The organism is Streptomyces sp. NPDC096079 (genome assembly GCF_040303145.1).
Taxonomy (GTDB): Bacteria; Actinomycetota; Actinomycetes; order Streptomycetales; family Streptomycetaceae; genus Streptomyces.
Genome location: NZ_JBEOST010000011.1, coordinates 171,354 through 270,193, shown reverse-complemented (window position 1 = coordinate 270,193; position 98,840 = coordinate 171,354). Strand labels below are relative to the sequence as shown.

Here is a 98,840-nt window from a genome sequence, read left to right as displayed (position 1 = left end):
GGTTCTCGGACATGGGTACGGCTCCTCTTCCCCCACCGGTGTCGGAACCCCCTCGGATTCCCTGCGTCCTCCATTCGATCCGGGGAAGAAGGGCCCCCGGCCGCCGCCCGGCCGACCGCATGCTTGCATACATAGTCCGACGGCTCTTCGCAGTCGTCGCGATGCTGCTCGTCGTCACGCTCGTGACGCTCAGCATCTTCTTCCTCATCCCCAAGATGACCGGCAGCGACCCTGCCGCGATGTTCGTCGGCAAGCAGGCGGATCCGGCTTCCATCGAGGCCATCCGGCAGAAGCTGGGCCTGGACGAGCCGATCCTGGTGCAGTTCTGGCACTTCGTGTCCGGCATCTTCGTCGGCCGTGACTACACCGGCGGTGGCGACACCATCCACTGTGCCGCGCCCTGCTTCGGCTACTCGTTCCGTACCGAGCAGGACGTCTGGACCATGCTGACCGACGCCTTCCCGGTCACGCTCTCCATGGTCCTCGGCGCCGCTGTGCTGTGGCTCGTGCTCGGCGTCTCCACGGGCGTGGTGTCCGCGCTCAAGCGGGGCACGATCGTCGACCGTGCGGCGATGATCACCGCCCTGGCCGGCGTCTCGCTCCCCATCTTCTTCACCGCCATGCTCTCCATGCTCGTGTTCCGCACGCAGCTGGGCTGGCTCAAGTCCTCGTACACCCCGATCACCGAGTCCTTCGGCGGCTGGTTCGGCGGCCTGCTGCTCCCCTGGGTGACGCTCGCCTTCCTGTACGCGGCGATGTACGCGCGGCTCACCCGCGCGACCATGCTGGAGGTCCTGGGCGAGGACTACATCCGTACCGCCCGGGCCAAGGGCCTGCCCGAGCCGGTCGTGCTCGGCAAGCACGCCATGCGCTCCACCATGACCCCCATCCTGACCATCTTCGGCATGGACCTCGGCGCCCTCGTCGGCGGCGCGATCCTGACCGAGACCGCGTTCAGCCTGCCGGGCCTCGGCCAGGCGGCCTTCAGGGCCGTCAGCGAGCGGGACCTGCCGCTGATCCTGGCGGTCACGCTCATCACGGCCGCCGCCGTGGTCATCGCCAACCTCGTGGTGGACCTTCTGTACGCGGTGATCGACCCCCGAGTGAGGCTCGCATGACGGACAAGCTGACGAAGACGGGCGCCGCCGTGGGAGAGCCCGTCGACACCGGGAAGTCCGCCCCCACCGACGCCTTCCTCGACGTGCGCGACCTGAAGATCCACTTCCCGACCGACGACGGTCTGGTGAAGTCGGTCGACGGGCTCAGCTTCCAGCTGGAGAAGGGCAAGACCCTCGGCATCGTGGGCGAGTCCGGCTCCGGCAAGTCGGTCACCTCGCTCGGCATCATGGGCCTGCACACCGTCGGCCAGTACGGCCGGCAGAAGGCGCGGATCTCGGGCGAGATCTGGCTGAACGGGCGCGAGCTGCTCTCGGCGGACCCGGAAGAGGTCCGCAAGATGCGCGGCCGCGAGATGGCGATGATCTTCCAGGACCCGCTGTCCGCGATGCACCCGTACTACTCGGTCGGCAACCAGATCGTCGAGGCGTACCGCATCCACAACGACGTCGACAAGAAGACGGCGAAGAAGCGGGCCGTCGAACTCCTCGACCGGGTCGGCATCCCCGAGCCCGCCAAGCGGTTCGACAACTACCCGCACGAGTTCTCCGGCGGCATGCGCCAGCGCGCGATGATCGCCATGGCGCTCGTCAACAACCCCGAACTGCTCATCGCCGACGAGCCCACCACCGCGCTCGACGTCACCGTGCAGGCGCAGATCCTCGACCTGATGCGGGACCTCCAGAAGGAGTTCGGCTCCGCGGTCGTCATCATCACCCACGACCTCGGCGTCGTCGCCGAGCTCGCCGACGACATCCTCGTCATGTACGGCGGCCGCTGCGTCGAGCGCGGACCGGCCGAGTCCGTCTTCTACGAGCCGCAGCACCCCTACACCTGGGGCCTGCTCGGCTCGATGCCGAGGATCGACCGCGAGCAGACCGAGCGGCTCATCCCGGTCAAGGGCAACCCGCCCAGCCTCATCAACATCCCGAGCGGCTGCGCCTTCAACCCCCGCTGCCCGTACGCGGACGTCCCCAAGGGCGGCATCACGCGCACCCGGCGGCCGGAGCTGGAGCCGGCCGGGGACCGCCACTTCTCGGCATGCCACATGCCGCAGGAGGAGCGGACCCGCATCTGGACCGAAGAGATTGCGCCGAAACTGTGAGCGACAACATGGAGCCCCTGCTCAAGGTCACCGGCCTGAAGAAGCACTTCCCCATCAAGAAGGGGCTGCTCCAGCGGCAGACCGGTGCGGTCAAGGCGGTCGACGGCCTCGACTTCGAGGTCTACCCCGGTGAGACCCTCGGCGTCGTCGGCGAGTCCGGCTGCGGCAAGTCGACGATGGGCCGGCTCATCACCCGACTCCTCGAACCGACCGGCGGCTCGGTCGAGTTCCAGGGCACGGACATCTCCCACCTCGGCGTGGCGAAGATGCGTCCGCTGCGCCGCGACGTCCAGATGATCTTCCAGGACCCGTACGGCTCGCTGAACCCGCGCCACACGGTCGGCTCGATCGTCTCGGCCCCCTTCCGGCTCCAGGGCGTCGAGCCCGAGGGCGGCGTGAAGAAGGAGGTCCAGCGCCTCCTCGGCCTGGTCGGTCTGAACCCGGAGCACTACAACCGCTACCCGCACGAGTTCTCCGGCGGCCAGCGCCAGCGCATCGGCATCGCCCGCGCGCTCGCCCTGAAGCCGAAGCTCGTGGTCGCGGACGAGCCGGTCTCGGCCCTGGACGTCTCCATCCAGGCGCAGGTGGTCAATCTCCTGGACGACCTCCAGGAGGAACTGGGCCTCACCTACGTGTTCATCGCCCACGACCTGTCGGTCGTCCGGCACGTCTCGGACCGCATCGCGGTGATGTACCTGGGCAAGATCGTGGAGCTCGCGGACCGCAAGTCCCTGTACGAGGCGCCCATGCACCCGTACACCCGGGCCCTGATGTCCGCGGTCCCGATCCCGGACCCGCGCCGCCGGGGCGCCAAGAGCGACCGGATCCTGCTGAAGGGCGACGTCCCGTCCCCGATCGCCCCGCCGCCCGGCTGCCGCTTCCACACCCGCTGCTGGAAGGCCACGGACCTGTGCAAGACCCAGGAGCCCCCGCTCCTGGAGCTCCGCCCGGGCCAGCGGGTGGCCTGCCACCACCCGGAGAACGCGGAGGGCGTGACGATCCCGGCGGCCCGCGCATCGGTGGACGTCTCGATCACGAAGAAGCCGGAGCCGGCGGCCGAGTCCGCGAAGCCCGAGGTCTCCGAGCCGACCGCCGAGGACGACGCCTCCGAGTCGTGAGCAGGAGAGGCCCCCGCCGCCGAGCGCGACGGGGGCCTTCCCACCTCCGCGTGCCGGGACAATGGGGTCCGTGCTCCACGAACTGTTCACCCCCTCCGTCCAACACGCCCTCGATCTCGTCGGCATCTTCGTCTTCGCCATCTCCGGCGCCCTCCTCGCCGTCCGCAAGAACTTCGACGTCTTCGGCATCGCCGTCCTCGCCGAGGTCACCGCCCTCGGCGGCGGTCTCTTCCGCGACCTGGTCATCGGCGCCGTGCCCCCCGCCGCCTTCACCGATCTCGGCTACTTCCTGACGCCGCTGATCGCGGCGGTCCTCGTCTTCTTCCTGCATCCGGAGGTCGAGCGCACCCAGACCGCGGTGAACGTCTTCGACGCGGCGGGTCTGGGGCTGTTCTGCGTGACCGGCACGACCAAGGCGTACGACTACGGGCTGGGCCTCACCTCCTCCGCCGCCCTGGGTCTCGCGACCGCCGTCGGCGGCGGTGTGCTGCGGGACGTGCTGGCGAACGAGGTGCCGTCGCTGCTGCGCTGGGACCGGGACCTGTACGCCGTCCCGGCGATCGTGGGCGCGACGATGGTCGTGCTGTGCCTCCGGTTCGACGCGCTGAACGCCTTCACGAGCGGTGCCGCCGTCCTCACGGCCTTCGTGCTCCGTCTCCTCGCGATGCGCTACCACTGGCGCGCGCCCCGCGCCTGGAACCGCCGTTCGTCCGCCCGCGAGGAGGACGCCCAAAAAGCTACCGCTCAGTAGCTACCCTGCGGTACCGTCGAAACCATGAGCACGAGCACCGAGACCGCCGCCGCTGTCACGAGCGAGTTCGACCGCGACACCGCCCTCGTCCTCCGGGAACCGGGCGTCTACGACGCCGAACTCTCCGCCGGCTGGACGATCATCCAGGCCGTCAACGGCGGCTACCTCCTCGCCCTGCTCGGCCGCGCCCTCGGCGACCACCTGCCGCACCCGGACCCGTTCACGATCTCGGCGCACTACCTCACGCCGTCCGTGCCCGGCCCCGCCGTGATCCGCGCGCAGACCGTCCGCACCGGCCGGACGCTCTCCACCGGACAGGCCTCGCTCTTCCAGTACGCCGAGGACGGCACCGAGGTCGAGCGCATCCGCGTCCTCGCCTCGTACGGAGACCTCGACGCCCTCCCCGACGACGTCCGCACCTCCGCGACCCCGCCGGCCATCGCCCCGATCGAGCACTGCTTCAGCGCGGCCGACAACCCGGCCCCGAGGATCCCCGGCTCCTCCGCGATCGCCGACCGCCTCGACCTCCGCCTGGACCCGGCCTGCGTCGGCTGGGCGGTCGGCGCGCCCTCGGGCAAGGGCGAGATGCGCGCCTGGTTCGGCCTCGCCGACGGCCGCGAGCCCGACGCGCTGTCCCTGCTCCTCGCCGTCGACGCCCTGCCGCCGACCTCCTTCGAGCTGGGCCTCAAGGGCTGGACGCCGACGGTCGAGCTCACGACCCACGTGCGCTGCCGCCCGGCGCCCGGCCCGCTGCGGGTCTCGATCACCACGCGGAACCTGGCGGGCGGCTTCCTGGAGGAGGACGCCGAGGTCTGGGACAGCGCGAACCGCCTGGTGGCCCAGTCCCGCCAGCTGGCCCGCGCCCCGCGCGACTGAACCCCGCGGCGCCGGACGGCGACACCGTCCGGCGCGGCCGAGAACCGCCGTCCGCGCCCGCCGTTAGACGGACCGGGCGCCGGGCGGCGGCGGGCGGGCTCGTAGAATCGACCCACCATGGCTTACCTCGACCACGCCGCGACCACGCCCATGCTGCCCGAGGCGATCGAGGCGATGACCGCCCAGCTCGCCGTCACGGGCAACGCCTCCTCCCTGCACGCCGCCGGGCGGCGCGCCCGGCGGACCGTCGAGGAGGGGCGCGAGACGCTCGCCGCCGCGCTCGGCGCGCGACCGAGCGAAGTCGTCTTCACCTCCGGCGGCACGGAGGCCGACAACCTCGCCGTGAAGGGGCTCTACTGGGCCCGCCACGACGCCGACCCCCGCCGCACCCGCGTCCTGGCCAGCCCGGTCGAACACCACGCCGTCCTCGACGCCGTCGACTGGCTCGCCACCCACGAGGGCGCCCAGGTCGAGTACCTGCCCGTCGACCGCCACGGCCGCGTCCACCCGGACGCGCTCCGCGAGGCGATCGCCCGGGACCCCGAGTCCGTGGCCCTGGCCACCGTCATGTGGGCGAACAACGAGATCGGCACGATCATGCCGGTCCGTGAACTCGCCGACGTCGCCGCCGAGTCCGGCGTGCCCCTGCACGCCGACGCCGTCCAGGCCGTCGGACAGATCCCCGTCGACTTCGCCGCCTCCGGCCTCGCCGCGATGACGGTCTCCGGCCACAAGATCGGCGGCCCCTACGGCATCGGCGCCCTCCTCCTGGGCCGCGAGCACACCCCCGTACCCGTGCTGCACGGCGGCGGCCAGGAGCGGCACGTCCGCTCCGGCACCCTCGACGTGCCCGCCGTCGCCGCCTTCGCCGTCGCCGCCCGGCTCGCCGCCGAGCGGCAGGAGGAGTCCGCCCGCGAGGTCGGCGCCCTGCGCGACGAGCTCGTCGCCGCCGTCCGGGCGGTCGTGCCCGACGCGATCCTCGGCGGCGACCCCGTCGACCGGCTCCCCGCCAACGCCCACTTCACCTTCCCGGGCTGCGAGGGAGACTCCCTGCTCCTGCTGCTCGACGCGGCCGGCATCGCCTGTTCCACGGGCTCCGCGTGCACCGCCGGGATCGCCCAGCCCAGCCACGTCCTGCTCGCCACCGGCGCCGACCCCGAGCTGGCCCGGGGCACCCTGCGCTTCTCGCTCGGCCACACCTCCACCCAGGAGGACGTGGCGGCGGTGGCGGAAGCCATCGGCCCGGCCGTGGAGCGGGCCAGGACCGCCGGCCTCAGCTGAGCCGCGAGCGGGCCCGGCGCACCAGCGCCATGTACCGGTCCCAGTCCCAGTGCGGACCGGGATCGGTGTGGTCGGTGCCCTCGACCTCGACGTGCCCGATGATGTGCTCCCGGTCCACGGGGATCCCGTACCGCGCGCAGATGTCGGCCGTCAGCCGCGCCGACCCCTCGTACATCGCCGCCGTGAAGTCCTGCGGCCGGTCGACGAAGCCCTCGTGCTCGATGCCGATGCTCCGCTCGTTCATGTCGCGGTTCCCCGCGTGGAAGGCGACGTCGAGCTCCCGGATCATCTGCGCCACATGACCGTCCTTGCGGACCACGTAGTGCGCGGCGGCCCCGTGCGCCGGGTTCTTGAAGACCTTCACGGCGGAGGCGTAGCTGCCCTGGACGACATGGATCACGACCCGGTCGATCGTGTAGTCGTCGGGCCGGTCGGCCCGCCGCCAGTTCGCCCGCGCCGCCGCCGTCCACTCGGAGCCCTTGTGGTCCAGCTCGCCCTCGACCCGCTTCTTCTCCATCCCCGGCAGCCGCCACCAGAGCCGCCCCAGCTCGTCCCTCGCCAGCGCGGCCGTGCCCACCGCCGCGGCCGCGCCGCCGATCAGCACGGCGCGCCGCCCCACCCGGCGGCGCTCCGCACCGCTTCCCGTCCCCTTCGACCTGCTCCCCATGCCACGGAGAACGCTCACCACCGCGACCGCGGTTCCCGGAGCCCCGTACCCTGGTAGGGCTATGACCCATACTCTCCGCGTTCTCGCCGCCATGTCGGGCGGAGTGGACTCCGCCGTCGCCGCCGCCCGCGCCGCCGAAGCCGGCCACGACGTCACCGGCGTGCACCTGGCCCTCTCCGCGAACCCGCAGTCCTTCCGTACCGGGGCGCGCGGCTGTTGCACGATCGAGGACTCGCGCGACGCGCGCCGGGCGGCCGACGTCATCGGCATCCCCTTCTACGTGTGGGACCTCGCCGAGCGTTTCCGCGAGGACGTCGTCGACGACTTCGTCGCGGAGTACGAGGCGGGCCGCACGCCCAACCCGTGCCTGCGCTGCAACGAGAAGATCAAGTTCGCCGCGCTCCTCGACAAGGCGCTCGCCCTCGGCTTCGACGCCGTCTGCACCGGCCACTACGCCACCGTCGTCCTGACCGAGGACGGCCGCCGCGAGCTGCACCGGGCCTCCGACATGGCCAAGGACCAGTCGTACGTCCTCGGCGTGCTGGACGAGAAGCAGCTCGCGCACGCGATGTTCCCGCTCGGGGACACCCTCACCACCAAGGACGAGATCCGGGCGGAGGCCGAGCGGCGCGGGCTCGCGGTCGCGAAGAAGCCCGACAGCCACGACATCTGCTTCATCGCCGACGGCGACACCCAGGGCTTCCTCGCCGCCCGTCTCGGCAAGGCGGAGGGCGACATCGTCGACGAGTCCGGGACCAAGGTCGGCAGCCACGAGGGCGCGTTCGGCTTCACCATCGGCCAGCGCAAGGGCCTGCGGATCGGGCACCCGGCCGCGGACGGCAAGCCCCGCTACGTCCTCGACATCTCGCCCGTGAACAACACCGTCACGGTCGGCCCCGCCGAGGCGCTCGACGTCACCGCCCTCACCGCGATCAAGCCCCGCTGGTGCGGCACCGCACCCGAGGGCCCCGGCCGCTACACGGCGCAGCTCCGCGCCCACGGCGACGAGACGCCGGTGAGCGCGGCGATGGAGGACGGCGAGCTGAAGGTCACCTTCGACGAGCCGGTCCGCGGCGTGGCCCCCGGCCAGGCGATCGTCCTGTACGACGGCACGCGCGTGGTGGGCTCGGCGACGATCGCGGCGACCGTACGGCGCACGGCCGCTCCCGCCTGAGGCAGTTGCTAGGCCGGCTCGTCCAGGAACTCCTCCAGGACCGGCGCCAGGACGTGCGGGGCCACCTCGTGCGTCTGGCCCGTGAGGGTGCGGTGCCGGGCCCGGGGGAGGGCCGCCGTCAGGGCGCGGGCCGCCTGCCGCGTCGCCACCGGGCTCGCACCCCCGTCGACCACGAGCACGCGCGCGTGGACCGCCCCCAGGAGCCCGTCCGCGAGCGGCTCCGGCTCGTACACCGAGACCGCGCCCACCGGCAGCCCGGCCGCCGCCGCCGCGAGCGCGAGGACCCCGCCCGTCTCCGTGCCGTGCACGGCCGCGCCCGGACCCGCCGCCGCCAGGACGGCCGCCAGGTCCTCGATCTCCCGCTCCACCGCCCCGGCACCGCGCCGCTCGTAGGTCACGACGGAGAACCGCCGGGCGAGCAGCCCGGCGAGCGCCCGACCGGCCCCGTCCGGCCCGTCCACCAGCACGACGGCCCGCCCTTCCCCGTACCGCTCGTACGCGATCTCCGTACCGTCCCGCGACACGACCCGGCCGCAGCTCATCTCGTCCATGGCAGGGCAGACCGGTGCCGTCACCGGAACTCATCGCCGCCCGCCGGACTTCTTCCGCGACCGCCTACGGTGGGGCCATGAACATCTGCGTCTTCCTCTCCGCCGCCGACCTCGACGAGCGCTACACGACCCCCGCCCGCGAGTTCGCCACGCTGCTCGGCAAGGCCGGCCACACCCTGGTCTGGGGCGGCTCGGACACCGGCCTGATGAAGGTCGTCGCGGACGGCGTCCAGGACGCGGGCGGCCGGCTCGTCGGCGTCTCCGTGGACTTCCTCGCCCACAAGGCCCGGCCGGACGCGGACGAGATGGTCATCGCCGGGGACCTGGCCGAGCGCAAGGCCCTGCTCCTCGCGAAGTCCGACGCGATCGTGGTCATGGTCGGCGGTACGGGCACCCTCGACGAGGCCACCGAGATCCTGGAGCTGAAGAAGCACGGGAAGCACTCCAAGCCGGTCGTCCTCCTCAACACGGCCGGTTTCTACGACGGCCTGAAGGTCCAGTTCCGCCGCATGGAGGAGGAGGGCTTCCTCCCGCTCCCCCTCACCGGCCTCGTCTTCTTCGCGGACGACGCCCGGACGGCCCTCGCCCACCTGGAGGCGGAGATCGCCTCCCGCTGATGCGAGCATGGTGCCCATGGCTACTCATGTGATCACCGGAGCCGGTTCCGGCATCGGCGCGGCCGTCGCGCGGCGGCTGCACGCGCGCGGGGACGCACTCGTGCTCCACGCGCGCGACGCGGCCCGCGCGAAGGAGCTCGCCGCGCGGTTCCCCGGCGCGCGGACCCTCGTCGGCGACCTCGCCGACCCGGACCGGCTGTCCTGGGCGTTCTCCCACCAGAGCCTGCCGGACCGGGTCGACAGCCTGCTGCACATCGCGGGCGTCGTCGACCTCGGCCCGATCGGGGAGCTCACCCCGAAGACCTGGCACCACCAGCTGAACGTCAACCTGGTCGCCCCGGCCGAGCTGACCCGCCACTTCCTGCCCCAGCTGCGGGTGACCCAGGGCCACGTCGTCTTCGTGAACTCGGGCGCCGGGCTCAACGCGCACGCCGAGTGGGGGGCGTACGCCGCCTCCAAGCACGGCCTCAAGGCCCTCGCCGACTCCCTGCGGCACGAGGAGCACGCCAACGGCGTGCGGGTGACCTCGGTCTATCCGGGCCGGACCGCCAGCCCCATGCAGGCGAAGGTCCACCAGCAGGAGGGCAAGGAGTACGACCCGTCGCGCTGGATCGACCCCGAGTCCGTCGCGACGGCGATCCTCACCGCGATCGACCTGCCGCGCGACGCGGAGATCAACGACCTCACCGTGCGCCCGGGGCGGTAGACGTGGACGACACCAAGCTCTGGGGCGCGGCCACCGGCGTCGGCTCCCTGCCCGGGGGCGACGCGCGCGAGGCCGCCAAGACCGGCACCGGCTCCTTCGAGGACTTCCCGTTCCTCGCCGAGCTGCCCGCGCGCGGCCCCGGCGCCGACATGATCGGCCGGACCACCGGGATGCTCGTCGACCTCTACGCGCACGTGGAGCCCAGCGGCTGGCGGATCAGCGACCGGCCGGGACGCGACACCAAGCGGGCCCGCTCCTGGCTCGGCGAGGACCTCGACGCCCTGGAGGAGTTCACCCAGGGGTACGAGGGCCCGCTCAAGGTCCAGGCCGTCGGCCCGTGGACGCTCGCCGCGGCCCTGGAGCTGCGCGGCGGCGAGGCCGCCCTCGGCGACGCCGGCGCCTGCCGCGATCTGGCCGGCTCCCTCGCGGAGGGCCTCCGCGCGCACCTCGCCGAGGTCGCCCGGCGGGTCCCGGGCGCGCGGATCGTGCTCCAGCTCGACGAGCCCTCGCTCATCGCCGTGCTGCGCGGGCAGATCCGTACCGCCAGCGGGTACCGCACCCACCGGGCCGTCGACCGGCAGGTCGTGGAGAGCGCCCTGCGGGACGTGATGGCCGTCCACGACGGGCCGGCGGTCGTCCACTCCTGCGCGCCCGACGTGCCGTTCGCCCTGCTGCGGCGCGCGGGGGCCGCGGGCATCTCGTTCGATTTCTCGCTCCTCACCGAACGTGACGAGGAGGCGATCGGCGAGGCCGTGGAGGCCGGCACGAAGCTCTTCGCCGGTGTGGTGCCGTCCACCGACACGGCATTGTCGGACCCGGGCGGTAGCGTCATGGGTGTCAGGACGCTGTGGCGCAGGCTGGGGCTGAATCCGGGGACTCTCGCCGAGTCCGTCGTGGTCACGCCCTCGTGCGGGCTCGCGGGTGCTTCGCCCGCCTATGCCCGGGCGGCGCTCGCCCACTGCGTCAGAGCGGCACGGTCGCTCGCGGACAACCCTGAGTAACGGGAGGACGAAACGGTGGCAGTCGAACAGGGGGCCCTGCCCGCCGAGGCACGGGAGAAGCACGCCGAGCTGGCGGAGCAGGTCGAGGAGCACCGCTTCCGGTACTACGTGAAGGACCAGCCGGTCGTCAGCGACGGCGAGTTCGACAAGCTCCTGCGCGCGCTCGAAGCGCTGGAGGAGGAGTACCCGGAGCTGCGCACGCCGGATTCGCCGACCCAGAAGGTCGCCGGGCAGTACGAGACCGAGTTCACCTCCGTCGAGCACCGGGAGCGCATGCTCTCCCTGGACAACGCCTTCGACGAGGAGGAGCTGGCCACCTGGGCCGAGCGGGTCGCGCGGGACGTCGGCACGCCCGGCTACCACTACCTGTGCGAGCTGAAGGTCGACGGCCTCGCGGTCAACCTCACCTACGAGCGCGGCCGGCTGACCCGCGCCGCCACCCGCGGCGACGGCCGCACCGGCGAGGACATCACGCCCAACGTGCGGACGATCGCCGACATCCCGGAGCGGCTGCACGGCGACCGGATCCCGGAGCTCGTGGAGATCCGCGGCGAGGTCTACTTCCCGATGGAGGCCTTCGAGGGGCTCAACGCCCGTCTGGTGGAGGCCGGCGACAAGCCCTTCGCCAACCCGCGCAACGCCGCCGCCGGTTCGCTCCGCCAGAAGGACCCGAAGGTCACCGCCTCCCGCCCGCTGCACATGGTGGTGCACGGCATCGGCGCCCGCGAGGGCTTCGACATCGACTGCCTCTCCCACGCGTACGAGCTGCTCCGCGAGTGGGGCCTGCCCACCGCCCGGCACAACAAGGTCGTCGACTCGCTCGACGGCGTGCGGGAGTTCATCGCGTACTTCGGGGAGAACCGCCACTCCGTCGAGCACGAGATCGACGGGGTCGTCGTCAAGCTCGACGAGATCCCGCTCCAGGGCCGGCTGGGCTCCACCGCGCGCGCCCCGCGCTGGGCGATCGCCTGGAAGTACGCGCCGGAGGAGGTCAACACCCGGCTGGTCGACATCAAGGTCGGCGTCGGCCGCACCGGGCGCGTCACGCCGTACGCCCAGGTCGAGCCGGTGACCGTGGCCGGCTCCGAGGTCGAGTTCGCGACCCTGCACAACCAGGAGGTCGTGAAGGCCAAGGGCGTGCTGATCGGCGACACGGTCGTGCTGCGCAAGGCCGGCGACGTGATCCCCGAGATCCTCGGTCCCGTCGCCGACCTGCGGGACGGCACCGAGCGGGAGTTCGTGATGCCCGCCGAGTGCCCCGAGTGCGGGACGCCGCTGAAGGCGATGAAGGAGGGCGACATCGACCTCCGCTGCCCGAACGCCCGGACGTGCCCGGCCCAGCTGCGTGAACGTCTCTTCTTCCTCGCCGGGCGCCAGTGCCTGGACATCGAGAACTTCGGCGCCGTGGCCGCCGCCGCCCTGACCCGGCCGCTGGAGCCTGCCGAGCCGCCGCTCGTCGACGAGGGCGACCTCTTCGACCTCACCATCGAGCAGCTCCTCCCGATCAAGGCGTACGTCCTCGACCCGGACAGCGGGCTGCCCCGCCGCGACCCGAAGACCGGCGAGGAGAAGATCGTCACGGTCTTCGCCAACCAGAAGGGCGAGCCGAAGAAGAACGCGCTCGCCATGCTGGAGAACATCGCGGCGGCGAAGACCCGCCCGCTCGCCCGCTTCATCAACGGGCTCTCCATCCGTCACGTGGGGCCGGTCGCGGCCGAGGCGCTGGCCCGCGAGTTCCGCTCCCTGGAGCGGATCGAGCAGGCGAGCGAGGAGGAGCTCGCGGCCGTCGACGGCGTCGGCGGGATCATCGCGGCCGCCGTGAAGCAGTGGTTCTCCGAGGAGTGGCACCGCGAGATCGTGCGCAAGTGGCGCGCCGCCGGGGTCTCCCTGGAGGACGAGGGGGCCGGCGAGGACGAGGGCCCACGTCCGCTGGAAGGCCTGACGGTCGTGGTGACCGGCACCCTGGAGAAGTTCACCAGGGATGGCGCAAAAGAATCGCTCCAGCGGCTCGGAGCGAAGGTGACCGGTTCCGTTTCGAAGAAGACCGCCTTCGTGGTGGTGGGTGAAAACCCTGGTTCGAAGTACGACAAAGCGATGCAGCTGAAGGTTCCGGTTCTGGACGAGGAAGGCTTCTCCGTCCTGCTCGAACAGGGGCCCGAGGCCGCTCGGGAGGCCGCGGTGCCGGTCGCCGAGTAGCCCCCGGACACCCCCCGGCGGCTCACCCGTTCGGCGCATACCAGATCGTTACGGGTGGCCGGGTCGCATTCGGGCAAGAGAGGGAGAGCGCTGCCCGTCGAAGCCCTCGGCGGCCTAGTGTGGTGACCGTGCGTCCAGTCCTGCACGCCCGCGCGAGGGCTCTGCCGGCGTGGCGTCAGGACAACGGCCCCACGACACCGGAGCGGCCGCCCGTCGGCGGCCGCGCGCCGGACGACGGGCCGGACGACGGAACGGCCGCGTCAGCGCGGCCCATCGCACACCGACGGCACCGCCGCCTGTGAGAGGGACGGGAATGGAACCGACCGAGAGCGCCGCACCGGTCCCACGGCCGCACGGCCGTGTGGTCCCCCTGGGCTTCTCCCGGCTGCCCGCAGCCGTGATGGGCATCGCCGCCGTCGTACTCGTCGCCGGGCTCCAGCGAGCCGTCGGCGCCGGACACGGACTCTTCCCCGGCGGCGTCGCCGGCTGGTCCCTCGCCGTCCTCACCGGCCTCATCGTCGGCCACCTGGTCGCCCTCGGCCGGGACCGCTGGTGGGGCGGCACCGGCTCCGGCGCCGCCCTCACCCTCGCCGTCCTCCTGCTGTACGGCTGGGTGCCCGCCGGACTCGTCTCGCTCACCGTCGTCACCCTCGTCGGCGCCGCCCGCCGGCACCGCTGGCGCCAGGGCCTGCTGCACGGCGCCGCCGACGTCCTGGGCGTCGGCGCCGCCGCCCTCGTCCTCGCCCTCTTCGGAGACGTACCGACCGTCGAGGAGCCCTGGCAGCCCCTCGACTGGACCATCGGGGACCTCCCGGAGGTCGTCCTCGCCGCCGGCACCTACCTCGTGGCCACCCGCCTCCTGCTGTGGTACACGCTCGCCCCGCAGGGCCGCGGACTGCCCACCATCGCCCGCACTGCCCTGCTCCGGCAGGGCCTCGTCGCCGTCGCGCTCCTCGGGATCGCCCCGCTCCTCTGCGTCGTCGCCGCCACCCGGCCGGTCCTCCTGCCGCTCTTCGCCGTCCCCCTCATCGCCCTCGACTCCACCCTGTGGATCGCCCGCGCCCGGGCCGAGGAACAGCTCCGCGACCCGCTCACCGGACTCCCCAACCGCCAGTGGCTCCTGGAGCGGGCCTGGACCGCCCTGGAGGAGGCCGAGGGCGAGGGGGCCCGCGCCGCCCTCGTCCTGATCGACCTCGACCGCTTCCGCTCGGTCAACGACACCCTCGGCCACCTCGCCGGCGACCGGCTCCTCCTCCAGATCGCCGAACGGCTGCGCCTCGCCCTGCCCCGCGGCGCCGAGGCGGCCCGGCTCGGCGGCGACGAGTTCGCCGTCCTGCTGCCCTCCGCCGACTCCACCACCAGCGCCCAGCGGGTCGCCCGCCACCTCGTCGCCGAACTCTCCTCCCCGCTCGACCTCGACGGGCTCACCCTCGTCCTGGAGGCCAGCGCCGGCGTCGCCGTCTTCCCCGACCACGCCCTCGACGCCGAGGGCCTGCTGCGCCGCGCCGACGTCGCCATGTACCAGGCCAAGCGCGACCGCACCGGCGTCGAGGTCTACGAGTCCAAGCGCGACTCCAACACCCCCGACCGGCTCGGCCTGCTCGGCGACCTCCGCCGCGCCCTCGACGCCGGCGAGGTCGAACTCCACTACCAGCCCAAGGTCCGCTTCGACGGCCAGGTCGCCGGCCTTGAGGCGCTCGTCCGCTGGGTCCACCCCGAGCGCGGCAAGGTCCCGCCGGACGAGTTCATCGCCATCGCCGAGTCCTCGGGCCTCATGCCCCACCTCACCGAGTACGTCCTGGAGACCGCCCTCGCCCAGGTCGCCCGCTGGCGCGCCCAGGGGCTCAACGTCCCGGTCGCCGTCAACGTCTCCCCGCGCGACGTCCACACCCCCGGCTTCGCCGGCGCCGTCGCCGCCCGTCTCGCCCGCCACGGCGTGCCCGCCGGGGCGCTCCAGCTGGAGATAACGGAGCACGTGCTCCTGGAGGACCCCCAGCGGGCCGCCGACACGCTGAACGGTCTCACCGGCCACGGCGTCAAGATGTCCCTCGACGACTTCGGGACCGGCTACTCCTCCCTGGTCCATCTGCGCAGGCTGCCCGTCAGCGAACTGAAGATCGACCGCTCCTTCGTGGCCCGGCTCGCCGTCGACACCGAGGACGCCGAGATCGTCCGCTGCACCGTGGACCTCGCCCACTCGCTCGGCCTCCTCGTCGTCGCGGAGGGCGTCGAGGACGACGAGACCTGGGAGCGCCTGCGCGACCTGGGCTGCGACGCCGTCCAGGGCTGGCTGGTGGCCGCCGCGATGCCGCCCGGCGAGGCCACGGCCTGGCTCCTGGCCCGCGGCGAGCACGGCTGGCGCCGACCCGCCGACATCGCCGCCCAGGTCGACCTGGACCACCCGTCGGGCCAGGTCGTGCAGTGATCCGCACCCTCCCGGGGCAAACCGTTTAACGGGCAGCCGTACCGGCGCCCTAGGATGGGCGCACACCATCAAGCTCACCCCGTGAGGATCCGCATGCCTGGCATCACGCGCGAGGAGGTCGCCCACCTCGCACGGCTGGCGCGTCTGGAGCTGAAGGGCGAAGAACTCGATCACTTCGCCGGCCAGCTCGACGACATCATCGGCGCGGTCGCCCGCGTCTCCGAGGTCGCCGACCAAGACGTACCGCCGACCTCCCACCCGCTGCCGCTGACCAATGTCATGCGCGCGGACGAGGTCCGTCCGTCGCTCACCCCCGAGCAGGCGCTCTCCGGCGCCCCGGCCCAGGAGCAGCAGCGTTTCAAGGTGCCGCAGATCCTGGGGGAGGACTAAGAAGTCATGACGGACAACACCATCATCAAGCTCACCGCGGCCGAGATCGCCGGGAAGATCGCCGCCGGCGAGCTGACCGCCGTCGAGGTCACCGAGGCGCACCTCGCCCGCATCGAGGCCGTCGACGAGAAGGTCCACGCCTTCCTGCACGTCGACCGCGAGGGTGCCCTCGCGCAGGCCCGCGCCGTCGACGAGAAGCGCGCCCGGGGCGAGAAGCTCGGCCCGCTCGCCGGTGTGCCGCTCGCGCTCAAGGACATCTTCACCACCGTCGGCATGCCGACCACCGTGGGCTCGAAGATCCTGGAGGGCTGGATCCCGCCGTACGACGCGACCCTGGTCAAGAACCTCAAGGCCGCCGACGTCGTCATCCTCGGCAAGACCAACATGGACGAGTTCGCGATGGGCTCCTCGACGGAGAACAGCGCGTACGGCCCGACCGGCAACCCCTGGGACCTGACCCGGATCCCCGGCGGCTCCGGCGGCGGCTCCTCGGCCGCGCTCGCCGCGTACGAGGCCCCGCTCGCCATCGGCACGGACACCGGCGGCTCCATCCGCCAGCCCGCGGCCGTCACCGGCACCGTCGGCGTCAAGCCGACCTACGGCGGCGTCTCCCGCTTCGGCATGGTGGCCTTCTCGTCCTCCCTCGACCAGGGCGGCCCCTGCGCCCGTACGGTCCTGGACGCGGCCCTCCTGCACGAGGCGATCGCCGGGCACGACCCGCTCGACTCGACCTCCATCGACGCCCCGGTCCCGCCGGTCGTCGAGGCCGCGCGCAACGGCTCGGTCGCCGGCATGCGCGTCGGTGTCGTCAAGCAGTTCCGCGGCGAGGGCTACCAGGCCGGCGTCGTGCAGCGCTTCGACGAGTCCGTCGAGCTGCTGAAGTCGCTGGGTGCCGAGGTCGTCGAGCTGGACTGCCCGACCTTCGACCTCGCCCTCTCGGCGTACTACCTGATCGCGCCGTCGGAGTGCTCCTCCAACCTGGCCCGCTTCGACGCCATGCGCTACGGCCTGCGGGTCGGCGACGACGGCACGCGGTCCGCCGAGGACGTCACCGCCCTCACCCGTGAGGCCGGCTTCGGCGACGAGGTCAAGCGCCGGATCATCCTCGGTACGTACGCGCTGAGCTCCGGCTACTACGACGCCTACTACGGCTCGGCGCAGAAGGTCCGCACCCTCATCACCCGCGAGTTCGAGAAGGCCTTCGAGGAGGTGGACGTGATCGTCTCCCCGACGACCCCCACCACCGCCTTCCCGATCGGCGAGCGCGCCGACGACCCGATGGCGATGTACCTCGCGGACCTGTGCACCATCCCGACCAACCTGGCCGGCAACGCCGCCATGTCGCTGCCCTGTGGCCTCGCGCCCGAGGACGGTCTCCCGGTCGGCCTGCAGATCATCGCCCCCGCCATGAAGGACGACCGGCTGTACAAGGTCGGCGCCGCCGTCGAGGCCGCCTTCGTGGAAAAGTGGGGTCACCCGCTGCTTGAGGAGGCTCCGTCGCTGTGAGTGCCATGGCAAAGAAGGCCAAGAACTTCAAGAAGTCGAAGACCGGCGTCTACGTCTCGCTGGCGACCACCGCGTTCGGCGCGATCAGTGTCGCGAAGCAGGCCAAGCTGGCCCGCAACGACCACGACATGCTGCGGCTGATCGACTCCGCCGTGTCCGCCGCCGCCATCGTTACCGGCCTGGCGATCCTCTACCGGGAGCTGAAGCGCCTGGGCGACGACGACGTCCTGCTGGGCTGAGAGGGAAAGTCTCACCGTGACCGTCACTGAACTGCTGTCGTACGAAGCGGCGCTCGCCGAGTACGACCCCGTCATGGGCCTTGAGGTCCATGTCGAGCTCGGCACCAAGACGAAGATGTTCTGCGGCTGCTCGACCGAGCTGGGCGCGGAGCCGAACTCGCAGACCTGCCCGACCTGCCTCGGCCTGCCCGGCTCCCTGCCGGTGGTCAACGCGATCGGCGTCGAGTCCGCGATCAAGATCGGCCTCGCGCTGAACTGCGAGATCGCCGAGTGGTGCCGCTTCGCCCGGAAGAACTACTTCTATCCGGACATGCCGAAGAACTTCCAGACCTCCCAGTACGACGAGCCGATCGCCTTCAACGGCTACCTGGACGTCCAGCTGGAGGACGGCGAGATCTTCCGCGTGGAGATCGAGCGCGCCCACATGGAGGAGGACACCGGCAAGTCCACCCACATCGGTGGCGCGACCGGCCGCATCCACGGCGCCTCGCACTCGCTGCTCGACTACAACCGGGCCGGCATCCCGCTCATCGAGATCGTCACCAAGCCGATCGAGGGCGCGGGCGAGCGGGCCCCCGAGGTCGCCAAGGCGTACGTCGCCGAGCTGCGCGAGCTGATCCGTGCCCTGGGCGTCTCCGAGGCGCGCATGGACAAGGGCCAGATGCGCTGCGACGTGAACCTGTCGCTGCGCCCGCACGGCACCAAGACCTTCGGCACCCGCTCGGAGACGAAGAACGTCAACTCGCTCCGTTCGGTGGAGCGCGCGGCGCGCTTCGAGATCCAGCGCCACGCGGCCGTCCTGTCCTCCGGCGGGACGATCGTGCAGGAGACCCGTCACTTCCACGAGGACGACGGCTCCACCACCTCCGGCCGCATCAAGGACAACGCCGAGGACTACCGGTACTTCCCGGAGCCCGACCTGGTCCCCGTCGCCCCGGCCCGCGCGTGGGTCGAGGAACTGCGGGGCGGTCTGCCCGAGCTGCCGCGCGTGCGCCGCAACCGGCTGCGTGAGGAGTGGGCCGTCTCCGAGCAGGAGATGCAGTCCATCCTGAACGCGGGTGCGGTCGACGCGATCGTCGCGACCACCGAGGCGGGCGCGGACGCGGCCTCGGCCCGCAAGTGGTGGATGGGCGAGCTGGCCCGCAACGCCAACGAGAAGGGCGTCTCCCTTGAGGAGCTGCCCATCACCCCGGCGGACGTGGCCCGGGTCTCGGCCCTGGTGGCCGGCGGCGACCTCAACGACAAGCTGGCCCGTCAGGTCATCGAGGGCGTCCTCGCCGGCGAGGGCACCCCGGACGAGGTCGTCGAGAAGCGCGGTCTGAAGGTCGTCTCCGACGACGGTGCGCTCGGCGCGGCCGTCGACGAGGCCATCGCGGGCAACGCGGCCATCGCCGACAAGATCCGCGGCGGCAAGGTCGCGGCGGTCGGCGCCCTGGTCGGCGCGGTCATGAAGGCCACCCGCGGCCAGGCGGACGCGGCGAAGGTCAAGGACCTGATCCTGGAGAAGCTGGGCGTCACCGAGGGCTGAGCGCCCGAGGGCCCGTGAGGAGGGGCGGTACGGCTGTCGTGAGGACGGCCGTACCGCCCCTTCCTCATCCCGACAGCAGGTGTCGGCCGAGGACCGCGAGGTCATCGACGCGTCCCACTGCGCGCTGGTCATCGAGACCTCGGGGAACCCGCGCACGCTGCTCGCGAGCCTGGACCGCGACGAGGTGCACCAGCGTGTCCGGAGCGGGCAGCGTGGGGCATTCCGATGACGGGTCGACGGGGCCGGCCCGCCGACGGTGGGCGAGCGTCGCCGGGGGAGCGTCGGTGGGGGAGTGTGGCCGGAAATCGCTTGGATTCCTGTCGTGTTCTGTTGGACGTTCACCACCGCGCCCCCGTCGGGCCTTCTCGCCGTCACCCCGGATCACTACCGTCCCCGGCGTACCAACCAATGGCTCGAAGGCGAACCATTGGCCGTCGACTGGAGGTCGGTCTTGTCATCCGAGAAGTCCCCCGAGCTGTCCCGCAGAAGGCTCCTCGCGCTGGGCGGTGGCGCGCTCGGCGTCGCCGCGGCGGGCTCCCTGCTGCCGCCGTCGCTGCAGGCGGCGATGGCCGCGGAGCCTCCGGCCGGGGGGATGGCGGCGATCCGGCACGTGGTGATCCTCATGCAGGAGAACCGTTCCTTCGACCACTACTTCGGCACCCTCCGCGGCGTCCGCGGATTCGGCGACCGCAATGCCATCGAACTCCCCTCGGGCACGCCGGTCTTCGAGCAGCCGGCCGCGCTCGGCCGCACCGTGCTGCCCTTCCCGATCCGCGGCGCCGCCGCGACGCAGAAGAAGGACCTCCAGTACATCGGCGACCTCGACCACTCCTGGAGCGGCGGAGGAAAGGCCTGGCGCGGCGGCTGGATGGACGGCTGGGTCACGGCCAAGACCGCCGCCACCATGGCGTACTACGACCGCCAGGACATCCCGCTCCACTACGAGCTCGCCGACACCTTCACCATCTGCGACGCGTACCACTCGTCCATCCACACCTCGACGAGCCCCAACCGCAACCACCTCTGGTCCGGCTGGACCGGCTTCGAGGCCGACGGCAGCCGCGCCGTCACCAACGCCGCCTACGCCGAGGACACCCACCCCGGCTACGGCTGGTCCACCTACGCCGAACGGCTCGAAGCCGCCGGGCGGAGCTGGAAGACGTACACCGAGTGGGAGAACTTCACCGACAACAACATCGAGTTCTTCACCACCTTCAAGAAGATCGCCCGCAAGGCCCTCGCCGGCACCGGCGGGCACACCTTCATGGAGTCCTTCTACGCCGCCGTCCGCGACACCGACGACCCCGCCGAGCGGACGAGACTGCTCGGACTCCTCGACGAGGGCGTCGCGACCCTCACCGACGCCGAGCGCTCCCTCTTCGAGCGCGGGCTCCGCCGCGTCGAGTCCGGCACCCTCGCCGACGCCTTCCGCGCGGACGTCGCCGCCGGCACCCTCCCCGAGGTCTCCTACCTCGTCCCCTCCGCGATCGACTCCGAGCACCCCGGCGCCTCCTCGCCGATCGCCTCCGCGACCCTCGTCTACAAGGTGCTCGACGCCCTCGGCGCGCACCCGGACGTCTGGCGCCACACCGTCGTCCTGATCAACTACGACGAGAACGACGGCTTCTTCGACCACGTCCCGCCGCCGGTCCCGCCCGCCGACGACACGGACGAGCACTGGAAGGGGCAGCCCACCGGCCTCGGCATCCGCGTCCCGCTGCTCGTCGTCTCCCCCTGGTCGGTCGGCGGCTACGTCTGCTCCGAGACCTTCGACCACACCTCCGTGATCCGCTTCCTGGAGCAGCTCACCGGCGTCCGGGAGCCCAACATCACCCCCTGGCGCCGGGCCGTCACCGGCGACCTCACCTCCGCCTTCGACTTCCGGCGCGGCCGCAGGCGGCCCGAGGTCGAGCAGCCCGGCCCGGTCCCGCCCTTCACCGGACGCTGGCGGCCGCAGCCCCCGGCCGTCCAGCGGATGCCCGAGCAGGAGCCCGGAGTCCGCCGCGCCCGCCCCCTGCCGTACCAGCCGGACGCCTCCGCGACGACCGGCGCCGGTGCCGTCACGGTCGCGCTCAGCAACCGGGGCAAGGCGAGCGCGCACTTCGCGCTCTATCCGTACGCGGGTGAGTTCACCGTCCCGCAGCACCGGGACGTCAGGGGCGAGGAGCAGTGGACCGTCCCCGTCCCGGGTGATCGCTACCGCTTCACGATCACCGGCCCCAACGGCTTCCGGCGCGAGTTCGAGGGCCCCGCGACGGGCGGCGCCGAGCTCGCCACCCGGCTCGACCACCATGACCGTGACCTGCACCTCACCGTCCGGAACACCGGCTCCGCCCCGGTGGCCTTCACCGTCCGGCCGCTCGGCTACGTCGACGAGGACGACCTTGCCGACTGGACCCGCACCGTCACCGTGAAGCCCGGGAAGACCCGTACCGTCGTGCACTCCGCCGCCGACGCGCACGGCTGGTACGACCTTGAGGTGACCGCACCCGGCGGCTTCCGTCGCCGGCTCATGGGCCACATCGAGAACGGCCGCGCGAGCGTGTCCGGCTGAGGTCCCGGACGCCGGGGACCTCAGGTCAGGCCCTTGGTCCCCGGCCTTCGCCGTGCCCTGTGAGGATCGCCACGAAACGGGCAAACGATCACGTTTGGCTGGAACAGTGGGCGGAAGCACAGATCCAGTCAGGAGCACGTCCTTTGGCCGCAATCGCACGGTGGTGCCTCCGGCACCGTCTCGTCGTCGTTCTCCTGTGGCTCCTCGCGCTCGGCGGGACCGCGGCCGGCGCCACCCTGGCAGGCAGCGCGTACTCCAACGACTACGAGGCCCCCGGCACCGAGTCAGGCCGGGCCACCGCCCTCCTCGACCGGGGCTTCCACGGCCTCGGCGGCGACAGCGACACCATCGTCTGGCACAGCGACCGGGGCAGCGTCCGCGCCGACGCCGTCGAGCGGCGCATGACCGCGATGCTCGACCAGGTCGCCGACCTCCCCGGCATCGCCGCCGTCACCTCCCCGTACGGCGACACGCGCGGCCAGGTCAGCGAGGACGGCCACACCGCCTACGCCACCGTCAGCTTCCACGCGCAGGCCGACGACATCCCCGAGGCCCAGGCCCGCGCCCTGGTGGACACCGCCAAGGCCGCCGCCTCCGACGACCTCCAGGTCGAGCTCGGCGGCAGCGCCGTCGCCCTCACCGAGGGACCCGGCGGGCACATTGCCGAGATCGTCGGCGTCGCCGTCGCCGGCGTCGTCCTCTTCCTCGCCTTCGGCTCGCTCGCCGCCTCCGCGCTCCCCCTCGCGACCGCGCTGGTCAGCGTCGGCATCGCGTACTCCGGGATCGTGCTCCTCGGCCACCTCATGACCGTCGCCGACTTCGCCCCCATGCTGGGCATGCTCGTCGGCCTCGGCGTCGGCATCGACTACGCCCTCTTCATCGTCACCCGGCACCGCAGAGGCCTCAAACGCGGCCTCTCCGTCGCCGAGGCCGCCGAGACCGCCGTCGCCACCACCGGCCGCGCCGTCGTCTTCGCCGGCGCCACCGTCTGCATCGCCCTGCTCGGCATGCTCATCCTGCGGCTCGGCTTCCTCAACGGCGTCGCCATCGCCGCCTCGCTCACCGTGCTCCTCACGGTCGCCGCCTCCGTCACCCTGCTGCCCGCGCTGCTCTCGTTCATCGGCATGCGCGCGCTGTCCCGGCGCGAACGCCGGGTGCTCGCCGAGCGCGGGCCGCAGCCCGAGCTGCCCACCGGCTTCGCCGCCCGCTGGTCCGCCTTCGTCGAGCGGCACCCCAAGCTCCTCGGCGCGGTCGCCGTCCTCGTCATGGGCGTCCTCGCGCTGCCGACGCTCTCCCTCCACCTCGGCACCTCCGACCAGGGCAACGGCCCCGCCTCCGCGACCACGCGTCAGGCGTACGACCTGCTCGCCGAGGGCTTCGGGCCGGGTGTCAACGGGCCCCTCACCCTCGTCGCAGGCCTCGACGGCGCCGACGACCGCGTCGCCCTCGACCAGCTGCCCGCCGCGCTCACCGCCACCAAGGGCGTCGCGTCCGTCTCCCCGGTCACGTACAACAGCGCGGGCGACACCGCCGTCCTCACCGTCGTGCCCGAATCCGCCCCGCAGTCCAAGGCGACCAGCGAGCTCGTCGACCGGCTCCGCACCGACGTCCTCCCGAAGGCCGAGAACGGCACCTCCCTCGACGTCCACGTCGGCGGCGTCACCGCCTCCTACGACGACTTCGCCGAGATCATCGTCGGCAAGCTGCCGCTCTTCGTCGGCGTCGTGATCGCCCTCGGCTGCCTGCTGCTCCTGCTCGCCTTCCGGTCGATCGGCATCCCGCTCAAGGCCGCCGCCATGAACATCGCCGCCGTCGCCGGAGCCTTCGGCATCGTCGTCGCGATCTTCCAGTGGGGCTGGGGGAGCGAGCTGCTCGGCCTCGGCAGCGCCGGACCGGTCGAACCCTTCCTCCCCGTGATCATGGTCTCCGTGCTCTTCGGGCTCTCCATGGACTACCAGGTCTTCCTGGTCAGCCGGATGTACGAGGAGTGGCTGGAGACCGGCGACAACCGGCGGGCGGTCCGGGTCGGTCTCGCCGAGACCAGCCGCGTGATCAACTCCGCGGCGGTCATCATGATCTCCGTCTTCCTGGCCTTCGTCCTCAGCGGCGACCGGGTCATCGCGATGTTCGGCATCGCCCTCGCGGCGGCCGTCGCCCTCGACGCCTTCGTCCTGCGCACCCTCCTCGTGCCCGCCCTCATGCACCTGCTCGGCGGCGCCAACTGGTGGCTGCCGAAGTGGCTCGACCGCCTGCTGCCCCGGATCAGCATCGAACCGCCCGAGTGCCGCGACGCCGCCGACGCGCGTGCGAAGATCCCCGTACAGCGCGTGACGGCCGCGGCCGTGGAGGAGAGGAACGAGGATGTTCGCGATATCGCTGGGTGACGACGGCGCCGAGCTGAGGCCCCTGGAGCCCTGGCAGGCCGAGGAGCTGCTCGCCCACATGGACCGGGGCAGGGACTTCATCGGGCAGCACATCGGCCTCCCCGACGTCGTCTCGGACCTCGACTCGGCCCGCGCCTACCTCCGCTCGTACGCCGAGAAGGCCGCGAGCGACACCGGCCGCCTCTACGGCATCTGGAGCGAGGGCACCCTGGTCGGCGGCGTCCTCTTCCGGACCTTCGACGTCGCGAACGGCACCGCCGAGGCCGGCTGCTGGCTGGAGCCCTCCGCCGCCGGGAAGGGCCTGATCACCCGGGCCTGCCGGGTGATCATCGACTGGGCGATCGAGGAGCGGGGCATCCACCGCGTCGAGTGGTACGCCTCCACGAAGAACCTGGCCAGCGTCGCCGTCGCCCGCCGCCTCGGGATGACGAAGGAGGGCGTCGTGCGGGAGAACTACCTCTACCGCGGCACCCGCGCCGACACCGAGATCTGGGCCGTCCTCGCCCCCGAGTGGCGCTCGGCGAAGGCGTCTTAAGCCCCCTCTCATGTCGGCGCCCTAGCGTGCGCCGCATGGACACCAAGACGACCGAGAAGACCGCACCCGACACCGGGACGGAGAAGGCCGGCGCGGCGGCGGAGACCGCGACCGACGAGGCCGGCGCGGCGGCGGAGACCGCGACCGACGAGGCCGGCGCGGCGGCGGAGACCGCGACCGCCGCCGACACCGCCGACCTCCTCGACGAGCAGGACGAACGGGACGGGGACGAACGGGACGGGGACGAGCCGGACGACGACGGGGCGGACTCCCCCGAGGCCGCCTCCTCCGGGACCACCGGCATCGGCGCCGCCGCCGCTGCCCTGGTCTCCGCGGGCCTCTCCGCCGTCGCCCTCACCGGCACCTGGACCGGCAAGGTCGTCGCCGAGCGCGAGACGCTCATCGGGCAGATCAAGACCTCCGGCAGCGGCACCCCGGCCCAGCAGATCAGCGAGATCTACGGCGACGCCTGGCACAGCACCGCCCTGGTCAACGGCGTCTTCGCCCTCATCGCACTGCTCGTCGCCGTCCTCGTGCTCACCCTGCCCCGGCGGCCCGCCTGGGTCCGCGCGGTGGCCGTCGCGGGCGCCGTCCTGGGAGGCCTGGGGCTGCTCCTCTCGCTCGGTACCTACTTCGACCTGTTCCTGAGCCTCCCGACCACCGGCTCCTGAGACGTCCCGGGGTACCGCCTAAGGCACCCCCGGAACCCTCCTAAGGACCCCCGTACCCCGAACATGCGGCACTCGCCCGATGTGACGGCACCCCCTGGGAAACGAAAGTAGAGGCATCGCAAGAGAGCGATACCGAAACCGGAAACCAGGGAGCACACGATGTTCGAGTACGAACTCCACACCATGCACCACGCCGAGCTCATCGCCGAGGCCGCCGCCCACCGCCTCGCCCAGGAGGCCGCGGTGACCCGCAAGGGCCTGCGCCTCTTCGGCCACCGGATCGGAGGCCATGACACGGAGGGGCAGGTGGTCGACGGCGGTCGCGGTCGCTTCGTCCGGGCCGCGTGAGCCCCGTATGAGCGACGGCAAGGAAGTCTGTGCGATGCTCGGCGCCGTGGAGACCAGGTCAGTCAGTCCCGTCTTCGTCGGCCGCGCCGGCGAACTCACCGCCCTCACCGAGGCGCTCTCCCGCGCGACCGCGGGAGAGCCCCAGGCCCTGCTCGTCGGCGGTGAGGCGGGTGTCGGCAAGACCCGGCTCATCGAGGAGTTCCTCGACACGGCCTGCGACCGGGGCGCCGTCGTGGCCCTCGGCGGCTGCGTCGAACTCGGCGCCGACGGCCTGCCCTTCGCGCCCTTCTCCGCCGCTCTGCGCGCGCTCCGCCGCCGCCTCCCCGAGGACCTCGACGCCGCCGCCGAGGGCCACGAGGGCGAACTCGCCCGCCTGCTGCCCGAACTGGGCGACCCCGGCAGCCACGAGCCCTCCGACGAGGACTCCACCGCCCGCCTCTTCGAACTGACCGTACGGCTCCTGGAACGGCTCGCCGCCGACCGCACCCTCGTGCTCGTCCTGGAGGACCTGCACTGGGCTGACGCCTCCACCCGGCACCTGCTCACCTACCTCCTGCGCACCCTGCGCCGCGGCCGGATCGTGGTCGTCGCCAGCTACCGCGCCGACGACATCCACCGCCGCCACCCGCTGCGCCCCCTCCTCGCCGAGCTCGACCGGCTCCGCACCATCCGCCGCATCGAACTCTCCCGCTTCACCCGCACCGAGGTGCACCGCCAGCTCACCGGCATCCTCGCCGCCGAACCCGACCCCGGACTCGTCGAAGAGGTCTTCGAACGCTCCGACGGCAACGCCTTCTTCGTCGAGGAACTCGTCGTCTCCCACGAGGCCGGCTGCGCCGCGGGCCAGCTCAGCGACTCCCTCCGCGACCTCCTGCTCGTCCGGGTCGAGGCGCTCCCCGAGGCCGCCCAGCGGGTCGCCAGGATCGTCGCCGAAGGCGGCTCCACCGTCGAGTACGGACTGCTCGCCGCCGTCGCCCGGCTCACCGAGGACGAGCTCATCGAGGCGCTGCGCGCCGCCGTCGGCGCCAACATCCTCCTCGCCGTCCCCGACGGCGACGGCTACCGCTTCCGCCACTCCCTGGTCCGCGAGGCCGTCAGCGACGACCTGCTGCCCGGCGAGCGCTCCCGCCTCAACCGGCGCTACGCCGAGGCCCTGGAGGCCGACCCCGGGCTCGTCCGCCCCCATGAGCGGACCACCCGCCTCGCCACGTACTGGTACCACGCGCACGCCCCGGAGAAGGCCCTCCCCGCCGTCCTCCAGGCCTCCGTCGAGACCCGCACCCGGCACGCCTACGCCGAGCAGCTCAGCCTCCTCGAACGCGCCATGGAACTCTGGGACAAGGTCCCCGCCGAGACCCGCGACTCCCTGCGCCCCATCGACTACGCCGACGCCTATCCCGCCTGCGGCTGCGACCCCGCGACCACCTCGCTGCGCTACCTCGACCTGCTCGCCGAGGCCGCCGTCGCCGCCCGGCTCAGCGGCGAGCGCGAGCGGGCCTCGAAGATCTGCCGCACGGCGCTGCGGATCCTCGACGAGGCCGAGAACGACCCGCTGCGCGCCGCCTGGTTCTGGACCGAGATGGCCCGGCTCCAGTCCAACCTCGGCCGCGGCGACGGCTGGCCGGAGATCGCCCGCGCCCAGGAGCTCGTCAAGGGCCTCCCGCCGTCCGCCGTCCACGCCACCGTCCTCGTCGGCGCCGCCGGCTGGGGCATGCTCCGCAACCCCGGCCCCGAGGCGCTCGCCGCCGCCGAGCGCGCCGTCGAGTACGCGCGGTTCGTCAAGGCCGAACCGATCGAGCTGAACGCCCGGATCACCCTCGGCACCATCATGGTGTCGGCGGGAGACACCGAGGGCGGGCTCGCCGCCATGCACGAGGCCCGCGAACGGACCATCGCCCTCGGCCAGTTCCACGAGGCCGCCCGCGCCCATGTGAACCTCTCCTCCTCCATGGAGGCGCTCGGCCGCTCCCGCGAGGCCGTGGAGATCGCCACCACCGGCATCGAACTGGCCCGCTCCCGCGGCCTCGTCGACAGCGCGGGCTGGATCCGCGCCAACCTCGCCGAATCGCTCCTCTCGCTCGGCGACTGGGACCGCGCCAAGGAGGAGGCCGAGGAACTGCTCCGCTCCGGCGCCAGCAGCACCAAGCCGGGCGGCACCGCCCTGCTGCAGCTCGCCCACCTCGCCCTCGGCCGCGGCGAGCCGGCCAGGGCCGCCGCGCACCTCGCCGAGGCCCGCAGCCGCTACGGCGCCCGCGACCCGATCCCGCAGTACACCCTGCCCATGGCCCAGGTCGAGATCGCCGTCGCCGCCGCCGAGGGACGCCTCACGGACGTACGGGAACTGCTCGCCGCCACCGCGGAGACCGGCTTCCCGCCCGGCACCCACCGCTACGGCTGGCCGCTCGTCCTCACCGCCGTCGCAGCCGAGGCCGACAGCCGCGGGCTGCCCGCCGCCGCCGAGGGCCGCGCCGAGGCCCTCGCCCTCGTCCGCCGCTGCGTCCGCGGCCTCGCCACCCCGGCCCCCGTCTGGGCGGCCTACGCCCAGCAGGTGTCCGAGGAGCTCGCCCGCGCCGAGGGCCGCGAGACCGCCGCCCGCTGGGCCGAGGTCGTCGCCGCCTTCGAGCCGCTCGAACGCCCGCACCAGCTGGCCCGCGCCCGTCACCGTCTCGCCGACGCCCTGCTCGTCGAGGGCGGCCGCCGCGAGGAGGCCGCGGCCCTGCTCCGCGCGGCCCAGGCCACCGCCGCCCGCCTCGGCGCCCGCCCGCTCCGCGAGGACGTGGAACTCCTCGCCGCCCGCGCCCGCCTCTCCCTCACCCCGGAGAAGCAGGTCCCGGCGCCGGCGGAGCCGGGCGACGACACCTTCGGCCTGACGCCCCGGGAACAGGACGTGCTGCGCCTGGTCGCGGCCGGCCGCACCAACCGTCAGATCGCCGAGGAACTCTTCATCTCACCCAAGACGGCCAGCGTCCACGTCTCCAACATCCTCGCCAAGCTCGGCGTCGCCGGCCGCGGCGAGGCCGCCGCCCTGGCCCACCGCCTGCACCTCCTCGACACGCCCGTCTGACGCCCCGGGCCTCCCCGACCCCGCCGACCCCGGAGGCCCCGCGGGCTCAGGCCCGGAAGCGGTGTCCCCCGTCCCGCCGGAGCCGTCCGCCGGGCGGGGGAGGCGTATCGTCACCCGGCCCGAGGCCAGGTCCACCGGGCCGCGTCCCGGGTCGGCGTCCCCCGGATCCTCCCGGGTGAGGGCCTCACGGCGCCGCTCCTCCTCGATGTGCCTGCGCCCCGGCGCGAAGAACTCGTCCAGTCCGCCGAACACGGTCACCGCCTCCCTCACCTCACCTCCAGCCGGAGGATCCGGTCGTCCCCGGGCCCGGGTGTCCCCCGGGTGTCGGTCTCGCTGGTCGCGAGCCAGAGCCTGCCGCCGCCGGTCGCGAGAACCGTGCGCAGACGTCCGTACTCACCCTTCAGGAACGCCTCCGGCTCCCCGGATCGTTCCGCGCCGGAGAGCGGCACCCGCCACAGCCGCTCGCCCCTGAGCCCGGCCATCCAGATCGCGCCCCGCGCGTACGCGATGCCGCTCGGCGAGGCCTCCGAGGTCGGCCACTGCGCCACCGGGTCCACGAAACCGGACTTCCCGGACCGGCCCTCGGCCTCCGGCCAGCCGTAGTTCCGGCCGGGCTCCACCAGGTTCAGCTCGTCCCAGGTGTTCTGTCCGAACTCGGCCGCCCACAGCCGGCCCTCCGCGTCCCAGGCGAGCCCCTGCACATTGCGGTGCCCGTACGAATAGACCACCGAGCCGGGGAAGGGATTGCCCGGTGCGGGTCTGCCCTCCGGCGTCATCCGCAGGATCTTCCCGCCGAGCGACGCCCGGTCCTGGGCCAGCCCGGTCCGGCCCGTCTCGCCCGTCCCCGCGTACAGCATGCCGTCCGGCCCGAACGCGATCCGTCCGCCGTTGTGCACGAAGCCCTTGGGGATGCCGGTGAGCACCGGCTCCGGCGCGCCGAGCCGGTCGCCCTCCCCGCCGCCGTACCGCATGCGCACGATCCTGTTGTCCGTGGCGGCCGTCAGATACGCGTACACCCGACCGTCCCGCACGGCGAGCCCCAGGAGCCCGCCCTCGCCGCCCGGCACCACCCCCGGGACCTCGCCGAGCACGGTCTTCGCGCCGGTCCGCCCGTCGACCCGGGTGATCGTCCGCTCGTCCCGCGAGGAGACCAGCAGATCCCCGCCGGGCAGTTCCGCGAGCCCCCAGGGGGACCTCAGCCCCTCGGTGAGCGTCCCCGTCACCGACACGGAGCCGGCGGAGGGCGCGGACGGCGGCGAGGACCGTGAGGAAGGCGAGGAAGGCGAGGAAGGCGAGGACGGCGAGACGGAGACCGACGAGGGCGGCGCGGTGCCCGGACGCTCCTCGGCGGGGGTCCCCGAGGAACAGCCGGCCAAGAGCAGCAGCACGGCGGCGCCCCACAGGGCCTTCACGACAGGACGGCTCATGAAACGGTCCCCTTCGACGAGTCGAGCGGCATCCCTACACCCTTGATACACCGCTCGCCCCGATCAGGTTCCCGCTCTCAGTCCCAGGAACCGCGCGGAGCCGGAAGCGCCGCGATCTCCGCCAGGTCCTCTCCGGTGAGCCGCAGCGCCGCCGCCCCCGCGTTCTCCACCGCCCACCGCTCCCGCTTCGCCCCCGGCACCGGCACGACGTGCCGCCCGCGGCCCAGCACCCACGCCAGCGCCACCTGCGCCGGGGTGACCTCCGTCCCGTGTCGCGCCGCCACTCTGCGCAGTCCCGCCACGATCGGCTGGTTCGCCGCCATCATCTCGGCGGTGAACCGGGGGTGCCGGGCCCGCGGGTCCTCCGGCTCGAAGCCTCCGCCCGGGGTCAGCGTCCCGGTCAGGAAGCCGTTCCCCAGCGGCATCGCCGCCAGGAATCCGACGCCCCGCGCCGCACACCAGGGCAGCAGACGCACCAGGGCCTCCCGCGACCACACCGACAGCTCCGCCTCCACCGCCGCCACCGGGAACACCTGCTGGATCCGGTCCAGTTGCCGGATCGTTCCCTCGTACCCGTCGCGGCCGGCACCCGTCGCACCCCGGCGGGCCGACCGGGCACCGACGGCGCAGAGGCCGAGCGCCCGCACCTTGCCGGCGGACACCAGCTCGGCCATGGCGCCCCAGGTCTCCTCGATCGGCACCTCGGGGTCCGCGCGATGCAGCTGGTAGAGATCGATGACATCGGTCTGGAGCCGTCGCAGCGAGGCGTCGCAGGCCCGGCGCACGTACCCCGGCCTGCCGTCGGCGACCACGTGCCGCCGCTCCCCGCCGTCGCCGACCAGCAGGCCGCACTTCGTCGAGACGAACGCCTCGGCCCGGCGCACCTTCAACACCCGCCCCACCAAAAGCTCGTTGGTGAACGGGCCGTACATGTCGGCGGTGTCGAGGAGGCTCACCCCGGCGTCGAGCGCCGCGTGCACGGTCCGCAGCGAGCGGTCCCCCCGCTGTTCCGAACGGCTGTACGCCCAGCTCATCGGCATGCACCCCAGGCCGATCGCACCCACGTCGAGCGCCGTCGCCCCGATAGTCCTGCGCTCCACCTGCCGGTACCCCTCCCTGTGCCGTCCCCCAAAGTAACCAATGGCGCACGGGATTCTTCGCATAGCCTCCCGGTCATGAGATTCGAAGACACGACCGCTGACGTGTGGCTTCCCGTCCCCGCCGACGAGATCGACGGGCTGCCGGCACCGGGGGAGTCGGGCCTGAACTACCGCTTCTGGGACGGCGGTCCCGAGTTCCCGGCCGATCCGGCGCGCTGCGCCTTCTACGTCGTCCCGTACATGAAGGGCTCGGAGATCGCCGTACGGCCGCTGGCGGAGATGACGTCCCTCCGGGTGGTGCAGACCCTCTCCGCGGGCATCGACCACGTCACCCCGGGCATCGGCGCCCTGCGCCCGGGCGTCGCCCTCTGCAACGCGAAGGGCGTCCACGAGGCGAGCACCGCCGAGCTCACGCTCGCCCTGATCCTCGCCTCGCTGCGCGGTATCCCGGGATTCGTGCGCGGCCAGGACGCCGAGGAGTGGCGGGCGGGCTTCTACCCGGCCCTCGCCGACAAGTCCGTCCTGATCGTCGGGTACGGATCGATCGGTGCCGCCATCGAGGACCGGCTCGCACCCTTCGAGTGTGCGCGGGTGGCGCGCGTCGCGCGCTCCGCGCGCACCACAGGGCGCGGCCCGGTGCACGCCCTGACCGACCTTCCCGCGCTGCTCCCCGAGGCGGACGTGGTCGTGCTCTCCACTCCGCTCACGCCCGCGACCACCGGTCTCGCCGACGCCGGGTTCCTCGCGCGGATGAAGGACGGCGCGCTCCTCGTGAACGTCGCCCGGGGCCCGGTCGTCGACACGTCCGCCCTGCTCAAGGAGGTCGAGAGCGGACGGATCACGGCGGCACTGGACGTCACCGACCCGGAACCGCTGCCGGCCGGGCACCCGTTGTGGCACGCTCCCGGTGTCCTGATCAGTCCCCATGTGGGAGGTTCCACTTCGGCCTTCATGCCGAGGGCGAAGCGGCTGATCGCAGGACAACTGCGGCGGTTCGCGGCGGGCGAGGAACTGGCCAACGTCCTCCTCACCACCGGCTGACCGGAGGGGTCCGTTCGACCGTGCGGGTGAGTGCGCCCCCGACACGCGCCGCACACAAGCCCCCTGATCGTCACGGAGAGTACTGCGACCCTGTCCCTGAGTGACGGTCCTGGTGTATCGTCCGGTGGCGGGGGACTGCGTCGAGAACGGGCTGACGCTGGGGAGCGAAGTGACGGGTCATCAGAATCCGAGGGGGGCGACGGGTGGAGCACGGCCGGAGGACCGACGATCCGACGCGGCGACGCCGCCGGCGGCGAGCCCGCCGCGCCTCGCCGCCGGCCTCGCGCACTCGGTACCGGACCAGGCGGCGCAGCACCGCACACCACGCGCCACCGCCGCCGTACCGCCGGACACCGACCGCGCCGCCGACCACGACCTGGCCGCCCATGATGGCGCCGCCCGCGACGGTGCCGCCCATGATGGCGCCGCCCGCGCCACCGCCGCCGCCCACGACGGTGCCGCCCGCGACGGTGCCGCCCGCGCCACCGCCGCCCACGGCGGTGACCGCGACCGCGGCGCCCGTGGCTGTGACTGCAGCGACCACGGCCCCCGCGGCGCCGACGGCCACGCGCACGCGCCCGGTCGTTCCGGTGAGCCGGTGGCGCGGGCGCACGACGCGGGCGGGTGCGGCGGCGCGCCGCCGGAGGGTCCGGTGAGCGCGCCCGGGGCGGTCATCACGCGCCGTCCCGTCGGCGGCGACTCCGGACACCCGGACCCCGGGCGCCCCCGCCTCGGCGGTGCCGCCGCCCAGGTGGCCCTCGGGCTCGTCTGCGCGGGCTACACCACGGGAGCCTCGCTCGGCTGGGGCTCCCCCCGACTGGCCCTCTTCATGGGTGACTTCGGGCTCAGCGCCGCCGCGTTCACCGCCGCCGTCTCCTGCTTCCTCTACGGACGGGGCCACCGCGGCAGCGCCCGCCCGGCCTGGCTGCTCTTCGCCTTCTCCTCCTTCATGGCGGCCGCGGGGAACGCCGTGTGGGGCTGGTACGAGGTGGTGCTCCGTGCCGAGGTGCCGGACTCCTCCGTCGCCGACCTCTTCTTCTTACTCTTCGCGCCGCCCGCCATCGTGGGCCTCCTCGTCCTCGCCAAGAAACCCGTCACGCGGGCCGGCTGGGTGTGTCTGGGGCTCGACGCCTGGCTCATCGGCGGCTCCCTGCTCACGCTCTCCTGGAGCCTCGCCCTCGCCCGTACGACGCACTTCGAGGGCGAGTCCGTCGCCCAGGCCGCGCTGTCGCTCGCGTACCCGCTGCTCGACATCGTGCTCGTCAGCATGGTCCTCGTCCTGCACTTCCGACGCTCGCAGGCGAACCGCTCGGCGACGAACACGGCGATCGCCGCGCTCGCCCTGACGGTGCTGTGCGACGCCCTCTTCACCTCGCCGCTGCTTCGCGAGAACTACGCCTCGGGGCAGCTGCTCGACGCCGGCTGGTTCGCCGGCTCGCTGCTGCTGGCGTACGCGCCCTGGGGCGTCCGCCGTCCGCCGGACACCGCGACCGCCGTGCGCGGCCCGTCGCTCCACAGCCGCCCGGTCGCCGGCTCGCTCGCCGCCCTCACCCCGTACCTCGCCGCCGCGGTCTGCACCCTCGGCATCCTGTACAACGTCGTCGAGGGCCGCCGGGTCGACCGGGTCGTCGTCCTCACCGGCTGCACGGTGGTGCTCGCCCTCGTCGTGCGCCAGGGCATCATGCTCCTCGACAACATCGCCCTCACCCATGAACTGGCCCAGAAGGAGAACCACTTCAGGTCGCTCGTGCAGGGCTCCAGCGACGTCATCATGATCGCCGCGCCCACCGGGATGCTGCGCTACGTCAGCCCGGCCGCCTCCGGCGTGTACGGACGGGACGCCGACGACCTCATCGGCTCCGAGCTCGCCTCCCTCATCCATCCCGAGGACCTCGGTGCCGTCGTCCACGAGGTACGGCGCTTCCTGGCCGTCTCGCCCGCCGAAGAGCCCACCACGCGGATCGAGTGCCGCTTCCGCTCCGGCCGCGGCGACTGGCTCAATGTGGAGTCGACGGTCAACCGCCACCAGGGCGGCCTGATCTTCAACAGCCGGGACGTCACCGAACGCGTGCGGCTCCAGGCCCAGTTGCAGCACAACGCCGAGCACGACCCGCTCACGGACCTGCCCAACCGCGCCCTGTTCACCCGGCGCGTCCGGCAGGCGCTCAGCGGCCGCCGCTCCTCCGACCAGGGCACCGCCGTGCTCTTCATCGACCTCGACGGCTTCAAGGCGGTCAACGACCGCCTCGGCCACCAGGCGGGCGACGACCTCCTCGTCCAGGCCGCCCGCCGCCTCCACGACTCGGTACGGGCCGGGGACACCGCCGCCCGGCTCGGCGGCGACGAGTTCGCCGCCCTCATCCTCGGCGACGGCGGCCGCGACCGGACCGCCCGCCGGAGCCAGGTCCAGGAGATCGCCGACCGGCTCCGGCTCACGCTCTCCCAGCCGTACCGCGTGGACGGCGGCAACGAGGTGCGGGTCGCCGCGTCCATCGGCGTCGCCTTCGCCGAGCCCGGCATCGGCGCCGGTGACCTGCTGCGCAACGCGGACCTCGCCATGTACCGGGCCAAGGCCGCGGGCAAGGACCGCGTCGAGCTCTACGCCCCGCAGATGCAGGCCGACGTGGTCCGGCGGACCGAGCTGGCCGCCCGGCTGCGCACCGCCCTCCACGACGGCGAGTTCGCCCTGCTCCACCAGCCGGTCGTCGATCTCGCCACGGGACGGATCTCCGCCGTCAGCGCCCAGGCCCGCTGGCGTTCCTCGCAGGGCATCCTCTTCACACCGGCCGAGTACCTCCGGGTCACGGACGACGGCGAGCGCACCGCCGAGCTCGGCCGCTGGCTGCTGGAGGAAGCGGTGGAGCAGGCCGCCGAGCGGGCGGGAATCGGCCACCGTACGCCCGTGTCCATCCGGCTCTCCGCCCGGCGCCTCCTCGACCGCTCGCTGCCCCTCGGCTCGGTCGAGTCGCTCCTCACCCGGCACGGGCTGCCGTCCGGTTCGCTGATCGTCGAGCTCGCCGACAGCGACCCCAGGACCTCGCTCGACGAGCTGGAGCAGCGCCTGATCACCCTGCGCCGGCTCGGGGTGCGGATCGCCCTCGACGGCTTCGGCAGCGGACATGTGGCGATCAACGCCCTGCGGCGGCTCCCCGTGGACATACTGAAGCTGGACCGGGTGCTCGTGGAGGGCGTGGTCGAGTCGGCCCGGCTCCGCAAGATCACGCGCGGGGTGCTGGGCATCGCCGGGGAGCTCGGACTGCAGACCGTCGCCGAGGGCGTCGACGTCCCGGAGCAGGTCGTGGCCCTGCGCGCGATGGGTTGCAGCCACGCCCAGGGCATGGCCTTCTCGGGTCCTCTCGACGAGTACCGCCTGCGCCGGGCCCTCGTGCGGGACGAGTATCCGCTGCCCGGGGCCGTCCCCGTGCGTGTCGGAAACCGTCCCCCGATCCGCTCAAATAATGAGACGCCTGTCCCACCCACTTGACAGTGGTGAGGGCGGAGAGGGAGGGTCAGTGCCATGCGCACCCGAATTCTCGTACTTGGAAAGCGCGTCGGCTGAGGCAGGGCCCCCGTAGGCCCCGCTGAGAACGCACCCGACGCGCTCCCCTCGCTTGCCTCACGGCACGAGGGGTTTTTTGTTGCACTGGCTCACCCCAAAAACGACGCAAACCCCTGCAAAACACCTCGCAAAAACCCTCTGCTTCGAGAAGAGATGCTGATGACCGAGCAGGCCACCGGGCACCATCCGCAGCCGCGGCCCCGTAACGGCGCGCAGCCCGCCACCACCGTCGAGCACGTCACGGGCGCGCAGTCCCTCATCCGTTCTCTCGAGGAAGTGGGCGCCGACACCGTCTTCGGCATCCCCGGCGGCGCGATCCTCCCCGCCTACGACCCGATGATGGACTCGCAGCGGGTGCGTCACATCCTGGTCCGCCACGAGCAGGGGGCGGGCCACGCCGCCACCGGCTACGCCCAGGCCACCGGCAAGGTCGGCGTCTGCATGGCGACCTCGGGGCCCGGTGCCACCAACCTGGTCACCCCGATCGCCGACGCGCACATGGACTCGGTCCCGCTCGTCGCCATCACCGGCCAGGTCGCCTCCAAGGCGATCGGCACGGACGCCTTCCAGGAGGCGGACATCTGCGGCATCACGATGCCGATCACCAAGCACAACTTCCTCGTCACCAAGGCCGAGGACATCCCGCGGACGATCGCCGAGGCCTTCCACATCGCCTCCACCGGCCGTCCGGGCCCGGTCCTGGTCGACATCGCCAAGGACGCCCTGCAGGCGAAGACCACCTTCAGCTGGCCGCCGCAGACCGACCTGCCCGGCTACCGCCCGGTGACCAAGCCGCACGCCAAGCAGATCCGCGAGGCCGCCAAGCTGATCAGCGCCGCCAAGCGACCCGTCCTGTACGTCGGCGGCGGCGTGATCAAGTCCGGCGCCACCGCCGAGCTGAAGATCCTCGCCGAGCTGACCGGCGCCCCGGTCACCACCACCCTGATGGCGCTCGGCGCGTTCCCCGACAGCCACCCGCTGCACGTCGGCATGCCCGGCATGCACGGCGCGGTCACCGCCGTCACCGCGCTGCAGAAGGCCGACCTGATCGTCGCCCTCGGCGCCCGCTTCGACGACCGCGTCACCGGCAAGCTCGACAGCTTCGCCCCGTACGCCAAGATCGTCCACGCGGACATCGACCCGGCCGAGATCGGCAAGAACCGCGCCGCCGACGTCCCGATCGTGGGTGACGCCCGCGAGGTCATCGCCGACCTGGTCCAGGCCGTCCAGGCCGAGCACAGCGAGGGCAACAAGGGCGACTACTCCGCCTGGTGGAGCGACCTGAGCCGCTGGCGCGAGACCTACCCGCTCGGCTACGACCTGCCGGAGGACGGCAGCCTCTCGCCGCAGCAGGTCATCCAGCGCATCGGCCAGCTCGCCCCGGAGGGCACGATCTTCGCCGCGGGCGTCGGGCAGCACCAGATGTGGGCCGCCCACTTCATCGACTACGAGCAGCCGGCCACCTGGCTGAACTCCGGCGGCGCCGGGACGATGGGCTACGCGGTCCCCGCCGCGATGGGCGCCAAGGCCGGCATGCCGGACCGCACGGTCTGGGCGGTCGACGGCGACGGCTGCTTCCAGATGACCAACCAGGAGCTCACCACCTGCGCCCTGAACAACATCCCGATCAAGGTCGCCATCATCAACAACGGCGCCCTGGGCATGGTCCGTCAGTGGCAGACGCTCTTCTACAACCAGCGCTACTCGAACACCGTCCTGCACTCCGGCCCGGACGACATCCAGGCGAACAAGGGCACCCGCGTCCCCGACTTCGTCAAGCTCTCCGAGGCCATGGGCTGTGTCGCCCTGCGCTGTGAGGACCCGGCCGACCTGGACAAGGTCATCGCCGAGGCCAATGCCATCAACGACCGCCCGGTCGTGATCGACTTCATCGTCCACGAGGACGCCCAGGTCTGGCCGATGGTCGCCGCCGGCACCTCGAACGACGAGGTCATGGCCGCGCGGGGCGTCCGCCCCGACTTCGGCGACGGCGAAGACGACTGAGCGCGCAGAGCGAAAAGGAAGAGACCCAGACATGTCCACCAAGCACACGCTCTCCGTTCTCGTCGAGAACACGCCCGGCATCCTCGCCCGGATCGCCGCCCTGTTCTCCCGCCGCGGCTTCAACATCGACTCGCTCGCCGTGGGCGTCACCGAGCACCCCGACATCTCCCGCATCACCATCGTGGTCAATGTCGAGGACCTGCCCCTGGAGCAGGTGACCAAACAGCTCAACAAGCTGGTCAACGTCCTGAAGATCGTCGAACTCGAGCCCAGCGCTGCGATCCAGCGCGAGCTCGTCCTGGTGAAGGTCCGCGCCGACAACGAGACCCGCTCCCAGATCGTCGAGATCGTGCAGCTGTTCCGCGCCAAGACCGTGGACGTCTCTCCCGAGGCGGTCACCATCGAGGCCACCGGTTCGAGTGACAAGCTCGACGCCATGCTCAAGATGCTGGAGCAGTTCGGCGTCAAGGAGCTCGTGCAGTCCGGCACGATCGCCATAGGGCGTGGCGCCCGGTCCATCACGGACCGGTCCCTGCGGGCCCTCGACCGCAGCGCCTGAGACCCGTCGACGGTCAACCGCCGGTCCGCCCGGCGGTCCGACTGACGAGACCCGAGAACTTTCCTCCCGCTCCCCGCCGTACGGTGGGACGCAACACCAGCACATCAAGGAGAATCCCAGTGGCCGAGCTGTTCTACGACGCAGACGCCGACCTGTCCATCATCCAGGGCCGCAAGGTCGCGGTGATCGGCTACGGCAGCCAGGGCCACGCCCACGCGCTGTCGCTCCGTGACTCCGGTGTCGACGTCCGCGTCGGTCTGCAGGAGGGCTCCAAGTCCAAGGCCAAGGCCGAGGAGCAGGGTCTGCGCGTCGTCTCCGTCGCCCAGGCGGCCGAAGAGGCCGACCTGATCATGATCCTCACCCCGGACCCGATCCAGGCCCAGGTCTACGAGGAGTCCATCAAGGACCACCTGAAGGAGGGCGACGCGCTCTTCTTCGGCCACGGCCTGAACGTCCGCTACGGCTTCATCAAGGTGCCCGAGGGCATCGACGTCGCCCTGGTCGCCCCGAAGGGCCCGGGCCACCTGGTCCGCCGTCAGTACGAGGAGGGCCGCGGCGTTCCGTGCATCGCGGCCGTCGAGCAGGACGCGACGGGCAACGCCTTCGCGCTGGCGCTCTCGTACGCCAAGGGCATCGGCGGCACCCGCGCCGGCGTCATCAAGACGACCTTCACCGAGGAGACCGAGACCGACCTGTTCGGTGAGCAGGCCGTCCTCTGCGGTGGCACCGCGGCTCTGGTCAAGGCGGGCTTCGAGACCCTGACCGAGGCCGGCTACCAGCCGGAGATCGCCTACTTCGAGTGCCTCCACGAGCTGAAGCTCATCGTCGACCTCATGTACGAGGGCGGCCTGGAGAAGATGCGCTGGTCGGTCTCCGAGACCGCCGAGTGGGGCGACTACGTCACCGGCCCGCGGATCATCACCGACGCCACCAAGGCCGAGATGAAGAAGGTCCTCGCGGAGATCCAGGACGGCACCTTCGCCAAGGAGTGGATGGCCGAGTACCACGGCGGCCTGAAGAAGTACAACGAGTACAAGTCCCAGGACAGCAACCACCTCCTGGAGACCACCGGCAAGGAGCTGCGCAAGCTCATGAGCTGGGTGAACGACGAGGAGGCGTAAGCCTTCTGGCGAGGGGCCGGACGGGGTGTCCGGCCCCTCGCCACTTCGTTGGACACCTCGTCCAACCACGGACGGGTGATCCTTCCAACGAGGCGCATGAAGTGCGCCGACGCACCACTACACTTCTCAACAACATACGCGTCAGGCCCACAGCGTCGTGCGCTTTCACGCGGCAAGCCCCCTCCACCGCCTGCGGCCGTCGGGACGGCCGTCCGCACTGGACCTGTGAGGACTCACGTGAGCTCGAAACCTGTCGTACTCATCGCTGAAGAGCTGTCGCCCGCCACCGTCGACGCGCTGGGCCCGGACTTCGAGATCCGGCACTGCAACGGCGCCGACCGCGCCGAGCTGATCCCCGCCATCGCCGACGTGGACGCGATCCTGGTCCGCTCCGCGACCAAGGTCGACGCCGAGGCCCTCGCCGCCGCGAACAAGCTCCGGGTCGTCGCCCGTGCGGGCGTCGGTCTGGACAACGTCGACGTCTCCGCCGCCACCAAGGCCGGCGTCATGGTCGTGAACGCCCCGACCTCGAACATCGTCACCGCCGCCGAGCTGGCGTGCGGTCTGCTCGTCGCCACCGCGCGCAACATCCCGCAGGCCAACACCGCCCTGAAGAACGGCGAGTGGAAGCGCAACAAGTACACGGGCGTCGAGCTGAGCGAGAAGACCCTCGGCGTCGTCGGCCTCGGCCGCATCGGTGTCCTGGTCGCCCAGCGCATGTCGGCCTTCGGCATGAAGATCGTCGCGTACGACCCCTACGTCCAGCCCGCCCGCGCCGCCCAGATGGGCGTGAAGCTCCTCGCCCTCGACGAGCTGCTCGAGGTCGCCGACTTCATCACCGTCCACCTGCCGAAGACCCCCGAGACCATCGGTCTCATCGGCGACGAGGCGCTGCACAAGGTCAAGCCCTCGGTCCGCATCGTCAACGCCGCGCGCGGCGGGATCGTGGACGAGGCGGCGCTGTACTCGGCGCTGAAGGAGGGCCGGGTCGCCGGCGCGGGCCTCGACGTGTACGCGAAGGAGCCCTGCACGGACTCCCCGCTCTTCGAGCTCGACCAGGTCGTCTGCACCCCGCACCTCGGCGCCTCCACGGACGAGGCCCAGGAGAAGGCCGGCATCGCGGTCGCCAAGTCGGTGCGCCTGGCGCTCGCCGGCGAGCTGGTCCCGGACGCGGTCAACGTCCAGGGCGGTGTCATCGCGGAGGACGTGAAGCCGGGTCTGCCGCTCGCCGAGAAGCTCGGCCGGATCTTCACGGCCCTCGCGGGCGAGGTCGCGGCCCGTCTGGACGTCGAGGTCTACGGCGAGATCACCCAGCACGACGTGAAGGTGCTCGAACTCTCCGCGCTCAAGGGCGTGTTCGAGGACGTGGTCGACGAGACCGTGTCGTACGTCAACGCCCCGCTGTTCGCGCAGGAGCGCGGTGTCGAGGTGCGTCTGACGACGAGCTCCGAGTCGCCCGACCACCGCAACGTGGTGACCGTGCGCGGCACGCTGTCGAGTGGCGAGGAGGTCGCGGTCTCCGGCACGCTGGCGGGCCCGAAGCACCTCCAGAAGATCGTCGCCGTCGGCGACTACGACGTGGACGTGGCGCTCGCCGACCACATGGTCGTGCTGCGGTACGAGGACCGTCCGGGTGTCGTCGGCACGGTCGGCCGGATCCTCGGCGAGGCCGGTCTGAACATCGCGGGCATGCAGGTGGCGCGCGCGGAGGAGGGCGGCGAGGCGCTCGTCGTGCTCACCGTGGACGACACGGTCCCGGCCGCCGTGCTCGCGGAGATCGCGGAGGAGATCGGCGCGGCCTCGGCCCGCTCGGTCAACCTGATCTGACGCTTCCGACACCTCCGTACCCGGTCGCTAGACGCTCGTCTTACACAAGCGTCTAGCGGGCCGGGTACAGTGCTGTCATGGGACACAAGGAAGACCTGCTCGAAGGCGCCAAGCGCTGCCTCCTGGAGAAGGGGTACGGGCGGACCACGGCGCGCGACATCGTCGCCGCCTCGGGCACCAACCTCGCCTCCATCGGCTACCACTACGGCTCCAAGGACGCCCTGCTCCAGCAGGCCTTCCTGGCCCTCACCGAGGAGTGGGGGGAACGGGTCGGCGGAGCGGAGGACGCGGGCGCGGTGGACCTCCCGGCCGACCCGTACGAGCGCTTCCGTGCCGTCTTCGAGCCGCTGATCGGCGCCGCCGAGGCCAGCCGCCCGGTCTGGAAGCTCCAGACCGAGGTCGTCACCCGCCTCGACGACGACGAGAGGCTCCGCGAGGCGATCAAGGAGCCGCAGCGCGAGGGCCGGCTCGGGATCGCCGAGGGCATGCTCGGCGTCGACCCGGAGGCGGAGCCCGAGAAGGCCAGGGTCGCCGGGCTGCTCATGCAGGCCCTCGCCGCCGGCGTCATGATCCAGTGGATGGTCGATCCGGACACGGCGCCGAGCGCCGAGGACCTCGCCGAGGGCCTCAAGGTGCTGATGGGGGAGGGCTGACGGCACGGCGCGTGGAGCGCCCGGAGATCGCCGATTCCCCGGACACCGCGCGGCCCCGGTGCCACGATGGGACTCCACGGCATCCCGTACCGCGGATGCCGAACCCGGGAAACCGAGAGGGTCGCCGATGACGGACGTCTCCCCCGTGGCCGGACTCGCCGAGTGGATCGGGGCGTTGCGCGGCGAACTCCGCAGGGCACAGGACGCGGCGAGCGGACAGGACCTCCACTTCACCGTGGGGCCGGTGGAACTGGAGCTGGAGATCGCCACCACCCGGGAGACCGGCGCCACCGGAGAGCTCAAGTTCTGGGTGGTGGGCGTCGGCGGCTCGGGCCGGCAGACCGGCGAGTCCCGGCAGCGCATCACGCTCTCGCTCACCCCCGAGGGCGCGACCGGCCCGGTCAAGGTCGGTGACCGGCTCCCCGGACAGCCGCGCTGACCGGTCGTGACCGTCTCCCTCGGACACCCCGCCCTGGAACGCGTGGCCGAGCTGCTCGTCGGCCCGGACGGCGGCGGGTGCGTCTTCGGCTCCGGCTACCTCCTCGGCGGGCGACTGGTCCTGACCGCCCGCCACCTCCTCGACGACGCCCCGGCGGACAGCAGGGTGTCCGTACGGCTCGGAGGGCGCCCCGCGCTCCATTCCGCCGAACGGGTCTGGGCGTCGGCCGCGCCCGAGCACGACCTGGCCCTCGTCCGGCTGACCGGGCCGTCCGCCCCGGACACGGCCGGCTCGCCGCCGGAACTCGGGCGGCTGGACGCCGACCCCGCCCGCGTCGTCCCGGTCACGGCGACCGGCTTCCCCGCGCTCGCCGGCCTCGTCGACGTCGACCGGGTCGCGGTCCGCGACAGCTACCAGGTGACCGCCGAGGTCACGACGCACTCGTACGTCAAGACCGGACGCCTCGAACTCCGGTGCCACGGACGGTCCGACGCGACCGGAGCGCGGTGGCGCGGCCTGTCCGGCGGGGCCGTCTTCGCCGAGGACTCCCTGATCGGTGTGGTCGTCTCCGCGGCCGGTGACACCCCTGTCCTGCACGCCACCCCGCTCTCCGCCGTCTTCGCCGACCCGGGCCTGCGGTCCCTGCTCGCCGCCGACGGTGTCCGGCCCGGCCTGCGTCCGGTGCGCCGTACGGCCGCCTACACCGGACGGGTGCGGCGGCTCGCCCGCCAGGTGGGGGAGTTGCAGGACAGAGAGGCGGAACTGGCGGAGATCGCGGGCTTCGCGCGCTCCCGCCCCTGGTGGTACGAGCGCGGCGGGATGTACCCCGGCCTTCGCCTCCGGCAGCCCGACCGCTCGGACCACGACGGCTCGGGCGACGACCGCCGGGACCACTACGGCTCGGGCGACGACCGCCGGGACCACGACGGCTCGGACGACGACCGCTGGAACGAGGACCTGCCGCACGCGCCCTCCCATGCCTCGTACCGCTGGATCACCGGTCCGCCCTGGGCCGGGAAGACCGCCCTGGCCGCGCACTTCGCCGCCTTCCCGCCACCGGACGTCGACGTCGTGTCGTTCTTCGTCTCCCGCAGCTTCGGCGAACAGACCCGGCAGTTCCAGCAGGAGGTGTGCGACCAACTGGCCGCGCTGCTCGGCGAACCGGCACGGACCTTCTCCGGACAGGGCGCCCTGGACAGCCTCTGGCAGCGGGCGAACGACCGCGCCGCGTTCCAGGGCAGGAACCTGCTGCTGCTCGTCGACGGCCTCGACGAGAACGACGAGTCGCCGCCGATCGCCGCCCTGCTGCCCACCGAGACCGGTGCCACCGGTCACGTCCTCGTCCTCAGCCGCGCGATGCCGCCGATACCGGCGGCCGTGCCGCGCGACCATCCCCTGCGCGACGAGGAGCGCTGCCCCAGGGTGCCGCTGTCGCCCACCCGACGGGCGGACCAGCTCCGCGAACGGGCCACGGACGAACTCACCACCCTGCTCCCCGACCGCGAGGTACGCGAGGTCCTCGGCACCCTCGCCGTCGGCGGCCCGATGACCCTGGACGACCTGACCGCCGTGATGGAGACGGCGGGCGGAGCCCCCGACCCGTACGACCTCAGGAACCTGGTCCGCTCGGTCCCGGCGCGGGTGCTCTCCTCGGCCGCCGGCGGGTCCGGAGGGGAGGCGAGGGCCGCCGAACGCTTCGGTTTCGCCCACGACGAGCTGCGCCGTGCCACCCTCGCCGAGATCGGCGCCGCCGCCGGGCGCCACCGGGAGGCCCTGCACGTCTGGGCGGACACCTACGCGCGCCGCGCCTGGCCCGACGACACTCCGGACTACCTCGTCGCCCACTACCCGGCCGTGCTCCTGGCCTCCGCCGACACCGCCCGCCTCACGGCCCTGGCCTCGCCCGAGCGGGTGACCATGTGGCAGCGCCGCACCGGTCACGACACGGACGCGGCGCGGGAGATCGGCGACGCGCTCCGGGCGCTGGCCGCGGGGGAGGGGGACGACCTGCGCGCCGCGGCCGTCATGGCCATGCGCCGCTACCGGCTCTTCGAGGTCCCGGCCGACCCCAGCTTCGGATTCCCCGCCGCGATCCCGGTCGGCTGGGCCGAGCAGGGACAGTGGGCCAGGGCGGACTACCTGGCCTCCGTGATCTGGTCCTCCGCGCGGGCGTACGCGGGCATCGCCCTCGTCGCCGCGGACCGCGGCGAGCGGGAACGCTTCCACGGCCTCGCCCGGCAGGCCTGGGACGCCGCCCGGAGCGGCTCCTCGGGCGCCCTCTGGGATGCTCCGCGGCTCGCCGCGGTCGGCCGTGCGGCCTTCGGCCTGGACGCGCCGGAGCTGGGCCGGCAGCTGCTCCACGCGGCCGCGGAATCCCTGAGGGGCCACGGCGGCGGGAACGACGACCTGAGGGCGAAGGCCCTCGCCGAGACGGCCGGGGAGCACGCGGCGGCCGGCGAGCGGGACACCGCTCTCGCGCTCATCGGCGAGGCGGAGCGGCTCGTCCTCGCCGAGCGGTCCGCGGCGACCGCCCACCGTGACGCCGTCGCTTTCCGGTCGGCGCTCGTCAGGGGGCCCGACGGGGCCCTCGCCGCCTTGCCCGTACCGCGCGGGGGCGTGGGGGCGGCGCGGACGCAGGCGTCGTTCGCGCGCGCGGCCGGACGGCTCGGCCACGTGGCGAGCTGCCTCGCCGCGCTGGAGGCGGCGGAGGCGGCCCTGCGGGGCCTGGATCCCGACGCGTACCTGCTCACCGTGGCGGAGGTCGTCGAGGCCGCAGCGCGTACGGGGCACGACGGCATCGCCCGGCGGCTGGCCGGGGAGGCGCTCGCGCGCCTGCCGTCGGCGAGCGCCCCCTGGCAGCGGGACGGGGTGAGGGCGCGGCTCGCCCCGCTGTACGAGCTGCTCGGGGAGCCGGAGCGGGCCGACGCCCTGACCGACGAGGTCGACGAGGTGCGGTACCGGCTCGACGCGCTCTCCGCGTGTGCCGAGGCGGCGTACGAGCGGGGGGACGCCGAGCGGGCCGGACGGCTCCTCGACCGGGCCGAACGCCTGCCCGCCGTGGACCACCTGGCGGGCGGCCAGAGCGACCCGCGCCGGGAGCTGGCCGCCGCCAACGCGAGGTGCGGGCGCCCGGACCGGGCCGAGCGGATCCTGCGGGCGCTGACCGTTCCGGGACGCCACTTCTGGGAACGGCTGGCCCTGGCCGACGCGGTGGGGCGCACGGGGCGGCTCGACCAGTCGGAGCGGGTGCTCGCCCTCGCCGACGGCGACGCCGACTGGGCGCACCGCGCGGCGGCCGCGCTGGCCGTCGGCGCGGCCCGGACGGGTGACCTGGGGCGGGTGCGCGAGCTCGCCGCGTTCAGCGACACCGCGCATCGCCCGCTCCTGCTGCGGTTCTCCGCCGTCGGTGCCGCCGAGGGCGGGCACTTCGAGCTGACCGCACGTCTGATCGGCCTGGAGCGGGAGGCACGACAGGTCTCGGGCAGGTCCGTCCAGCGCGGCAAGGAGGACGACCCGGTCGCGACGGCCGCCTTCCTGGCCGCTCGGGCCGGGGAGCCGGGCTGGGCCGAGCACTTCGCCGGGCTCGTCCGCCCGCTGGGCGTCCCGTGGCCGCCGTCGGGTTCCGCGATCTCCCTCGCGGTCCGCTGGGACTTCGACGGGGCCCGGCGCGCGGCGCTCGGGATCTCCGTGCCGCCGGACCGGGCGGAGGCGCTGGCCGTCGTGGCGGAGATCGCCGACGTGCGCGGGCACGGCGCCCTCGCCGACGAGCTGTTCGAGCAGGCGCGGCAGGCCGTCGAGCTGTGGGACGCCGCCCCGTACGGGGTCGATCGCGCCCGGTCGCGCCTCGCCGTCACGGTCGCCCGGACGGGGCGCCTCGGAATGCTCGGCGGACTCCTGCGCCGGATGTACGCGTCCCACCCCGACCACCGGGTGCCGGTGCTCGCGGCCCGGGCGGAGGCCCTGGCCCGGCAGGGCGAGCACGCCGAGGCGGTCGCTGCCCTGGACGAGGCCTTCACCTGCTTCACCTCGCGCCGGGGCGGAGCGGACGAGGAGAAGGCCCTCGCGGCGCTGGTGACCGCCGGGACGGCCGTCGACCCGGCGCGCTCCCGGCGCCAGGTGATCCGTCTGCTCGCCGACCGGCAGCGCACCCCGGCCCTGCTGCCGGCGGTGGTCCTCGCCGACCCGGAGCTCGCGCCGCTGGCGATCGATCTGATGAGCGGCTCCCCGGAACGGGACCGTCCCTAGAGCCGGGCCGACTTCAGGGACATGTGGAGCAGGAGGCGGTCCTCGCCGTCGTCCAGGTCCAGGCCCGTGAGCTGTTCGACCCGGGACAGCCGGTAGTACAGGGTCTGCCGGTGGATGCCCAGGGCCGCCGCCGTGCGGCCCGCCTGGCCCGCGTTGTCGAGGAACACCTCGGCGGTGCGGGCCAGTTCGGCGTGGGCGGGGGCGATCAGGGGGGCGACGACGGGGTCGACCTCGGGGTGGTAGAGCGCCGCGAGCAGCCGGTACGGGCCGATCCCGGCCCATTCGGCGACCGGGCCGAGCGTCGGCTGGGCGGTCGCGGCGCGGGCCGCCGTGTTGGCCTCGCGCCAGGCCGCCGGGAGCTCCGTAAGACCCCGGCGGGGGGTCGCGATGCCGGCCGGGGCGGTGCCGCGCAGCCGGTCGGCGGCCGTGTGCGCGGGGGAGAGGTCCTCGGCGGTGCGCAGCCGTACGAGGACGGCGAGGGACTCGCCCTCGGGGAGCGCGGCGACCGCCGCCGCGCCGGGGACGGCCCGGATCGAGGGCGCCTCCCCGCGCCAGGGCGTCACGCAGACGACGGTGTGCAGCCCGTCCGCGCTCGGGCCCAGGGCCACTCGGAGCGCGGCGACGGCCATGTCGCTCTGCCAGCCGCGGCCGGCGGTCAGGACGGCGGCGAACTCGCGCGAGAGGTCGGCGTCGGCGCGCTCCTCGTCGGCGAGGAGCCCCCCGATCCGGGTGGCGACCTCCATCGCCGCGGTGAGCTGGGCGGGCGTGGGCCCGGGCTCGGCGTCCAGCAGCCACACGTACCCGAGGACGACGCCCCGGTGACGTACGGGCAGGCAGATGCGGTCCCGGAAGACGCCGGCGTCCGGGGCGGCCGGGATGCGGACCGGGCCGGTCGCGCGGGTGATGCCGAAGCCCTCGAACCAGGCGCGGACGGCCGGGGTCGACTTCCGGGTCAGGATCGACCGGGTCCGGACGGGGTCCATCGCGGTGTCGTCGTCGCTGTCGTGGGCGCCGAAGGCGATCAGCCCGAAGTCGCGGTTCTCCAGCGTCGCCGGAGCGCCGAGCAGCGCGGAGATCTCGTCCACCAGTTCTTGGTAATCGCCCTTCACAGCGCCATTCTCGCACCCTCTCAGACATATGTATGAGATGCCGGCCACGGATGCGTGACAGCTGTAGATGGCGGACGATCGGAGCGATCCATAGGTTTCACGGTGGTTCTTCGTGCTGTTCCCGCTTTCTTACGAAAGACCGGGTAGGCACTTTTCGTCACCTGTCCTTCTGGAGGTCCCCGTGCTGGGTCCCGTGATCCTCGCCGCGTCGCGCAGCGACAAGATGCGCCGTCTCGTGTCGGCCGCCCCCGGGACCAAGCAGGTCGTCGCCCGCTTCATCGCCGGCGAGACGGTCGACGACGTCGTCCCGATCGTCTCGGAGCTGAGCGGCCGCGGCCTGGAGGTCACCCTCGACGTCGTCGGCGAGGACATCACCACCGTCGAGCAGTCGTACGCCGCCCGGGACGCCTACCTGGAGCTCATCGGCCGCCTCAAGGAGCTGGGCCTCGGCGCCCGCGCCGAGATGTCCGTGAAGCTCTCGATGTTCGGCCAGTCCCTGGAGAACGGCCACGAGCTGGCCCTCGCCAACGTCCGCCCGGTCGTTGCGGCCGCCGCCGAGATCGGCACCACCGTCACCCTGGACGCCGAGGACCACACCACCCTCGACTCGATGTTCGCCATCCACGAGGAGCTGCGGAAGGACTTCCCGCAGACCGGCTGCGTCATCCAGGCGTACCTCTTCCGCACCGAGGAGGACGCCCGCCGCCTCGCCGCGAACGGCTCCCGCGTCCGGATCGTGAAGGGCGCCTACAAGGAGCCCGCCGAGGTCGCCATCCAGGACAAGCCCGAGATCGACAAGGCGTACGTCCGGATCATGAAGATCCTGATGGACGGCGAGGGCTACCCGATGATCGGCTCGCACGACCCGCGTCTGATCTCCATCGGCCAGGAGCTGGCCCGCCGCGCCGGGCGCAAGCTGGACGAGTACGAGTTCCAGATGCTCTACGGCATCCGCAGCGAGGAGCAGAACCGTCTCGCCGCCGAAGGCCACCGCATGCGTGTCTACACCGCGTACGGCACCGACTGGTACGGCTACTTCATGCGCCGCCTCGCCGAGAAGCCGGCCAACCTCCTCTTCTTCGTCCGCTCCATCCTCACCAAGGGCTGAGCCCACCTCTCACAAGGAGTTACGAGACTCATGGACGCTGTCACCCAGGTCCCCGCTCCGGTCAACGAGCCGGTGCACAGCTACGCCCCCGGTTCCCCGGAGCGCGCCCGCCTCGAGGTCAAGCTCAAGGAGCTGGCCGAGAACCCGCGCGAGCTGCCGATGACCATCGGCGGCGTGAAGCGTCTCGGCGGCGGCGAGGAGTTCAAGGTCGTCCAGCCGCACAACCACAAGGCCGTCATCGGCACCTTCCGCGGCGCCACCGAGCAGGACGCCCAGGACGCCATCGACGCCGCCCTGGCCGCGGCCCCGGCCTGGCGCGCGATGTCCTTCGACGACCGCGCCGCGATCATCCTGCGCGCCGCCGAGCTGCTCGCCGGCCCGTGGCGCGAGACGCTGGCCGCGTCCACGATGCTCGGCCAGTCGAAGACCGCCCAGCAGGCCGAGATCGACACCCCGTGCGAGCTCGTCGACTTCTGGCGCTTCAACGTGGCGTACGCCCGCCAGATCCTCGCCGAGCAGCCGCCGGCGAACTCCCCGGGTGTGTGGAACCGTCTGGACCACCGCCCGCTGGAGGGCTTCGTCTACGCGATCACGCCGTTCAACTTCACGGCCATCGCGGGCAACCTGCCCACCGCCCCCGCCCTCATGGGCAACGTGGTGGTCTGGAAGCCGTCCCCGACGCAGACCCACGCCGCCGTGCTCCTCATGGAGCTCCTGGAGGAGGCCGGCCTGCCGAAGGGCGTCATCAACCTGGTGACCGGCGACGGCATCGCCGTCTCCGAGGTGGCCCTGAACCACCGCGACCTGGCCGGCATCCACTTCACCGGCTCGACCAGGACCTTCCAGCACCTGTGGAAGACGGTCGGCAACAACATCGAGAAGTACCGCTCGTACCCGCGGATCGTCGGCGAGACCGGCGGCAAGGACTTCGTCGTCGCCCACCCGAGCGCCGACCGCGCGATCCTGAAGACCGCGCTGACCCGCGGCTCCTTCGAGTTCCAGGGCCAGAAGTGCTCCGCGTCCTCCCGCGCCTACGTCCCGGCCTCGATCTGGAACGACGGCTTCAAGGAGGAGTTCGCGGCCGAGGTCGACGGCATCACCATGGGTGACGTCACCGACCTGTCGAACTTCATCGGCGCCGTCATCGACGAGCGTTCGTTCGCCAAGAACAAGGCGGCGATCGACCGTGCCGCGGCCGACCCGAGCTGCACGATCATCGCCGGTGGCACCTACGACGACTCGGTCGGCTACTTCGTCCGCCCGACCGTCATCGCGTGCACCGACCCGGAGAACGAGGTCTTCAAGGCCGAGTACTTCGGCCCGATCCTCGCCGTCCTGGTCTACGAGGACGAGAAGTACGACGAGATGCTGACCCAGATGGAGTCGGTCTCGGACTACGCGCTCACCGGCTCGGTCATCTCCGGCGACCGCGCGGCCGCCGCGTACACGATGGAGAAGCTCCGCTTCGCCGCGGGCAACTTCTACATCAACGACAAGTCGACCGGCGCCGTCGTCGGCCAGCAGCCCTTCGGCGGCGGCCGTGCCTCCGGCACCAACGACAAGGCCGGTGCCCCGCAGAACCTGATGCGCTGGACGCTGACCCGCGCCATCAAGGAGACGCTGGTCCCGCCGACCGAGTACGGCTACCCGCACATGGGCTGACGCCCGTCCGCCTCGTAGAGGCCCCCTGACACCGCCCCCCTCCTCTTCCCCCAATCGAGGACGGGGGCGGTTCTCATGCGGTGGGCTTACGCTGCTGGGAGGGGGCTCGGCGAGGAGGCACGACATGCCCGGTTCGACGACCATCGGCCCCGGACACGGGGTCGACGCGATCGAGCACATCGACGCGCTGCGGATGTTGTCCCTGATGAGGGAGCTGTACCGGCTGCTGACCGTGCAGGGACCCGAGCGGCTCACGGACGCACAGGTCGCGACCCTGCTCGAAAGCGACGGCCGCCATCGAGAGGGCTTCACCGACTGGGTGGAGCGCATGGCACGCGACCTGGAGAAGGCCACGGCCTAGGGACTTTCCGGACACCCCCTAGCGGGCGCGCCGCCCGAGGAAGTCGCCGATCAGGGCGGCGATCGCCGGCGCGTGGGTCTCCAGGGCGAAGTGGCCGGTGGGCAGGAGGTGGACCTCCGCGTCGGGCAGGTCGCGGCGGAAGGCCTCGGCGCCCGCCGGAACGAAGACCTGGTCGCCCTCGCCCCAGACGGCGAGGAGCGGGACCCGGGAGGTGCGGAAGTACTCCTGGAAGGCCGGGTAGAGGGCGAAGTTGGAGCCGTAGTCGGCGATCAGGCCCAGCTGGATGTCGTCCTGGCCCTCGCGGGCCATCAGGGCGGCGTCGTGGTGCCAGGCGTCCGGGCTGAGCAGGTCCCGGTACGCGGCGGGGACGCCCGTCTCGTACTGCCACCGGATGCCGTCGAGGGAGCGGATCGCGCGGACGGGCCCCTCGGTCTCGGGGGTGCGCTTCTCGATGAGGGCCAGGACGGGGGCCCAGGCCTCGGCGCCGAGACCCTCCTCGTAGGCGTTGCCGTTCTGGGTGACGATCGCCGTGATCCGTTCGGGGTGCGCGAGGGCGAGGCGGAGGCCGATGGGGGCGCCGTAGTCCTGGATGTAGAGCGCGAACCGGTCGAGTCCGAGGGCCTCGGTGAACTCGGAGGTCAGTGCGGCCAGTTCGGCGAAGGTGTAGTCGAAGTCGGTCGCGGAGGGCGCGGCGCTGCGGCCGAATCCCAGGTGATCGGGGGCGATGAGGCGGTGGTCGCGCGCGAGCAGGGGGATGAGGTCGCGGAACATGTGCGAGCTGGTGGGGAAGCCGTGCAGCAGGAGCAGGACGGGGGCGTCGGCGGGGCCGGCCTCGCGGTAGGCGATCTCGTGGCCCCGGACGGTGACGGTGCGGTGGTGGGTCGGCAGCACGGACATGATCTAACCCCTCAAGTCGCTCTCACTGGTTATGAGGGGACTCAATCAGGCCAGGCTCAACCTGTCAATGCTTCGAGAACGGTTAGGGTGAGGGGGTGACCGTGAGAATCGCACCCACCCATGAACTCGGCGCCGCCCGGCTCCGCTCCGTACGGGGAATGCTCGACACCGCCTTCGAGGGCGACTTCTCCGACGACGACTGGGAGCACACCCTCGGCGGCGTCCACGCCTGGATCGAGGACGAGCGGGGCATCGTCGCCCACGGCGCCGTCGTCCTGCGCCGCCCGCTCCACCGGGGCCGCTCGCACCGCGTCGGATACGTCGAAGGCGTCGCCGTCCGGGAGGACCTCCGGCGGCAGGGGCTCGGCGGCGCCGTGATGGCGGCCCTGGAGCGGGTGATCGACGGGACCTACGACTTCGCGGCGCTCAGCGCCTCGGACGAGGGGGCCGCGCTCTACCGCGCACGCGGCTGGCGGGTCTGGGACGGGCGCGTCGAGGCGCTCGCGCCCGAGGGGATCGTCCACCTCGCCGAGGACGAGGGCTCCGTCTTCCTGCGGCCCGCGGCCGGCCGGGCGCTGCCGGACCCCGCCGCCCCGCTGGTCTTCGACTGGCGGGACGGCGACGTGATGTGAGGTCCCGTCAGGCCCGCTCGGGGGCGTCGGCGGCGGCGTCCTTGCGGGCGTGGCCCGTGGCCGTCTCCAGGTGCGAGGTGTACACGGCGGAGAACATCGAGGTGAGGGCGATCGTGATCGCGAGCCCGCCCGTGCCGAGCACCCCGATGAAGAACGCCGCCATCGCGCCGGCGACGAGGACGAACCAGGCCGTGAGCACCGCCTTGCCCCGGCGGCTCAGGAACAGCCACCGCCGCGGAGCGGGCGTCGGGGCCCCCACGGTGCCGGCCGGGCCCGCGGTCGCCGCGCGCGGCCGCTTGAAGTAGCCGTACACCAGCCACTCCCCGCACAGCTCCCAGCCCTCCGGCGTGAGCTCGTCGAGGACGCGGCCGCGCCGGCGCCCGGCGATCACCTCGCGGCGGTACTCCCAGCGCAGTGCCGACCCGGGCGTGCGGCGGCAGACGAACCGGCCGATCGCGTCGAGCCCCTCGACCTCCCAGCCCTGGTCGCCGTGGACGGCCAGCATCCGGCGGTCGTTGAAGAGGTCGGCCGTCCAGGTCCAGGACTCCGCGAGCTCGTCGGGCTCGCCGGGCGCCGGCGCGAGACCGCCGAGCTGCGCGGCGAACGCGGCGGCGGGGCCGAACTCCTCCTCCGGGGCCGTCCCCGTCTCCGCGAGGTGGGCCCGCAGGTCCTCGACGGTCGCGTCGATCTGCTCGTCCGGCACGCGGGCGGCGCGCAGCGAGCCGGCGAGCTCGGCGAAGTAGGCGTCGGTGGTCATGGTCTCGTTCCCCCTGGACTGAGCATGGTCTGTACGGCGCTGTGGAAGGTCAGCCACGCCCCGGTCTCGGCCGCGAGCCGCTCGCGGCCGAGGGCCGTGAGCCGGTAGTAGCGCCGTCCCGGGCCGCGCTCGGCGGCGCGGAACTCGGCCTCCACCAGACCGGCCTCCTCCAGGCGGTTCAGGACGGGGTAGAGCGTCCCGCCCTTGATCTCGCCGAGTCCCGCCTCGGCGAGCGCCTTGGCGATCTCGTACCCGTAGCTCTCCCCGTCCCTCAGGAGGGAGAGGACGAGCAGGTCGAGGACTCCTTTGAGCCAACTGGATCTGCGGTCTGCGGCCATGGGCACATCTCATCACTACCTAGGTAGGAATGCAATCTATATAGGCCTGCGAGGGTCGGTGCGGTGTGCGGTGTGCGGTGTGCGGCGTGCGGTGTGCTGGGCGGCGGGGAAGGCGGGGAAGGCGGGGGAGCGGCGGGTCACGCAGTGTGGGGCGCCGTCTCAGATAGTAGGAAGTCCGAGTAATTGTGGAGACAGATGCGCGGGCCTGCCCTAGCTTTGTAGAAGCCGAACGTCTCGCTTCATCAAGCGAATGGCGGTCGAGAGCGCGACGCCCTGTGCAGGCAACCCCTGCGGCGGCGCTCCCCGCCCTTTCCGGCGCCTTCGATCACCAGCTGATCTCCGCACATCCGGATCACCAATGATCTCAAGGAGTCGATCCCCCATGGCCGCTCAGACCGCCCGCCGCGTCCGCCACTCCGCCAACCGTCCCAGCGACGAGGCCAGGCAGAACGCCGCCGCCGCCCTCCAGCGTGCCCTCGACCGCCGTGACAACGGCGGCTCCACCGGCCACTGATCCATCCCGGCCCGTCTCGTCCGGCCGTCGGTTCGTCCACATGGCGGACGGAACGTGTCAGACGATGGGACGAAGAGTAGGGTGCCGACATGTCTCACAGCATCAATCTCGCAGTCATTCCCGGCGACGGCATCGGCCAGGAGGTCGTGGCCCAGGGCCTCAAGGTCCTCGCGGCCGTCCTTCCCCAGGACGTGAAGCTGGAGACCGAGGAGTACGACTTCGGCGCCAAGCGCTACCACGCCACCGGTGAGACCCTCACCGACGCCGACCTCGACTCGCTCAAGAAGCACGACGCCATCCTGCTCGGCGCCATCGGCGACCCGTCGGTGCCGTCCGGCGTCCTGGAGCGCGGCTTCCTGCTGAAGCTCCGCTTCGCCTTCGACCACCACGTGAACCTGCGTCCCTCGAAGCTGCTCCCCGGCGTGGCCACCCCGCTCGCCGGGCAGCCCGAGATCGACTTCGTCGTGGTCCGCGAGGGCACCGAGGGTCCGTACACGGGCAACGGCGGCACCATCCGCAAGGGCACCGAGCACGAGGTCGCCACCGAGGTCTCGGTCAACACCGCCTTCGGTGTCGAGCGCGTGGTCCGGGACGCCTTCGCCCGCGCCCAGGCCCGCCCGCGCAAGAAGCTGACGCTGGTCCACAAGAACAACGTGCTGACCTTCGCCGGCCACCTCTGGACGAACATCTTCCAGAAGGTCGCGGCCGAGTACCCCGAGGTCACCACCGACTACCTGCACGTCGACGCCGCGACGATCTTCCTCGTCACCGACCCGGCCCGCTTCGACGTGATCGTCACCGACAACCTCTTCGGCGACATCATCACCGACCTCGCCGCGGCCGTCTCCGGCGGCATCGGCGTCGCCGCCTCCGGCAACATCAACCCGAGCGGCGCGTTCCCGTCCATGTTCGAGCCGGTCCACGGCTCCGCGCCGGACATCGCGGGCCAGGGCAAGGCCGACCCCACGGCCACCGTCCTCTCCGTCGCCCTCCTGCTCCGCCACCTCGGCTACGAGACCGAGGCCGCCCGGGTCGAGGAGGCCGTCGCCGCCGACCTGACCGCGCGCGGCGACTCCGTCCGCACCACGGACGAGATCGGCGACGCGCTCGCCGCGCGAGTAGCGAGCTGACCCGCGCCGACTGACATCGACAGCAGCCGCCGGGTCGCACCACAGCCCGGCGGCTGCCGCATGCGCGGCCGCGGGGCGCTCCCCCCGAACTCCGGACCGCGCTCACCCGTTTCCCGCACAGGTCCCCACGGGCGATAATCGAACGTGGGGCCGCGGCATACGGGCATGCCCGGACGCCGCCTCGCCAGGGCGTACGCGCGCGGTCCTCTCCACACAACCGGTGAAGGACACGCACTCATGACGACGCCCACGATCGAGCTCAAGCCCTCCTCCAGCCCGCTGTCCGCCGCGGAGCGCGAGGCGATCCTGGCCAACCCGGGATTCGGCCGCCACTTCACCGACCACATGGTCACCATCCGGTGGACCGAGGGCCGCGGCTGGCACGACGCCCAGCTCGTGCCGTACGGTCCGCTCTCCCTGGACCCGGCCACGAACGTCCTGCACTACGCGCAGGAGATCTTCGAGGGCCTGAAGGCCTACCGCCGCCCCGACGGCTCGGTCGCCACGTTCCGCCCCGACGCCAACGCCCGCCGCTTCCAGGCCTCCGCCCGCCGGCTCGGCATGCCCGAGCTTCCGGTCGAGACCTTCGTCGAGGCCTGTGACGTGCTCGTCAGGCACGACGAGGCCTGGGTCCCGGCGCACGGCGGCGAGGACTCGCTCTACCTGCGTCCGTTCATGATCGCCACCGAGGTCGGCCTGGGCGTCCGCCCGGCCAACGAGTACCTCTTCGTCGTCATCGCCTCGCCGGCCGGTCCGTACTTCCAGGGCGGCGTGAAGCCGGTCTCCATCTGGGCCTCCGAGGACCGCGTCCGCGCCGTCCCCGGCGGCGTCGGCGACGCCAAGACCGGCGGCAACTACGCGGCCTCCCTGCTCGCGCAGGCCGAGGCGGCGGCCAAGGGCTGCGACCAGGTCTGCTACCTCGACGCGGTCGAGCACAAGTGGGTCGAGGAGCTCGGCGGCATGAACCTGTACTTCGTGTACGGGGGCGCGTCCGGCGAGAAGCCGAGGATCGTCACGCCGACCCTCACCGGTTCGCTGCTCGCCGGCATCACCCGTGACTCGCTCCTCAGGGTCGCGAAGGACCTGGGCTACGAGTCCGAGGAGGCCCGCGTCTCCATCGACCAGTGGCAGGCCGACACCGAGAACGGCACCCTCACCGAGGTCTTCGCCTGCGGCACCGCCGCCGTCATCACCCCGGTCGGCACGGTCAAGTCCGCCCGGGGCGAGTGGCAGCAGTCGGGCGGCGAGCCCGGCGAGGTCACGATGAAGCTGCGCGAGGCGCTGCTCGCGATCCAGACCGGGAAGTCCGAGGACGTCCACGGCTGGATGCACGAGCTCGGCAAGTAACTACTCCGTCGCCGCCAGGGCTTCCGGGGCCGTCGTCACGGCCTCGGGAGCCCTGTTCGGCGTCAGGACGGCGTACAGGGCGCCGCCCGCGATCCCCGAGAGGACGAAGCTGCAGTCGATCCCGCCCGTGAGGGCGAGCAGCGGCCCTTCGTAGAGGGGCGTCGACACCGCGGCCAGGCCGACCGCCGCGCCGATCGCCCAGGAGACGGTGGCGCGCGGGTGCCAGCCCGCCGAGAACCAGTAGATCCCGCCGCGCGAGCGGTTGTTGAAGACCTGGAGCGCCTCCGGGTCGTACCGCCCGCCGCAGCGCGCGTGCCCGATCAGGGTGATCACCGCCCACGGGGTGCCGATCGCGGTGAGCAGCAGGACGAACGAGGTCATGGCCGTCTGGGCGTCCGAGGCGAAGTGGCCGAGGAAGACGAAGGCCGTCGCCACCGCGGCGACCACGAGCGTGGCACGCGCGCGCGTGGCCTTCGGCAGGATGGCGTCGAGGTCGAGACCCATCGAGTACAGCATCAGGCCCGCGTTGCCGACGGAGCCGGCGGTGGCGGCGATGAGCAGCGGTACGAGGTACCAGACGGGCGACGCGTCGACGAGCGGGCCCGCGTAGTCGAGGCCGCCGCGCGCCGCCAGGGCGGTGAAGGTGCCGAAGAGCTGCGGGACGAGCAGGCCGACGGTCAGGCCCAGGACGGTGGCGCGCCACACGGTCTTCGGGCTGTACCGCTCGGGGGAGACGTACCGGGTGTAGTCGCCGAGCAGGGTGATGAAGGCCACCGGCCCGCTGAGGCCCGCCGCGACGGCGGCCAGCAGCCAGGTCGGCCAGAAGGAGCCGAGCAGGTACGGGGTGTCCGGCACCGCCGCCGTCGTGAAGTCCCCGGCGTAGGCGGCCAGGCCGACGGCGAGGAGCACCGTCATGCCGATCGCGAGCGCCTTGCTCAGCCGGAGCAGCAGCCGGTAGCCGTACACCGCGCCCACCACGGTGCAGGCCGCCAGGAGCGCGTAGACGGCGGCGTGGGCCGCGCCGCCGGTCGGCAGGCCGATCAGCCGGGCGAGTGTGCCCACCATCACGTCGCCGCCGATCCAGAGGGTCAGCGCGGTGTAACCGAGCGAGAGCAGGAGCCCGACCACCGAGCCGACGAGCCGGCCGCGGACGCCGAAGAAGGCGCCGGAGGAGGTGGAGAGGTTGGTCGCGGTGCGCAGCGACACGAGCGCGAGCGGGGCGGTGACCGCGACGCCGACGAGGGTGCCGGTGACGACGGAGGTCACCGAGGCCCAGAATCCGAGCCCGAAGGACACCGGGAGCCAGCCGAAGACGATCACCCCCAGACAGAGGTTGGAACCGAGCAGGATCGAGACGAGATCCCGGGGGCCGCTGGTGCGTTCGGCCTCGGGGATCGTGTCGACTCCGCGCTGTTCTATCGGCATGAGGACTCCCTGCGGGGGCGGACGGGGACATATTTAGAGCGGCGCTCAATGTGACCCACGCCTGTCGGTGACGTCAATGCTTGGAAGGCGAGGTCTTAACATTTAGAGTGTCGCTCAAACGTGTCGCAAGTGCAGGAGGTGACTGGGTCGTGAGACTGAACCCCACGGAACGCGACCGGCTGCTTCTCTTCGGTGCCGCCGAACTCGCCCGCGCCCGCCGGGCCAGGGGCCTGAGGCTCAACGTGCCCGAGACGACCGCGCTCGCGAGGCTGCCCGGCCCCGGGCACCCCGACGCGTCCGAGCCGGCGCTCACCCTCCTCGTACGGAACACGGCGACGGTCCCGGTGGCCATCCCGGCCGGAGCCTCCTTCCGCTTCGACCCGGGCGGCGAGGCCGAGGTCGGCCTCGTGCCGATCGGCGTCGCCCGCGTCGCCATCGGCTTCGCCGGTCTGGTCGACGGTCCGCTGGACGCGCCCGGCGCCCGGGACGAGGCCCTTCGGCCGCGACGCGGTCGCCGAGCACTACGGGATGATCGTCTGCGTCCACGACCTGGAGACCGACCTCCCGGGCGACGCCGCCACGGCGCGCGACCGGATCAGGGCCGGGACGACGGGCGCGGAGGACGTCCTGCACGACCTCGGCGCGATCGGGATCACCCCTCCGACGCGCAGGGGATGGGAAGGGCCGGCGAGACCGTACGCCGGACCTTCGCCATGGCCGGGAAGACGAAGGCCGAGCTGGGCCCGATGGAGGGCGACGGCGCGCACGACGACAACGCGCGCGTGCTCCGCTACACCGCCAAGCTCGCCGTCAACCCGGCGATCGCCCACGGCCTCGCCCACGAGATCGGCTCGATCGAGGTCGGGAAGATGGCCGACATCGTGCTCTGGCGACCGGAGTCCTTCGGCGCCAAGCCGCAGATGGTCATCAAGAACGGCTTCCCCGCGTGGGGGGTCGTGGGCGATCCGAACGCCGCCACCGACACCTGTCAGCCGCTGGTCCTCGGACCGCTGTTCGGCGCCCACGGCGCGGCTCCGGCCGACCTGCGCTTCAACTCCCGCGTCGGCGACGTGCAGGTCGACGACCGGACCGGCCTCGTCTCGCTCGACGGCTCACCGATCCGCTCCGAACCGGCCGAGTCCGTCTCCCTCAACCGCCTCTACTTCCTCTAGGACCCGAACCATGACCTACCGCATGCCCGCCGAGTGGATGCCCCACGAGCGCACCTGGATGGCCTGGCCCAGCGCCAACCCCACCTTCACCAACGCGGAGGAGCTGGCCGAGGCCCGTACCGCCTGGGCGTCCGTGGCCCGCGCCGTCCGCCGCTTCGAGCCCGTCACGGTGGTCGTCGCCCCCGGCGACACGGAGTCCGCCGCCGCGCTCCTCGGCCCGGAGATCGACCTCGTCGAGCGCGAGCTCGACGACGCCTGGATGCGCGACATCGGCCCGACCTTCGTCACCAACGGCACCGAACTCGCCGCCGTGGACTGGGTGTTCAACGGCTGGGGCGCTCAGGACTGGGCCCGCTGGGAGCACGACTCCAAGATCGCCCGCCATGTCGCGGACGCGGCCGGGGTCCCCGTGCTCTCCTCGCCCCTCGTCAACGAGGGCGGCGCCATCCACGTCGACGGCGAGGGCACCGTCCTCCTCACCGACACCGTGCAGCTGGGCTCCGGCCGCAACCCCGAGTGGACCCGCGAGCAGGTCGAGCAGGAGATCCACGCCAAGCTCGGCACGACCAAGGCGGTCTGGCTGCCGCACGGCCTCGCCGGCGACTACGGCCAGTACGGCACCCAGGGCCACGTCGACATCGTCGCCGCCTTCGCCCGCCCCGGCACGGTGCTGGTCCACAGCCAGCAGGACCCCGCCCACCCCGACTACGTGCGCTCGAAGACGTACGTGGAGATCCTGCGCGGCCAGACCGACGCGAAGGGCCGCCCGCTGGAGGTCATCGAGGTCCCGGCGCCGACCGTCCTCAAGGACGAGGAGGGCGACTGGGTCGACTACTCGTACATCAACCACTACCTGTGCAACGGCGGCGTGGTGCTGTGCGGCTTCGACGACCCGCACGACGAGGTCGCGGCCGAGATCTTCCGCCGCCTCTTCCCGGAGCGCGAGGTCGTCCTGGTCGACGCCCGCACGATCTTCGCGGGCGGCGGCGGCATCCACTGCATCACGCAGCAGCAGCCGAAGGTCTGAACCGGCCGGCGACGGCCGCGCGCTCCGTGCGGGCGCGCGGCCGCGCCGATCCCGCATCCCGGTGGCCCGTGCGCCGTCACGAGGACGATCGGGTAGAACGTACGAGTGAGTCAGAGCAGCAACCCCGCCCCCTCCTCCCACCCCCGCCGGCGCAACCAGGCGGCACCGCCCCGTGAGGACGTGCTCGCCGCCGCCATGGACACCATCGCCGAGCGCGGGCTCGACGGGCTGACCATGGCCGGGCTCGGGCGGCAGGTCGGGATGAGCAGCGGGCACCTCCTCTACTACTTCGGCACCAAGGACGAGCTGCTGCTGCGGACCCTGGAGTGGAGCGAGGGGCGGCTCGGGGCCGAGCGGAGCGCCCTGCTGTCCCGGCCGGGGACGGCGCGCGAGCGGCTCGACGGGTACATCGAGGTGTACGTGCCCGACGGGCCCCGCGACCCGCACTGGACCCTCTGGCTGGAGGTCTGGAACCGGTCGCAGAACGCCGACGCCGACGCCCGCGCCCGGCAGGCCGCCATCGAGGGCGCCTGGCACCGGGACCTGGTCGCGATCCTCGCCGAAGGGATCTCGCGGGGGGAGTTCCGGCCGGTCGACCCGGACCGCTTCGCGACCCGGACGAGGGCTCTCCTCGACGGCTTCAGCGTGCACGTCGCGGTCGGCATCCCGGGCACGGGGCGCGCGCAAGTCATCGAGCACGTACGGGAGTTCGTCGCCGAAACCCTGATCTCGCGACCGTAAGGCACGCAAGTACTCCCGATCGTTGCCCCCACCGCCTTGTGGCCCGCGCGAGGGTTCCGGCACGGTTCCTGCCCATGGGACGAGAGCACTGGAAGAAGATCTGGATCGGCTCCGCGGGCAACATGGTCGAGTGGTTCGACTGGTTCGTGTACGCGAGCTTCGCCACCTACTTCGCGGGGGCCTTCTTCCCCGAGGGGGACGACACCGCCAAGCTCATGAACACCGCCGGCATCTTCGCCGTCGGCTTCTTCATGCGCCCCGTCGGCGGCTGGCTCCTGGGCCGGGTCGGCGACCGGAAGGGCCGCAAGGCGGCGCTCACCCTCACCGTCACGCTGATGTCCGCGTCGGCCGTGCTGATCGCCGTCGCCCCGACGTACGCCGTCGCCGGGTACGGCGGCGCCGCCGTCCTCCTCCTCGCCCGTCTCCTCCAGGGCCTCTCTGTCGGCGGCGAGTACGCGGCCAGCGCCACCTACCTCACCGAGGCCTCCGCGCCCGAGCACCGCGGCTTCGCCTCCAGCTTCCAGTACGTGTCGATGACCGCGGGCCAGGTCCTCGGCCTCGGCCTGCTGCTGGTCCTCCAGCACACCCTGTCCTCCGACGCCCTGCACGCCTGGGGCTGGCGCATCCCCTTCGTCGTCGGCGCCCTCGGCGCGGCCGTCGTCTTCTACCTGCGCCGGAACATGCTGGAGACGGAGGTGTACGAGGAGACCGCCGACTCCGGGGTGGCCCACGGACAGCAGGGCACCCTCAAGGCGCTGTGGGCGCACAAGCGGGAGGCCTTCCTCGTCGTCGCGCTCACCATGGGCGGGACGGTGGCCTACTACACGTACACCACCTACCTCACCAAGTACCTGTCCAACTCCGCCGGGCTGCCCAAGCAGACCGCCACCCTGGTCTCCTTCTGCGCCCTGATCGTCTTCGCCTGCCTGCAGCCGCTCGCCGGGCGGCTCTCCGACCGGATCGGGCGCCGCCCGCTGCTCATCACCTTCGCGGTCGGCTCCACGCTGCTCACCGTCCCGATCCTGACGATGCTGAGGCACGCCGGGTCCTTCTGGCCGGCCCTCGGCCTCTCCCTCCTCGCGCTCGTCGTCGTCACCGGCTACACCTCGATCAACGCCTGTGTGAAGGCCGAGCTCTTCCCGACGGGCATCCGCGCCCTCGGCGTCGCCCTGCCGTACGCGATCGCCAACGCGCTCTTCGGCGGCACCGCCGAGTACGTGGCGCTCTGGTTCAAGGACGCGGGCATCGAGTCGGGCTTCTCCTGGTACGTGGCGGGCTGCGCGGCCGTCTCGCTGATCGTCTACCTCGCGATGCGCGAGACCCGGGACATCGACCTGGGCCGCGTCGGCGCGGCGGGAGCCGTGCCCGAAGACCCGAAGCGAGATCAACTGCCCGTATCGTGAGACCGCCGTCCCGGCGGCACCACACCTGTGTCAGACTTCCGGCGTGCTTGCTACCACGATGATTATCGGCAGCGGCGCGCCGGTCCGCAGTGGCCACTGAATCGCGGCACGACCCCCGCGGCAGTGGACACCGTGCCCCAGACCCGCGCGCAGACCTCTCGCACCCGCGAGGGGTTTTTTCGTTTTCCGGCCCCACCCACGCCGGAAGCGGACGACGCGTGAGAATGGGGGCAAGTGGATCCATACCTTCCGGAGCCACATCCGACAGGAGCCATCACAGCCATGACCACGGAGAACGCCGAGGGCTCGCGCCTCGACGACAGCTTCCATGTCTTCGACACGACCCTGCGCGACGGGGCGCAGCGTGAAGGCATCAACCTCACCGTCGCGGACAAGCTGACCATCGCCCGGCACCTCGACGACTTCGGCGTGGGCTTCATCGAGGGCGGCTGGCCCGGCGCCAACCCGCGCGACACGGAGTTCTTCGCCCGCGCCCGGCAGGAGATCGCGTTCAAGAACGCGCAGCTCGTCGCCTTCGGCGCCACCCGCAGGGCCGGGGGCAGTGCGGCCGAGGACCCGCAGGTCAAGGCGCTCCTCGACTCCGGCGCCCCCGTGATCACCCTGGTCGCCAAGTCGCACGACCGGCACGTCGAGCTCGCCCTGCGCACCACGCTCGACGAGAACCTGGAGATGGTCCGCGACACCGTCGCCCACCTGACCGCCCAGGGGCGCCGGGTCTTCGTCGACTGCGAGCACTTCTTCGACGGCTACAAGGCGAACCCGGACTACGCCAAGGCCGTCGTCCGCGCCGCCCACGAGGCCGGCGCCGACGTCGTCATCCTCTGCGACACCAACGGCGGCATGCTGCCCGCGCAGATCCAGGCCGTCGTCGCCACCGTCCTCGCCGACACCGGCGCCCGCCTCGGCATCCACGCCCAGGACGACACCGGCTGCGCCGTCGCCAACACCCTCGCCGCCGTCGACGCGGGCGCCACCCACGTCCAGTGCACCGCCAACGGCTACGGCGAGCGGGTCGGCAACGCCAACCTGTTCCCCGTCGTCGCGGCCCTGGAGCTGAAGTACGGCAAGAGCGTCCTGCCCGAGGGCGCCCTCGCCGAGATGACCCGGATCTCGCACGCCATCGCCGAGGTCGTCAACCTCACCCCCTCCACGCACCAGCCGTACGTCGGCGTCTCCGCCTTCGCCCACAAGGCCGGACTGCACGCCTCCGCGATCAAGGTCGACCCCGACCTCTACCAGCACATCGACCCCGAGCTGGTCGGCAACACCATGCGGATGCTGGTCTCCGACATGGCCGGCCGCGCCTCCATCGAGCTCAAGGGCAAGGAGCTCGGCGTCGACCTGGGCGGCGACCGCGAGCTCGTCGCCCGCGTCGTCGAGCGGGTCAAGGAGCGCGAGCTCAAGGGCTACACGTACGAGGCCGCCGACGCCTCCTTCGAGCTGCTGCTCCGGGAGGAGGCCGAGGGCCGGGCCCGCCGCTACTTCCGCACGGAGTCCTGGCGCGCGATCGTCGAGGACCGGCCCGACGGCACCCACGCCAACGAGGCGACCGTGAAGCTCTGGGCCAAGGGCGAGCGGATCGTCGCCACCGCCGAGGGCAACGGCCCGGTCAACGCCCTCGACCGGGCGATGCGGGTGGGCCTGGAGCGGATCTACCCCAACCTCGCCAAGTTCGAGCTGGTCGACTACAAGGTCCGCATCCTGGAGGGCCGCCACGGCACCGAGTCCACGACCCGGGTCCTGGTCACCACCAGCGACGGCAACGGCGAGTGGTCCACGGTCGGCGTCGGCGAGAACGTCATCGCCGCGTCCTGGCAGGCCCTGGAGGACGCCTTCACCTACGGCCTGCTGCGGGCCGGGATCGACCCCGCAGAATAAGCCAGCTATATCCCGTTAGGTCCGGTTCGGGTAGCGTCGAACCATGAGGACCAGGGCGATATCCGTACGGTCGGCCCTCGGCGGGCTGATCCTGCTCCTGCTCTTGGTCCTGGCGCCCACCGCGAGCGCCAGGGCCACGGGCGTGCCCGACGCGGCCGCCGCCCTGAGACAGGGCCCGGTGTACGTCGACCCCGGCGCCGCCGGCCAGCTCTCCACGGCCGAGGCGAACGCCCTCGCGCGGAAGATCAAGGACGCGGACAAACCGCTCTTCGTGGCGGTGCTCCCCGCGAACGCGCAGTTCCCGCCCCAGGGCCTCATCGACAACCTGCGGGCCCAGACCGGCATCGCCGGCCTGTACGCGGTCCGCCTCGGCGACCGCTTCGACGCGGGCGTCGACCCGTCCGTGATGTCCCCGGCCGCCGTGCAGAACCTCGTCACCACCGTCCGCGCGCCCGACGCGGACGCCGCCGAGGAACTGAACGCCTTCGTCGACCAGGCCCTGCCCGCCATGCGCGGCTCCGCCCCCGCCTCCTGGGGCTCCGCCGGCACGGACTCACCGGTCCCCGTCGCCGGGCTCGTCACCCTCGGCGCGGTCGTCGTCGCCGCCGGTGCGGGCGCCTACGCCGTGGTCCGCCGTAACCGGCTCCGCAAGGAGGCCGAGGAGCGCGCCGCGCTCGACCGGCTCCGGGTCGTCGTCGACGAGGACATCACCGCCTTCGGTGAGGAACTCGAACGCCTCGACTTCCATCCCGCCGAGCGCGGCGCCGACGACGCCATGCGCGGCGACTACGAGCGCGCCCTCGACTCCTACGACCGGGCCAAGTCCCTGATGGGCGCGGCCACCCGGCCGCACGAGGTCCGCGGTGTCACCGAGGCCCTGGAGGACGGCCGCTTCTCCCTCGCCGTCCTGGCCGCGCGCCGCGAGTCCCGCCCGCTCCCCGAGCGCAGGCCCCCGTGCTTCTTCGACCCGCGCCACGGCCCGGCCGCCGACGACCGGACCTGGACCCCGGCCGGCGGCGCCCCCCGGCAGGTCCCGGTCTGCGCGGTCGACGCGGCCCGCCTCGACGACGGCCTCGACCCCGTCGCCCGCACCGTCGACACCGACACCGGCCGCCGCCCCTACTGGGAGGCCGGCCCGGCCTACGGCCCCTGGGCGGGCGGCTACTTCGGCGGCGGCATGCTCCCCGGACTCCTCGTCGGCACCGTGCTCGGCTCGATGCTCTCCACTCCCGCGTACGCCTCCGAGTACGGCGGCGGCGACTTCGGCGGCGGCGACCCCTCCGGCGGCGACTTCAGCGCCGGGGACTTCGGCTCGGGCGACTTCGGCGGAGGCGACTTCGGGGGCGGCGGCGACTTCGGCGGCGGCGGAGGATTCGACGGCGGCGGAGGGTTCTGACGGCTCAGACCAGCGGCTTCACCGACATCAGCAGATGGCGGTGAGTCGCCTCGGGGCCGTCGGTGAGCAGGGCGCGCTGCCCGGGGCCCAGGAGGTGGAAGCGGACCTCGGGGGAGTCCAGCGAGCCCAGCGCGTCCAGGAGGTAGCCCGGGTTGAAGGCGACCGTCAGGGCCTCCGAGCCGGCGAGGGTGCCGGGGAGGCGCTGGGAGGCCACGTCGTCCTCGTAACCCGCCTGGAGGTGCAGGCCGGTGGGGGAGAAGGCCAGCTGGACCGGGCTGTCGCCCTCCGCGACCACCGCGACCCGCTTGACGGCCTCGGCCAGCGGCACCCGCGCGGTGACCGCGAGGGCGTGCTCCCCCAGGGCGAAGAGCTTGTCGTGGCGGGGGAGCCGGCCGTCGAGCAGCCGGGTGGTGGTGCGGGTGCCGGCGCTCTCGAAGCCGAGGGATCCGGAGTCCAGCGCGAGGCGGGCCGGGCCCGCGCCCGCGAGGGAGCGGGCGATCTCGGTGAGCCGGCGGGCCGGCACGACCACGTCGGCCTCCTCCGCCGGGGCGCCGGCCTCCGGCCGCCACTCCAGGGTGCGGACCGCGTACCGGTAGCGGTCGGTGGCGGCCAGGGTCATGGTGGCGCCGTCCAGGGCCAGCCGTATCCCGGTCAGGACGGGCAGTGAGTCGTCACGGCCCGCGGCCACGGCGACCTGGCCGACCGCCGTCGCGAAGGCGTCCCCGTCCACGAGGCCGCGCACGGCGGGCAGGGCGGGCGCGGCCGGATAGTCGTCGAGCGGCAGCAGGGAGAGGCCGAACCGGGCGTCGCCCGAGGTCACGGAGAGGCGGGCGCCCTCGACGGCGAACTCGGTGACGCCCCTGGGCAGCACCTTGCAGATGTCGAGCAGACGCCGGCCCAGGACCAGCGCCCGGCCCTCGACGGCCACGTCGGCCTCGACCTCGACGCGGGCCGAGGCCTCGTGGTCGAGGCCCGAGACGCGCAGCCCGTCGCCGCCCGCCTCAAGGAGCAGGCCACCGAGGACGGGCATCGGGGAGCGGGCCGGCAGCACGCGCGCGGCCCAGGCCACGGCGTCGGTCAACACGGCGCTGTCGATACGGAATTCCATGCAGGCGACGCTAGCGGCCGCCACTGACAGAGCGGTTGACCAGCGGTTTCGGGTGTCCGGGCGCGAGCCGGCCCCCGCTCGGCCCCGAGGCGGCGCGCCGAACTCCCGTGGACGGGAAGAGAATCACGCCCTTGATCGTTCTGGTGTTCGACAGCGAGGGCGGCACACAGGGGGAGCAGCGTCATGACCGATGTCCACGGCACGGTGGAGCCCGGATTCGAGATCGTGCGGGAGGTGTTCGCGGGGGTCGCCGCGAACGAGGCGCGGGACGGCGGAGCGCAGCTCGCCGTTCACCACCGCGGCCGGCTCGTCGTCGACCTCTGGGGCGGTGACGGCGTCGACGGAGACTCCCTGCTCGGGCTCTACTCCTCCTCCAAGGGCGCCATGGCCCTGGTCGTCGCCCTCCTCGTCCAGGACGGCGTCCTCGACCTGGACCGCGAGGTCGCCTCCTGGTGGCCCGAGTTCGCCGCGGAGGGCAAGGGGAAGATCACCCTGCGGCAGGTGCTGTCCCACCGGGCCGGAGTGATCGGCGCCGACGGCGGCCTCTCGCCCGAGGAGATCGCCGACGACCGTCTCATCGCCGCGCGCCTCGCAGGGCAGCGCCCCTTCTGGGAGCCGGACACCGCCCACGGCTACCACGGCACGGTCATCGGCGCCCTCGTCGGCGAGGTGGTGCTGCGGGCCACCGGCCGCACGGCCCAGGAGCTGTACGAGGAGCGGGTCCGCGCCCCGTACGCCCTCGACTACCACCTCGGCCTGCCCGAGGAGCTCGAAGCCCGCTTCCGTACGGCACTCCCGCTCCTGCCCACCCCGGCCCAGCGGGCCTTCCTCGCCGAGAACCCGATCGCACCGGACAGCCTCATGGCGATCGCGTTCAACCTCCACGCCGATCCGCCGTTCGACGACGTCGCATACGCCAACTCCCGGGCCGTCCGCGCCCAGGCGCCGCTCTCCGGCGGCGGCATCGGCACCGCCCGCGGCCTCTCCCGGATGTACGCGGCGATCGCCGGCGAGCTCGACGGCCGCCCCCCGCTCCTCGCCCCCGGCACCCTGGCCGAGTTCGCCCGGATCCATTCGGAGGGGACCGACCTCGTCACGGGCTCGGAGAGCGCCTTCGGCCTCGGCTTCGTCCCGCTCGCCACCCGCTACCCGTCCCTGAGTCCCACCGCGATCGGGCACAGCGGCGCTCCCGGCTCGCAGGCCTTCGCCGACCCGGCCACCGGCCTCGCCTACAGCTACGCCCGCCGCCGCTTCGGCTTCCTGGCCGGCCCGGGCGCCCCCGAGAACGACCGGCTGGTCCAGGCGGTCGTCGAGGCGGCGGCGAAGGCCGTCTGACCTGCGCGGTCGCGGTGCCCGGTGAGGCGAGACCGTGATCGGCGCGGCTCCGTCGCGCCCCTCCGGCTCGCCGAGGGCGCGAAGACCGCCCTCGCCTTCCGTGCCGCCGCCGAGAAGCGCGGCCGACGCCCGGATCCCGGGAAACGCCGAGCGCCCGCCTTCCGCTGCTGCGGAGGGCGGGCGCGCTCGTGTGTCCGGGGGTCGGCAAGGACCCGGGCGTTCCGGAGGGGTCAGGCGGCGTTCTTGATCGCGGAGATGTCGAAGTTCAGCTTGACCTTGTCGCTGACCATGACGCCGCCGGTCTCCAGGGCCGCGTTCCAGGTCAGGCCCCACGCGGAGCGCAGGATCTCGGCGGAGCCCTCGAAGCCGACGCGCTCGTTGCCGTAGACGTCGGTCGCGGTGCCGTTGAACTCCAGGTCGATGGCGAGCGGCTTGGTGACGTCCTTGATCGTCAGGTCGCCCGTGATCCGGTACTTGTCGCCGCCCAGCTGCTCGGCGGTCGTGGAGCGGAAGGACATCAGCGGGAACTGGTCGGCGTCGAAGAAGTCGCCGCTGCGCAGGTGGCCGTCGCGGTCGCCGATGCCGGTGTCGATGGAGGCGATCTTGACGTCGATCGAGGCGGTGGAGGCGCCCGGGTTCGCGCCGTCCAGCTTCAGTGCGCCCTCGTGCTCGGCGAACGTGCCGCGGACGTTGGTCACCATGGCGTGACGGACGGTGAAGCCGATGCTGCTGTGCGCCGGGTCGATGGTGTAGTCGCCGGTCAGGGCGGCCAGTGCCGGGTCGACGGGCAGGGTGGCGGTGGCGACGGCGGACTCGGTGTTCTTGCGGCCGAAGAGACCCATGACGTGCTCCTTGTCGGTGTTTGTTGAACCTTCAACGAGAACGACTGTAACCCTATTCCGTTCAACATTCAACATCTATGGAAGCTGTTCATCCGAACGGCGTCACACCGACACCGACGCCCTCTGGCGGACGCGCGTAGAACTACGGCACCATCTCCCCTGCGCGACGAGCACCACCTGCACAGCCGTCCCCACCCGTCACGGTCACCAGCAGGAGGAAACCCCCGTGAAGCTCCGCTCCGTCCTCACCGCGGCCGCCCTCGTCCTGGGCGCCCTGTTCGCCCCCGGATTCGGCGCCCTCTCCACCGCCACCGACGCCCACGCGGTCACCAAGATCAGCCACGCCACCGCGACCTCGATGTTCCGCTCCTCCGGGATCACCTGGTCCTCCTCCGGCGGCTGCTCGGACCGCAACAACTCCACGTGCACGTCCTTCGAGCAGCTCAACCTCGCCACCGCCCAGGGCGCCCAGACCCTCAAGAGCGCCAGCGGCTGCGCCCTCAACATCACCGGCGGCACCGAGACCGGGCACGCGAGCGGCACCTACTCGCACTGGAACGGCTACAAGCTCGACTTCGGCAAGGCCACCTGCGTCACCAACTACGTGAAGAACACCTTCACCTACATCGGTCTGCGCGGTGACGGAGCCCCGCAGTGGCGGTCCGGCGCGGGCAACGTCTACGCCGACGAGGGCAACCACTGGGACGTGACCTTCTACAACTGCGGCGGCTGCTGACCCGAACCGCGGCCAAGACGCCCCCTTCGGAGGTCACTTGGACTAACCGAAGGGGGTTCTTGGACTGGAGGGGCCCGCGCGGCGCGATCTCGTTGACGGTGCCGCCGGGGCGCGGCTGACTGGTCCGCATGTCCCTCCCCCTCTCCTCCAGACTCCGCGCGGCCTGCGCCCTCGCGGCCGCATCGGCCACGGTCTGCGCCCTGTCCGGGCCCGCCCTCGCCGAAGCCCCCGGCCCCACCCCCGCCACGGTCACGGCCGCCGGGCCCGTCCTCGCCTCCGACCAGCTCTCGGTCACCGTCGCCGAGGACTTCCCCCGCGTCCTCTCGTACACCGACCGCGCGAGCGGCGCGCGCCTCCTCGGGAGTACGGCCCCGGTCACGCGGGTCGTGCTCAACGGCACCGCCCACGCCGTCCAGGCCAAGGGCGCCCCCGTCCTGACCGCCCGCTCCGCCGCGTACACCCTCGTCTTCCCCGACCTGCCCGGCGTCGAGATCGACGCCCGGCTGAGCGTCGACGGCCGGACCACCACCTTCAAGGTCACCGCCGTCCGCGACACCGAGACCTTCCGCGTCGGCACGATCGACGTCCCCGGCCACGACCTGGTCTCCGTCGGCTCCTCCGACACCGGCGCCGCGACCGCCTTCACCCGGCTCGACCCGGACTCCACCCGCACGGCGGACGTCTTCGCGCGGGTCACCGAGGCCACCGCGGCCGAGGCGAACCCGGTCGGCGCGAGCTACGCGATCGTCAACACCGGGCAGCTCGCCGCGGCCGTCGAGTCCAACTCCAGCTACGACAAGCCCTCCGGCGCCTCCGCCCGCGACGGCGCCCGCTTCTGGCACCAGGCCCGCACGAACGGCACGGAGACCCGCGTCGGCGTCTGGTCCGGCCAGTGGACCTACCGGGGCGAGGGAGCCCCGCGGCCCGAGACCGGTGAGGACCTGCCCTGGGCGAAGGTCGTCGTCACCCCCGACGCCAACGCCGACGGCACCACCGACTGGCAGGACGGCGCCGTCGCCTTCCGCACCATCGGGATCAAGGCCCCCGGCAGCGACCAGACCCCCCGCCGGGTCGTCGCCCACATCCCGTTCAACTTCGCCTCCCAGGCCACCCACCCCTTCCTGCGCACCCTGGACGACGTCAAGCGGATCTCGCTCTCCACCGACGGACTCGGCCAGTTCGCGCTGCTCAAGGGATACGGCTCCGAAGGCCACGACTCCGCCCACCCCGACTACGGCGGCAACTACAACAAGCGGGCCGGCGGCCTCGCCGACCTCAACACCCTGCTCCGCGAAGGCAGGAAGTGGGGGGCGGGCTTCGGCGTCCACGTGAACGCCACCGAGTCGTACCCGGAGGCGAAGAACTTCAGCGAGACCCTCGTCGACAAGACCAAGCCCGGCTGGAACTGGCTCAACCAGAGCTACTACATCGACCAGCGCCGGGACGTGAACAGCGGCGACCTCGCCCGCCGCTTCCGGCAGCTGCGCGACGAGACCGACCCCAACCTGTCGACCCTGTACATCGACGTCTACTACACGCACGGCTGGATCGCCGACAAGACCGTGCAGGCCGTCCAGGCACAGGGCTGGAACGTCGCCACCGAGTGGTCCGAGAAGTTCGAGAGGGCCTCCCTCTGGTCCCACTGGGCCAACGACCTCGACTACGGCGGCGCCACCAACAAGGGCCTCAACTCGCAGATCATCCGCTTCATCCGCAACGGCGAGAAGGACGTCTGGAACAACCACCCGGTCCTCGGCCAGACCGCCCTGGTCGACTTCGAGGGCTGGACCGGCGAGACCGACTGGAACGCCTTCTCCGCCAACATCTGGCAGCGCAACCTGCCCGCCAAGTACCTCCAGCAGCAGAAGATCACCCGCTGGAACGGCGACGACATCACCTTCACCGGCGGCGTCCGCGGAACCGTCGAGAACGGCCGCCGCACCTTCTACGAGAACGGCCGCAAGGTCCTCGACGGAGAGAACTACCTGCTCCCCTGGGACGGCGGCAAGAAGCTCTACCACTACAACAGGACCGGTGGGACGACCAGCTGGGCCGTGCCGGCCGGCACGCGCGCGTACACCGTGTACAAGCTCACCGACAACGGCCGCGTGAGGACCGGCACCGTGCGGCCCTCCGGCGGACGGATCACCCTCGACGCCACCACCGGACAGCCCTACGTCCTCTACCCGGACAGCGCCCCCGCGCAGACCGCCCCGCGGTGGGGCCAGGGCACCCCGGTGAAGGACCCCGGCTTCAACGACGCGAAGCTCCGCGCCTGGACCAGGGCCGGCACCGTCGCCCGCGACACCGACGACCAGGGCCGCAACAGCGCGAAGCTCAGCGGCACCGCCCCCGCCTCGGTCCACCAGCGGATCACCGGCCTCACCCCAGGCGAGCGGTACACCGCCTCCGCCCTCGTCGAGGTCGAGCCCGGAAAGAGCCGCCCCACCATCCTCTCCGCCGGCGGCGCCTCCGTCACCGTCGAGCGCTCCGCCCTGGAGGACCGGGTCGCCGCCTCCGACTGGAACGGCACCCGCCTCCAGCGCGCCAAGGTCACCTTCACCGCGCCCCCCTCCGGCTCCGTCCCGCTGCGGATCCAGGCCGCGGGCGGCAGCCCGGCGACCGTCCGGATCGACGACGTGCGGATCGTCGCGAACGACCCGGCGACGAAGGCGGGAACCGTCGCGTACGAGGACTTCGAGGCCGTCGACCAGGGCTGGGGCCCCTTCCTCAAGGGCGACGCGGGCGGCACCACCGACCCGCGCACCCACATCGCCCAGCTGCACGCCCCGTACACCCAGGCAGGCTGGAACGGAAAGCTGGTCGACGACGTCGTCGGCGGCGCCGAGAGCCTCAAGTCGCACGACGAGAACAGCGGACTCGTCTACCGGACCGCGCCCTGGACGGTCCCGATGAAGGACGGCCACAGCTACCGCGTCGAGTACGCCTACCAGTCAAGCCACGCGGGCGCGTACGAGTGGGTCACCGGCTACGACCGCGCGAACGGCACCGGGGCCGTCGAGACCCGGCGCACCCCGATCGGGCAGCAGCGGGCCACCGGGCACTTCGCCGAGACCGTCACCGCCGGCTGTGGTGACACCTGGACCGGTCTGCGCAAGCGCGGGGACGCCCCGGACGGGGCCGACTTCGTCCTCGACGGCTTCACCGTCACCGACCTCGGCCCGGCCGCCGAGCGCGCCGCCTGCGGCACCCTCACCGTCACCGCGCCCGAGACCCTGGAGCCCGGCCGCCCGAACCGGGTCACGGCCACCTTCGGCAACGACGAGGCCGGCGAGGTCACCGGCGCCCAGGCCGTCCTCGCCCTCCCCGAGGGCTGGACCGCCGAACCCGCGGCCCCCGTCGCCCTCGGCACGGTCGCCCCGGGCGCGAAGGCCACGGCCACCTGGCAGGTGACACCGCCGGTGGACGCGGCCTACCGCCCGTACCCGCTGGGTGCCACCGTGACGTACGGGATCGGGGGAGGGGAGCGGAAGCTCGGCGCCGCCACCACCGTCCGCACCCTGCCCCCGCCGCCCACCGCCGACAGCTGGGCGAGCGACCTCGACTGGACCTCGGCCGCCAACGGCTGGGGACCCGTCGAACGGGACCTCTCCAACGGCGAGACCGGCACCGGCGACGGCTCCCCGCTGCGGATCGGCGGAGTGACCTACGCGAAGGGCCTGGGCAGCCACGCCCCCGCCACGGTCCGCTACTACCTCGGGGGCCGGTGCACCTCGCTCACCGCCGAGGTCGGGGTGGACGACGTCCAGACCAGCCGGGGCAGCGTCCGGTTCAGCGTGCTCGCGGACGGCGCCGAGAAGGTGACGTCCCCGGTACTCAAGGCCGCGGACCCCGCCTGGCCGCTCACCGCCGACATCACCGGCGCCGCCTACGTCGACCTGGTGGTCGGCGACGGCGGCGACGGAAACGGCAACGACCACGCGGACTGGGGGAACGCCCGCTTCCACTGCGGGAGCTGACGGAGCCACGAGACAGTAAGCGCTTGCCGTGCTCATTGATTGCGTCGGGAACAGGGTGTTACACCGGGCGCCGACCGGTCTCCACCACTTCCCCCGGGAGGCTCCCGTGTCCCTGCCCCTCTGGTCCCGCCGCACCTTCCTGAGCACCACGGCCGCCGCCGCGACCGTCCTCGCACTCGCCCCCTCCGCCCACGCGGCGGAACCAGGGGACGAGTTCGAGGCGCTGCGGCTCCGCTGGCTCGACCTCCAGCTCGGCTCCGGCTTCGACGCCGGGGCCGAGCCCTACGCCGGCCGACTGGCCGAGACGGGCACGCTCGCGCGCGCCTTCCGCGCGAGCATGGCCGCCACCCCCGCCTCGCTCTGGCCCGACGCCCCCTTCGACCCCCCGGCCGGCATCACCCAGAGCTACAGCCGCCTGTGGACCATGACCCAGGCGTACGCACAGCCCGGCACCGGCCTCACCGGCGACGAGACCCTGCTCGCCGACGTGCTGCGCGGCCTCGACCACCTCTCCGCCACGGTCTACCGGGCGGGCGCCCCGCGCTACGGCAACTGGTGGGAGTGGCAGATCGGTTCGCCCCGCCTCCTCATGGACGTCGTCGCCGCGCTCCACCCCCGGCTCGGCGCCGAGCGCGTCGCCGCCGCCTGCGCCGCCGTCGACCACTTCGTGCCCGACGCGGTGCTCCTGGACTACTCCGGCACCTCCACCGGAGCCAACCGCGTCGACCTCTGCCGCTCGGTCGCCCTGCGCGGGGTCCTCGGCGCGAACCCCGCCAAGATCGCCCTCGCCCGGGACGCCCTCTCGCCCGTCTTCCCGTACGTCACCCAGGGCGACGGCCTCTACGCCGACGGCTCCTTCGTCCAGCACACCTGGGTCGCCTACTCCGGCACCTACGGGCAGGTGATGCTCGACGGCCTCGGCCGGCTCTTCTCGCTCCTCGCCGGCTCCACCTGGGCCGTCACCGACCCGAACCGGCAGATCGTCCTCGACAGCGTCGAGAAGGCCTACGCCCCCTTCATCTACGACGGCCTGATGATGGACAGCGTCAACGGGCGCGCCGTCAGCCGCGGCTACCTCAAGAACGACGACCGGCGGATCATGCGCTCCGACCACTTCCACGGCCAGGGCGTCATCGCCGCCGTCGCCCTCCTCGCGGGCGGCGCGTCCGCCGCCGAGCGGGAGCGGTGGCACGCGCGCGTGAAGGGGTGGATCGAGCGCGACACCGTCTCCCCGATCCTCGCCGCCCGCCAGTTCGGCGTCGCCGACCTGGCCCGGCTGCACGCCGTGGCCGCTTCCCCCGTCGCCGCCGCCCCGGAACCCACGGGACACCGGCTCTTCGCCGCCATGGACCGGGCCGTGCACCGCCGCCCCGGCTGGGCCGCGAACATCTCCATGGCCTCGAACCGGATCACGTACTACGAGTGCGGCAACGGCGAGAACCCGCGCGGCTGGCACACCGGCGCCGGAATGCTCTCCTGGTGGACCCCGGACCTCGGCGACCAGTACACCGACTGGTTCTGGCCCACCGTCGACCCGTACCGCCTCCCCGGCACCACCGTCTCCACCAAGCGCCTCGCCGACCGGGCGGGCGGCGAATGGGGCGCGCCCAAGCCGGCCGTCCGCTGGGTCGGCGGGGCCACCGACGGCGAGTACGCGGCCGTCGGCCAGCACCTCAAGGGCCTCGGCTCCACCCTGGAGGCCCGCAAGTCCTGGTTCTGCGCGGCGGACGCGGTCGTCTGCCTCGGCGCGGGGATCACCGCGGCCGACGGCGTGCCCGTCGAGACGGTCGTCGACAACCGCCTCCTGGGGGAGGCGGGCACCCAGACCCTCACCACCGGCGCCGGCTGGGCCCACCTGGAGGGCCACGGCGGCTGGGTGTTCCCGGACGGGACGGGGAACCTCCGCACCCTGCGCGAGGACCGCACCGGCGCCTGGAGCGACATCAACACCACCAGCTCCACCGAGCGCCGCACCCGCCGCTACCAGACCCTCTGGCTGGACCACGGCACCGACCCGGTGGCCGCCTCCTACGCGTACCTCCTGATGCCGGGCGCCTCCCGGCGGACGCTCGCCGCGCGCGCCGCCGACCCCGGCTGGCTGCACGTTCTCGACAACACCGCCGAGCGCCAGGCGATCGCCGTCCCGTCCCTCGGACTGACCGCGGCGAACCTCTGGCAGGCCGGTACGGTGGGAGCCCTCACCCTCACCGCGCCGGGGAGCGTCCTCGTCCGCCGCCGCCGCTCCCTCCTCGACCTGAGGGTCTCCGAGCCGCTCCGCACGGGGCAGCCGCTGGAGCTGGTGTGGAACCGTCCCGTCCGCCGGGTGGTCCGCCACGATCCCTCGGTGGAGGTCCTCGCCACCGGGTCCGCGCTGCGGCTGCGGATCACCCCCGGTACCGGCGGTGCGACCCATGGTTGCGAGGTTCTCGTCTAGGTCTATGTCGAGACCCCACAAACACGGGGGGTGCCTGGCTGTTGACTCGGGCTGGACGGGCGAGGGTTCTGTCCAGCCCCACCAGGATTCGACACGCGAGACTGTACGGAGTCGACGGCGGGGTTTTCTTGTGTGACTTCGTAGGGTCGACACATGACCGTTGTGGACCAGATCCCGAGCGAGCCCGCCGACGCCCGTGGCCGCGTGGCCGAGCTGCACGTCCTGCGCGAGCAGGCGCTGCGTGGCCCGAGTGACCGTGCGACCGAGGCGCAGCACGCGAAGGGCAAGCTGACCGCGCGCGAGCGCATCGAGCTGCTCCTCGACCCGGGTTCCTTCAACGAGGTCGAGCAGCTCCGCCGGCACCGCGCCCAGGGCTTCGGCCTGGAGGCCAAGAAGCCCTACACCGACGGTGTCATCACCGGCTGGGGCACGGTCGAGGGCCGTACGGTCTTCGTCTACGCGCACGACTTCCGGATCTTCGGCGGCGCGCTGGGCGAGGCCCACGCCACCAAGATCCACAAGATCATGGACATGGCCATCGCGGCCGGTGCCCCGCTGGTCTCCCTGAACGACGGCGCCGGCGCCCGCATCCAGGAGGGCGTCTCCGCGCTCGCCGGCTACGGCGGCATCTTCCAGCGCAACACCAGGGCCTCGGGTGTCATCCCGCAGATCTCCGTGATGCTCGGCCCCTGCGCCGGCGGCGCGGCCTACAGCCCGGCGCTCACGGACTTCGTCTTCATGGTCCGCGAGACCTCGCAGATGTTCATCACCGGTCCGGACGTCGTCAAGGCGGTCACCGGCGAGGAGATCACCCAGAACGGCCTCGGCGGCGCCGACGTGCACGCCGAGACCTCGGGCGTCGCGCACTTCGCGTACGACGACGAGGAGACCTGCATCGCCGAGGTCCGCTACCTCCTGTCGATGCTCCCGCAGAACAACCGCGAGAACCCGCCGACCGTCGCCTCCGAGGACCCGGCGGACCGCCGCTCCGACGTCCTCCTCGACCTCGTGCCCGCCGACGGCAACCGCCCGTACGACATGCACAAGGTCATCGAGGAGCTCGTCGACGACGGCGACTACCTGGAGGTCCACGAGCGCTGGGCCCGCAACATCATCTGCGCCCTGGCCCGGCTCGACGGCCAGGTCGTCGGCATCGTCGCCAACCAGCCCCAGTCGCTGGCCGGCGTCCTCGACATCGAGGCCTCCGAGAAGGCCGCGCGCTTCGTCCAGATGTGCGACGCCTTCAACATCCCGATCATCACCCTTCTGGACGTACCCGGCTTCCTGCCGGGCGTCGACCAGGAGCACGGTGGAATCATCAGGCACGGCGCGAAGCTGTTGTACGCGTACTGCAACGCGACCGTGCCCCGGATCTCCCTGATCCTGCGCAAGGCCTACGGCGGCGCCTACATCGTGATGGACTCCCAGTCCATCGGCGCCGACCTGACGTACGCCTGGCCCACCAACGAAATCGCGGTCATGGGCGCCGAGGGCGCCGCCAACGTCATCTTCCGCAAGCAGATCGCGGAGGCCGAGGACCCCGAGGCCATGCGGGCCCGCATGGTCAAGGAGTACAAGGCCGAGCTGATGCACCCGTACTACGCGGCGGAGCGAGGCCTGGTCGACGACGTCATCGACCCCGCCGACACCCGCCAGGTGCTCATCAGGTCCCTCGCGATGCTCCGCACCAAGCACGCCGACCTGCCGTCCCGCAAGCACGGCAACCCGCCTCAGTAAGAGGAGTCATCCACGTGACCAGCCCTGCCAACCTTCTCCGCGTCGAGAAGGGCACCGCCGAGCCGGAGGAGCTCGCCGCCATCACGGCGGTCCTGCTCGCCCGCGCGGCCTCCCAGCCCACCGAGACCGCCACCCACGGCCGCACCACGGCCGGCTGGCGCCGCCTGGAGCGCGAGCACGGCTTCCGCGCCCCGCACAGCTGGCGCTGACGCCACCGCCGCACGCAAGGGCCCCGCACCGATCGGTGCGGGGCCCTTCCGCGTCTCCCCGGACGCGGCGGCACGAAGGCCCCGCACCTTCCCGGGTGCGGGGCCTTCGTCACGTCCAACCCGTCAGGGACTACCGCAGGCGGGCCATCAGAGCGTGCTCCACCAAAGTGATGAGGGCGCTCTTGGCGTCGGCGCGGTGGCGGGCGTCGGTGGTGATGATGGGGGTGTCGGGGCCGATCTGGAGGGCCTCGCGGACCTCCTCGGGCTGGTAGGGCTGGTTTCCGTCGAAGCCGTTGAGGGCGATGACGAAGGGGAGGCCCGAGTTCTCGAAGTAGTCGACGGCGGGGAAGCAGTCGGCGAGGCGGCGGGTGTCGACGAGGACGACGGCGCCGATGGCGCCGCGGACCAGGTCGTCCCACATGAACCAGAAGCGGTCCTGTCCGGGGGTGCCGAACAGGTACAGGATCAGGTCCTGGTCGAGGGTGATGCGGCCGAAGTCCATGGCGACGGTCGTCGTCGTCTTGTCGCCGGTGTGGGTGAGGTCGTCGATGCCCGCGGAGGCGGACGTCATGACGGCTTCGGTACGCAGCGGGTTGATCTCCGAGACGGCGCCGACGAACGTGGTCTTGCCCACGCCGAAGCCGCCCGCCACCACGATCTTCGCGCTGGTGGTTGAACGGGCCGCGCCGCCGCTAGAGCTTGCGAAGTCCACTGAGCACCCTTTCGAGCAGTGTCACGTCTGGCTGACCGCCGGCGGCCTCGTCGCCGCCGGGCTGGTGGATGGCGACGAGTCCGGCCTCGGCCAGGTCGGCCACGAGGATTCGGGCGACGCCGAGGGGAATGGAGAGAAGTGCCGAGATCTCCGCGACCGACTTGATCTCGAAGCAGAGCCGGCAGATCCGCTGGTGCTCGGGCAACTGCCCCTGCAGCCGGGCCGGATCGGCCGTCGTACTGACCAGCGCCTCGATGGCGAGCTGGTAGCGCGGCCGGGTCCGGCCGCCGGTCATCGCGTACGGACGCACCAGCGGGTTGTGCCCGCCGGAGCCGCCCGCGGCGGACGCACCGCGCGAGGCGGCCGGCGAACCCGCGGCCGAGGGGACCTGAGGCTGCGTGTAGGGCTGCGACACGCCCTGTCTGCTCGGGGCGGAGGGAAAGTTGAACCGGTTCTGCGCGCTGTCGCCCAGTGGCGCCTGATGCGCGTCATATCCGTTGTAGGGGCTCGCGCCCGGGGGTGTACCCACGTCTCCTCCTCCGACTGCCTCGCGGTCCATGTCCCTTGAACCGCGCCACCGCACCCTACGGGGCGGTGGCACGAAACGCACTGTCCGTCTGTTAGTTGAGAAGACTTCCCTGAAGTTCCGCCCGGAGGTCGGGGGTCAGAACGGTGCCCGCGCGGTCCACGAGCAGGGCCATCTCGTAGCCCACGAGGCCGATGTCGGCCTCCGGGTGGGCGAGCACGGCCAGCGAGGAGCCGTCCGAGATCGACATGATGAAGAGGAAGCCGCGCTCCATCTCCACCACCGTCTGGTTGACCGCACCACCCTCGAAGATCCGGGACGCGCCCGCGGTCAGCGAGGTCAGTCCGGAGGCGACGGCCGCCAGCTGGTCGGCGCGGTCACGAGGGAAGCCCTCGGACATCGCCAGCAGGAGTCCGTCGGCGGAGACCACCACCGTGTGCGACACCCCGGGGGTGTTGTCCACGAAGTTGGTGATCAACCAGTTCAGATTCTGCGCCGCCTGGCTCATGCTCACACTAACGCTCCTGGTTGTAGGTACTGCCCGGGCCGAGGCCCGATCCGTTCGTGTCCGTTCCCGCGCTGCGTCCCTGCTGGACACCCCGGCGCAGGTTGCTCAACCTGCCCCGGACGTCCTCGGGTGCGCGGGAGACCTGGGGGCCGCCCTGCGGGGTCTGCTCAGCCGTGCCCTCGACCAGGTTGGCCTTCGGGACCCGGCGGGGGAGACCGGACGAGGTGACCCCGCCCGCCTTGGGGTCCTTGAGCTTGCCGGCCCGCTGCCAGCGCTCGTCGTTGGTCGAGCGCCATTCCTCGGAGCCGTCGGCTTCGTTCTGCTGCTGCACCGGCTGCGCGGGCTTCGGCTGCTGCGGCGCCTGCGGCGGCACCTGCTGCGTCTGCTGGCCGACGCTGCCGCGGCGCGGCAGACCGGCGTCGGTCAGCGCGTGTCCGGCGTCCGGGGCGGGACTGGAGGTCGGGCCCGGACGGTCGAAGCCTACGCGGTCGGGGGCCTGTTCGGGAGCGCTCGGAGCAGATTCCGATTCCGCTCCGAATGCCTGTCCGTAGCCAGCCTGGTAAGCGCCCTGATCCGACCACTGTGCCTGGTGGGACTGGGGATCGAACGCATTGCCGTACTGCTGGTGTTCGGTTTCCGGGGTCTCGTACGAGGCTTCCGCATAGCCCTGCTGCGGGTACGCCTCGTAGCCCTGCTCCGGGTAGCCGTAGCCGTCCTGCGCCGGGTAGCCGGCCGCGTACTCCTGGCCGTACTCCTGCGCCGGGTACTGCTCCGCCGGGTACTGCTCCGCCGGGTACTCCTGGGCCTGCTGCTGCCCGTACTCCTGACCCTGGTCGTACGCCGGGGTCTGGCCGTACTGCTGCTCCGCCGGCTCCGCCTCGTCGCGGAAGAGCGGACGGTCGCCGCCCTGCGCCTGGGCCTCCAGGGCAGCGCGCCGGCCCTCGCGCTGGAGCGAGCGGTTGACCGGGTCGAGCTCGCGCTCCTCCTCGGCCGGCTGCTCGTAGCGCGAGTCGTCGAAGCCGAGGTCGGCCGCGGTGAGCATCTGCTGCTGCGGGGCGGGCTCGAAGGCGTTCTGCAGCTGCTGCTGCGGAATGATCTGCGAGACCGTGAAGTCGTCCTGGAGCGGCTGCTCGCCGCCACCGCCGTGCGTGATCGCGTCCGGCAGCATGACGAGCGAGGTCGTCCCGGCCTGCTCGCCCGAGGGGCGGAGCTGGACCCGGATGCCGTGCCGGTCGGCCAGCCGGCCGACCACGAAGAGGCCCATGCGCTGCGAGACGGCGGCGTCGACGGTCGGCGGGTTCGCCAGCTTGTGGTTGATGTCCGCGAAGTCCTCGGCGGTGAGGCCGATGCCCTTGTCGTGGATCTCGACCATCACGCGGCCGTCGGGGAGACGGGTCGCGGTGACGCGCACCTTGGTCTGCGGGGAGGAGAACGTGGTGGCGTTCTCCAGGAGCTCGGCGAGCAGGTGGACGAGGTCGGTCACGGCCTGGCCGTGGATCTCGGCCTCCGGGACGCCGGCCAGCTCGATGCGCTCGTACTGCTCCACCTCGGAGGAGGCGGCGCGCATGACGTCGACCAGCGGGACCGGCTGGTCCCAGCGGCGGCCCGGCTCCTCGCCGGCGAGGACGAGGAGGTTCTCGCCGTTGCGGCGCATACGGGTGGCCAGGTGGTCCAGGCGGAAGAGGTTCTCCAGCTGGTCCGGGTCGGCCTCGTTGTTCTCCAGGTCGGTGATGAGGGTCAGCTGGCCCTCGATCAGCGACTGGTTGCGGCGCGAGAGGTTGGTGAAGATCGCGTTGACGTTGCCGCGGAGCATGGCCTGCTCGGCGGCGAGCCGGACGGCCTCGCGGTGGACCTGGTCGAAGGCGCGGGCGACCTCGCCGATCTCGTCCTGCGAGTCGATCGGGATGGGCTGGACGCGGGTGTCGACCCGGCCCGGCTCCGTCCGGGAGAGCTGGTCGACGAGCATCGGCAGGCGCTGCTCGGCGATGCCGAAGGCGGCGGTGCGCAGCTGGCGCATCGAGCGGCTCATCTGGCGGGCCATCATCCCGGCGAGGATGAAGGCGGCGAGCAGGGCGACGACGACGATGCCGCCGTTGACCCAGGCGTCGGTCTTGGCCTCGTCGGAGATGTCCGCGGCCTCGGTCACGGCCTTGTCGACGAGGGTCTTCTCGACCTCGCTGTAGCCGTCGAACTTGGCGGTGGCGACGGCCATCCAGGTCTCGGGCGTGATCTGCTTGCCCTTCAGGGCAGCGATGCCCTCGGCGCTCTTGGCGGTGCCGATCGCGGAGGCCACTCCGGAGTAGACGGAGCCGTCCTTGCCCTTGGGGAGCTCGACGCCCAGCGCGGACATCTTCTTCTCGCCGTCGGCGGCCTTGCCGGCCATGACCTTCTTGAGCAGCTCGACGTCCTCGGGCAGACCGCCGGAGTTGAACTCGCCGAGGGCGATCTGCTCCAGGTAGTTGTACGAGTTGAACGCCACGGACTGCTGCGCGAAGACCTTGTCCTGCGCGCTGGGCCGGACCAGGAGCTGCGTGCCGATGGAGCGCTGGAGGGACTCCGCGCCCTTGGAGAGCTGGATGGCGTAGACGGTCCGGCCGTAGCTGGTGATGTTGCCGGTGCCCAGACCGAGCTCGTTGGAGAACTCCATCAGGTAGTGCTGCACGCCCGTGTAGCCGAGCTGGGTGTTCACCGGGTCGAGAGAGCGGGTGTAGGCGGCCTTGCGCAGCGCCTCCAGCTTGGGCTCCTCGTCCTGGAACAGCCGCAGGCGGCGCTCCAGGCCCTGGCCCGACGGCATGTCCTTGACGGCCTCGTCGAACTTCGCCTTGGCGGCGTCGGTCGCGGCGTACGCCCGGGTGACGTCGTCGACCTTGCGGTCCTCGGGGGTCTTCGCGGCGAGCAGCGGCGCGGCCGTGAGGTCCCGCTCGTTGAGCAGCGCGGTGCTGTACTCCGAGGCGGCGCGCACGATGAGCGCCGTCTTCTCGGCGTCCTGCGCCTCCTGCCAGGTGTCGATCGCCGACTTCACCTGGAAGCTGCCCATGACGAGGCCGACGAGCACGGGTATGCAGAGGATCGCGTTCAGACGGGTGGGCACCCGCCAGTTGCGGGGCGACAGCTTGCTGGAGCTTCCCTGGGGCGCCTCGACGGGGGGTGGCGTCACGGGCACGTCCGCGGGCGACACCGCCGTACGCGACGGCGGCGTGAAGTTGCCCCGCGTCTCCTGCTCCGCGGAGCTTTCCTTGCTTCGCCTCACTCGACCAACAACCTCTCGGCGTCGGCACCTACGTTGTGCCGGTGTTTCGTTCAGGGCCGTACTACTCGGGAGTTCATGAATTGCAGCACGTGAAGGGTGTCCCTTCCAAACAGTGGGAAGCGGCCCCTTTCCGTGGTCCAGGCCTCACATAAAACGGGCATAAAGAGCGAGCCCCGCCAAATGGCGGGGCTCAGGTGAGCGCAGTGACACCGATCGGATGCGTCGGGTGTCCGAGGCGCCCCAATTCTCTGTCGAAATGTTATGAACCCGAGGGCGGCCGTGTCGAAGGACACAGACCGCCCCGGCAGGGGCATATGACAACTGCCCTGGCGCGTCCCTTTACTTGAGCCGTGCCATCAGGGCGTGCTCGACGAGCGTGATGAGGGCGCTCTTGGCGTCGGCGCGGTGGCGGGCGTCGGTGGTGATGATGGGGGTGTCCGGGCCGATCTGGAGGGCCTCGCGGACTTCCTCGGGCTGGTAGGGCTGGGCTCCGTCGAAGCCGTTGAGGGCGATGACGAAGGGGAGGCCCGAGTTCTCGAAGTAGTCGACGGCGGGGAAGCAGTCGGCGAGGCGGCGGGTGTCGACGAGGACGACGGCGCCGATGGCGCCGCGGACCAGGTCGTCCCACATGAACCAGAAGCGGTCCTGTCCGGGGGTGCCGAACAGGTACAGGATCAGGTCCTGGTCGAGGGTGATGCGGCCGAAGTCCATGGCGACGGTCGTCGTCGTCTTGCCACCCGTGTGCGTCAGGTCGTCGATGCCGGCCGACGCGGACGTCATGACGGCTTCGGTACGCAGCGGGTTGATCTCCGAGACGGCGCCGACGAACGTGGTCTTGCCCACGCCGAAGCCGCCCGCCACCACGATCTTCGCGCTGGTGGTCGATCTGGCCGCGCCGCCGCTAGAGCTTGCGAAGTCCACTGAGCACCCTTTCGAGCAGTGTCACGTCCGGCGTGCCGCCGGTCTCTCCGTTGCCCGGCTGGTGGATGGCCACCATGCCGGCCTCCGCCAGGTCGGCCACGAGGATCCGGGCGACGCCGAGCGGCATCGACAGGAGGGCCGACACCTCGGCCACCGACTTGACCTCGCGGCAGAGGTGGCAGATCCGCTGGTGCTCCGGCAGGAGCGTGGCGAGGTGTGCCGGGTCGGCCGTGGTGCTGACCAGCGCCTCGATGGCGAGCTGGTAGCGCGGCCGGGTCCGGCCGCCGGTCATCGCGTACGGACGCACCAGCGGCTGGTCGCCCTCGTATCCGTACTCGTCGACTGAGGCGCCGTACGGATCGTGAGAGGCGGGGGGCGGGGTCATGAATCCTCCGGGCGTGACAGCAAGACATCTGCCGTCTGATGGGGCCGGTGGGGGGCCGGGTGGGGCGGCCGGACGATGAACAGTGCCCAGAGCGGTACGGAGGGGCGTACCGCCCTGCGGTTCGGTCGGTGCGGACGGGTGGGGTGTGTCCGCTGTGCGGGACCTAGTGGAGGAGGCTGCCCTGGAGCTCCGCACGGAGATCCGGGGTGAGCACGCTGCCGGCCCGGTCGACCAGCAGCGCCATCTCGTAGCCCACGAGGCCGATGTCGCACTCGGGGTGTGCGAGCACGGCCAGCGAGGAGCCGTCCGAGACGGACATCAGGAAGAGGAAGCCGCGCTCCATCTCCACCACGGTCTGCGCGACGGGTCCGCCCTCGAAGATCCGGGACGCGCCCGCGGTCAGCGAGGTCAGTCCGGATGCGACCGCCGCCAGCTGGTCGGCGCGGTCGCGGGGGAATCCTTCGGACATGGCCAGCAGGAGTCCGTCGGCGGAGACCACCACCGTGTGGGACACCCCGGGGGTGTTGTCCACGAAGTTGGTGATCAACCAGTTCAGATTCTGCGCCGCCTGGCTCATCGCGTTCAACTAACGCTCCTGCTGATGGTTCGGACCGAGGTGGTGGCTACCCGTGGTCGAGTTGCCGGCCTGGCGGCCCTGCTGGATACCGCGGCGCAGATTGGTGAGCCGGCCGCGGACGTCGTCGGGTGCACGCGAGACCTGGGGGCCGGCCGTGTGGGCCTGCTCCTGTGCGGTCCCGGGTACGAGGTTGGCCTTCGGCACACGGCGCGGAAGACCGGAGGTGGTGACGCCGCCGGCCGCGGGCTTGCGCACCCGCTCCGCCTGGCGCACCAGCTCGTCGTTGGGCGAGGTCCGCCAGGCGGCCCCGCCGTTCTGGCGGCCGTCGGCGGCCGGGTCACCGGCCGGACGGGGCGCCGGGGCGGACGGCTGCGACACGACCGGGGTCTGCGTCGTCTGCGTCGGGTCCGCCTGCCGCTGACCCTGCTGGGCCTGCTCCTGCTGGTACCAGTTGGTCTCCAGCGTGTCGTACAGCGGCGTGCGGCCGTCACCCGAGCCACCGGCCGGCGGCAGGGCCTCCGGACGGCGCGGCTGCTGGAGCTGCTGCGGCTGCTGACGCGCCGGCTCGGCCGGGCGCGGGGCGCCGAAGTCGTCGCCGGTCCGCTGGCGCGGCGCCGGGGCCTGCGGGGCCTGCTGCTGCGCCTGGGGCACGTAGGGCTGCCGGCCGAACTGCTGCTGCTGGCCGCCCTGGTACGCCGGGGCCTGGGGAGCCTGCGGGGCCTGGGGCGCCTGCGGGACCTGGGGCGCCTGGGGCGCCTGCGGGGCACCGAAGTCCGGGCGCGGGAACTGGCCGGTGGAGCCGGGACCCTGCGGGGCACCGAAGTCCGGGCGCGGGAACTGCGCCGTCGACGCCGGGTCCTGGGCACCGCCCTGGTACGCCTGCGGGGCCTGGGGCTGCTGGGGACGGCCCTGCTGCGGGGCGCCGAAGTCCGGGCGCGGGAACTGGCCGGTGGAGCCGGGACCCTGCGGAGCCGCCGGCCCGCCGAACGGGCTCGCCGCCTCGGGCTCCTCGTGGCCGCGCGGGGCGTCCAGCGGGGACATCTCCTGCTGCGGGCGCCGCACCGGCTGCTGCTGCGGGTCGTTGCCCCAGCTCGCGGCCTGCGGGCGCTGCTGCTGCGGGTTGCCGCCGGGCAGCTCGGCACGCGGGAAGTCGTACCCGCCCTGCTGGGCGCCCTGCTGCGGCTGCGGCTGCTGCTGCGCGGGGGGCCCGGCCTGCGGCGCCGGCTGCTTGCCCCACACGTCCGTACGGGACGGGATGGCGCTCGCGGCGCCGCCGATGAGGCCGCCCCCGCCGGGGCCCGGACGCATCGGGTCGGCCGACTGCGGGGCCTGCGGGGCCTGCGGGGCCTGGGGGATCTGCGGCAGCTGGCCGGTCTGGTCCAGCTGTGCGTTCTGCGGCTGCGGGGCGCCCTGCGGGCCGCCGGCGAGCGGGGCACCGTCACGGGCGGGCAGCGCGGCCCGGGGAGCACCCGCGCCGACCTGACCGCGCCCGGCACCGGCACCGGCGCCGAGCCGGCCGGCCGCCGAGGACGGGGCGCCGCCCTGGCCCGGACGTCCACCGCCGGGGCCACCGGCCGCGCCGGGACCGCCGGGGAGACGGCCGCCGGGGGCGGAGGCGCCCTGCGGCATCGCGCCCTGGCCGCCCGCGCCCGGCTTGGGCATGGGCTTCTTGCCGCCCTGGGCGACGTCGACGGGGAGCATGACGAGCGCGGTGGTGCCGCCCGAGTCGGACGGGCGCAGCTGGATGCGGATGCCGTGTCGCAGGGACAGGCGGCCGACCACGAACAGACCCATGCGGCGGGAGACGGAGACGTCCACGGTGGGCGGTGAGGCGAGCCGCTCGTTGATCGCGGCGAGGTCCTCGGGGGAGAGGCCGATGCCGGTGTCGTGGATCTCGACGAGCACGCGGCCGTCGGGCAGCGCGTGACCGGTGACCCGGACCTTGGTCTGCGGGGAGGAGAACGAGGTGGCGTTCTCGAGCAGCTCGGCGAGGAGGTGCACGAGGTCGTTGACGACGCGGCCGGCGACCTCGGTCGCCGGGACCGCGGCCAGTTCGATGCGCTCGTACTGCTCCACCTCGGAGGCGGCGGCACGGAGGACGTCGACCAGCGGGACCGGGCGGGTCCAGCGGCGGCCCGGCTCCTCGCCGGCGAGGACGAGGAGGTTCTCGCCGTTCCGGCGCATACGGGTCGCGAGGTGGTCGAGCTTGAACAGAGAGGAGAGCTGGTCCGGGTCGGCCTCGCGGGACTCCAGCTCGGAGATGAGCGAGAGCTGACGCTGGATGAGGCCCTGGGAGCGCCGCGAGAGGTTGGTGAACATCGCGTTGACGTTGCCCCGGAGGAGGGCCTGCTCGGCGGCGAGGCGGACGGCCTCGCGGTGCACGTCGTCGAAGGCCGCGGCCACCTGGCCGATCTCGTCCCGGGAGTGCACACCGACGGACTCGACGGAGGTGTCGACGTCCTGCGGGTCGGACTCGGACAGCTGCTTGACGAGCTCGGGCAGCCGGTCCTGGGCGACCTTGGTCGCGGTGTCCTGGAGCCTGCGCAGCGAGCGGATCATGGACCGGGCCACGACGAAGGCGCCGATGAGCGAGACGCCGAGGACGAGGAGGATCAGCGCACCGTTGATGATGGCGTCGCGCTGCGACTCCTGCTTCAGCTCACGGGCCATGGTCTCCATGTCACCGAGCAGACCTCGCTCGATGCGGTTCATGGCGGCGATCTTGGTGCTGTACTCGTCGGTGAAGTTGAGGTGACCGCGGCGCATCTTGGCGATCGCGTCGTCGGAGTTGAGCACGCGCTCGGCGTACTTGTTGGCGGCGTTGATCGAGGGGTCGCCGCTGTTCAGCGACTCGGTCCGCTCGGCGGCGTCGCCACCGGTGGACTCGTAGATCGCCTGGAAGGACTTGAGCTCGACGCCCTCACTGTTGAGGGCGGCCTCGCCGTAGAGGCGGTCACCCTGCTGGAGCTTGCCGGGGGAGCGGTCGTTCGGGGGGAGCGCGGCCGCGATGATCGCCTGCTGGATGGAGGCGTACTCCTTGGCGGACGAGAACGCGGCGAGCGCGCGGGTCCGCTTGATCATCTCGGGGTTGCTGGTCGCCTGCGCCATGTCCTGGGACAGGCTGAGGAGCGAGCGGATGAGGCGGCTGTACGCCTCGACCGTCACCGAGTGGGACACGCCCTTCTCGTAGGCGGCGCCCCGGATCGAGTGGAGCTCGGTGACCTGGGAGGCGATCTGGCTGACGTTCTGCCGGATGCTGCGCAGGGCCTCGTCACCGTCGGTGGCGGGGATCTCCTCGGTGGCGTCGAGGAAGGCCTTGTACTCGCGGTCCGTCTTCCGGCGCGGGTTGGCGACCTGGTAGTCGCTGACCGGGCGGCCGTTGGCCAGCGGGCCGGCGGAGAGGTCGCGCTCGGCCTGCAGGGCCTGCGCGAGGTCGGTCGCCTCACGGGTCAGCTTGGTCAGCAGCTGCATGTGGTCGAGCTGCTCCATGTCCTGGAGCGAGTCGCTGATGCGGATGCCGCCCAGGGTGGTCGCGGCGACCACGGGGAGGGTGAGGAGCGCGACCAGGCGCGTGGAGATGCGCCAGTTGCGCAGGGCTATTCGCGGCCCGACCTCGTTCTCGGCGCGGGCCTTGGGGGGTGCGGCGGATGCGTCGGCGGACGTGGCCGCGGCGCTGCCGCGCCTGCCGCCGTCGTCGCCGGACGGTCCCTGACCCTGGTTCGGGGTGTGCGAGGCCGAGGGACCGCGGTCGGTCCCGGCACGCGGTTCCTGCTCCGCCGGAGCATCCGCTCGGCCCTGACGGGCCTGGGCAGACCCCGAGCCATCCCTCTTGAAACGTCCCTGCACTAGCGTCGCAACCTCTGGACCAGGCGTCCTTCCGGGTGAGCGGAGAGGACGGTGTCGGTGTCGATCGGGGCGCGGGGAGCGCCCCAGGTGGTCGTCGGTGACCGGCGCAGTTCCCCCTTTCCCGCCACGCGGCCGGCGCTGCGTTGCGCCTCCTGCGCGCCGGCTTGAAACCCGCGGCGGTGCCGGAATTCCAGCACAGTGCCGGATCTCCAACAAGAGCCGCGTGTCGTGGCGGGAGGGGGATGACAACGTGTGCCCGTGACGTCACCCCTCGTAGAAGATGATCACGGAGGTTTCGGACTTTTCCGGTCCAATGGTCGGGCATCCCCGTGTGTCCCAGTCGACATGATCAGGAGCGGAATGGCTCATTCAGTGGGGGAATGTCCCTTTCCGTGGCGACCGGCCACAGCCCGTAATGCCCGGAATGTATCGCGTGTGGTGAGCAAACTCACACGCGAATCGTTGTCTCCGCCATGCATTCCAAGGGAATCGCATGTTTAGCCTGACGCTTTACACCCCTTCGCGCCCCTACGGGCGCCCGTCCCGGAACAAGGTCTGATCACCGCGATGAAGACGACGACGCTCCGCACCACGGCCAACCCCCGCCGCTCCACCCTCGTCCACCTCTCGGACGCCGCCGAACTCGGCCGGGGTGCCCAGCCGGAGTACGCGGTCGAGCTCCCGGGCAACACGGCCAACCCGCGCCGCACCGTCCTGATGCAGGCCCCCGCCCCGTACCAGCCCCAGCCGTACGCCACCGCGTCCCGCTGAGCCGTGACGCGGGATCACGCCCGCGTCACGCATGTCACCACCTTCCATCACCCCCGGTGATATCGCCGGTCGGCGGCCCCCTCGCCGCGTTAGCCTGGAGCGTCAGACTCCAGCCAGTACCAAGTGAGGGGCGACAGCACTCGTGCGCATCGCCAGATTCTCCATCGACGGCAATGTGGCCTTCGGCGCCGTCGAGGGCGAGGGAACCGTCGAGTCCGGCGGCCTCGTCCTCGACATCATCAAGGGCATCCCGTACACCGACTTCGAGCTCAGCGGCACCAAGGTCCCGCTGAGCAAGGTACGGCTCCTGCCGCCCGTGCTCCCCAACAAGGTCGTGGCCATCGGCCGCAACTACGCCGAGCACGCCGCCGAACTCGGCAACGAGGTCCCCGACGTCCCCGTCGCCTTCTTCAAGCCCACCACCTCGGTGATCGGCCCCGGCGACGCCATCGAGTACCCCTCCTTCTCCGACGAGCTGCACCACGAGGCCGAACTGGCCGTGGTCATCGGCCGCATGTGCCGCGAGGTCCCCCGCGAGCGCGTGAAGGACGTCGTCTTCGGCTACACCTGCGCCAACGACGTCACCGCCCGCGACGTCCAGCAGCGCGAGAAGCAGTGGGCCCGCGCCAAGGGCTTCGACACCTCCTGCCCCCTGGGCCCCTGGGTGGAGACCGACCTCGACCCGAGCGACCTGACCATCCAGGCCACGGTCAACGGCGAACAGCGCCAGCTGGGTCGGACGAGCGACATGATCCGCTCCATCGAGGACCTGGTCGTCCACATCACCGAGGCCATGACGCTGCTCCCGGGCGACGTCATCCTCACCGGCACCCCCGCCGGGGTCGGCCCCCTCAACGTCGGCGACGAGGTCGCCGTCACCATCGAAGGCATCGGCACTCTCACCAATAAGGTGATCAAGCGTGGCTAACGCGAACATCCGCGTCCGTTTCTGTCCCTCGCCGACCGGCAACCCCCACGTGGGCCTGGTCCGCACCGCCCTCTTCAACTGGGCCTTCGCCCGGCACAACCAGGGCACCATGGTCTTCCGCATCGAGGACACCGACGCCGCTCGCGACTCCGAGGAGTCGTACAACCAGCTGCTCGACTCCCTGAAGTGGCTCGGCCTCGACTGGGACGAGGGCCCCGAGGTCGGCGGTCCGCACGAGCCCTACCGCCAGTCGCAGCGGATGGACATCTACAAGGACGTCGCCGACAAGCTGCTCGCCGGCGGATACGCGTACCCCTGCTACTGCACCACCGAGGAGCTCGACGAGCGCCGCGAGGCCGCCCGCGCCGCCGGCCGCCCCTCCGGCTACGACGGCCACTGCCGCGACCTCACCGACGAGCAGAAGGCGGCGTACGAGGCCGAGGGCCGCGCCTCGATCGTCCGCTTCCGGATGCCCGACGAGCCGATCACCTTCACCGACCTGGTCCGCGGCGAGCTGACCTTCACCCCGGAGAACGTGCCGGACTACGGCATCCTCCGGGCCAACGGCGCCCCGCTCTACACCCTCGTCAACCCGGTCGACGACGCCCTGATGGAGATCACCCACGTCCTGCGCGGCGAGGACCTGCTCTCCTCCACCCCGCGCCAGGTCGCGCTCTACAAGGCGCTGATCGAGCTCGGCGTCGCCAAGGAGGTCCCCTCCTTCGGCCACCTGCCGTACGTGATGGGCGAGGGCAACAAGAAGCTCTCCAAGCGCGACCCGCAGGCCTCCCTCAACCTCTACCGGGAGCGCGGCTTCCTCCCCGAGGGCCTCCTGAACTACCTGTCGCTGCTCGGCTGGTCCTTCTCCGCCGACCAGGACATCTTCACCATCCCCGAGATGGTGGCGAAGTTCGACATCGCCGACGTCAACGCCAACCCGGCGCGCTTCGACCTCAAGAAGGCCGAGTCGATCAACGCCGACCACATCCGCATGCTGGACGTGAAGGCCTTCGCCGAGGCCTGCGAGCCCTGGCTCCGCGCCCCGCACGCCCCCTGGGCGCCGGAGGACTTCGACAGGGCCGCCTGGGAGGCCATCGCGCCGCACGCCCAGACCCGCCTCACCGTCCTGTCGGACATCACGGCCAACGTGGACTTCCTCTTCCTGCCCGAGCCGGTCTTCGACCAGCCCTCGTGGGACAAGGCCATGAAGGGCGAGCCCGCGGCCCTGCTCACCACCGCCCGCGAGAAGCTCGACGCGGCCGACTGGAGCGACCCCGAGTCCCTGAAGAACGCCGTCCTGGCCGCCGGCGAGGCCCACGGCCTCAAGCTCGGCAAGGCGCAGGCCCCGGTCCGCGTCGCCGTCACCGGCCGCACGGTCGGCCTGCCGCTCTTCGAGTCCCTGGAGATCCTGGGCAAGGAGAAGACCCTGGCCCGCATCGACGCGACCCTGGCGAAGCTCGCCGGCTGACCCGCGCCGTACGCACCGGTACCCCCGTCCCGCGCCCCGGGACGGGGGTACCGTCGTCTCCATGGCCATCCGCGCGGTGCTCTGGGACGTCGACGACACGCTCTTCGACTACGGGAGCGCCGACCGCGCCGGGATGCGGGCGCACCTCGCGGCCGAGGGGCTGCTCGGTGCGTGGGGGTCCGTCGAGGCGGCCCTGCTGCGGTGGAAGGAGCTCACGGAGCTGCACTGGCGGCGGTACGAGGCCGAGGGCGGGGACTTCCGGGAGCAGCGCCGCCGGCGGGTGCGGGACTTCCTCGGGCGCCCGGCGCTCACCGTCGACGAGGCCGACGAGTGGTACGACCGGTACGTGGTCCACTACGAGGCCGCCTGGGAGCTGTTCCCCGACACCGTGCCCGTCCTGGACCTGCTGGCTCGTGACTACCGTCACGGAGTTCTGTCCAACTCCAGCATCCACAACCAGGACCACAAGCTCCGCGCGCTGGGCGTGCGGGACCGCTTCGAGGCCGTGGTGTGCGCCGCCGAGCTCGGGGTGGCCAAGCCGGCCCCGGAGGCCTTCCACGCCGCCTGTGACGCCCTTGACCTGCGGCCCCACCAGGTGGCGTACGTCGGGGACCAGCCGGACATCGACGCCCGGGGGGCCGTGGAGGCGGGGCTGCGGGGGATCTGGCTGGACCGCGCGGGGACCGGCGGGAGGCCCGAGCTGACCCGGATCACCGACCTCCGCCAGCTGCCCGCGGTGCTGGCTGCGGATACGCGTTTTGGAGCACCGTCCACCTTCGGGTAATGTTCTTTCTGCGCCGAGGGGAACGGGCCGAAAGGCCGGAAAGCCCCGGAAGCGCAAGCCGAGCAAGATCCCTTCTCGAAGGTGATCACGTTCCGGTGGCCTATGGTGTAATTGGCAGCACGACTGATTCTGGTTCAGTTAGTCTTGGTTCGAGTCCAGGTAGGCCAGCTCGCAGAGCTCATCTGCAACCGTGGATGGCATCCACAAAGCCCCCGTTGTGTAGCGGCCTAGCACGCCGCCCTCTCAAGGCGGTAGCGCCGGTTCGAATCCGGTCGGGGGTACAGATCCTTCCCGCGGGGTCACTTGGGTAGCTCCCAGTGGCGCCGATGCAGGATCGCTAGGGCCCCCGTTGTGTAGCGGCCTAGCACGCCGCCCTCTCAAGGCGGTAGCGCCGGTTCGAATCCGGTCGGGGGTACGACGCTGGTCTAACCACGTATTGGTCTATGGTGTAATTGGCAGCACGACTGATTCTGGTTCAGTTAGTCTAGGTTCGAGTCCTGGTAGACCAGCTCGGATCTGCGGCGGAGACGCCCGCATGATCCAAGCCCCCGTTGTGTAGCGGCCTAGCACGCCGCCCTCTCAAGGCGGTAGCGCCGGTTCGAATCCGGTCGGGGGTACCACACGGAGAAGCCCTTCCCTTCGGGGGAGGGCTTCTTCGCTGTTCGCCTCCCGGCGCGCACAACTCCGGCCCACCGCTGCGGCGTTGGAGCGGTGGGCCGGTACGAACAGGAGGGACGGAGGGCTCAGCCGTTGCGGCGGAGCGCCTCGGAGAGACGGGCGGCGGCGTCGATGACCGCCTGGGCGTGCATGCGGCCCGGGTGGCGCGTCAGGCGCTCGATCGGACCCGAGACCGACACGGCGGCCACCACGCGGTTCGAGGGGCCGCGTACGGGCGCCGAGACGGACGCGACGCCCGGCTCCCGCTCGCCGATCGACTGGGCCCAGCCGCGGCGCCGTACGCCCGAGAGGGCCGTCGCCGTGAAGCGGGCGCCCTGGAGGCCGCGGTGCAGCCGCTCGGGCTCCTCCCAGGCCATCAGGATCTGCGCGGACGAGCCGGCCTTCATGGTCAGCGTCGAGCCGACCGGGACCGTGTCCCGGAGGCCCGAGAGCCGCTCGGCCGCCGCCACGCAGATGCGCATGTCGCCCTGGCGCCGGTAGAGCTGGGCGCTCTCGCCGGTGACGTCGCGCAGATGCGTCAGAACCGGGCCCGCGGTCGCGAGCAGGCGGTCCTCGCCGGCCGCGGCGGCGAGCTCCGCCAGGCGCGGTCCGAGGATGAACCGGCCCTGCATGTCACGCGCCACCATCCGGTGGTGTTCCAGTGCCACGGCGAGACGATGTGCCGTGGGTCGTGCGAGTCCCGTCGCCGCGACCAGTCCTGCGAGGGTGGCCGGACCGGACTCCAGGGCGCTCAGGACAAGGGCTGCCTTGTCGAGAACGCCTACGCCGCTAGAGTTGTCCATGCAACGATATTCGCGTCTCACTCTGTGAAACGCAAGTTCAATTTTTCTCGGAACCTGTGACCCTGGTGATGCGGCCGCACAACGGCCCGCGGAACGGGTCTCTAGTTGTGCCGGCGTAGACGTCGGCCGGAGGGAAAGCGATGGGTAGGACACTCGCGGAGAAGGTCTGGGACGACCACGTCGTCCGGCGCGCCGAGGGCGAGCCCGACCTCCTCTTCATCGATCTGCACCTGCTGCACGAGGTGACCAGCCCCCAGGCCTTCGACGGCCTCCGGCAGAACGGCCGGCAGGTGCGGCGCCTCGACCTCACCATCGCCACCGAGGACCACAACACGCCCACCCTCGACATCGACAAGCCGATCGCGGACCCGGTCTCCCGCGCACAGCTGGAGACCCTCCGTAAGAACTGTGCCGAGTTCGGCGTCCGACTGCACCCGCTGGGCGACGTCGAGCAGGGCGTCGTCCACGTCGTGGGACCGCAGCTGGGCCTGACCCAGCCCGGCACCACCGTGGTCTGCGGCGACTCGCACACCTCCACGCACGGCGCCTTCGGCGCGCTGGCGTTCGGCATCGGCACCAGCCAGGTCGAGCACGTGCTCGCCACCCAGACGCTGCCGCTGGCCCGCCCGAAGACCATGGCGATCACGGTCGACGGCGAGCTGCCCGAGGACGTCACCGCCAAGGACCTGATCCTGGCCATCATCGCCAAGATCGGCACCGGCGGCGGCCAGGGCTACATCCTGGAGTACCGCGGCTCCGCCATCGAGAAGCTCTCGATGGAGGCCCGGATGACCATCTGCAACATGTCGATCGAGGCCGGCGCCCGTGCGGGCATGATCGCCCCCGACGAGACCACCTTCGCCTACCTGGAGGGCCGCGCCCACGCCCCCGAGGGCGAGGACTGGGACGCCGCCGTCGCGTACTGGAAGACCCTGCGGTCCGACGAGGACGCCGTCTTCGACGCCGAGGTCGTCATCGACGCGGCCGCGCTGGCCCCGTTCGTCACCTGGGGCACCAACCCCGGCCAGGGCGCCCCGCTTTCGGCGAACGTCCCCGACCCGGCTTCGTACGAAGACGCTTCGGAGCGCCTGGCCGCCGAAAAGGCCCTGGAGTACATGGGGTTGACCGCCGGACAGCCGCTGCGCGACATCAAGGTCGACACCGTCTTCGTAGGCTCCTGCACCAACGGCCGCATCGAGGACCTGCGGAACGCGGCCTCCCTGCTGGAGGGCCGCACGGTCGCCGACGGCGTCCGCATGCTGGTCGTCCCCGGCTCGGTCCGGGTCGCCCTGCAGGCCGTCGAGGAGGGCCTGGACAAGGTCTTCAAGGAGGCCGGCGCCGAATGGCGGCACGCGGGCTGCTCGATGTGCCTGGGCATGAACCCCGACCAATTGGCCCCCGGTGAGCGTTCCGCGTCCACCTCCAACCGCAACTTCGAGGGCCGGCAGGGCAAGGGCGGCCGGACGCACCTGGTCTCCCCCCAGGTCGCCGCCGCCACCGCCGTCCTCGGCCACCTGGCCTCCCCGGCCGATCTGTCCGACGTCGCCACCACCGCGGGGGTCTGAGGAACCATGGAAGCTTTCACCACGCACACCGGCCGGGCCGTCCCGCTGCGCCGCAGCAACGTCGACACCGACCAGATCATCCCGGCGCACTGGCTGAAGAAGGTCACCCGCGACGGCTTCGAGGACGGCCTCTTCGAGGCCTGGCGCAAGGACTCCGAGTTCGTCCTCAACCGCCCCGAGCGGCAGGGCGCCACGGTCCTGGTCGCCGGCCCCGACTTCGGCACCGGCTCCTCCCGTGAGCACGCCGTCTGGGCGCTCCAGAACTACGGCTTCCAGGCGGTCATCTCGTCCCGCTTCGCCGACATCTTCCGCGGCAACTCGCTGAAGAACGGCCTGCTGACCGTCGTCCTCCCGCAGGAGACGGTGGACGCCCTCTGGGAGCTGACCGAGGCCGACCCGACCGCCGAGGTCACCGTCGACCTGGAGGCCCGCAAGGTCCTGGCCGACGGGATCGACGCCGACTTCGAGCTCGACGAGAACGCCCGCTGGCGTCTGCTGAACGGCCTCGACGACATCAGCCTCACCCTTCAGAACGAAGCCGACATCGCGGCCTACGAGGCGGCTCGACCGGGCTTCAAGCCCCGTACAATTACGGCCTGAGCAGCGCTTTTCCAAGACTGCGCCCCCCACCGTCCGGTGGGGGGCGCAGTCGCTTGTTGAGACCCTGTCGGGCGACAACTCGCCCTAGATGGCACAATCGGTGCATGGAACGCGACAGCCAACTCGAGCTCTACGAGGCAGTCGCCGCCCGATTGAAGGAAGCGCACACAAGGGTGCGCTCACTGCAAGTCCCGGAGGGCGTAAGGATGGCGCTGTCCCGGAAGCTGCTGGTCGTCACGGCAGCGGCGAAGCACGATCTCAAGGACGCGGCAACGCGTCTGGACCGGTTGATGAAGGACCTCGACGAGGGCCGATTCCCAGAGGACGACTGACACCAGGAACTCCGCAACGGGACTTCTGCGTTGCGGCACTAGGGTGATTAGACCGTTTCGTGTTTGATTTGCGGTATATACATGCCTAACGTGCGAAAAAGCTTGAACACTTTCGTTCTGGCAATGTCTCCGAAGGGGAAGACGTGAACAAGGCGCAGCTCGTAGAAGCGATTGCCGACAAGATGGGCGGTCGTCAGCAGGCCGCCGAAGCCGTCGACCACGTGCTCGACGCCATCGTGCGTGCCGTGGTGGCCGGTGACCGGGTCTCGGTCACCGGTTTCGGCTCGTTCGAGAAGGTCGACCGGCCGGCCCGCTACGCCCGCAACCCGCAGACGGGTGAGCGGGTCCGGGTCAAGAAGACCTCCGTCCCGCGCTTCCGTGCAGGTCAGGGCTTCAAGGACCTGGTCAGCGGCTCGAAGAAGCTCCCCAAGGGCGGCGAGGTCTCCGTCAAGAAGGCCCCCAAGGGCAGCCTCACCGGTGGCGCCTCCGCGACCGTGAAGAAGGCCGCCGCGAAGAAGGCCACCACCGCCAAGAAGGCCGCCGCGAAGAAGGCGACCCCGGCGAAGAAGACCACGGCCGCCGTCAAGAAGGCGACGCCCGCGAAGAAGACCACGACGGCCGCGAAGAAGGCGACGCCGGCGAAGAAGGCCACCACGGCCGCGACGAAGAAGACCGCCGCCGCAGCCAAGAAGACCACCACGGCCGCCGCCAAGAAGGCGACGAAGGCCACGGCCAAGAAGACCGCGCCGGCCGCGAAGAAGGCCACGGCGACGAAGGCGCCCGCCAAGAAGACGACGGCGCGCAAGACCACCGCCAAGAAGACCGCCGCCAAGAAGTAGGACGCGCGGTACCGACCCGCCGGGCCGGGCTCCCCCCGGGGAGCCCGGCCCGCGGCGCGTCCGGACGGCCCCGCCGGGCGTCTCAGAAGGTCTGCAGCGTCACCAGGGTGATCCGCAGTCCCGGGCCCGACGTGCCGGGCTCGGCCTCGATCCGCACCCGCTGCCCCGGCCGCAGCAGCCGGAGCCCGCCCGCCTCGAAGGCCTCCGCCCCGAACTCCACGGGGGTGCCGTCGTCGAGCAGCACACTGCCGCTGTGGGTCTCGGGGTCGTACGTGAACGCGGTCGCCTGCATGGACCGCAGCCTATCCGGCCGCCGTCAGCCACCGGGCGGCCGTCCGGGGACCGAGCCCGAGGGCGCGGGCCGCCGCCAGATCCTCCCCGGTGTCCACGTCCCGGCGTACGGAATCGACCCCGGCGAGCCGGATTTCCACCGCCCCCGAAGACAAATGCCGCAGCCTCGACGCGCCCCCGAAAGCCGGTTCCAATTCCACCCCCGGAGCAGCCGAGAGGAATGTCGTACCTATTTCGGCGGCATCCGCGAGAAATGCCCTCGGAAAATTGCCGGCCGCCTGAAGGACCCGGTCGAGCTCCGCGGGCCGCAGCGCCGGAAGGTCCGCGTTGAGCGCCGCCACGCGCGCGTGCGGCCGGCCCGCCCGTACGGCACGGGCCCCGTGCGCGAGCGCCGCGTTGAGCCCGGCGGCGGGGGAGTCCGGCACGATCCGCGCCCCCAGGGCCGCGAGCGCCGCCCCGGCCTCGGCGTCGTCCGTGACGACCGCCACATCGCGCACGCGTGCGCAGTCCAGCACCGCCGCCACGGTGTCCTCGGCGAACGCCAGCGCGAGCCGGGGGCGCAGCCGGGCCCCCGCCGCCGCGGCCAGTCTGCTCTTCGCCAGGGCAAGGGGCTTCAGGGGGACGACCAGGGACCAGCCGTCGTCGGCGTCGGTGTGCGGCAGCTGCTTCATCGGGGCCCATTCTGTCCCGCCCAGGCGGTCCGCCCGAGGGCCCGGGGCGTACGGTGTCACTCGACAGACCAGGAGCATGGGGCGACACTTGACCCCCTGCCAGCCAGTCCCGGAGAAAGGTGTCCGAGTGCCCCGCCGCAGAATCGGCTTCTGGTACCGCCTCGCGGCGGTCATCGCCAAACCCCCCCTGGTGGTTCTGTTCAAGCGGGACTGGCGCGGTATGGAGCACGTTCCGGCCGACGGCGGTTTCATCACCGCGGTCAACCACAACTCCTACCTGGACCCGCTGTCCTACGCGCACTACCAGTACAACACCGGTCGCGTCCCGC

Annotated in this window: 81 protein-coding genes, 5 tRNA genes and 2 pseudogenes (1 of these 88 only partly in view); 65 read left to right on the top strand and 23 right to left on the bottom strand. The window is 72.1% G+C overall.

The features are described from left to right. The first annotated feature begins 119 nt into the window (after nt 1-119). The 6 genes from ABTY59_RS23400 to ABTY59_RS23375 all read left to right on the top strand — a co-directional run bounded on the left by ABTY59_RS23400 (nt 120) and on the right by ABTY59_RS23375 (nt 6,247). Nucleotides 120-1,118 carry an ABC transporter permease gene (locus ABTY59_RS23400; protein ID WP_352020937.1) on the top strand — a complete coding sequence of 333 codons (999 nt, stop codon included), beginning with the start codon at nt 120-122 and terminating at the stop codon, nt 1,116-1,118. Continuing rightward, nucleotides 1,115-2,221 carry an ABC transporter ATP-binding protein gene (locus tag ABTY59_RS23395; protein WP_352020936.1) on the top strand — a complete coding sequence of 369 codons (1,107 nt, stop codon included), beginning with the start codon at nt 1,115-1,117 and terminating at the stop codon, nt 2,219-2,221. The genes ABTY59_RS23400 and ABTY59_RS23395 overlap by 4 nt, the downstream gene beginning before the upstream one ends. Before the next feature lie 8 nt (nt 2,222-2,229). Then, nucleotides 2,230-3,339, top strand: coding sequence for an ABC transporter ATP-binding protein (locus ABTY59_RS23390; protein WP_352020949.1), 1,110 nt, complete (start codon nt 2,230-2,232; stop codon nt 3,337-3,339). A gap of 70 nt (nt 3,340-3,409) precedes the next feature. Further along, entirely contained in the window at nt 3,410-4,090 is a 681-nt protein-coding gene (locus ABTY59_RS23385) for a trimeric intracellular cation channel family protein (RefSeq protein ID WP_352020935.1), read from the top strand. A gap of 24 nt (nt 4,091-4,114) precedes the next feature. After that, a complete protein-coding gene (locus ABTY59_RS23380) occupies nt 4,115-4,966 on the top strand; it encodes a thioesterase family protein (RefSeq protein WP_352020934.1) in 852 nt (283 codons plus the stop codon). Between the two features lie 117 nt (nt 4,967-5,083). Continuing rightward, the gene (locus tag ABTY59_RS23375) at nt 5,084-6,247 is read left to right on the top strand and encodes a cysteine desulfurase family protein (protein ID WP_352020933.1); all 1,164 of its coding nucleotides are present in this window, start codon (nt 5,084-5,086) and stop codon (nt 6,245-6,247) included. Here the strand turns inward: ABTY59_RS23375 and ABTY59_RS23370 are convergent. Next, nucleotides 6,240-6,914 (bottom strand): N-acetylmuramoyl-L-alanine amidase, encoded by a 675-nt coding sequence (locus ABTY59_RS23370; RefSeq protein ID WP_352020932.1) that lies wholly within the window; start codon nt 6,912-6,914, stop codon nt 6,240-6,242. The two genes, ABTY59_RS23375 and ABTY59_RS23370, sit on opposite strands and share 8 nt — an antisense overlap. Nucleotides 6,915-6,975: 61 nt before the next feature. On the opposite strand from ABTY59_RS23370, the gene mnmA reads away from it, so the two are divergent. Continuing rightward, nucleotides 6,976-8,088 (top strand): tRNA 2-thiouridine(34) synthase MnmA, encoded by a 1,113-nt coding sequence (gene mnmA, locus ABTY59_RS23365; RefSeq protein WP_352020931.1) that lies wholly within the window; start codon nt 6,976-6,978, stop codon nt 8,086-8,088. A gap of 8 nt (nt 8,089-8,096) precedes the next feature. On the opposite strand, the gene ABTY59_RS23360 is transcribed toward mnmA, so the two are convergent. Continuing rightward, a complete protein-coding gene (locus ABTY59_RS23360; RefSeq protein WP_352020948.1) occupies nt 8,097-8,639 on the bottom strand; it encodes an alpha/beta fold hydrolase in 543 nt (180 codons plus the stop codon). A gap of 77 nt (nt 8,640-8,716) precedes the next feature. Between ABTY59_RS23360 and ABTY59_RS23355 the strand changes: the two genes are divergently transcribed. The 15 genes from ABTY59_RS23355 to ABTY59_RS23285 all read left to right on the top strand — a co-directional run bounded on the left by ABTY59_RS23355 (nt 8,717) and on the right by ABTY59_RS23285 (nt 28,803). Next, nucleotides 8,717-9,256, top strand: a complete 540-nt coding sequence (locus ABTY59_RS23355; RefSeq protein WP_352020930.1) for an LOG family protein — start codon at nt 8,717-8,719, stop codon at nt 9,254-9,256. Between the two features lie 7 nt (nt 9,257-9,263). Further along, the gene (locus ABTY59_RS23350; protein WP_352020929.1) at nt 9,264-9,962 is read left to right on the top strand and encodes an SDR family oxidoreductase; all 699 of its coding nucleotides are present in this window, start codon (nt 9,264-9,266) and stop codon (nt 9,960-9,962) included. Between the two features lie 2 nt (nt 9,963-9,964). After that, nucleotides 9,965-10,963, top strand: coding sequence for a methionine synthase (locus tag ABTY59_RS23345; RefSeq protein WP_352020928.1), 999 nt, complete (start codon nt 9,965-9,967; stop codon nt 10,961-10,963). A gap of 15 nt (nt 10,964-10,978) precedes the next feature. Then, nucleotides 10,979-13,159 carry an NAD-dependent DNA ligase LigA gene (gene ligA, locus ABTY59_RS23340; RefSeq protein ID WP_352020927.1) on the top strand — a complete coding sequence of 727 codons (2,181 nt, stop codon included), beginning with the start codon at nt 10,979-10,981 and terminating at the stop codon, nt 13,157-13,159. 313 nt (nt 13,160-13,472) lie between these two features. Then, a complete protein-coding gene (locus ABTY59_RS23335; protein ID WP_352020926.1) occupies nt 13,473-15,584 on the top strand; it encodes a putative bifunctional diguanylate cyclase/phosphodiesterase in 2,112 nt (703 codons plus the stop codon). Between the two features lie 93 nt (nt 15,585-15,677). Continuing rightward, a complete protein-coding gene (gatC, locus tag ABTY59_RS23330; protein ID WP_015036350.1) occupies nt 15,678-15,974 on the top strand; it encodes an Asp-tRNA(Asn)/Glu-tRNA(Gln) amidotransferase subunit GatC in 297 nt (98 codons plus the stop codon). Nucleotides 15,975-15,980: 6 nt separating this feature from the next. Next, nucleotides 15,981-17,480, top strand: a complete 1,500-nt coding sequence (gatA, locus tag ABTY59_RS23325) for an Asp-tRNA(Asn)/Glu-tRNA(Gln) amidotransferase subunit GatA (RefSeq protein ID WP_352020925.1) — start codon at nt 15,981-15,983, stop codon at nt 17,478-17,480. 5 nt (nt 17,481-17,485) lie between these two features. Beyond that, nucleotides 17,486-17,719: a hypothetical protein gene (locus tag ABTY59_RS23320; RefSeq protein WP_041662892.1), complete on the top strand. Its 234-nt coding sequence runs from the start codon at nt 17,486-17,488 to the stop codon at nt 17,717-17,719. Nucleotides 17,720-17,735: 16 nt separating this feature from the next. Then, nucleotides 17,736-19,247, top strand: coding sequence for an Asp-tRNA(Asn)/Glu-tRNA(Gln) amidotransferase subunit GatB (gatB, locus tag ABTY59_RS23315; protein WP_352020924.1), 1,512 nt, complete (start codon nt 17,736-17,738; stop codon nt 19,245-19,247). Between the two features lie 451 nt (nt 19,248-19,698). Then, complete coding sequence (locus ABTY59_RS23310; protein ID WP_352020923.1) at nt 19,699-21,801, top strand: phosphocholine-specific phospholipase C; 2,103 nt, start codon at nt 19,699-19,701, stop codon at nt 21,799-21,801. 143 nt (nt 21,802-21,944) lie between these two features. Further along, nucleotides 21,945-24,185, top strand: coding sequence for an MMPL family transporter (locus ABTY59_RS23305; RefSeq protein WP_352020922.1), 2,241 nt, complete (start codon nt 21,945-21,947; stop codon nt 24,183-24,185). After that, nucleotides 24,163-24,720: a GNAT family N-acetyltransferase gene (locus tag ABTY59_RS23300; RefSeq protein ID WP_352020921.1), complete on the top strand. Its 558-nt coding sequence runs from the start codon at nt 24,163-24,165 to the stop codon at nt 24,718-24,720. Before ABTY59_RS23305 ends, ABTY59_RS23300 begins: the two co-directional genes overlap by 23 nt. 26 nt (nt 24,721-24,746) lie before the next feature. Next, nucleotides 24,747-25,391, top strand: coding sequence for a hypothetical protein (locus ABTY59_RS23295; protein ID WP_502995407.1), 645 nt, complete (start codon nt 24,747-24,749; stop codon nt 25,389-25,391). A gap of 159 nt (nt 25,392-25,550) precedes the next feature. Further along, nucleotides 25,551-25,739, top strand: coding sequence for a hypothetical protein (locus tag ABTY59_RS23290; RefSeq protein WP_352020919.1), 189 nt, complete (start codon nt 25,551-25,553; stop codon nt 25,737-25,739). 7 nt (nt 25,740-25,746) lie between these two features. Continuing rightward, nucleotides 25,747-28,803: a helix-turn-helix transcriptional regulator gene (locus ABTY59_RS23285; RefSeq protein WP_352020918.1), complete on the top strand. Its 3,057-nt coding sequence runs from the start codon at nt 25,747-25,749 to the stop codon at nt 28,801-28,803. Here the strand turns inward: ABTY59_RS23285 and ABTY59_RS23280 are convergent. From ABTY59_RS23280 to ABTY59_RS23270, 3 genes are all read right to left on the bottom strand, one after another. Then, nucleotides 28,687-29,055 (bottom strand): DUF6191 domain-containing protein, encoded by a 369-nt coding sequence (locus ABTY59_RS23280; RefSeq protein ID WP_352020947.1) that lies wholly within the window; start codon nt 29,053-29,055, stop codon nt 28,687-28,689. The two genes, ABTY59_RS23285 and ABTY59_RS23280, sit on opposite strands and share 117 nt — an antisense overlap. 14 nt (nt 29,056-29,069) lie before the next feature. Further along, on the bottom strand, nt 29,070-30,230 hold the full coding sequence (locus ABTY59_RS23275) for a PQQ-dependent sugar dehydrogenase (RefSeq protein WP_352020917.1): 1,161 nt from the start codon (nt 30,228-30,230) through the stop codon (nt 29,070-29,072). Nucleotides 30,231-30,307: 77 nt separating this feature from the next. Then, nucleotides 30,308-31,330, bottom strand: a complete 1,023-nt coding sequence (locus ABTY59_RS23270; RefSeq protein WP_352020916.1) for an aldo/keto reductase — start codon at nt 31,328-31,330, stop codon at nt 30,308-30,310. A gap of 75 nt (nt 31,331-31,405) precedes the next feature. Between ABTY59_RS23270 and ABTY59_RS23265 the strand changes: the two genes are divergently transcribed. The 9 genes from ABTY59_RS23265 (at nt 31,406) to ABTY59_RS23225 (ending at nt 46,778) form a co-directional block, all read left to right on the top strand. Beyond that, on the top strand, nt 31,406-32,371 hold the full coding sequence (locus ABTY59_RS23265; protein ID WP_352020915.1) for a 2-hydroxyacid dehydrogenase: 966 nt from the start codon (nt 31,406-31,408) through the stop codon (nt 32,369-32,371). A 652-nt stretch (nt 32,372-33,023) separates the two neighbouring features. Then, nucleotides 33,024-35,855 carry a putative bifunctional diguanylate cyclase/phosphodiesterase gene (locus ABTY59_RS23260; RefSeq protein WP_403540537.1) on the top strand — a complete coding sequence of 944 codons (2,832 nt, stop codon included), beginning with the start codon at nt 33,024-33,026 and terminating at the stop codon, nt 35,853-35,855. A 228-nt stretch (nt 35,856-36,083) separates the two neighbouring features. Next, entirely contained in the window at nt 36,084-37,934 is a 1,851-nt protein-coding gene (locus ABTY59_RS23255; protein WP_352020914.1) for an acetolactate synthase large subunit, read from the top strand. Between the two features lie 31 nt (nt 37,935-37,965). Further along, nucleotides 37,966-38,493 (top strand): acetolactate synthase small subunit, encoded by a 528-nt coding sequence (gene ilvN / locus ABTY59_RS23250; protein ID WP_030222540.1) that lies wholly within the window; start codon nt 37,966-37,968, stop codon nt 38,491-38,493. A 119-nt stretch (nt 38,494-38,612) separates the two neighbouring features. Then, entirely contained in the window at nt 38,613-39,614 is a 1,002-nt protein-coding gene (gene ilvC / locus ABTY59_RS23245) for a ketol-acid reductoisomerase (protein WP_352020913.1), read from the top strand. Between the two features lie 237 nt (nt 39,615-39,851). Continuing rightward, on the top strand, nt 39,852-41,441 hold the full coding sequence (gene serA, locus ABTY59_RS23240; RefSeq protein ID WP_352020912.1) for a phosphoglycerate dehydrogenase: 1,590 nt from the start codon (nt 39,852-39,854) through the stop codon (nt 41,439-41,441). A 77-nt stretch (nt 41,442-41,518) separates the two neighbouring features. Continuing rightward, nucleotides 41,519-42,094 carry a TetR/AcrR family transcriptional regulator gene (locus ABTY59_RS23235; RefSeq protein WP_352020911.1) on the top strand — a complete coding sequence of 192 codons (576 nt, stop codon included), beginning with the start codon at nt 41,519-41,521 and terminating at the stop codon, nt 42,092-42,094. A gap of 127 nt (nt 42,095-42,221) precedes the next feature. Beyond that, entirely contained in the window at nt 42,222-42,533 is a 312-nt protein-coding gene (locus tag ABTY59_RS23230; protein WP_352020910.1) for a trypco2 family protein, read from the top strand. A gap of 6 nt (nt 42,534-42,539) precedes the next feature. Next, complete coding sequence (locus tag ABTY59_RS23225) at nt 42,540-46,778, top strand: trypsin-like peptidase domain-containing protein (RefSeq protein ID WP_352020909.1); 4,239 nt, start codon at nt 42,540-42,542, stop codon at nt 46,776-46,778. On the opposite strand, the gene ABTY59_RS23220 is transcribed toward ABTY59_RS23225, so the two are convergent. Further along, nucleotides 46,775-47,887, bottom strand: coding sequence for a PucR family transcriptional regulator (locus ABTY59_RS23220; protein ID WP_352020908.1), 1,113 nt, complete (start codon nt 47,885-47,887; stop codon nt 46,775-46,777). The two genes, ABTY59_RS23225 and ABTY59_RS23220, sit on opposite strands and share 4 nt — an antisense overlap. A gap of 181 nt (nt 47,888-48,068) precedes the next feature. On the opposite strand from ABTY59_RS23220, the gene ABTY59_RS23215 reads away from it, so the two are divergent. The 3 genes from ABTY59_RS23215 to ABTY59_RS23205 all read left to right on the top strand — a co-directional run bounded on the left by ABTY59_RS23215 (nt 48,069) and on the right by ABTY59_RS23205 (nt 51,018). Continuing rightward, a complete protein-coding gene (locus ABTY59_RS23215; RefSeq protein WP_352020907.1) occupies nt 48,069-48,995 on the top strand; it encodes a proline dehydrogenase family protein in 927 nt (308 codons plus the stop codon). A 30-nt stretch (nt 48,996-49,025) separates the two neighbouring features. Beyond that, the gene (pruA, locus tag ABTY59_RS23210; protein WP_352020906.1) at nt 49,026-50,657 is read left to right on the top strand and encodes an L-glutamate gamma-semialdehyde dehydrogenase; all 1,632 of its coding nucleotides are present in this window, start codon (nt 49,026-49,028) and stop codon (nt 50,655-50,657) included. Nucleotides 50,658-50,781: 124 nt separating this feature from the next. Further along, complete coding sequence (locus ABTY59_RS23205; protein WP_352020905.1) at nt 50,782-51,018, top strand: hypothetical protein; 237 nt, start codon at nt 50,782-50,784, stop codon at nt 51,016-51,018. An 18-nt stretch (nt 51,019-51,036) separates the two neighbouring features. On the opposite strand, the gene ABTY59_RS23200 is transcribed toward ABTY59_RS23205, so the two are convergent. Beyond that, nucleotides 51,037-51,915, bottom strand: coding sequence for an alpha/beta fold hydrolase (locus ABTY59_RS23200; protein WP_352020904.1), 879 nt, complete (start codon nt 51,913-51,915; stop codon nt 51,037-51,039). A 95-nt stretch (nt 51,916-52,010) separates the two neighbouring features. On the opposite strand from ABTY59_RS23200, the gene ABTY59_RS23195 reads away from it, so the two are divergent. Beyond that, on the top strand, nt 52,011-52,547 hold the full coding sequence (locus ABTY59_RS23195; protein ID WP_352020903.1) for a GNAT family N-acetyltransferase: 537 nt from the start codon (nt 52,011-52,013) through the stop codon (nt 52,545-52,547). A 7-nt stretch (nt 52,548-52,554) separates the two neighbouring features. On the opposite strand, the gene ABTY59_RS23190 is transcribed toward ABTY59_RS23195, so the two are convergent. Together ABTY59_RS23190 and ABTY59_RS23185 are read right to left on the bottom strand one after the other, a co-directional pair. Next, nucleotides 52,555-53,304 (bottom strand): hypothetical protein, encoded by a 750-nt coding sequence (locus ABTY59_RS23190; protein WP_352020902.1) that lies wholly within the window; start codon nt 53,302-53,304, stop codon nt 52,555-52,557. Then, on the bottom strand, nt 53,301-53,642 hold the full coding sequence (locus tag ABTY59_RS23185; protein WP_352020901.1) for a PadR family transcriptional regulator: 342 nt from the start codon (nt 53,640-53,642) through the stop codon (nt 53,301-53,303). The genes ABTY59_RS23190 and ABTY59_RS23185 overlap by 4 nt, the downstream gene beginning before the upstream one ends. A 382-nt stretch (nt 53,643-54,024) precedes the next feature. Here ABTY59_RS23185 and ABTY59_RS23180 point away from each other — a divergent pair, with 382 nt between their 5' ends. The 3 genes from ABTY59_RS23180 (at nt 54,025) to ABTY59_RS23170 (ending at nt 56,633) form a co-directional block, all read left to right on the top strand. Further along, on the top strand, nt 54,025-54,156 hold the full coding sequence (locus tag ABTY59_RS23180) for a hypothetical protein (RefSeq protein ID WP_256341282.1): 132 nt from the start codon (nt 54,025-54,027) through the stop codon (nt 54,154-54,156). 89 nt (nt 54,157-54,245) lie between these two features. Continuing rightward, a complete protein-coding gene (locus ABTY59_RS23175) occupies nt 54,246-55,286 on the top strand; it encodes a 3-isopropylmalate dehydrogenase (protein ID WP_352020900.1) in 1,041 nt (346 codons plus the stop codon). Between the two features lie 237 nt (nt 55,287-55,523). Beyond that, complete coding sequence (locus tag ABTY59_RS23170) at nt 55,524-56,633, top strand: branched-chain amino acid aminotransferase (RefSeq protein ID WP_352020899.1); 1,110 nt, start codon at nt 55,524-55,526, stop codon at nt 56,631-56,633. Here ABTY59_RS23170 and ABTY59_RS23165 read toward each other — a convergent pair whose 3' ends face one another. Continuing rightward, nucleotides 56,634-58,058: a cytosine permease gene (locus ABTY59_RS23165; RefSeq protein ID WP_352020898.1), complete on the bottom strand. Its 1,425-nt coding sequence runs from the start codon at nt 58,056-58,058 to the stop codon at nt 56,634-56,636. It lies immediately after the preceding gene. Nucleotides 58,059-58,165: 107 nt separating this feature from the next. Here ABTY59_RS23165 and ABTY59_RS23160 point away from each other — a divergent pair. The 7 genes and pseudogenes from ABTY59_RS23160 to ABTY59_RS23130 all read left to right on the top strand — a co-directional run. After that, nucleotides 58,166-58,507 (top strand): annotated as a pseudogene (locus tag ABTY59_RS23160) (urease subunit gamma); the annotation flags it as partial. A gap of 37 nt (nt 58,508-58,544) precedes the next feature. Continuing rightward, nucleotides 58,545-59,230, top strand: a pseudogene (locus ABTY59_RS23155) (amidohydrolase family protein); the annotation flags it as partial. Nucleotides 59,231-59,240: 10 nt separating this feature from the next. Next, nucleotides 59,241-60,257: an agmatine deiminase family protein gene (locus ABTY59_RS23150; RefSeq protein WP_352020897.1), complete on the top strand. Its 1,017-nt coding sequence runs from the start codon at nt 59,241-59,243 to the stop codon at nt 60,255-60,257. 195 nt (nt 60,258-60,452) lie between these two features. Next, on the top strand, nt 60,453-60,998 hold the full coding sequence (locus ABTY59_RS23145; protein WP_352020945.1) for a TetR family transcriptional regulator C-terminal domain-containing protein: 546 nt from the start codon (nt 60,453-60,455) through the stop codon (nt 60,996-60,998). A 74-nt stretch (nt 60,999-61,072) separates the two neighbouring features. Further along, complete coding sequence (locus ABTY59_RS23140; RefSeq protein WP_352020896.1) at nt 61,073-62,401, top strand: MFS transporter; 1,329 nt, start codon at nt 61,073-61,075, stop codon at nt 62,399-62,401. A gap of 282 nt (nt 62,402-62,683) precedes the next feature. Then, nucleotides 62,684-64,300 carry a citramalate synthase gene (gene cimA / locus ABTY59_RS23135; RefSeq protein ID WP_352020895.1) on the top strand — a complete coding sequence of 539 codons (1,617 nt, stop codon included), beginning with the start codon at nt 62,684-62,686 and terminating at the stop codon, nt 64,298-64,300. A gap of 43 nt (nt 64,301-64,343) precedes the next feature. Further along, nucleotides 64,344-65,696, top strand: coding sequence for a hypothetical protein (locus ABTY59_RS23130; protein WP_352020894.1), 1,353 nt, complete (start codon nt 64,344-64,346; stop codon nt 65,694-65,696). 4 nt (nt 65,697-65,700) lie between these two features. Here the strand turns inward: ABTY59_RS23130 and dnaN are convergent, their stop codons facing one another. Beyond that, complete coding sequence (gene dnaN, locus ABTY59_RS23125) at nt 65,701-66,804, bottom strand: DNA polymerase III subunit beta (protein WP_352020893.1); 1,104 nt, start codon at nt 66,802-66,804, stop codon at nt 65,701-65,703. A 183-nt stretch (nt 66,805-66,987) separates the two neighbouring features. On the opposite strand from dnaN, the gene ABTY59_RS23120 reads away from it, so the two are divergent. Further along, entirely contained in the window at nt 66,988-68,139 is a 1,152-nt protein-coding gene (locus ABTY59_RS23120; protein ID WP_352020892.1) for a serine hydrolase domain-containing protein, read from the top strand. Between the two features lie 230 nt (nt 68,140-68,369). Here ABTY59_RS23120 and ABTY59_RS23115 read toward each other — a convergent pair whose 3' ends face one another. Further along, complete coding sequence (locus ABTY59_RS23115; protein WP_352020891.1) at nt 68,370-68,981, bottom strand: YceI family protein; 612 nt, start codon at nt 68,979-68,981, stop codon at nt 68,370-68,372. A 226-nt stretch (nt 68,982-69,207) separates the two neighbouring features. Here ABTY59_RS23115 and ABTY59_RS23110 point away from each other — a divergent pair, with 226 nt between their 5' ends. From ABTY59_RS23110 to ABTY59_RS23090, 5 genes are all read left to right on the top strand, one after another. Beyond that, nucleotides 69,208-69,717, top strand: coding sequence for a hypothetical protein (locus tag ABTY59_RS23110; protein ID WP_352020890.1), 510 nt, complete (start codon nt 69,208-69,210; stop codon nt 69,715-69,717). A gap of 128 nt (nt 69,718-69,845) precedes the next feature. Continuing rightward, entirely contained in the window at nt 69,846-73,697 is a 3,852-nt protein-coding gene (locus tag ABTY59_RS23105) for an endo-alpha-N-acetylgalactosaminidase family protein (protein ID WP_352020889.1), read from the top strand. Between the two features lie 112 nt (nt 73,698-73,809). Then, nucleotides 73,810-76,131 (top strand): polysaccharide lyase 8 family protein, encoded by a 2,322-nt coding sequence (locus tag ABTY59_RS23100; protein ID WP_352020944.1) that lies wholly within the window; start codon nt 73,810-73,812, stop codon nt 76,129-76,131. A 153-nt stretch (nt 76,132-76,284) separates the two neighbouring features. Further along, nucleotides 76,285-77,868 carry an acyl-CoA carboxylase subunit beta gene (locus ABTY59_RS23095; RefSeq protein ID WP_352020888.1) on the top strand — a complete coding sequence of 528 codons (1,584 nt, stop codon included), beginning with the start codon at nt 76,285-76,287 and terminating at the stop codon, nt 77,866-77,868. Between the two features lie 14 nt (nt 77,869-77,882). Beyond that, nucleotides 77,883-78,077 carry an acyl-CoA carboxylase subunit epsilon gene (locus ABTY59_RS23090; protein ID WP_352020887.1) on the top strand — a complete coding sequence of 65 codons (195 nt, stop codon included), beginning with the start codon at nt 77,883-77,885 and terminating at the stop codon, nt 78,075-78,077. Between the two features lie 130 nt (nt 78,078-78,207). Here the strand turns inward: ABTY59_RS23090 and ABTY59_RS23085 are convergent, their stop codons facing one another. From ABTY59_RS23085 to ABTY59_RS23050, 8 genes are all read right to left on the bottom strand, one after another. Then, nucleotides 78,208-78,789, bottom strand: a complete 582-nt coding sequence (locus tag ABTY59_RS23085; protein ID WP_015036414.1) for a GTP-binding protein — start codon at nt 78,787-78,789, stop codon at nt 78,208-78,210. After that, nucleotides 78,770-79,318 carry a DUF742 domain-containing protein gene (locus tag ABTY59_RS23080; protein ID WP_352020886.1) on the bottom strand — a complete coding sequence of 183 codons (549 nt, stop codon included), beginning with the start codon at nt 79,316-79,318 and terminating at the stop codon, nt 78,770-78,772. The genes ABTY59_RS23085 and ABTY59_RS23080 overlap by 20 nt, the downstream gene beginning before the upstream one ends. 91 nt (nt 79,319-79,409) lie before the next feature. Further along, nucleotides 79,410-79,823 carry a roadblock/LC7 domain-containing protein gene (locus ABTY59_RS23075; protein WP_026057603.1) on the bottom strand — a complete coding sequence of 138 codons (414 nt, stop codon included), beginning with the start codon at nt 79,821-79,823 and terminating at the stop codon, nt 79,410-79,412. Between the two features lie 7 nt (nt 79,824-79,830). Further along, nucleotides 79,831-83,073 (bottom strand): sensor histidine kinase, encoded by a 3,243-nt coding sequence (locus ABTY59_RS23070; RefSeq protein ID WP_352020885.1) that lies wholly within the window; start codon nt 83,071-83,073, stop codon nt 79,831-79,833. A gap of 339 nt (nt 83,074-83,412) precedes the next feature. Then, nucleotides 83,413-83,994, bottom strand: coding sequence for a GTP-binding protein (locus ABTY59_RS23065; protein WP_017235981.1), 582 nt, complete (start codon nt 83,992-83,994; stop codon nt 83,413-83,415). Then, nucleotides 83,975-84,379 carry a DUF742 domain-containing protein gene (locus ABTY59_RS23060; protein ID WP_024756254.1) on the bottom strand — a complete coding sequence of 135 codons (405 nt, stop codon included), beginning with the start codon at nt 84,377-84,379 and terminating at the stop codon, nt 83,975-83,977. The genes ABTY59_RS23065 and ABTY59_RS23060 overlap by 20 nt, the downstream gene beginning before the upstream one ends. A gap of 163 nt (nt 84,380-84,542) precedes the next feature. Then, the gene (locus tag ABTY59_RS23055) at nt 84,543-84,956 is read right to left on the bottom strand and encodes a roadblock/LC7 domain-containing protein (RefSeq protein WP_030496942.1); all 414 of its coding nucleotides are present in this window, start codon (nt 84,954-84,956) and stop codon (nt 84,543-84,545) included. Between the two features lie 9 nt (nt 84,957-84,965). Then, nucleotides 84,966-88,802, bottom strand: a complete 3,837-nt coding sequence (locus ABTY59_RS23050) for a sensor histidine kinase (RefSeq protein ID WP_352020884.1) — start codon at nt 88,800-88,802, stop codon at nt 84,966-84,968. Nucleotides 88,803-89,369: 567 nt separating this feature from the next. Between ABTY59_RS23050 and ABTY59_RS23045 the strand changes: the two genes are divergently transcribed. From ABTY59_RS23045 to ABTY59_RS23005, 9 genes are all read left to right on the top strand, one after another. After that, nucleotides 89,370-89,573 carry a hypothetical protein gene (locus ABTY59_RS23045; RefSeq protein WP_352020883.1) on the top strand — a complete coding sequence of 68 codons (204 nt, stop codon included), beginning with the start codon at nt 89,370-89,372 and terminating at the stop codon, nt 89,571-89,573. Between the two features lie 142 nt (nt 89,574-89,715). Continuing rightward, nucleotides 89,716-90,501 (top strand): fumarylacetoacetate hydrolase family protein, encoded by a 786-nt coding sequence (locus ABTY59_RS23040; protein WP_093873918.1) that lies wholly within the window; start codon nt 89,716-89,718, stop codon nt 90,499-90,501. After that, nucleotides 90,494-91,969 carry a glutamate--tRNA ligase gene (gene gltX / locus ABTY59_RS23035; protein ID WP_352020882.1) on the top strand — a complete coding sequence of 492 codons (1,476 nt, stop codon included), beginning with the start codon at nt 90,494-90,496 and terminating at the stop codon, nt 91,967-91,969. Before ABTY59_RS23040 ends, gltX begins: the two co-directional genes overlap by 8 nt. Before the next feature lie 61 nt (nt 91,970-92,030). Next, complete coding sequence (locus ABTY59_RS23030; protein WP_352020881.1) at nt 92,031-92,753, top strand: HAD family hydrolase; 723 nt, start codon at nt 92,031-92,033, stop codon at nt 92,751-92,753. Between the two features lie 96 nt (nt 92,754-92,849). Then, nucleotides 92,850-92,921: transfer RNA gene (locus tag ABTY59_RS23025), tRNA-Gln, on the top strand. A gap of 40 nt (nt 92,922-92,961) precedes the next feature. Then, nucleotides 92,962-93,034: transfer RNA gene (locus ABTY59_RS23020), tRNA-Glu, on the top strand. 61 nt (nt 93,035-93,095) lie between these two features. Continuing rightward, a tRNA-Glu gene (locus ABTY59_RS23015) sits at nt 93,096-93,168 on the top strand. A 22-nt stretch (nt 93,169-93,190) separates the two neighbouring features. Next, nucleotides 93,191-93,262 (top strand) — tRNA-Gln (locus ABTY59_RS23010). 35 nt (nt 93,263-93,297) lie between these two features. Next, nucleotides 93,298-93,373: transfer RNA gene (locus ABTY59_RS23005), tRNA-Glu, on the top strand. Between the two features lie 123 nt (nt 93,374-93,496). Here the strand turns inward: ABTY59_RS23005 and ndgR are convergent. Next, nucleotides 93,497-94,213, bottom strand: coding sequence for an IclR family transcriptional regulator NdgR (gene ndgR, locus ABTY59_RS23000; protein WP_005311436.1), 717 nt, complete (start codon nt 94,211-94,213; stop codon nt 93,497-93,499). Between the two features lie 140 nt (nt 94,214-94,353). On the opposite strand from ndgR, the gene leuC reads away from it, so the two are divergent. The 4 genes from leuC to ABTY59_RS22980 all read left to right on the top strand — a co-directional run bounded on the left by leuC (nt 94,354) and on the right by ABTY59_RS22980 (nt 97,549). Beyond that, on the top strand, nt 94,354-95,778 hold the full coding sequence (gene leuC / locus ABTY59_RS22995) for a 3-isopropylmalate dehydratase large subunit (protein WP_352020880.1): 1,425 nt from the start codon (nt 94,354-94,356) through the stop codon (nt 95,776-95,778). 6 nt (nt 95,779-95,784) lie between these two features. Then, a complete protein-coding gene (gene leuD / locus ABTY59_RS22990) occupies nt 95,785-96,378 on the top strand; it encodes a 3-isopropylmalate dehydratase small subunit (RefSeq protein ID WP_352020879.1) in 594 nt (197 codons plus the stop codon). A gap of 104 nt (nt 96,379-96,482) precedes the next feature. After that, nucleotides 96,483-96,710 (top strand): SCO5555 family protein, encoded by a 228-nt coding sequence (locus ABTY59_RS22985; RefSeq protein WP_015036430.1) that lies wholly within the window; start codon nt 96,483-96,485, stop codon nt 96,708-96,710. A 143-nt stretch (nt 96,711-96,853) separates the two neighbouring features. Then, on the top strand, nt 96,854-97,549 hold the full coding sequence (locus tag ABTY59_RS22980) for an HU family DNA-binding protein (RefSeq protein WP_352020878.1): 696 nt from the start codon (nt 96,854-96,856) through the stop codon (nt 97,547-97,549). Nucleotides 97,550-97,631: 82 nt separating this feature from the next. Here the strand turns inward: ABTY59_RS22980 and ABTY59_RS22975 are convergent, their stop codons facing one another. Next, complete coding sequence (locus ABTY59_RS22975) at nt 97,632-97,841, bottom strand: hypothetical protein (protein WP_352020877.1); 210 nt, start codon at nt 97,839-97,841, stop codon at nt 97,632-97,634. A gap of 10 nt (nt 97,842-97,851) precedes the next feature. Then, nucleotides 97,852-98,511 (bottom strand): 2-phospho-L-lactate guanylyltransferase, encoded by a 660-nt coding sequence (cofC, locus tag ABTY59_RS22970; protein ID WP_352020876.1) that lies wholly within the window; start codon nt 98,509-98,511, stop codon nt 97,852-97,854. Nucleotides 98,512-98,638: 127 nt separating this feature from the next. Here cofC and ABTY59_RS22965 point away from each other — a divergent pair, with 127 nt between their 5' ends. Then, on the top strand, nt 98,639-98,840 hold the 5' portion of the coding sequence (locus ABTY59_RS22965) for a lysophospholipid acyltransferase family protein (protein WP_352020875.1). It continues 551 nt past the right edge of the window; the window shows 202 of its 753 coding nt (coding positions 1-202); its start codon is at nt 98,639-98,641; the stop codon falls past the right edge of the window.

Bases quoted from the DNA above. Each gene is read 5' to 3' on its own strand.
- ABTY59_RS23145 (WP_352020945.1), top strand. From the start codon at position 60,453: ATGGACACCATCGCCGAGCGCGGGCTCGACGGGCTGACCATGGCCGGG.
- ABTY59_RS23300 (WP_352020921.1), top strand. From the start codon at position 24,163: ATGTTCGCGATATCGCTGGGTGACGACGGCGCCGAGCTGAGGCCCCTG.
- ABTY59_RS23350 (WP_352020929.1), top strand. From the start codon at position 9,264: ATGGTGCCCATGGCTACTCATGTGATCACCGGAGCCGGTTCCGGCATC.
- pruA (WP_352020906.1), top strand. From the start codon at position 49,026: ATGGACGCTGTCACCCAGGTCCCCGCTCCGGTCAACGAGCCGGTGCAC.
- ABTY59_RS23165 (WP_352020898.1), bottom strand. From the start codon at position 58,058: ATGCCGATAGAACAGCGCGGAGTCGACACGATCCCCGAGGCCGAACGC.
- dnaN (WP_352020893.1), bottom strand. From the start codon at position 66,804: ATGGAATTCCGTATCGACAGCGCCGTGTTGACCGACGCCGTGGCCTGG.
- ABTY59_RS23055 (WP_030496942.1), bottom strand. From the start codon at position 84,956: ATGAGCCAGGCGGCGCAGAATCTGAACTGGTTGATCACCAACTTCGTG.
- ABTY59_RS23390 (WP_352020949.1), top strand. From the start codon at position 2,230: ATGGAGCCCCTGCTCAAGGTCACCGGCCTGAAGAAGCACTTCCCCATC.
- ABTY59_RS23335 (WP_352020926.1), top strand. From the start codon at position 13,473: ATGGAACCGACCGAGAGCGCCGCACCGGTCCCACGGCCGCACGGCCGT.
- ilvN (WP_030222540.1), top strand. From the start codon at position 37,966: ATGTCCACCAAGCACACGCTCTCCGTTCTCGTCGAGAACACGCCCGGC.
- ABTY59_RS23265 (WP_352020915.1), top strand. From the start codon at position 31,406: ATGAGATTCGAAGACACGACCGCTGACGTGTGGCTTCCCGTCCCCGCC.
- ABTY59_RS23230 (WP_352020910.1), top strand. From the start codon at position 42,222: ATGACGGACGTCTCCCCCGTGGCCGGACTCGCCGAGTGGATCGGGGCG.
- ABTY59_RS23360 (WP_352020948.1), bottom strand. From the start codon at position 8,639: ATGGACGAGATGAGCTGCGGCCGGGTCGTGTCGCGGGACGGTACGGAG.
- ABTY59_RS23170 (WP_352020899.1), top strand. From the start codon at position 55,524: ATGACGACGCCCACGATCGAGCTCAAGCCCTCCTCCAGCCCGCTGTCC.
- ABTY59_RS23275 (WP_352020917.1), bottom strand. From the start codon at position 30,230: ATGAGCCGTCCTGTCGTGAAGGCCCTGTGGGGCGCCGCCGTGCTGCTG.
- cimA (WP_352020895.1), top strand. From the start codon at position 62,684: ATGACCACGGAGAACGCCGAGGGCTCGCGCCTCGACGACAGCTTCCAT.
- ABTY59_RS23380 (WP_352020934.1), top strand. From the start codon at position 4,115: ATGAGCACGAGCACCGAGACCGCCGCCGCTGTCACGAGCGAGTTCGAC.
- ABTY59_RS23320 (WP_041662892.1), top strand. From the start codon at position 17,486: ATGGCAAAGAAGGCCAAGAACTTCAAGAAGTCGAAGACCGGCGTCTAC.
- ABTY59_RS23370 (WP_352020932.1), bottom strand. From the start codon at position 6,914: ATGGGGAGCAGGTCGAAGGGGACGGGAAGCGGTGCGGAGCGCCGCCGG.
- gatA (WP_352020925.1), top strand. From the start codon at position 15,981: ATGACGGACAACACCATCATCAAGCTCACCGCGGCCGAGATCGCCGGG.
- cofC (WP_352020876.1), bottom strand. From the start codon at position 98,511: ATGAAGCAGCTGCCGCACACCGACGCCGACGACGGCTGGTCCCTGGTC.
- ABTY59_RS23190 (WP_352020902.1), bottom strand. From the start codon at position 53,304: ATGACCACCGACGCCTACTTCGCCGAGCTCGCCGGCTCGCTGCGCGCC.
- ABTY59_RS23175 (WP_352020900.1), top strand. From the start codon at position 54,246: ATGTCTCACAGCATCAATCTCGCAGTCATTCCCGGCGACGGCATCGGC.
- ndgR (WP_005311436.1), bottom strand. From the start codon at position 94,213: ATGGACAACTCTAGCGGCGTAGGCGTTCTCGACAAGGCAGCCCTTGTC.
- ABTY59_RS22975 (WP_352020877.1), bottom strand. From the start codon at position 97,841: ATGCAGGCGACCGCGTTCACGTACGACCCCGAGACCCACAGCGGCAGT.
- ABTY59_RS23290 (WP_352020919.1), top strand. From the start codon at position 25,551: ATGTTCGAGTACGAACTCCACACCATGCACCACGCCGAGCTCATCGCC.
- ABTY59_RS23140 (WP_352020896.1), top strand. From the start codon at position 61,073: ATGGGACGAGAGCACTGGAAGAAGATCTGGATCGGCTCCGCGGGCAAC.
- ABTY59_RS23395 (WP_352020936.1), top strand. From the start codon at position 1,115: ATGACGGACAAGCTGACGAAGACGGGCGCCGCCGTGGGAGAGCCCGTC.
- ABTY59_RS23060 (WP_024756254.1), bottom strand. From the start codon at position 84,379: ATGACCCCGCCCCCCGCCTCTCACGATCCGTACGGCGCCTCAGTCGAC.
- ABTY59_RS23235 (WP_352020911.1), top strand. From the start codon at position 41,519: ATGGGACACAAGGAAGACCTGCTCGAAGGCGCCAAGCGCTGCCTCCTG.
- leuC (WP_352020880.1), top strand. From the start codon at position 94,354: ATGGGTAGGACACTCGCGGAGAAGGTCTGGGACGACCACGTCGTCCGG.
- ABTY59_RS23400 (WP_352020937.1), top strand. From the start codon at position 120: ATGCTTGCATACATAGTCCGACGGCTCTTCGCAGTCGTCGCGATGCTG.
- ABTY59_RS23095 (WP_352020888.1), top strand. From the start codon at position 76,285: ATGACCGTTGTGGACCAGATCCCGAGCGAGCCCGCCGACGCCCGTGGC.
- ABTY59_RS23075 (WP_026057603.1), bottom strand. From the start codon at position 79,823: ATGAGCCAGGCGGCGCAGAATCTGAACTGGTTGATCACCAACTTCGTG.
- ABTY59_RS23255 (WP_352020914.1), top strand. From the start codon at position 36,084: ATGCTGATGACCGAGCAGGCCACCGGGCACCATCCGCAGCCGCGGCCC.
- ABTY59_RS23130 (WP_352020894.1), top strand. From the start codon at position 64,344: ATGAGGACCAGGGCGATATCCGTACGGTCGGCCCTCGGCGGGCTGATC.
- ABTY59_RS23150 (WP_352020897.1), top strand. From the start codon at position 59,241: ATGACCTACCGCATGCCCGCCGAGTGGATGCCCCACGAGCGCACCTGG.
- ABTY59_RS23200 (WP_352020904.1), bottom strand. From the start codon at position 51,915: ATGTCCGTGCTGCCGACCCACCACCGCACCGTCACCGTCCGGGGCCAC.
- ABTY59_RS22985 (WP_015036430.1), top strand. From the start codon at position 96,483: ATGGAACGCGACAGCCAACTCGAGCTCTACGAGGCAGTCGCCGCCCGA.
- ABTY59_RS23375 (WP_352020933.1), top strand. From the start codon at position 5,084: ATGGCTTACCTCGACCACGCCGCGACCACGCCCATGCTGCCCGAGGCG.
- gatC (WP_015036350.1), top strand. From the start codon at position 15,678: ATGCCTGGCATCACGCGCGAGGAGGTCGCCCACCTCGCACGGCTGGCG.
- ABTY59_RS23030 (WP_352020881.1), top strand. From the start codon at position 92,031: ATGGCCATCCGCGCGGTGCTCTGGGACGTCGACGACACGCTCTTCGAC.
- ABTY59_RS23105 (WP_352020889.1), top strand. From the start codon at position 69,846: ATGTCCCTCCCCCTCTCCTCCAGACTCCGCGCGGCCTGCGCCCTCGCG.
- ABTY59_RS23045 (WP_352020883.1), top strand. From the start codon at position 89,370: ATGAAGACGACGACGCTCCGCACCACGGCCAACCCCCGCCGCTCCACC.
- ABTY59_RS23185 (WP_352020901.1), bottom strand. From the start codon at position 53,642: ATGGCCGCAGACCGCAGATCCAGTTGGCTCAAAGGAGTCCTCGACCTG.
- ABTY59_RS23180 (WP_256341282.1), top strand. From the start codon at position 54,025: ATGGCCGCTCAGACCGCCCGCCGCGTCCGCCACTCCGCCAACCGTCCC.
- mnmA (WP_352020931.1), top strand. From the start codon at position 6,976: ATGACCCATACTCTCCGCGTTCTCGCCGCCATGTCGGGCGGAGTGGAC.
- ABTY59_RS23205 (WP_352020905.1), top strand. From the start codon at position 50,782: ATGCCCGGTTCGACGACCATCGGCCCCGGACACGGGGTCGACGCGATC.
- ABTY59_RS23120 (WP_352020892.1), top strand. From the start codon at position 66,988: ATGACCGATGTCCACGGCACGGTGGAGCCCGGATTCGAGATCGTGCGG.
- ABTY59_RS23355 (WP_352020930.1), top strand. From the start codon at position 8,717: ATGAACATCTGCGTCTTCCTCTCCGCCGCCGACCTCGACGAGCGCTAC.
- ABTY59_RS23115 (WP_352020891.1), bottom strand. From the start codon at position 68,981: ATGGGTCTCTTCGGCCGCAAGAACACCGAGTCCGCCGTCGCCACCGCC.
- ABTY59_RS23285 (WP_352020918.1), top strand. From the start codon at position 25,747: ATGAGCGACGGCAAGGAAGTCTGTGCGATGCTCGGCGCCGTGGAGACC.
- leuD (WP_352020879.1), top strand. From the start codon at position 95,785: ATGGAAGCTTTCACCACGCACACCGGCCGGGCCGTCCCGCTGCGCCGC.